At 51.3% G+C, this 100,695-nt stretch carries 99 protein-coding genes, 6 tRNA genes and 3 pseudogenes (1 of these 108 cut by a window edge); 43 read left to right on the top strand and 65 right to left on the bottom strand.

The window, feature by feature from the left end; genetic code table 11:
- Positions 1-138 precede the first annotated feature (138 nt).
- Entirely contained in the window at positions 139-1,062 is a 924-nt protein-coding gene (lpxP, locus tag K7X24_RS13710; protein WP_039507585.1) for a kdo(2)-lipid IV(A) palmitoleoyltransferase, read from the bottom strand.
- 377 nt (positions 1,063-1,439) lie between these two features.
- Here lpxP and K7X24_RS13705 point away from each other — a divergent pair, with 377 nt between their 5' ends.
- Entirely contained in the window at positions 1,440-2,498 is a 1,059-nt protein-coding gene (locus K7X24_RS13705) for a DUF1176 domain-containing protein (RefSeq protein WP_224555343.1), read from the top strand.
- 97 nt (positions 2,499-2,595) lie between these two features.
- Here K7X24_RS13705 and K7X24_RS13700 read toward each other — a convergent pair whose 3' ends face one another.
- The gene (locus K7X24_RS13700) at positions 2,596-2,988 is read right to left on the bottom strand and encodes a YybH family protein (protein ID WP_224555342.1); all 393 of its coding nucleotides are present in this window, start codon (positions 2,986-2,988) and stop codon (positions 2,596-2,598) included.
- Positions 2,989-3,737: 749 nt separating this feature from the next.
- Between K7X24_RS13700 and K7X24_RS13695 the strand changes: the two genes are divergently transcribed.
- Positions 3,738-4,217, top strand: a complete 480-nt coding sequence (locus K7X24_RS13695) for an Hcp family type VI secretion system effector (RefSeq protein WP_224555340.1) — start codon at positions 3,738-3,740, stop codon at positions 4,215-4,217.
- A gap of 1 nt (position 4,218) precedes the next feature.
- Positions 4,219-5,055 (top strand): DUF4225 domain-containing protein, encoded by an 837-nt coding sequence (locus K7X24_RS13690; protein ID WP_224555339.1) that lies wholly within the window; start codon positions 4,219-4,221, stop codon positions 5,053-5,055.
- Between the two features lie 86 nt (positions 5,056-5,141).
- Here the strand turns inward: K7X24_RS13690 and K7X24_RS13685 are convergent, their stop codons facing one another.
- The 3 genes from K7X24_RS13685 to K7X24_RS13675 form a co-directional block, all read right to left on the bottom strand.
- Positions 5,142-5,537 carry a hypothetical protein gene (locus tag K7X24_RS13685; RefSeq protein ID WP_224555338.1) on the bottom strand — a complete coding sequence of 132 codons (396 nt, stop codon included), beginning with the start codon at positions 5,535-5,537 and terminating at the stop codon, positions 5,142-5,144.
- Between the two features lie 74 nt (positions 5,538-5,611).
- A complete protein-coding gene (locus K7X24_RS13680; protein WP_224555337.1) occupies positions 5,612-5,995 on the bottom strand; it encodes a hypothetical protein in 384 nt (127 codons plus the stop codon).
- 42 nt (positions 5,996-6,037) lie between these two features.
- Positions 6,038-6,232: a toxin-antitoxin system HicB family antitoxin gene (locus K7X24_RS13675; RefSeq protein ID WP_033071222.1), complete on the bottom strand. Its 195-nt coding sequence runs from the start codon at positions 6,230-6,232 to the stop codon at positions 6,038-6,040.
- A gap of 243 nt (positions 6,233-6,475) precedes the next feature.
- Between K7X24_RS13675 and K7X24_RS13670 the strand changes: the two genes are divergently transcribed.
- Positions 6,476-6,655 (top strand): hypothetical protein, encoded by a 180-nt coding sequence (locus K7X24_RS13670; RefSeq protein WP_039534606.1) that lies wholly within the window; start codon positions 6,476-6,478, stop codon positions 6,653-6,655.
- 217 nt (positions 6,656-6,872) lie between these two features.
- Here K7X24_RS13670 and K7X24_RS13665 read toward each other — a convergent pair.
- A pseudogene (locus K7X24_RS13665) lies at positions 6,873-7,142 on the bottom strand (RES domain-containing protein); the annotation flags it as partial.
- 61 nt (positions 7,143-7,203) lie between these two features.
- Here K7X24_RS13665 and K7X24_RS13660 point away from each other — a divergent pair.
- The 4 genes from K7X24_RS13660 to K7X24_RS13645 are packed head-to-tail and all read left to right on the top strand — an operon-like array spanning position 7,204 to position 8,651.
- On the top strand, positions 7,204-7,494 hold the full coding sequence (locus K7X24_RS13660; protein WP_224555336.1) for a transposase: 291 nt from the start codon (positions 7,204-7,206) through the stop codon (positions 7,492-7,494).
- A gap of 8 nt (positions 7,495-7,502) precedes the next feature.
- Positions 7,503-7,676, top strand: coding sequence for a hypothetical protein (locus K7X24_RS13655; RefSeq protein ID WP_224553574.1), 174 nt, complete (start codon positions 7,503-7,505; stop codon positions 7,674-7,676).
- Between the two features lie 41 nt (positions 7,677-7,717).
- A complete protein-coding gene (locus K7X24_RS13650) occupies positions 7,718-8,044 on the top strand; it encodes an IS3 family transposase (protein ID WP_411961335.1) in 327 nt (108 codons plus the stop codon).
- Between the two features lie 4 nt (positions 8,045-8,048).
- Positions 8,049-8,651, top strand: a complete 603-nt coding sequence (locus K7X24_RS13645) for a hypothetical protein (protein ID WP_224555335.1) — start codon at positions 8,049-8,051, stop codon at positions 8,649-8,651.
- Positions 8,652-8,790: 139 nt separating this feature from the next.
- Here K7X24_RS13645 and K7X24_RS13640 read toward each other — a convergent pair.
- The 8 genes from K7X24_RS13640 to xerD form a co-directional block, all read right to left on the bottom strand.
- Positions 8,791-8,864: transfer RNA gene (locus tag K7X24_RS13640), tRNA-Gly, on the bottom strand.
- 82 nt (positions 8,865-8,946) lie between these two features.
- Positions 8,947-9,630 carry a LysE family translocator gene (locus K7X24_RS13635; RefSeq protein WP_224555334.1) on the bottom strand — a complete coding sequence of 228 codons (684 nt, stop codon included), beginning with the start codon at positions 9,628-9,630 and terminating at the stop codon, positions 8,947-8,949.
- Between the two features lie 62 nt (positions 9,631-9,692).
- Complete coding sequence (locus K7X24_RS13630) at positions 9,693-10,448, bottom strand: AraC family transcriptional regulator (RefSeq protein WP_224555333.1); 756 nt, start codon at positions 10,446-10,448, stop codon at positions 9,693-9,695.
- Between the two features lie 277 nt (positions 10,449-10,725).
- Entirely contained in the window at positions 10,726-12,243 is a 1,518-nt protein-coding gene (gene lysS, locus K7X24_RS13625) for a lysine--tRNA ligase (protein ID WP_224555332.1), read from the bottom strand.
- 8 nt (positions 12,244-12,251) lie between these two features.
- Positions 12,252-13,350 (bottom strand): peptide chain release factor 2 gene (prfB, locus tag K7X24_RS13620; RefSeq protein WP_119874265.1). Its coding sequence is split into 2 segments (ribosomal slippage): positions 12,252-13,274 and positions 13,276-13,350, totalling 1,098 coding nucleotides; the frame shifts between segments, so codons are not numbered across the junction.
- Positions 13,351-13,456: 106 nt separating this feature from the next.
- Positions 13,457-15,220, bottom strand: coding sequence for a single-stranded-DNA-specific exonuclease RecJ (recJ, locus tag K7X24_RS13615; RefSeq protein ID WP_224555331.1), 1,764 nt, complete (start codon positions 15,218-15,220; stop codon positions 13,457-13,459).
- Positions 15,221-15,226: 6 nt separating this feature from the next.
- Entirely contained in the window at positions 15,227-15,943 is a 717-nt protein-coding gene (gene dsbC, locus K7X24_RS13610) for a bifunctional protein-disulfide isomerase/oxidoreductase DsbC (protein WP_224555330.1), read from the bottom strand.
- A 140-nt stretch (positions 15,944-16,083) separates the two neighbouring features.
- A complete protein-coding gene (gene xerD / locus K7X24_RS13605; protein WP_119874262.1) occupies positions 16,084-16,983 on the bottom strand; it encodes a site-specific tyrosine recombinase XerD in 900 nt (299 codons plus the stop codon).
- 311 nt (positions 16,984-17,294) lie between these two features.
- On the opposite strand from xerD, the gene K7X24_RS13600 reads away from it, so the two are divergent.
- From K7X24_RS13600 to K7X24_RS13590, 3 genes are all read left to right on the top strand, one after another.
- Positions 17,295-18,620 (top strand): MFS transporter, encoded by a 1,326-nt coding sequence (locus tag K7X24_RS13600; RefSeq protein ID WP_119874261.1) that lies wholly within the window; start codon positions 17,295-17,297, stop codon positions 18,618-18,620.
- A gap of 161 nt (positions 18,621-18,781) precedes the next feature.
- Entirely contained in the window at positions 18,782-19,300 is a 519-nt protein-coding gene (fldB, locus tag K7X24_RS13595; RefSeq protein WP_103861401.1) for a flavodoxin FldB, read from the top strand.
- A 28-nt stretch (positions 19,301-19,328) separates the two neighbouring features.
- On the top strand, positions 19,329-19,652 hold the full coding sequence (locus K7X24_RS13590) for a hypothetical protein (protein ID WP_127031993.1): 324 nt from the start codon (positions 19,329-19,331) through the stop codon (positions 19,650-19,652).
- A 65-nt stretch (positions 19,653-19,717) separates the two neighbouring features.
- On the opposite strand, the gene rlmF is transcribed toward K7X24_RS13590, so the two are convergent.
- From rlmF to sdhE, 3 genes are all read right to left on the bottom strand, one after another.
- Positions 19,718-20,653, bottom strand: a complete 936-nt coding sequence (gene rlmF, locus K7X24_RS13585) for a 23S rRNA (adenine(1618)-N(6))-methyltransferase RlmF (RefSeq protein WP_224555329.1) — start codon at positions 20,651-20,653, stop codon at positions 19,718-19,720.
- Between the two features lie 68 nt (positions 20,654-20,721).
- Positions 20,722-21,135: a protein YgfX gene (locus tag K7X24_RS13580; RefSeq protein WP_116586153.1), complete on the bottom strand. Its 414-nt coding sequence runs from the start codon at positions 21,133-21,135 to the stop codon at positions 20,722-20,724.
- Complete coding sequence (sdhE, locus tag K7X24_RS13575) at positions 21,116-21,382, bottom strand: FAD assembly factor SdhE (protein WP_039487284.1); 267 nt, start codon at positions 21,380-21,382, stop codon at positions 21,116-21,118. The genes K7X24_RS13580 and sdhE overlap by 20 nt, the downstream gene beginning before the upstream one ends.
- A 235-nt stretch (positions 21,383-21,617) precedes the next feature.
- Between sdhE and ygfZ the strand changes: the two genes are divergently transcribed.
- Positions 21,618-22,619 (top strand): tRNA-modifying protein YgfZ, encoded by a 1,002-nt coding sequence (ygfZ, locus tag K7X24_RS13570; RefSeq protein ID WP_224555328.1) that lies wholly within the window; start codon positions 21,618-21,620, stop codon positions 22,617-22,619.
- 54 nt (positions 22,620-22,673) lie between these two features.
- On the opposite strand, the gene trhA is transcribed toward ygfZ, so the two are convergent.
- A complete protein-coding gene (trhA, locus tag K7X24_RS13565) occupies positions 22,674-23,321 on the bottom strand; it encodes a PAQR family membrane homeostasis protein TrhA (RefSeq protein ID WP_039539856.1) in 648 nt (215 codons plus the stop codon).
- 278 nt (positions 23,322-23,599) lie between these two features.
- Between trhA and K7X24_RS13560 the strand changes: the two genes are divergently transcribed.
- The 3 genes from K7X24_RS13560 (at position 23,600) to K7X24_RS13550 (ending at position 27,626) form a co-directional block, all read left to right on the top strand.
- Positions 23,600-24,208: an HD domain-containing protein gene (locus tag K7X24_RS13560; RefSeq protein WP_095701613.1), complete on the top strand. Its 609-nt coding sequence runs from the start codon at positions 23,600-23,602 to the stop codon at positions 24,206-24,208.
- A gap of 54 nt (positions 24,209-24,262) precedes the next feature.
- A complete protein-coding gene (locus tag K7X24_RS13555) occupies positions 24,263-25,267 on the top strand; it encodes a LacI family DNA-binding transcriptional regulator (protein WP_224555327.1) in 1,005 nt (334 codons plus the stop codon).
- Positions 25,268-25,481: 214 nt separating this feature from the next.
- Positions 25,482-27,626: an alpha-galactosidase gene (locus tag K7X24_RS13550; RefSeq protein WP_224555326.1), complete on the top strand. Its 2,145-nt coding sequence runs from the start codon at positions 25,482-25,484 to the stop codon at positions 27,624-27,626.
- 295 nt (positions 27,627-27,921) lie between these two features.
- On the opposite strand, the gene K7X24_RS13545 is transcribed toward K7X24_RS13550, so the two are convergent.
- Positions 27,922-28,671, bottom strand: a complete 750-nt coding sequence (locus K7X24_RS13545; protein WP_224555348.1) for an SDR family oxidoreductase — start codon at positions 28,669-28,671, stop codon at positions 27,922-27,924.
- A 104-nt stretch (positions 28,672-28,775) separates the two neighbouring features.
- Between K7X24_RS13545 and K7X24_RS13540 the strand changes: the two genes are divergently transcribed.
- A complete protein-coding gene (locus K7X24_RS13540; RefSeq protein WP_224555325.1) occupies positions 28,776-29,153 on the top strand; it encodes a winged helix-turn-helix transcriptional regulator in 378 nt (125 codons plus the stop codon).
- Positions 29,154-29,299: 146 nt separating this feature from the next.
- On the opposite strand, the gene gcvP is transcribed toward K7X24_RS13540, so the two are convergent.
- From gcvP to gcvT, 3 genes are all read right to left on the bottom strand, one after another.
- Entirely contained in the window at positions 29,300-32,173 is a 2,874-nt protein-coding gene (gene gcvP / locus K7X24_RS13535) for an aminomethyl-transferring glycine dehydrogenase (RefSeq protein ID WP_224555324.1), read from the bottom strand.
- Positions 32,174-32,291: 118 nt separating this feature from the next.
- Positions 32,292-32,687 carry a glycine cleavage system protein GcvH gene (gene gcvH, locus K7X24_RS13530; RefSeq protein WP_138254834.1) on the bottom strand — a complete coding sequence of 132 codons (396 nt, stop codon included), beginning with the start codon at positions 32,685-32,687 and terminating at the stop codon, positions 32,292-32,294.
- A gap of 59 nt (positions 32,688-32,746) precedes the next feature.
- Positions 32,747-33,862 carry a glycine cleavage system aminomethyltransferase GcvT gene (gene gcvT, locus K7X24_RS13525; protein WP_039470774.1) on the bottom strand — a complete coding sequence of 372 codons (1,116 nt, stop codon included), beginning with the start codon at positions 33,860-33,862 and terminating at the stop codon, positions 32,747-32,749.
- Between the two features lie 562 nt (positions 33,863-34,424).
- On the opposite strand from gcvT, the gene fucO reads away from it, so the two are divergent.
- Entirely contained in the window at positions 34,425-35,450 is a 1,026-nt protein-coding gene (fucO, locus tag K7X24_RS13520; protein WP_224555322.1) for a lactaldehyde reductase, read from the top strand.
- 44 nt (positions 35,451-35,494) lie between these two features.
- Here fucO and K7X24_RS13515 read toward each other — a convergent pair whose 3' ends face one another.
- From K7X24_RS13515 to budA, 3 genes are all read right to left on the bottom strand, one after another.
- Entirely contained in the window at positions 35,495-36,961 is a 1,467-nt protein-coding gene (locus tag K7X24_RS13515) for an alpha/beta hydrolase (protein ID WP_224555320.1), read from the bottom strand.
- A gap of 135 nt (positions 36,962-37,096) precedes the next feature.
- Positions 37,097-38,776, bottom strand: coding sequence for an acetolactate synthase AlsS (alsS, locus tag K7X24_RS13510; protein WP_039543357.1), 1,680 nt, complete (start codon positions 38,774-38,776; stop codon positions 37,097-37,099).
- 21 nt (positions 38,777-38,797) lie between these two features.
- Positions 38,798-39,580, bottom strand: coding sequence for an acetolactate decarboxylase (gene budA / locus K7X24_RS13505; RefSeq protein ID WP_180781251.1), 783 nt, complete (start codon positions 39,578-39,580; stop codon positions 38,798-38,800).
- A 129-nt stretch (positions 39,581-39,709) separates the two neighbouring features.
- Here budA and K7X24_RS13500 point away from each other — a divergent pair, with 129 nt between their 5' ends.
- Together K7X24_RS13500 and K7X24_RS13495 are read left to right on the top strand one after the other, a co-directional pair.
- Complete coding sequence (locus K7X24_RS13500) at positions 39,710-40,612, top strand: LysR family transcriptional regulator (RefSeq protein WP_180781252.1); 903 nt, start codon at positions 39,710-39,712, stop codon at positions 40,610-40,612.
- Between the two features lie 105 nt (positions 40,613-40,717).
- The gene (locus tag K7X24_RS13495; RefSeq protein WP_029369019.1) at positions 40,718-41,008 is read left to right on the top strand and encodes a DUF1435 domain-containing protein; all 291 of its coding nucleotides are present in this window, start codon (positions 40,718-40,720) and stop codon (positions 41,006-41,008) included.
- Positions 41,009-41,148: 140 nt separating this feature from the next.
- Here K7X24_RS13495 and K7X24_RS13490 read toward each other — a convergent pair.
- From K7X24_RS13490 to K7X24_RS13475, 4 genes are all read right to left on the bottom strand, one after another.
- A tRNA-Leu gene (locus K7X24_RS13490) sits at positions 41,149-41,235 on the bottom strand.
- A 43-nt stretch (positions 41,236-41,278) separates the two neighbouring features.
- A tRNA-Leu gene (locus K7X24_RS13485) sits at positions 41,279-41,365 on the bottom strand.
- Positions 41,366-41,445: 80 nt separating this feature from the next.
- Positions 41,446-41,532: transfer RNA gene (locus K7X24_RS13480), tRNA-Leu, on the bottom strand.
- 103 nt (positions 41,533-41,635) lie between these two features.
- Positions 41,636-42,541: a LysR family transcriptional regulator gene (locus K7X24_RS13475; RefSeq protein WP_224555319.1), complete on the bottom strand. Its 906-nt coding sequence runs from the start codon at positions 42,539-42,541 to the stop codon at positions 41,636-41,638.
- A gap of 113 nt (positions 42,542-42,654) precedes the next feature.
- On the opposite strand from K7X24_RS13475, the gene K7X24_RS13470 reads away from it, so the two are divergent.
- Positions 42,655-43,647: an aldo/keto reductase gene (locus K7X24_RS13470; protein WP_119881206.1), complete on the top strand. Its 993-nt coding sequence runs from the start codon at positions 42,655-42,657 to the stop codon at positions 43,645-43,647.
- Between the two features lie 36 nt (positions 43,648-43,683).
- On the opposite strand, the gene rsmC is transcribed toward K7X24_RS13470, so the two are convergent.
- Positions 43,684-44,733 (bottom strand): 16S rRNA (guanine(1207)-N(2))-methyltransferase RsmC, encoded by a 1,050-nt coding sequence (gene rsmC, locus K7X24_RS13465; protein ID WP_010309331.1) that lies wholly within the window; start codon positions 44,731-44,733, stop codon positions 43,684-43,686.
- Between the two features lie 159 nt (positions 44,734-44,892).
- Here rsmC and K7X24_RS13460 point away from each other — a divergent pair, with 159 nt between their 5' ends.
- The 3 genes from K7X24_RS13460 (at position 44,893) to K7X24_RS13450 (ending at position 46,409) form a co-directional block, all read left to right on the top strand.
- A complete protein-coding gene (locus K7X24_RS13460) occupies positions 44,893-45,324 on the top strand; it encodes a DNA polymerase III subunit psi (protein WP_010309329.1) in 432 nt (143 codons plus the stop codon).
- Positions 45,275-45,718, top strand: coding sequence for a ribosomal protein S18-alanine N-acetyltransferase (gene rimI / locus K7X24_RS13455; RefSeq protein WP_224555317.1), 444 nt, complete (start codon positions 45,275-45,277; stop codon positions 45,716-45,718). The genes K7X24_RS13460 and rimI overlap by 50 nt, the downstream gene beginning before the upstream one ends.
- Before the next feature lie 211 nt (positions 45,719-45,929).
- Positions 45,930-46,409, top strand: coding sequence for a discoidin domain-containing protein (locus tag K7X24_RS13450; RefSeq protein ID WP_039470758.1), 480 nt, complete (start codon positions 45,930-45,932; stop codon positions 46,407-46,409).
- 26 nt (positions 46,410-46,435) lie between these two features.
- On the opposite strand, the gene K7X24_RS22005 is transcribed toward K7X24_RS13450, so the two are convergent.
- Positions 46,436-46,561: a hypothetical protein gene (locus K7X24_RS22005; protein ID WP_263363212.1), complete on the bottom strand. Its 126-nt coding sequence runs from the start codon at positions 46,559-46,561 to the stop codon at positions 46,436-46,438.
- An 87-nt stretch (positions 46,562-46,648) separates the two neighbouring features.
- On the opposite strand from K7X24_RS22005, the gene K7X24_RS13445 reads away from it, so the two are divergent.
- From K7X24_RS13445 to K7X24_RS13430, 4 genes are all read left to right on the top strand, one after another.
- Positions 46,649-47,191, top strand: a complete 543-nt coding sequence (locus K7X24_RS13445; protein WP_039470756.1) for a sigma-70 family RNA polymerase sigma factor — start codon at positions 46,649-46,651, stop codon at positions 47,189-47,191.
- Positions 47,188-48,150 carry a FecR domain-containing protein gene (locus tag K7X24_RS13440; protein ID WP_224555315.1) on the top strand — a complete coding sequence of 321 codons (963 nt, stop codon included), beginning with the start codon at positions 47,188-47,190 and terminating at the stop codon, positions 48,148-48,150. Before K7X24_RS13445 ends, K7X24_RS13440 begins: the two co-directional genes overlap by 4 nt.
- A 119-nt stretch (positions 48,151-48,269) precedes the next feature.
- Entirely contained in the window at positions 48,270-50,765 is a 2,496-nt protein-coding gene (locus tag K7X24_RS13435) for a TonB-dependent siderophore receptor (RefSeq protein ID WP_224555313.1), read from the top strand.
- A gap of 48 nt (positions 50,766-50,813) precedes the next feature.
- Complete coding sequence (locus tag K7X24_RS13430; protein ID WP_224555311.1) at positions 50,814-52,562, top strand: ABC transporter ATP-binding protein/permease; 1,749 nt, start codon at positions 50,814-50,816, stop codon at positions 52,560-52,562.
- Positions 52,563-52,579: 17 nt separating this feature from the next.
- On the opposite strand, the gene K7X24_RS13425 is transcribed toward K7X24_RS13430, so the two are convergent.
- Positions 52,580-53,488, bottom strand: a complete 909-nt coding sequence (locus K7X24_RS13425) for a LysR family transcriptional regulator (RefSeq protein ID WP_211006989.1) — start codon at positions 53,486-53,488, stop codon at positions 52,580-52,582.
- 92 nt (positions 53,489-53,580) lie between these two features.
- Here K7X24_RS13425 and K7X24_RS13420 point away from each other — a divergent pair, with 92 nt between their 5' ends.
- Positions 53,581-54,285: a DsbA family protein gene (locus tag K7X24_RS13420; protein WP_224555309.1), complete on the top strand. Its 705-nt coding sequence runs from the start codon at positions 53,581-53,583 to the stop codon at positions 54,283-54,285.
- 73 nt (positions 54,286-54,358) lie between these two features.
- The gene (locus K7X24_RS13415) at positions 54,359-54,667 is read left to right on the top strand and encodes a monooxygenase (protein ID WP_103941930.1); all 309 of its coding nucleotides are present in this window, start codon (positions 54,359-54,361) and stop codon (positions 54,665-54,667) included.
- 151 nt (positions 54,668-54,818) lie between these two features.
- On the opposite strand, the gene deoD is transcribed toward K7X24_RS13415, so the two are convergent.
- The 4 genes from deoD to deoC form a co-directional block, all read right to left on the bottom strand.
- Positions 54,819-55,538, bottom strand: coding sequence for a purine-nucleoside phosphorylase (deoD, locus tag K7X24_RS13410; protein WP_010300039.1), 720 nt, complete (start codon positions 55,536-55,538; stop codon positions 54,819-54,821).
- A gap of 47 nt (positions 55,539-55,585) precedes the next feature.
- A complete protein-coding gene (gene deoB / locus K7X24_RS13405) occupies positions 55,586-56,809 on the bottom strand; it encodes a phosphopentomutase (RefSeq protein WP_039485939.1) in 1,224 nt (407 codons plus the stop codon).
- A gap of 89 nt (positions 56,810-56,898) precedes the next feature.
- Positions 56,899-58,227: a thymidine phosphorylase gene (gene deoA, locus K7X24_RS13400; protein ID WP_039507535.1), complete on the bottom strand. Its 1,329-nt coding sequence runs from the start codon at positions 58,225-58,227 to the stop codon at positions 56,899-56,901.
- Positions 58,228-58,320: 93 nt separating this feature from the next.
- Positions 58,321-59,100 (bottom strand): deoxyribose-phosphate aldolase, encoded by a 780-nt coding sequence (gene deoC, locus K7X24_RS13395; protein WP_224555307.1) that lies wholly within the window; start codon positions 59,098-59,100, stop codon positions 58,321-58,323.
- A 678-nt stretch (positions 59,101-59,778) separates the two neighbouring features.
- Here deoC and K7X24_RS13390 point away from each other — a divergent pair.
- Entirely contained in the window at positions 59,779-60,078 is a 300-nt protein-coding gene (locus K7X24_RS13390) for a GIY-YIG nuclease family protein (RefSeq protein WP_198997447.1), read from the top strand.
- Between the two features lie 24 nt (positions 60,079-60,102).
- Here the strand turns inward: K7X24_RS13390 and K7X24_RS13385 are convergent, their stop codons facing one another.
- Entirely contained in the window at positions 60,103-60,645 is a 543-nt protein-coding gene (locus K7X24_RS13385) for a GNAT family N-acetyltransferase (RefSeq protein ID WP_103861432.1), read from the bottom strand.
- Positions 60,639-61,163 (bottom strand): SCP2 domain-containing protein, encoded by a 525-nt coding sequence (locus tag K7X24_RS13380; RefSeq protein ID WP_039491217.1) that lies wholly within the window; start codon positions 61,161-61,163, stop codon positions 60,639-60,641. The genes K7X24_RS13385 and K7X24_RS13380 overlap by 7 nt, the downstream gene beginning before the upstream one ends.
- A gap of 354 nt (positions 61,164-61,517) precedes the next feature.
- Between K7X24_RS13380 and K7X24_RS13375 the strand changes: the two genes are divergently transcribed.
- From K7X24_RS13375 to K7X24_RS13365, 3 genes are all read left to right on the top strand, one after another.
- Complete coding sequence (locus tag K7X24_RS13375) at positions 61,518-62,513, top strand: peptidase U32 family protein (protein WP_224555305.1); 996 nt, start codon at positions 61,518-61,520, stop codon at positions 62,511-62,513.
- 11 nt (positions 62,514-62,524) lie between these two features.
- Entirely contained in the window at positions 62,525-63,403 is an 879-nt protein-coding gene (locus K7X24_RS13370) for a U32 family peptidase (RefSeq protein WP_211026450.1), read from the top strand.
- A gap of 353 nt (positions 63,404-63,756) precedes the next feature.
- Positions 63,757-64,764: a luciferase-like monooxygenase gene (locus tag K7X24_RS13365; RefSeq protein ID WP_224555303.1), complete on the top strand. Its 1,008-nt coding sequence runs from the start codon at positions 63,757-63,759 to the stop codon at positions 64,762-64,764.
- Positions 64,765-64,852: 88 nt separating this feature from the next.
- On the opposite strand, the gene K7X24_RS13360 is transcribed toward K7X24_RS13365, so the two are convergent.
- From K7X24_RS13360 to K7X24_RS13310, 11 genes are all read right to left on the bottom strand, one after another.
- The gene (locus K7X24_RS13360; protein WP_224555300.1) at positions 64,853-66,769 is read right to left on the bottom strand and encodes a DEAD/DEAH family ATP-dependent RNA helicase; all 1,917 of its coding nucleotides are present in this window, start codon (positions 66,767-66,769) and stop codon (positions 64,853-64,855) included.
- Complete coding sequence (yrbN, locus tag K7X24_RS22195; protein WP_223193433.1) at positions 66,762-66,833, bottom strand: protein YrbN; 72 nt, start codon at positions 66,831-66,833, stop codon at positions 66,762-66,764. Before yrbN ends, K7X24_RS13360 begins: the two co-directional genes overlap by 8 nt.
- A gap of 110 nt (positions 66,834-66,943) precedes the next feature.
- Complete coding sequence (gene nlpI, locus K7X24_RS13350; protein WP_224555298.1) at positions 66,944-67,828, bottom strand: lipoprotein NlpI; 885 nt, start codon at positions 67,826-67,828, stop codon at positions 66,944-66,946.
- 137 nt (positions 67,829-67,965) lie between these two features.
- Entirely contained in the window at positions 67,966-70,086 is a 2,121-nt protein-coding gene (pnp, locus tag K7X24_RS13345; protein ID WP_224555297.1) for a polyribonucleotide nucleotidyltransferase, read from the bottom strand.
- Between the two features lie 249 nt (positions 70,087-70,335).
- Positions 70,336-70,605 carry a 30S ribosomal protein S15 gene (gene rpsO / locus K7X24_RS13340; RefSeq protein WP_010279698.1) on the bottom strand — a complete coding sequence of 90 codons (270 nt, stop codon included), beginning with the start codon at positions 70,603-70,605 and terminating at the stop codon, positions 70,336-70,338.
- Positions 70,606-70,727: 122 nt separating this feature from the next.
- Entirely contained in the window at positions 70,728-71,672 is a 945-nt protein-coding gene (gene truB, locus K7X24_RS13335; protein ID WP_224555295.1) for a tRNA pseudouridine(55) synthase TruB, read from the bottom strand.
- Entirely contained in the window at positions 71,672-72,070 is a 399-nt protein-coding gene (gene rbfA, locus K7X24_RS13330) for a 30S ribosome-binding factor RbfA (RefSeq protein WP_103861439.1), read from the bottom strand. Before rbfA ends, truB begins: the two co-directional genes overlap by 1 nt.
- A 74-nt stretch (positions 72,071-72,144) precedes the next feature.
- Entirely contained in the window at positions 72,145-74,844 is a 2,700-nt protein-coding gene (gene infB, locus K7X24_RS13325) for a translation initiation factor IF-2 (protein ID WP_224555293.1), read from the bottom strand.
- Positions 74,845-74,869: 25 nt separating this feature from the next.
- Positions 74,870-76,399 (bottom strand): transcription termination factor NusA, encoded by a 1,530-nt coding sequence (gene nusA / locus K7X24_RS13320; RefSeq protein ID WP_224555291.1) that lies wholly within the window; start codon positions 76,397-76,399, stop codon positions 74,870-74,872.
- Between the two features lie 21 nt (positions 76,400-76,420).
- Positions 76,421-76,873 carry a ribosome maturation factor RimP gene (rimP, locus tag K7X24_RS13315; RefSeq protein ID WP_224555290.1) on the bottom strand — a complete coding sequence of 151 codons (453 nt, stop codon included), beginning with the start codon at positions 76,871-76,873 and terminating at the stop codon, positions 76,421-76,423.
- Between the two features lie 218 nt (positions 76,874-77,091).
- Positions 77,092-77,168 (bottom strand) — tRNA-Met (locus tag K7X24_RS13310).
- Positions 77,169-77,575: 407 nt separating this feature from the next.
- Here K7X24_RS13310 and K7X24_RS13305 point away from each other — a divergent pair.
- Together K7X24_RS13305 and K7X24_RS22190 are read left to right on the top strand one after the other, a co-directional pair.
- Positions 77,576-78,352, top strand: a pseudogene (locus tag K7X24_RS13305) (IS3 family transposase); the annotation flags it as partial.
- Positions 78,353-78,652 (top strand): annotated as a pseudogene (locus tag K7X24_RS22190) (IS1 family transposase); the annotation flags it as partial. It abuts the pseudogene before it with no gap.
- A 215-nt stretch (positions 78,653-78,867) separates the two neighbouring features.
- On the opposite strand, the gene K7X24_RS13300 reads toward K7X24_RS22190, so the two are convergent.
- The 6 genes from K7X24_RS13300 to rlmE form a co-directional block, all read right to left on the bottom strand.
- Positions 78,868-78,954 (bottom strand) — tRNA-Leu (locus tag K7X24_RS13300).
- 24 nt (positions 78,955-78,978) lie between these two features.
- Positions 78,979-79,311 (bottom strand): preprotein translocase subunit SecG, encoded by a 333-nt coding sequence (gene secG / locus K7X24_RS13295; protein WP_224555288.1) that lies wholly within the window; start codon positions 79,309-79,311, stop codon positions 78,979-78,981.
- A gap of 249 nt (positions 79,312-79,560) precedes the next feature.
- A complete protein-coding gene (gene glmM / locus K7X24_RS13290; RefSeq protein WP_039274136.1) occupies positions 79,561-80,898 on the bottom strand; it encodes a phosphoglucosamine mutase in 1,338 nt (445 codons plus the stop codon).
- A 7-nt stretch (positions 80,899-80,905) separates the two neighbouring features.
- On the bottom strand, positions 80,906-81,739 hold the full coding sequence (gene folP, locus K7X24_RS13285; protein WP_224555287.1) for a dihydropteroate synthase: 834 nt from the start codon (positions 81,737-81,739) through the stop codon (positions 80,906-80,908).
- A 121-nt stretch (positions 81,740-81,860) separates the two neighbouring features.
- On the bottom strand, positions 81,861-83,810 hold the full coding sequence (ftsH, locus tag K7X24_RS13280; RefSeq protein WP_029368533.1) for an ATP-dependent zinc metalloprotease FtsH: 1,950 nt from the start codon (positions 83,808-83,810) through the stop codon (positions 81,861-81,863).
- Between the two features lie 47 nt (positions 83,811-83,857).
- Complete coding sequence (rlmE, locus tag K7X24_RS13275; protein WP_095701555.1) at positions 83,858-84,487, bottom strand: 23S rRNA (uridine(2552)-2'-O)-methyltransferase RlmE; 630 nt, start codon at positions 84,485-84,487, stop codon at positions 83,858-83,860.
- A gap of 143 nt (positions 84,488-84,630) precedes the next feature.
- On the opposite strand from rlmE, the gene yhbY reads away from it, so the two are divergent.
- On the top strand, positions 84,631-84,924 hold the full coding sequence (yhbY, locus tag K7X24_RS13270; protein ID WP_010283039.1) for a ribosome assembly RNA-binding protein YhbY: 294 nt from the start codon (positions 84,631-84,633) through the stop codon (positions 84,922-84,924).
- 128 nt (positions 84,925-85,052) lie between these two features.
- Here yhbY and greA read toward each other — a convergent pair whose 3' ends face one another.
- Positions 85,053-85,532: a transcription elongation factor GreA gene (gene greA / locus K7X24_RS13265; protein WP_095701554.1), complete on the bottom strand. Its 480-nt coding sequence runs from the start codon at positions 85,530-85,532 to the stop codon at positions 85,053-85,055.
- Positions 85,533-85,800: 268 nt separating this feature from the next.
- Here greA and dacB point away from each other — a divergent pair, with 268 nt between their 5' ends.
- Positions 85,801-87,234, top strand: coding sequence for a serine-type D-Ala-D-Ala carboxypeptidase (gene dacB, locus K7X24_RS13260; protein WP_103861448.1), 1,434 nt, complete (start codon positions 85,801-85,803; stop codon positions 87,232-87,234).
- A gap of 67 nt (positions 87,235-87,301) precedes the next feature.
- On the opposite strand, the gene cgtA is transcribed toward dacB, so the two are convergent.
- From cgtA to rplU, 4 genes are all read right to left on the bottom strand, one after another.
- On the bottom strand, positions 87,302-88,474 hold the full coding sequence (gene cgtA / locus K7X24_RS13255; protein ID WP_224555286.1) for an Obg family GTPase CgtA: 1,173 nt from the start codon (positions 88,472-88,474) through the stop codon (positions 87,302-87,304).
- A 259-nt stretch (positions 88,475-88,733) separates the two neighbouring features.
- Entirely contained in the window at positions 88,734-89,699 is a 966-nt protein-coding gene (locus tag K7X24_RS13250) for a DMT family transporter (protein WP_103861450.1), read from the bottom strand.
- Positions 89,700-89,788: 89 nt separating this feature from the next.
- On the bottom strand, positions 89,789-90,046 hold the full coding sequence (gene rpmA, locus K7X24_RS13245; RefSeq protein WP_005971498.1) for a 50S ribosomal protein L27: 258 nt from the start codon (positions 90,044-90,046) through the stop codon (positions 89,789-89,791).
- Between the two features lie 19 nt (positions 90,047-90,065).
- Positions 90,066-90,377 carry a 50S ribosomal protein L21 gene (gene rplU / locus K7X24_RS13240; RefSeq protein WP_010283026.1) on the bottom strand — a complete coding sequence of 104 codons (312 nt, stop codon included), beginning with the start codon at positions 90,375-90,377 and terminating at the stop codon, positions 90,066-90,068.
- Between the two features lie 256 nt (positions 90,378-90,633).
- On the opposite strand from rplU, the gene ispB reads away from it, so the two are divergent.
- A complete protein-coding gene (ispB, locus tag K7X24_RS13235; RefSeq protein ID WP_224555285.1) occupies positions 90,634-91,605 on the top strand; it encodes an octaprenyl diphosphate synthase in 972 nt (323 codons plus the stop codon).
- A gap of 77 nt (positions 91,606-91,682) precedes the next feature.
- Here ispB and K7X24_RS13230 read toward each other — a convergent pair whose 3' ends face one another.
- Positions 91,683-92,057, bottom strand: coding sequence for a DNA-binding protein (locus K7X24_RS13230; protein WP_039485888.1), 375 nt, complete (start codon positions 92,055-92,057; stop codon positions 91,683-91,685).
- 248 nt (positions 92,058-92,305) lie between these two features.
- Entirely contained in the window at positions 92,306-92,692 is a 387-nt protein-coding gene (locus K7X24_RS13225; RefSeq protein ID WP_095993632.1) for a DNA-binding protein, read from the bottom strand.
- A 187-nt stretch (positions 92,693-92,879) separates the two neighbouring features.
- Here K7X24_RS13225 and K7X24_RS13220 point away from each other — a divergent pair, with 187 nt between their 5' ends.
- A complete protein-coding gene (locus K7X24_RS13220) occupies positions 92,880-93,143 on the top strand; it encodes a helix-turn-helix domain-containing protein (protein ID WP_039485882.1) in 264 nt (87 codons plus the stop codon).
- Between the two features lie 69 nt (positions 93,144-93,212).
- Here the strand turns inward: K7X24_RS13220 and mdh are convergent, their stop codons facing one another.
- Positions 93,213-94,151 (bottom strand): malate dehydrogenase, encoded by a 939-nt coding sequence (mdh, locus tag K7X24_RS13215; RefSeq protein WP_224555284.1) that lies wholly within the window; start codon positions 94,149-94,151, stop codon positions 93,213-93,215.
- Between the two features lie 470 nt (positions 94,152-94,621).
- On the opposite strand from mdh, the gene argR reads away from it, so the two are divergent.
- Entirely contained in the window at positions 94,622-95,092 is a 471-nt protein-coding gene (argR, locus tag K7X24_RS13210; RefSeq protein WP_010283010.1) for a transcriptional regulator ArgR, read from the top strand.
- Positions 95,093-95,177: 85 nt separating this feature from the next.
- Here argR and tsaD read toward each other — a convergent pair whose 3' ends face one another.
- Complete coding sequence (gene tsaD / locus K7X24_RS13205; RefSeq protein WP_224555283.1) at positions 95,178-96,191, bottom strand: tRNA (adenosine(37)-N6)-threonylcarbamoyltransferase complex transferase subunit TsaD; 1,014 nt, start codon at positions 96,189-96,191, stop codon at positions 95,178-95,180.
- Between the two features lie 227 nt (positions 96,192-96,418).
- On the opposite strand from tsaD, the gene rpsU reads away from it, so the two are divergent.
- From rpsU to rpoD, 3 genes are all read left to right on the top strand, one after another.
- Positions 96,419-96,634, top strand: a complete 216-nt coding sequence (rpsU, locus tag K7X24_RS13200; RefSeq protein WP_001144069.1) for a 30S ribosomal protein S21 — start codon at positions 96,419-96,421, stop codon at positions 96,632-96,634.
- Positions 96,635-96,789: 155 nt separating this feature from the next.
- Positions 96,790-98,541 carry a DNA primase gene (gene dnaG, locus K7X24_RS13195; RefSeq protein WP_224555282.1) on the top strand — a complete coding sequence of 584 codons (1,752 nt, stop codon included), beginning with the start codon at positions 96,790-96,792 and terminating at the stop codon, positions 98,539-98,541.
- Positions 98,542-98,694: 153 nt separating this feature from the next.
- Positions 98,695-100,533, top strand: a complete 1,839-nt coding sequence (gene rpoD, locus K7X24_RS13190; RefSeq protein WP_095701548.1) for an RNA polymerase sigma factor RpoD — start codon at positions 98,695-98,697, stop codon at positions 100,531-100,533.
- A gap of 100 nt (positions 100,534-100,633) precedes the next feature.
- Here the strand turns inward: rpoD and mug are convergent, their stop codons facing one another.
- Positions 100,634-100,695 carry the final stretch of a G/U mismatch-specific DNA glycosylase gene (gene mug / locus K7X24_RS13185; RefSeq protein WP_224555281.1) on the bottom strand. It continues 442 nt past the right edge of the window, so the window shows 62 of its 504 coding nt (coding positions 443-504); its start codon lies beyond the right edge, outside the window; the stop codon is at positions 100,634-100,636.

The raw sequence follows: 100,695 nt of genomic DNA, 5'->3' as shown, positions 1-100,695 counted from the left end.
TGCCATCTGGCGGCCATTTTTGTTTGTGCATCATGCGTAACGACTGTCTTGCCGATATGTTGGATGGCGCTGAGGCACCATCCAATTTCAAACGTTTACGTCATTTAACACAACGTATATTCAGCATCCACCCCGCAGTCAGGCATAGAGTGAGACTTCCCCTGCCGGACGGGTTTTAAAGCGACGATGCAGCCAGAGATACTGCTCAGGCGCACGCATGATTTCTTTCTCAATCACCTTATTCATGTAACACGCCGCAGCCTGTTCATCGTGATAAGGATAATCCTGTAATTCAGGCTGGATCACCAGTTGATAGCCCAAAGCATTGGGTTTACGAATCAGGACTGTCGTCATCATCGCCGGTTTTGCGAGACGGCTGATGGTGTACGTGCCGTTAGTGGTCGCCGCATTTTTCACCGCAAAGAACGGGGCAAAAACGCTGCCTTTAGGGCCGTAGTCCTGATCGGGCGCGAACCATACCGCTTCGCCACGTTTTAGCGCTTGCACCATCCCGCGCAGATCTTTACGGTCGATCATCGCTTTGTTGGAACGAGAGCGTCCCCAGGTTTGTACCCATTCCATCGCTTTATTATTGTGCGGACGGTACATCGCCATCATCGGTTGACACAACCCCATCGCCCTGCCACCCAGCTCCAGCGACATAAAGTGAATACCAATCACCATTACGCCCTGACCTTTTGCGGTCGCGTGCTGTAGATGCTCCAACCCTGAAACATCAAACCACTGGCGCACGCGGCGATCGGACCAGAACCAGGCCATGCCAGTTTCAACCAAGGCCATTCCAAGCGAAGCAAAGTTATTGTCGATCATCGCTTCTTTTTCGTCGTCGGAGATGGCAGGGAAACACAGCTCAAGATTACGTCTGGCGATCGACACTCGGCGTTTCAGAAAGACGCGGGATAGACGGCCGGCGCTGCTCCCGAGTTTCATCAGCAGCGGATAAGGGAGTTGAACTAATAAAAACAACACGCCAAGGCCGAACCAAGTCGTCCAATAGCGCGGGTGGAGTAATGCCCTGGTAAATGTTTGCTTAATTTTCATGATACTCATCTTTAAGTGATTAACAGCGTACCGCATAAAGAGTCGTTCTCATCGCGCTACATCTATCATGACACTTATTTATAGGGATCGTTTCAACTGTGTGGAAAACTGTTTCTGACCGTTATCACGCGTGAGGTTAAAAAGCAGGATAAACATGCTGATAACACTGAGGGGATTTTGAGCAGCCGATGAACGGCTAACGGTAGCGACATGATACCTGATTCACACTCAATAAAGGAGTAGCTGGATAAGAAATATTCGCAATATGAGACGACATGAAGATAACATAATACCATGCGCCAACCAACGCGACTGGCTTCCCAGTATCAGGTCATAGAGGGTGACAAGCCATAGCATAATCAAGGAGTTGATGAAATATGACTTTTCCCCTCCCTTACCGACTCAACGCATTAACCGTTTTCATCGCCAGCATCCCTGCGCTGACTTTTGCCACAACATTCGCCGATAGCACTTTCTTTCATAAAGACTGGGAAGTGATCTGCGATAACACGCTAACGTGTCGTGTGGCAGGCTACTCGCCAGAAGAGAAAAGCTCGGGAGAAGATAAAGTCTCACTACTCCTCACCCGTCATGCTGGGCAGAATACGCCAATCACGGCCGACGTTACGCTCGCTGAGGTAGACAACGCGATTCCTCAAGGCACCACACTCACGCTAACCATTGACGGCGCAGATAAAGGGCCGCTCACCTCAACCGGAGACAACCTCTGGCAGCTAGATGAGAAGCAAATTCCTGTCGTATTACAGGCCCTAAAAGGAAACGGAAAAGTGGCGTTTCATCACAATGGCGTCGTTTCCGAACTGTCTGGCGCGGGTGCCTACGCCGTCCTGTTAAAGATGGATGAGAAACAAGGCCGCGTTGGCAAAACGGATGCTATCACCAAAAAAGGGAGTGAAAGTAGTGCGTTACCTGCCGCAGCAGCCCCCATCATCTATGCAGCCGTAACCAAACAGGAACCCTCACGGAATCTGACGGATGCAGAACAGGCGTCCATCCAGAAAACGCTGCTTAAGACGTTAAAGGCAGATGACTGCGACAGTTTCCCACCACAGGATTATCAAGACGCAGAACCGATTGAACGCATTCCACTGAATGACAGCATGTCGCTGCTCACCACGCTCTGCTGGCGCGCCGCCTACAACGAAGGCTACGCTTATTGGGTTATTGATAACGCCATGCAGACTCAGCCGCAGCTCGTGACGCCAAGCGGGACAGGCTACGAAAACGGCGAAATTACCTCAGTACAAAAAGGGCGCGGGCTCGCAGACTGCATGAGTGATGATGCTTGGACATGGGATGGCAAAGCGTTCCAGTTGAGCCGCATGTCCATCACAGGATCATGCCGTATGATCCGCCTCGGCGGCACCTGGGATTTACCCTACTGGACGACGACGGTGATTAAAGCGGAAAAGTGAAAGGAATTGGGGTCGCTCGCTGGCCTCATATTCAATCATGAGAAAACGAACGCGTTAGAGTAACCGCTCTGAACGCGCCTGCATTCACTCAACAGAATCAGTCAAGAAGTGTTGTTCCATAGGAGTTATCAATTGTGCAAAGCCAGCTCCCATCAACATCTTTCCTGAACACGTAGGTCGCTCGTCGAGTTGTGGTGACAATATTCCCTGTGTCATCTGGGTAATGAAGAACAGTTTCCATGATCACTAAAGCATCTCCCCCGCCCTCAATAACCTGCATATTTCCTTGTTCAACAATAAGTTGGTTTTTAAAATAATCAGCAATAGCGACAAATGCTTTTCGTATATCATCTTTGCCTTTCGCAACAATGCCTGGCTTGATAACAAGTGCAGCATCCTCGGCGTAATAACTCATCAGAGCATCAAAATTTCGCTCAGATATTGCTTTATCACAGGCCTCAATAATTTCCCGTATCGGATGTGGTTTCATAAGCATTGACCTCAGTAAAGTGGCGTGAAAACCCAATAGAAATAACGCGCAACCACATGATAATAGAGATGTTATTTATAATAATCTCTTGTATTCAGATTGCGAGAAAATTCTGCTTATGAATGCTCTGCTTTTTCGGGGGATTACCCTATACGAATACGCTATACATTCTGTATGTATACATTCGATAGATGAGATTTTCCCTAAGCAACTGAGAATTCTTGTTAAACCTTGTATTTACCGAGTTTTGTGGACTTTGGGGAATTTCAGAGGAGGTATTTTTGGAGCGAAGTAAAGGGAATAGAATAAATAACGTAATTCATTGATATTAAAATGAATAACCTATTTTTAATCTCTGTAGCTATACACATTTCTATACATATTCACTCTCGCTTGAATTTTACCGCCAGCTAAAACTGGATTTTGGTAGAAAAAAGAAAATGTATGAAATAGCATTCATTAATAGGTATAAACGTTGTCCACACTGGTGTGTTTCACTCGTCGCTATCAGCAGTTTATTACCTATCACGAAATGAAGCTCCGAAGCCAGTCATCATATCACGCAGGTCAAGGGATACTGCCCCACCAAATGATTATCATAATAATGATAACCAAAATAACCATTTAAAGTCATACACATTGCAAGATAACGGCTATTGACTCATTGACTAAAAAATGCAGAAATTACCCATCCCATAAGGAAAAAGGATTTATGGGGTAGGATTATGGATAATATTAAGGAATAAATAATGGCAAATTTGATCTATCTGAAACTCACTGGCATCAAACAAGGTCTTATCTCTGCGGGTTGTTCAAGTGCAGACTCGATTGGTAATAAATATCAGGCTTCCCATGAAGATGAGATTTTTGTTTATGAGTTAATGAACCAGATAACAAGACAAGATAACGTTTCACTCTTCCCTGTGGAAATCAGAAAGCCAATAGATAAAGCCACCCCGCTTCTGGCACAGGCATTGAATGGTAATGAAAAACTAACCTGTGAGTTCTTTTTTTACAGGACTTCTCAATCAGGTGGTAATGAACTCTATTTTAAAATGGTGTTAAGAGATGCGGTTATCAATGATATTCGTTTTTTCGCTCCAAACTCATTAACGCATAACGAATTACAGCCACAAGAGAACATTTCATTTAAGTTCGCATCGATTGAATGGGAGCATGTGGTCGCTCGGACAAGCTCTTATATCTTATGGAAAGATGTGGAGTATTAAGATGAGTATTGATTCATCCCATCAATTTCACTTTTTAGAAGAAAGCAACCGCCTGAGGAGGGTTGCTCTGTTGGCTTCCTCTTTTTTCATTCAAGATAAAACATTAAGAATGCGTTATCTTCGTGAAATTGAGGATTTCATCAATGAAACAGAGATGAAACTCAGGTCATCAACAATTAGTTTTTTTGATAAAAATCATATCCTGTATGAATTGGTAACAGAGCGTGAAGAAACAGAAAGAGACTACCAAAAACTACGAACCGGTGATTATGTCAAATATATCGTTACGGATATATTTGAAGACCAGGGTGTTTTAAAATACACCAAAATCGCATCTGGTGTTGTTGCGGGTGGCTTTCAGGCATTTGCAGGATATCGATTAAATCAATTAGGGAGATATCTCAATGTCAAACATTTCAAGTCATTTGGAGTTTTATTAATCTCCCACGGAATCAATAATGCTTATGAGTCAGCAACCCCTATAATATTTGATGGTAAATATAGTGCAGGACCAGTCAGACACATATACAGAGGTCTTGCTTCTCTTGCAGGATATAACGATGATGCCGGAGATGCTTTGTATAGCGCTGGTGATTTATCACTCACAATTTACGCCTCTTTAAGAACACCAGTCTTAGTCGACAGTCCTACTCGATTATTATCAAGGGGATTTCTGGAAAGACCCAGGATAACAAAATTATTTAAGTATGCGCACTCAGACTTCAAGCCTAAATATACTGCCGCAAGTAGCATAATGAAGGTTTATATGGTAGGGGGTTCTGCCTACAAAATATATGCTGAATTTACAGATGAAAATTACCGCTTAGGTGATAAGTGATTCTTTAGCCTAAAGGCATTATCTCCCCCCTGTAGCAATGACAAATGTCATTGCTAACTTCCACAAGTATAAAAATTACATATCATTTAAAACCTGACTAAATAATTAAATGAATTTAAAACCCGCAGAGGGATTAATTTAATCATCATAATCATTGTGATTTTGTAGTTTTCACTTTTAGCTTTCATAAAACTGATAACCGAAATCCCATAAATTAATAAAAATATTTTTATACTGTTTATTACAACACCATACTCATAGTAACCATAAATAGCAAATCCCAGAGACATAAGAAAAAGCATCAGCATTTGATTCCAGCACAGATATGCGATGAAATAAATATAATCAGAAAAAGATTCAATGTCTTTTATTTTTATATTTTTTCCATAAGCCCTTTTTTTTGTATCTACATAGTTATTTTTCAGGCGAAGTAATTCCCTGACACTCAATCCTGACTTTAAGATTAACACTCTTTTATTCATTACACGCTCCCTCGCTCATAATACAAGTCATTCCTGATTAACCAATATCGCCGCTGAATAACGTTAAAATAAAATCAGTTAGCAAAAAAAATCATCAATTTAAATTTAATTAATTTTAAAACCGTAATCATATGTATATTATAATGATTAGCCTCAACTTTTAATACGCAAAAAATCGATATCGAATAAATAATAAAAAAAGTTTTGACAAAGGCAATCACATTGCCACTATCATAGTAAGCGTAAATTGAAAAAAATAGGCTCATGAAGACCGGAAGATACATTGCTTCCCAGCATAAACGAGTAACGATAAAAACATAGTCTGCAAAGGACTCGGCTTTCTTCGTTGGAGTGTTAAATTTGAAATCATCACTTTTTACATAGACATAATTATTTTTCAGGCGAAGTAGCTCCCTGACCGTCAGCCCTGATTTTAAGAGTAGTGCTCTTTTATCCATCATCCATTCCCTTGGTTGGTTATTCTGTTGATTAGCTAATTTTCATCCCTTCGGCTCAATCCCCTGCTTTCTCAATTCCTGGCGGGCAAGCTCTTTGAACCAGTTTCCAAGGCTGACGCCTTCTTTCGCTGCTACCTCATCAAGCTGCTCGCGTAGCTCAGGAGAGATCCGTATCTGGAAAGTCGGTGATTTACCTGTTGATGAAGATTTCTTCGTATCACGTTTTATCGTTGACATGTACGTACCTTTTTAACTATGCTGGATTTTATAGGTACGTACACTATCACAAAAGCACATTACACTCATCACCCGTTTCGCCCCTGAAAGGTATTGGCCTACCAGACAGGGGCTAACCACAACGTTATGGAGTTAACGATATGGCTATCAGCAAGTCTAGCAATTCCCTTCTGGAAGATCAGCACCTTAAACAAGTTAAGCGTTATTTTAATCTGTTCCAGAAAAAGGGCGTGGAGGTGCTTTATGTTCGATAACACACCTTTAGAGCAGGAAGAAATCATCGATCAGTGCAGAGCGTTGATCTACGCCGTTATCGAAACCAAACAGACACAGGTCAAAGAAATCCTGACGTTCATTCTTTGGGAAAGGCTCGACTGGCTGTATCAGGATTTTCATTCAGAAGAGGCTCTTCACGGTCAATGATATAATTCCATTCGTCTAATGGATCTGGCGTACCTTCTTGGTCAGATCCTTTCCTTTCAGTTTAATTAATTATCCTCAGGAAAAAAATCATGTCGAATTCGAAGGCTGGACTCGAACACCGCAACTATCCATATGATCTTATGGGATTTAAATTTAACATATTAGGCATGATACCATCAGCCCCGATTGGTGATAATCGAAGAGAGTGAAGACTAATTTTTTTGCTTACACTAACGTCAACCTTATCAAGGTCATAAATTCTTACACTACCTCCAATGGCATTTTCTGGCTCAAAAAGAGCAAGATTGATTCCTTCACTAACAGAACAACTATAAAGCACTCCATGAAAGCCAGTTTTCTTAATAAATTCGCATATGTATTGGCTTGGAATATAATCTAGAGCCGCACTTTTGGGTAATACGGGTCTTGTTAGTTCATAACCGAGTCGTTCAAGAAAAAGTATATCTGCAAGCATTTTTCCCATTTTGATCTGTCCTTGATTTAGTGCCCACCTTGTTTTCAAATCAGTCAACGAAAGCGAGGTCACTATGACGAGACAACAATATACCCCAGAGTTCAAGCGCAGGGCTGTAGCGTTACTGCTCGAAAGCGGGAAGTCTGTTGCCCGTATGGCTCAGGAGCTTGATATCAAAGAAAACACACTCTACAACTGGAAAAAACGCTACCAGGATAAGGCGGAGGCAGCTTTCTCCAACACGCCGCAGCTTTCAGAACAGGAACTGGAGATTCGCCGTCTTAAAGCCAAAATCGCTGAACTGGAAGAGGATAAGCTCATCTTGAAAAAAGCGGCGGCGTTCTTTGCGCGGGAAAGCCGCTAAGATACGCCATGGTCACTCCGTTATCGGCTTTCCATGAAGTGAAGCGAGTTTGCCTGTTGCTCAATGTCAGCAGGCGGGGTTACCAGTCATGGCGCAACCGCCCTCCCAGCCAACGACAGTTGGCTGACGACATCCTGAGCCGGAGGCTGATTCAGTTGCATCACGACAGCCGGGGAACTTAAGCAACAGACTGAAAACTCAGGTTGTGATTGACGTACTGGAGATGGCGATAAAACAGCGAAAGCCGACAAGGCTGGTGATAGCGCATTCGGACAGAGGGAGTCAATATGCGAGCCATCGATATCGGGATGTACTGAAAGAGAACGGTTTACGCTGTTCAATGAGCGGAAAGGGGAGCTGTTACGACAATGCGGTAATGGAAAGCTTCTATCACACGCTGAAAACGGAGTTGATGCGGGGAAAAGCGTTTTTCAGCAGAGAAGGGGCGATGAACGCCATATTCGATTATATCGAAGTGTTTTACAATCGCCGTCGCAAACATTCGACACTGGGTTATCAAACTCCGGTGGATTATGAAATGGCAGCATAATTAGGTGGGAATAATTTCAGGGACAGATCAGATGGATATAAGGAAAGTTCAGAAGGTTTGGAATGAGATCAAAAGTGGTGGTGATATAGAGGTAAAAATAACTGAAGATTTAGATCAGTTAAAAAATGGGCAAATGGTCTTAGCTGTTGGTTCGCATAAAAGAGTCAAGTATGAATTCCAAACAAAACCCGAAATGATGCAAGATTATTTCAAAATTGTAGAGGAGCAAAATAAGCAGTTGATCATATTATTGAACAAACAAAAAATACAAAGCTCTCAGTTCTTTCCCATTTTTGCTTTTAGTCAAATTTGCCCTGAGTTAGATAACATTCAATTATATAAAGAACAGCAAAAAAGAAAACTATTAGATCATTTCGAAAGAACATTTTCAAATAACTGTCGAAATACAAATGGCTCGATTGCAGAAATTCTTTCTGACAAATCTCTTTCACTGTCAAAGAAGGATGATTGCATTTTTCATAGCCATTATGAAAATAATATATCCGATGAAGAAGTTAGAATCTTTCTTTTGACTTTTGAAGATAAAAATAGCACTGCATATAGAAGATTATTATGCTTATATGACTATAAGCACAACGCAGATTAAATTAAGGAAAGTTTAATGTCAAACATGAGCCATCCGATGCAATAAGAAAAGACGAATCTTGAAGAAAATCGACAGCAAAGAATAAGAAATATAAAAGCCGTAACTGACAGACTTGAGTAGACGTTGAGAGAAGTATGATTGGAGCGAGTGAAGGGAATCGAACCCTCGTATGCAGCTTGGGAAGCTGCCGTTCTACCATTGAACTACACTCGCACGGAGAAGCGCGTGGCATTATAGCGCTATGCTGTTGCCGAGCAAGTAAAAAAAACCGACAACGCGCTGATTCTTTAGCCGGTTATGCCGCTGTAGAGAACGGCAGGAACAACGTTTCATAGCCATTGGAAATGACGTGCCAGGCAAAGTAGGCAAATAGCAGCGCAGAGATCAGGCTGCAATAGAATGAGATCCGTTCTTTAAGCAGTTGCTGACCATACTTCACCAGCGCAGCAAGGAAGAACGTCCACAGTACGCCGCCGACGAAAAAGCCCAGCAGAAACAGCGTAATCATGAAAGTAGAGCCATCGGTAGACTGCGCGATAATCGTGCCGCCGATCGCCGCAAACCACAGTAACGCCGTCGGTGACGCCAACGCCATGCCAACGCCGCTGAGAAACTCGGTATACCGCGCTGGTGGTGCAGTAAAATCTGCTGCATTCGCTGTCACAGACAGGTCGGCGAAGCGTTTAACCTGATAGTCACGCCATGCCGCACGTGCCATGCTGAACGTCATCCAGATCAGAATCAGCCCTCCGCCAATCCATAGCACCCAGCGCACAGGCGTCAGGTTAAAGACCACCGCCAGACCCAGCACCGACAGCGTGGCATAAAATAGATCGCCGAAGCAGGAACCCAGCCCGATATAAAACGCCGAACGCGCCCCATGCCGCAGCCCACGGTTAATAATCGCAGTATTGACCATTCCCAGATCGAGACAAAGTGACAGGGACAGCAGCATCCCCGTGAAGACAACTAACAGCATGGTATTCCCTTCGAGCGTTAAGCAATAAGGCGAGTGTAGAGCCCAAGGGAAACACTGTATTGTCAAAAATTGATACGGCGGAACTGCCCCGGCGTCATCGCGTTATAGCGGTTGAAGGCTTTAGTGAAATGCGCCTGATCGGCAAACCCAACATCGCCCGCAACCTGACTAATCGCAGTACCCTGCCGCAGCAGTTCCCGCGCTTTACACATACGTCGCTGCATCAACCATGCCAGCGGCGGCAGCCCAACCGCCTGATTAAACGAGCGCACCAGATGTGCGACCGACAGGTTCTCCTGCTGTGCAAGCTGGTCGAGCGTCGGGACATCGCTGAGATCGTTTAGCAACCCGTCTTTGATCCGCGTGATCCGCTCAGCCTCTTTGACCTGGCCTTGAGACGGCACATGATGCTGATTTTCCATCAACCCCGCGAGCAGCAGGATAATGCGCTCCTGACGCGTGCTGTCGTCCAAATCAGAGGTGACGAGCTGTTTTAACTCGGACGCCAATTGCGCCGACGGATTCCAGCCTCGTGAAAACCGAAAGGTTTGGTAGAAATAATGCTCGAATGCCTGTGGGTGAACGTACAAGGATGCGCACTGCCAGCGGTCAAATTCGTTGTCGCTGCCTTGTAGCTGATCGGGGTTGTAGGTCGTCACCATATCGTTGGTGGCAACAAAGGTCTCTCCATCCAGCCAGACCGTTTCCAATCCGCTGAGATTGGCGCTGATAACGAACTCGTCGTGTGTATGCCGTGGAAAACTGCGGCCGTTGGTTAACAGCGCCAGTTCGAACCAGGCATCGCGGTACGTCATCATGATGGGTGTTCCGGCAGTGAATGAATGCCTGAAAATAGCATCTTCCCCCGTTGGGCGACAATCACAGAATGATGCCAAGAATGCGGAGGTAAAACGAGATGATAATCCTATCGAGGTGGGATCGAGATACAAGGAGCTACCACGGTGCGAGGTGTCCCTACAAGAACCTCATCCCCATGTTTCCCCTACAATTTGGCATTGTCGATAGTAAAAAAACCGGTGCGATTGCACCGGTTTAATAAAGTATGACAACAACGTCAAGCTGGCTTTCTCTGCCTTACTTCTGCGGACGCATCGCTGGGAACAGAATAACGTCGCGGATGGTGTGGCTGTTCGTGAACAACATCACCATGCGGTCGATACCGATACCCAGACCTGCGGTTGGCGGCAGGCCGTGTTCCAGCGCGGTCACGTAGTCTTCGTCGTAGAACATCGCTTCGTCATCGCCTGCATCTTTAGCATTCACCTGCTGAGCAAAACGCTCTGCCTGATCTTCGGCATCATTCAGCTCGGAGAAGCCGTTACCGATTTCACGGCCGCCGATGAAGAACTCAAAGCGATCGGTGATTTCTGGGTTATCATCGTTACGACGCGCCAGCGGCGACACTTCAGCCGGATATTCGGTGATGAAGGTCGGTTGAATCAGGCTGCTTTCCGCCGTCTCTTCGAAGATCTCAGTAACAATGCGGCCCAGACCCCAGCTTTTCTCGATCTTGATGCCCAGAGACTGGGCGATCGCGGTCGCTTTCTCCAGATCGTCCAGATCGGCAACGTGGGTTTCAGGACGGTATTTGCAGATCGCTTCGCGCATCGTCAGCTTCTCGAACGGCTTACCGAAGTCGAATGTCTGGTCGCCGTATTCCACCGTCGTCGAGCCCAGCACGTCCTGCGTCAGCGTACGGAACAGGTTTTCCGTCAACACAATCAGGTCTTTATAATCGGCATACGCCATATAAAGTTCCATCATGGTGAATTCAGGGTTGTGACGTGGCGAAACGCCTTCGTTACGGAAGTTACGGTTGATCTCGAACACACGCTCAAAACCACCCACAACCAGACGCTTCAGGTACAGTTCCGGCGCGATGCGCAGGTACATGTCGATGTCCAGCGCGTTATGGTGCGTGATGAACGGACGGGCAGACGCGCCGCCGGGGATCACCTGCATCATTGGCGTTTCCACTTCCATAAAGCCGTTATCCACCATGAAGCGGCGGATGGCAGCCATCACGTTAGAACGGATGCGGAAGGTATTGCGTGATTCGTCGTTGGCAATCAGATCCAGATAGCGTTGACGATAGCGGGTTTCCTGATCGGCCAGACCGTGGAACTTATCCGGCAGCGGACGCAGCGCTTTGGTCAGCAGACGCAGTTCGGTACAGTGGATAGACAGCTCGCCAGTTTTGGTTTTGAATAGCTTGCCGCGCGCGCCCAGGATATCGCCCAGATCCCACTTCTTGAACTGCTCGTTATAGATGCCTTCCGCCAGATCGTCGCGGGAAACATACAGCTGAATACGGCCACCGACGTCCTGCAAGGTCACGAAAGAGGCTTTACCCATGATGCGACGGGTCATCATACGGCCCGCAACGGTCACTTCGATACCCAGTTCTTCCAGCTCTTCGTTCTCTTTGGCATCGAAATCAGCGTGCAGACGATCGGACGTGCTGTCACGGCGGAAATCATTCGGGAATGCGATCCCAGTTTCACGCAGCGCCACCAGCTTTTCACGACGCGCTTTTAATTCATTATTCAGATCTTGCGCCTGATCGGCACCCTGTGATTGTGATTCAGCCATGTGAATTCTTATAACCCCGCTTTTAAACTTGCTTCAATAAATTTGTCCAGATCGCCATCCAGTACCGCCTGAGTGTTACGTGTTTCCACTCCGGTACGTAAATCTTTGATGCGCGAATCATCCAGAACATAGGAACGAATTTGACTACCCCAGCCGATATCAGATTTGTTGTCTTCCATCACCTGTTTCTCAGCATTTTTCTTTTGCATCTCAAACTCGTACAGCTTGGCTTTCAGCTGTTTCATCGCCTGATCTTTGTTTTTATGCTGGGAACGGTCATTCTGACACTGCGTGACAATGTTGGTCGGAATGTGGGTAATACGCACCGCGGATTCTGTCCGGTTAACGTGCTGACCACCCGCACCGGATGCGCGGTAAACGTCAATACGCAGGTCGGCTGGATTGATTTCGATATCAATATCGTCATCCACTTCTGGGTAGACAAACGCGGAGCTGAATGAGGTGTGACGGCGGCCGCCGGAATCGAACGGGCTCTTACGCACCAGACGGTGTACTCCGGTTTCGGTACGCAGCCAGCCAAACGCATAGTCACCGATGATCTTGATGGTGGCGGATTTCGTCCCCGCCACGTCACCGTCTGATTCTTCAATAATTTCGGTTTTAAACCCTTTGGCTTCCGCCCAACGCAGGTACATACGCACCAGCATGCTGGCCCAGTCCTGCGCTTCCGTACCGCCAGAACCCGCCTGAATATCCAGGTAGCAATCCGCACTGTCGTACTGGCCGGAGAACATGCGACGGAATTCGAGCTGGCCTAATTTATTTTCCAGCGCGTCCAGTTCTACCGACGTTTCATTAAAGGTGTCTTCGTCGTCTTCTTCCACCGCGAGCTCAAGCAAACCATTCACATCTTCCAAACCCTGAGCCAGTTGATCGATGGTGTCTACGATGGCTTCCAGCGAGGAACGTTCTTTTCCCAATGCCTGAGCGCGTTCAGGCTCATTCCAGACATCAGGCTGTTCCAGCTCGGCGTTTACTTCTTCGAGGCGCTCTTTCTTGGCATCATAGTCAAAGATACCCCCTAAGAACGGCACTACGTTCAGACAGATCCTGAATGCGGTTTTTTACCGGATTAATTTCAAACATGATTTTTTATATTCTTACGTTAAGTCGTTGACAACGGAATGGTGTAACCCGCCATTCTAGCGGATAAAAGGCGCATTTTATAGATTTTCTGCCCACCGTATGTGGTTCATGCACGCGGCCACAGATGTTGGATCATCAATTGCACCGAGCGTTTACCGCGAAATTCGTTAATATCCAGCCGATACACCATTTCTACTTCTTTAATGCTCGGATCCGGCCAGATGGTGGTATCAACATTGAACGCGATACCATCTAGCAGCGGCACAGCACCCGTTGCACCTATCGGTTCAAACATCGCTTTCAAATGGCGTTCTTTGAGTAGACGGGGTTGCAGAATACGGAAGCAGCCATCGAACGTCGGTTCAGGGAATGCCTGACCCCACGGCCCGGCGTAACGCAGCATTTCTGCCGTCGATAACAAATCCAGCTCCGGCAGAGCCAGTTCACCATCAGACCAGACAACGCCTTCAAGCTGGGACGGATCCAGCCATTCGCCAACCAGCTCGCCGAAACGCTGACGAAAATCGTCGAACCGATCTTCATGCAGCGATAGCCCCGCCGCCATCGCGTGTCCGCCGAATTTATCCATCATACCGGGGTACAGCGTATCCAGCCGCTCCAGCGCATCACGCAGATGCAGACCAGAAATAGAACGCCCAGACCCTTTCAGCATGCCGTCGCCCGCGGGTGCAAAGGCAATTACTGGACGATGAAAACGCTCTTTAATACGCGAAGCCAGAATACCGACAACGCCCTGATGCCACTCCGGGTGATACATCGCCAACCCGTAAGGCAACTCAGTACGAGTGCGCTCCAGCGATTCGCACAGGCGCAGCGCTTCGACCTGCATCCCCTGTTCGATCTCCCGTCTGTCCTGATTCAACGCATCTAAATCATTAGCCAGCATGCGCGCCTGAGTAATATCGTTACTCAATAACAGCTCAACGCCGACCGTCATGTCATCCAACCGACCGGCGGCGTTCAATCGTGGCCCAAGCGCAAAACCTAGATCGCTGGAGACCAGTTGGCTGGCATCGCGGTTAGCCACTTCCAGCAGTGCACGAATGCCCGGGCGACACTCGCCCGCACGAATGCGGTTCAGCCCCTGTGCAACCAGAATTCGATTATTGGCATCCAGCGGTACGACGTCAGCCACCGTGCCCAGTGCGACCAGATCCAGTAATTCGGTGAGATTCGGCTTCGCCAGACCCTGTTGCGTAAAAAAGGGCTGCGTAAACCAGTCGCTATCGCGCAGGCGCACGAACAGCGCCATCATCAGGTAAAACGCAACACCAACACCAGCCAGTGCTTTGGAGGGAAACTGGCAGTCAGGCAGATTGGGGTTAATCATGGCGTCGGCAGCAGGCAAAATTTCGCCCGGCAGATGGTGATCGGTCACCAGCACCGCGATACCGCGCTGATGCGCATCTTCAACCCCCGCGTGAGAAGAGATCCCGTTATCCACGGTAACAATCACTTCCGCCCCCAGCGCGGCGGCCTGTGCCACCACTTCTGGGCTTAGCCCGTAACCGTTCTCAAAACGGTTCGGCACCAGATATTTCACGTTCACGCCACCCATGCTGCGCAGCGCTAATACGGTGAGCGCGGTGCTGGTGGCGCCATCGGCATCAAAGTCTCCAACGATGACGATGCATCGCTTCTCTGCCAGCGTGTGTTGCAGCAAGTCGATCGCTTTATCAATGCCGCTGAGCAAACGATAATTCAGCAAACCACTCAGGCTACGTTCCAGCTCCTGCGCACCTTTAACACCGCGCTGCGCATAAAGGCGACGCAACAAGGGCGGAACGGTGTCAGGTAAATCAATATCCTCCGCCAGCGGACGCCGACGGAGTTGGGTAATCATATCCACGTAGCATCAACCGCCGGTTTTCTTCGAGGCTTTGTGTGCTTCCAGCATCGCCAGCATCTCTTTCGGCCCTTGATATCCCGGTACAACCATACCGTCTTGCAACACGATGGCAGGGGTACCCTGCACGCCAAACTGTATACCTAGTTGGTATTGTGCGGCGATATCGATTTTGCAGGTTGCTGGCGAAATTGCTTCGCCTTTCATCGCGTTATCAAACGCTTTATTGCGGTCGGCCACGCACCAGATGGACTGCATATTTTTCGCTGCTGGCGATTTCATGCCCTGACGCGGGAAGGCCAGATAGCGCACGGTAATGCCCAGCGCGTTGTAATCTTTCATCTGTTCATGCAGTTTGTGGCAATAGCCACAGGTGATGTCGGTAAAAACGGTGATAACGTGTTTTTCCTGCGCGGCTTTATAAACAATCATTTGTTCCTGTAGCGCATCCAGCTTGCCGATCAGGATTTTATTGGTGGTGTTGACTGGCATGGTACCGCTCACGTCGTAAAGCGGGCCTTGCAGCAAATGCTTGCCGTCTTCGCTGATGTACAGCACGCCGCTATCGGTAATGACAGTTTTCATACCCGCCATCGGCGAAGGCAGGATTTCCGCCCCTTGCATATCCAGACGCGTCAACGTCTGCTTGATCGCAGCATCATCGGCGTGTGCAAAATGGGTCGCCGTGGCCACCAGCAAAGAAAGCAGTAATAACCCTTTTTTCATTTCATCAATCCTGTGTTTTCGCAACATTGTCCGCAGCAAATCGCTTGTGACAACGATGCACCGTGATAGTAAGCGGGAAATCCCGCCAGCCAGATAACATCCTGTTACTCTGTATAATGACTCGATTGGTTACGTTATCCCTATGCGCGTGGATGGTGCTGCTGATGAAGCTGTTTCAGCCGCTCCGTCGCGACATGGGTGTAAATCTGCGTCGTGGAAAGATCGCTGTGCCCCAAGAGCATCTGTACGACCCGTAAATCCGCCCCGTGGTTCAATAAATGGGTCGCAAACGCATGGCGCAAGACGTGCGGCGAGAGCTTTTCGCTGTCGATGGACGCCAGTACCGCATAATGCTTGATGCGGTGCCAGAACGTCTGACGCGTCATTTGCCGTGCGCGACTGCTGGGAAATAGCACATCCAGCGTCTGCCCATTTAGCAACCACGGGCGACCATGTTCCAGATAATACTCGATCCAGTACACCGCTTCTTCACCGAGCGGCACCAGCCGTTCTTTATTGCCTTTCCCCAGCACGCGTACCACGCCCTGCCGTAGGCTAACATCGCTCATCGTCAAACTAACCAGTTCGGAAACCCGCAGCCCCGTCGCATACAATACCTCAAGCATAGCCTTATCGCGTAATTCCAGTGGTTGTTCAATGCTTGGGGCGTTGAGCAACGCATCAACCTGCGCCTCGCTCAAATCTTTGGGTAGACGCTGTGGCAGTTTTGGGGATGACAGCACTGCACTCGGATCGTCGCTACGAAGCTTTTCCCGATAAAGGTACTGAAAGAAGCGGCGCATCGCGCTCAGCAAGCGAGCCGAGCTGGTTGCCTTGTAGCCCCCCTCGACTCTGTCAGCGAGAAACGCCTGAAGATCGAGCGCCTGCGCCTGTAGCAAACCATTATCATGGTGTTCAAGCCATTCTGCGAGCGTTTGCAGATCCAACCGATAAGACGCCAGCGTATTTTCGGCCAGATTTCTTTCCAGCCACAGCGCATCGAGAAACTGTTCGATAAGCGCCCGATCGTGTTCTTGCATCGCCGTGTCCTTCTTCACTGATTGGCAATATTACGCTGATGAAGCGGCTACTTTACACCTTCATCGGCGAGGTATTCGCTCGCAGACAGAATTGTGCGCGATCTCACATATTCCGTGAACATCAACATCATCATAACATTCTCTGGCAAAAGTAAGCCCGAGGCACATTATATTTTATGTATCAACAATATCTCGGAACAGGCTTCTTAAAGCCGCATATTTACGGGCGTTGCCCTTACTGAATCAACGTTGAAAAGCCGATTTTTCTATGCGTAGAATGGCCGTTCGTGTTGTTAAAATAAAGAAACATTATGCAAGCCACCATCACTCCCACTCTCGATGCCGAAGCGGAAGCGCCACCCGTAAATTCACGCAATAAAGTGATTGTTGCGTCATTAATTGGCACCGCCATCGAATTTTTCGATTTTTATATCTACGCCACCGCCGCGGTGCTGATTTTCCCGCACATTTTCTTCCCACAGGGCGATCCGACTGCGGCAACGCTACAGTCGCTGGCAACCTTTGCGATTGCCTTTGTGGCTCGTCCTATTGGTTCGGCAGTCTTCGGTCACTTTGGCGACCGCGTCGGACGTAAAGTCACGCTGGTGGCTTCTCTGCTGACCATGGGGATTTCAACCGTTCTGATTGGACTGTTACCCACCTACGAAACCATTGGTATTTTTGCACCGATTCTGCTGGCACTGGCGCGTTTCGGCCAGGGACTGGGTCTGGGCGGTGAATGGGGCGGCGCGGCACTGCTGGCGACCGAAAATGCCCCGTCCAATAAACGTGCGCTGTATGGGTCGTTCCCCCAGCTTGGCGCGCCAATTGGCTTCTTCTTCGCTAACGGCACCTTCCTGCTGTTGTCCTGGCTACTGACGGAAGAGCAGTTCATGACCTGGGGCTGGCGTGTGCCGTTTGTCGCGTCCGCCGCACTGGTGCTGGTTGGCCTGTATGTCCGTATCTCTCTGCATGAAGCCCCGGTCTTTACCAAAGCGGTCAAAGCCGGTAAGCAGGTGCGTATGCCGCTGGGCACGCTACTCAGCAAGCATATGAAAGTCACGATCCTCGGCACCTTCATCATGCTGGCAACCTACACGCTGTTCTACATCATGACCGTGTACTCCATGACGTACGGTACGACGCCAGAACCTAAGGGGCTTGGCTTCTCACGTAACAGTTTCCTGTTGATGCTGATGATCGCGGTGATCGGCTTTGGTCTGATGGTGCCGGTAGCGGGCTATCTGGCGGACGCTTTTGGCCGCCGTAAAACCATGATTACCATCACCTGCCTCATGATCGTCTTCGCTATGCTGTTCCCTTATATGCTCGGTTCAGGTAATCAGGCGCTGGTGATGGGCTTCCTGGTGCTGGGTCTGAGCATCATGGGGCTGACGTTCGGCCCCATGGGGGCCTTGCTGCCGGAGCTGTTCCCGACGGAAGTGCGTTACACCGGCGCGTCATTCTCCTATAACGTCTCGTCGATTCTGGGCGCATCAGTCGCACCGTATATCGCCGCGTGGCTGACTGCCAACTACGGCCTGTTCTATGTCGGCGTTTATCTGGCTGCTATGGCATCGCTGACGCTGATTGCACTGCTTCTCACCAAAGAAACGCGTCACCAGTCTCTGGGATAATGTCCCTTCAGTGGGGGCCACGGCCCTCACTGCACCTTTTCTTACTCCTGTTCTCCTTTTAGAATACCAACATCCGGCGGCACCCTTCGCCCGTCACGTTATCTCTGTGGCCTGAAGCGAGTGTGCCCTTACTGATAAAAATTGTTTATAAAGAACTGAATATGAAAATCGGTCTGTTTTACGGCTCAAGCACCTGCTACACCGAAATGGCGGCGGAAAAAATTCGCGACATTCTGGGCGAAGAACTGGTGGATCTGCACAACGTTAAGGATGTCGACCCTCAACGTATGGAAGATTACAGTACGCTAATTCTCGGCATCCCAACCTGGGATTTCGGTGAGATTCAGGAAGACTGGGAGAACATCTGGGGTCAATTAGCGACGCTAAACCTCAACGGCAAAGTCGTCGCGCTCTACGGTATGGGCGACCAGCTTGGCTATAGCGAATGGTTCCTTGATGCGCTGGGCATGCTGCATGACCAACTGCTGCCGCTGGGTGTCACATTTATTGGATATTGGCCAATAGAGGGCTACGACTTCACCAGTCCGAAACCGCTGACTGCCGACGGCAAACACTTTGTCGGGCTGGCGCTGGACGAAGTGAACCAATACGACCTCAGCGATGAACGGCTGGAACAGTGGTGCGAACAGATCCTGCAAGAGATGTCGTCACTACTGTAAATAGTATGAACCGACAGGAGTAAGCACGATGAAAATGTTACTCATAGCAGTCACAGGATTGTTGCTTGCCGGGTGCGCTCAAACAGGCACGCAGGAATACGCCAGAAATCTGGGCGGGAAATGCGATGTACCGCAATATTACGATATCGATTTCTCAAGGTTTGATGAGACTGCGCAGCAAATCGCGCACGCGACGGGCTGCGGCATCATCACCGATACCACGCTGACGGGCGCGATTAAACCGCATCCCGTTAAAGGTTATCTAACCAGACGGGAAGCGGTGTTTATGGCGATTCAGGGTACGTCGTTGAAGGTGGTCAAACAGGAACCGGATACGGTTACCGTCGAGTAAAACGTTCGCGGATACCTTTGTGACCGGCATCCGCGAATATTGATATCTTTAGAGGTTGAAGCCGCTTAGCGCTTTTGTAACCAGCGGGTACGCGCAGCGGTATCAAGGAAGCTCCACGCCACAAAGCGGCTTTGCTTCTGGCCTTGCGCCATATCTATCGTTCTGACCTTTTCCGCATCAACCGCTTCCAGCGCACGGTAAATCTCCGGCAGGTTCTCTTTACGTGACACCAGCGACGTAAACCACAGGCACTGACGGGCAAAACCGGCGCTCTCTTTGATCATTTGACCAATAAAAGCTGACTCACCACCTTCACACCACAGCTCATCCTGCTGGCCACCAAAATTCAGCGGTGAGCGCTTATCCAGCCCCAGATTATGCAGTTTGCGCTGCGATCCCTGGCGAGCATCCTCCGCAGAAGCATGGAACGGAGGATTACACATGACGGCATCAAACGTGTCGTTCTTGTGAATGATACCCGTCAGTATGGCTTTGCTGTTTTTCTGACGGCGCAGGCGAATCGACCGATTCAAACCGGGATTGGCTTCAATGGTCTCATTGGCCGCTTTCATCGCTTGTGGATTGGTCTCGCTACCGGTAAAACGCCAGCCGTACTCACGATGCCCAATCAGCGGGTAGATGCAGTTGGCACCACAGCCGACATCCAGCACGGACGCATCGCGTGGCACGACCGAACGGTTATCTTCCGCCAGCAAGTCAGCCAGATGGTGGAGGTAGTCGGCACGACCGGGAATAGGCGGGCACAGAAAGCCTTCTGGAATCGTCCAATGCTCAATCTGATAAAAATGCTGCAACAGCGCCTGATTCAGCGTTTTCACCGCCTCGGGATTGGCAAAGTCCACGGATTCATCACCGTAGGCATTCACCTTTACAAACGGGATCAGTGCAGGATAGCTCTGTTTGAGCGCGGGAAAATCATAACGGTCGCGATGGCGATTACGAGGATGCAGACCATTTTTTTGCACTGCGGGCTTAGTCATCAGTTATATCCAATCAATTTCAAAGCACGGCCAAACGATGACCGAATAAAAGTATTTCCAACGCGCTGCTATCTTGCCCAGTGTTTCTGCTGCAAAAGAAGCTGACGCAAGCGACGCCATTCGTCATCGCCCATACTGTCCGATGCCAGCCACAGTTGTTGCTTGTCTTTAGCGTTAACCGCCTGCAATGACAGCAACACGCCATTCTTCAGCAGCCACGGTCGCTTAACGATTTGCCATTCCTGCTGCCGCCAGTTCAGGGTCGTTTCGCTGAGCAGAACGATTTCCCCCTGTCGGGATTTGATATTCTTTTGGCTACGGATAAAACCGAACATCACCATCGTGACCAGGCATAGCCATAGCCATGCATAGCCGTCCGGCCACGGTGCCAGCAGAATGAGCAATACTAATAAGCCATGCACCACCAATGACAGCAGTTGCATGCGCCAGGAAACACGAAGGTCACATTGCCACTGGGCCACGGTCTTTATTTCGCGTCTGAATAAGGGAAATAATGCGTTTCAGCTCTCCGTCCTCCGGTTCACCGTGGTTCATCAGCCAGTTGAATAAATCGGGATCGTCGCTTTGTAACAAGCGTACAAACGTGCGCTTATCCGTGTCATTAAGTGTGTCATAGTCATGCTCAAAAAACGGCATGATCGCGATATCCAGTTCGCGCATACCACGGCGACATGCCCAATGAATGCGTGATTTATTATCGATTTCCATATTTCATGTCCACCTTGTTATCGCTGCTTGCCGCTAGTGTACTCCGATTCCGGTAGCGGGTATCAACTGATAGTAACATTTTGACATAGTTTACCGACGGGCGCCGCGCCAAGTGCGCTCACCTGTCTCAGGATGTGCTATGCCATAACGCTGCGTGAATAACCACTTGCAAACCCTGAGCGCTCTTTTACCATTAGGCCATTCGGGTATCGCCCTTAGCGCAGGATTGTACTATATGGTTAACCAACATACGGCTTATCAGCTTCCTTTTGCCTCACAGCCCCCATTTGCTTCCGCCCAACTGGCCGCCACGCTCATCTCGCTGGATGACTGGGCACTGGTCACACTTGTCGGGCCGGATACCGTCAAATATCTTCAGGGACAGGTCACCGCAGATGTCGGAGCACTGCCTGACGATGGGCACACCCTTTGCGCCCACTGCGATGCAAAAGGGAAAATGTGGAGCAACCTGCGTCTGTTCCATCACGGCGAAGGCTTTGCGTTTATTGAGCGTCGTAATCTACGCGACGCCCAGCTTAGCGAACTGAAAAAATACGCCGTTTTCTCAAAAACGACCATCGCGCCAAACGATAACACCATCCTACTGGGCGCAGCGGGTGCGGGCATCCGCGAGCTGCTGGCCTCTGTATTTAGCCAGCTTCCAGACGCTGAACACCCTGTCGTACAGCACGAAGGGGCTACCTTACTGCATTTTGCCCATCCTGCAGAACGTTTCTTGCTGGTACTGTCTCCTGAGCACAGTGCGTCGCTGCTTGAACAACTCGGTGATAAAGTCAGCCTGAATGACAGCCGCCAATGGCTGACGTTGGATATTGAAGCAGGTCAGCCCATCATTGACAGCGCAAACAGTGCGCAGTTCATCCCGCAAGCGACTAATTTACAGGCATTAAATGGGATTAGCTTCAGCAAAGGGTGCTATACCGGTCAGGAAATGGTCGCTCGGGCAAAATATCGCGGTGCGAACAAGCGCGCGCTTTACTGGCTGGCGGGTAAGGCAAATCGGGTACCGCAGGCGGGGGACGATCTCGAATTGCAGCTCGGTGAAAACTGGCGTCGTACCGGTACCGTGTTGGCCGCTAGCCAATTGCAGAACGGTGATGTGTGGGTTCAGGCGGTATTGAATAACGATCTGAACGCAGAGAACCTTCTGCGCGTACGTGAAGATGCCGAAAGCCAGCTCACGGTTCAGCCTCTGCCGTATGAAATCACGGATTAATCCGACGAGTGATACCGCGCATGAGCCAGCTTGGCTCATGCGTTTTATGCAGGCTTAGATATAAAGATAAATCGCCAGAAAGTGGCAGACGCTGCCGCCTAACACAAAGCCGTGCCAAATCGCATGATTATAGGGAATGCGCTTGCAGGCGTAGAAAATCACGCCCAGCGTGTACACCACGCCGCCCACCGCCAACAGCGTCACACTCCCCGCCGCCAGCTTCATTACCATCTGGTAAATCACCACCAGCGACAGCCAGCCCATCACCAGATAGGTAATCAACGACAGCACTTCAAAACGGTGAGCAAACGCCAGTTTGAAAATCACGCCCAGCAGCGCCATGCTCCAGATGACGACCATCAGGCCATGCGCCAGCGGCGAATCCAGCCCCACCAGCAAAAATGGTGTATAGGTTCCGGCAATCAACAGATAGATGGCGCAGTGGTCGAATTTCTTCAGCCACGGCTTAATACGCTGAGACGGAATCGCGTGATACAACGTCGACGCCAGAAACAACAGGATAATGCTGCCGCCATAGAGGCTGTAGCTGGTAATCGCCACGCTGCCGGCGTCATTGTTGACTGCCTGCACCAGCAATAAAACCAGACCTACAATTCCGAAAATCACACCGATTCCGTGGCTTATGCTGTTCGCAATTTCCTCTGCCAGAGAGTAATCCGACATTTGTTCATTTTTTGACATCAATCGATTCCGCAGTATTCGGCAACAGAACACGTCGTGTGCTGACGTTATTCGCCCGTCTTTCCTGCTTTCGTACAGGATGAAACAGGCGTAGGTGTTTAACCTTTGAGCAGATTAACTGAGAATAGTTTCAGTGTACACGTGTAAGCTAAAATATTTACTCTTGCCTTGCTTCCGGCTTGCTCTCTCACTTAGCCTATAATCATGCATGTCAATCTCGGGCGACATCCCCTACAATGATCGACGTCGATATCTCCCTGTTTAGAGGTAAATTTTTCATGTCATCTGCCCCATCTACTCTGAATTTCGGTTCCATGACCGATGTTTTCGGCTTTCTGATAGAAATCGATAAATTAAAAAGCGTACAGCGCCGCACCAAGATTATCGGCAGCGAACGTCACGAAGATTCTGCCGAACACAGCTGGCATTTTGCCGTCGCTGCGATGGCATTGGCGCCTTATGCCGGTGAAGGCGTGGATATCCAGCGCGTGATCCAAATGGCACTGATTCACGATATCGTCGAAATCGATGCGGGCGATGTGATCGTTTACGATCTTTCCGCTCGTCTGGCGATTCACGATCAGGAAGTGGCTGCCGCTGCCCGTATTTTCGGCCTGCTGCCCGAACCACAGCGCCAACAATTCCACGATCTGTGGGAAGAATACGAAGCGAATGAAACTCCCAGCGCCCAGTTCGCTCTGGTGCTCGATCGCGTCATGCCGATGCTGATGAACCTGTACAACGGCGGCCAAAGCTGGGTAGAAAACGGCATCCGTCTGGAACAGGTTCTTGACCGCGCAGAGTTCATCGCCACGATCAACCCGGAACTGTGGCAATACCTCCAGCAACATCTGGAAGACGCCAAAGCCAAGGGCTGGTTGCTATAATTCGGTTTTCCCGCTAGACACCCCGTCGCTGGGCATTCACGTCAGGAGAGGGTGATGTCTTTAAAAACAATCGCGAATAATCTGGGTTTGTCCGTAGCGGCGGTGAGTCGTGCGCTGAACGGTCATCACGATATCTCTGACGCCACGCGCCAGCGTATTCAGGAAGAAGCGGAGCGCATTGGCTATCGTCCCAATACGCACGCACGCCGCCTGAAAATGGGCAAGAGCAACGCCGTCGGGCTGGTCTATCCCTACGCCTCTTCACTGAGTAACGATATCTTTTTTGAGATGATTGGCGCTATCAGCCGCAAGCTGGCACAGCATGAGGTCGATTTTCTCCTGCTAGCTGACGAGCAAGACGCCTGTCAGGGCGCTGCGCGGTTGATCGCCAGCCGCCGTATCGACGCGCTGATCGTCGCGCATACGTGTGAACAGGATGCGCGACTGACGTTATTACAGCGCCACAACGTTCCTTTTCTGGCGCTGGGGCGCAGCCAGCTCCTCCACCCTTACGCCTGGTTCGATTTTGACAACCGCGCAGGCATGGCGCTGGCGACCGAACACCTGCTTGAACTCGGCCATCGCCGTATCGCCATGTTAAGCGAAGACCACCCACAGGCGTTCATCATGCAGCGTCGTCAGGGTTATCGCGATATCCTGCAACGCCACAGCCTGCCGTTTCACGACGCCTATCTGCGCTGTGTCAGCCCCACGCGCCGCGCGGGCTATCAGGCCATGCTCGACCTTCTGGCGCTGCCTGAACCGCCAACCGCTATCGTGATGGATGGCAACGTCCACGGCGATGGCGCTGTCGCCGCGTTGCAGCAGGCGGGTCGGCTTTCCGGTTCACACCCTATCGCGTTAGTAATGTATGACGGCCTGCCGCAGGACAGCCTGACCGACATCAACGTGACCGCTATCGAACAGGCGACGCGCGAGCAGGTTGGCGAACAGATTGCCAGCATGATGCAGGCGCTCATCACGGGCGAAGCCGTAGAGAACTTGCAGGTGTTGTGGCAACCAACATTACGCCTCGGTAAAACGAGCTTTCCCGCCTAATCTATTCCGCTCTCTGCCACATTTCATAAGGCCATCGGTTGGTTTGCTACGCTAGCCGTCAGCGAGATGCCCTTCACATCTTCATCGCAACCTTTTTCCATTTCCTAACGATTATTTTAACAATATCACACTTCTTAAACGTTTAAGTTGATGACTTAAACGTTTAAGCTTTCACTAAGAGACATTACTCAGATCGTAATTGGGAGCCTTCCTCATGGTGTGTGATCTTGTTCAATTAACCAGCGCGCAGTGCGATGTTATCGTACGCTGTGCCCCAGCAGCGGAAATTCTCTACTGGGGGCAACGACTGCGCGGTTTTTCGCCAGAAGATATCATTTCTCTGCAACGGCCCGTCGCTAATGGTCGTCTGGACGTGGATCTTCCTCTAACCCTAGCGATGGAATACGGGCGCGGCCAGTTTGGTTCACCGGGTATTGAGGGGCACCGTTCAGGCTATGACGCCGCGCCGATCTTCACGACGACGCAGACTGATGTTCAGAACAATACGCTCACCATCACGGCGGAAGATGCACAGGCAGGGCTTCGCCTGATCAGCGAACTGCGCCTAGATCCGCAGACCGATGTCCTACAACTGCGCCATACGCTAGAGAATCTGCGTGCGGATGCCTGGCAAGTACAGCGCCTCGCCGTCACGCTGCCCATCCCAGAACAGGCGAGCGACGTCATGGCGTTTCACGGCCGCTGGCTGCGCGAGTTTCAGACTCACCGCCTCACGTTGCAGCACGGCGGTTTTATTCAGGAAAGCCGTCGGGGAAGAAGTTCCCACGAGTATTTCCCCAGCTTTATCCTCGGCGAGTCCGCATTCAGCGAACAGCGTGGCGCTGTCTGGGGCGTGCATTTAGGCTGGAGCGGCAACCATCGCCTGCGTGCCGATATCAAAACGGATGGCCGTCGCGTCGTACAGGCGGAAGCCCTGTATCTGCCGGGCGAAATCACGCTGGCACAGTCGGAATCTCTCACCACGCCGTGGGTCTACGCCGTCTTCTCCGATGCCGGTTTAAACGGCATGAGCCAGCGCTATCACACCTTCTTGCGCCAGTCCCTGATCCAATTCTCCGGCGATAAGCCACGTCCGGTACACCTCAATACGTGGGAAGGGATCTATTTCGATCACGATCCACAGTACATCATGCAGATGGCGAGCAAAGCCGCCGACGTCGGTGTAGAGCGCTTCATTATCGATGACGGCTGGTTCCGTGGGCGTCACCACGACCAAGCCGCACTCGGCGACTGGTATCTGGACGAGGAAAAATACCCTAACGGGCTGATGCCAGTGATTGAGCATGTCAAAGCCTTGGGGATGGAGTTCGGCATTTGGGTCGAACCAGAGATGATCAATCCCAATTCCGACCTGTTCCGCGCCCATCCAGACTGGGTGCTGCAATTGCCCGGCTACGCGCAGCCAACGGGTCGCTACCAGTACGTGCTGAACTTAAACCAACCCGAGGCATTCGCTTATCTACTGGAACGGCTGAGCTGGCTGTTGGGTGAGCACCCTATCGATTATGTGAAGTGGGATATGAACCGCGAGCTGGTGCAGCCCGGCCATGAAGGGCGTCTGGTCGCCGATGCGCAAACCCGACAGTTCTATCGTCTGCTCGATACCCTGCGCCAGCGTTTTCCCCATGTCGAATTTGAATCCTGCGCCTCCGGCGGCGGCCGCATCGACTACGGCGTGCTGGAGCGTACCCAGCGCTTCTGGGTGTCGGATAACAACGATGCATTGGAACGCCAGAGTATCCAGCGCGGCATGAGCTACTTCTTCCCACCAGAGGTGATGGGGCAACACATCGGGCACGCCCGCTGTCACGCCACCTATCGGCGTCACACCATCGCCTTTCGCGGCCTGACCGCCCTGTTCGGTCACATGGGTATCGAACTGGATCCTGTGAAGACCGATGACGATGAGCTGGAAGGCTATCGCCACTACATCCAGTTGCACAAAACGCTGCGCCCGCTGCTGCACAGCGGCACCACCTGGCGGGTCGAGATGCCGGACGATACGGTGCAGGTCACTGGCGTAGTCAGCCACGATCGGCAGCACGCCGTTTTCCTGGTAGCCCAGTTGCGTATGCCGGCTTATTCGCTGGCGGGTACGCTCCGCTTCCCCAGTCTGCTGCCCGACGCACGCTATGAAGTCACACTGCTGGACGGCCCAGAAATCAAAACGGTGCGAGAAGGCGGCGGCACCATGCGTGAGCTCCCGCCTTGGTTACGTCAACCGATAGTGGTTTCTGGTGATTGGCTGATGCAGGCCGGCCTTGCCCTACCCGTCCTAACGCCGGAAACCGCCATTCTGATCGCGCTTTCCACGATACCAGACACCTCTGGCAGCTAGCATTTTAGTTGTACAGCAATAATGTAACGCCGATACGTAACCACACACATCTACCCTAGATAATTCGAGTTTCAGGACAAAACGTTAGCGTTGACCCGCTAGGGCGAGGCTTATTGATAAGCCTTGTAATGCGGCAAGAGAAGGATAAATTCGTCGGGAACGAATGTTACCAGCCAACGACTGGCCTTCTTTAGTATGTCTTCGCTGTAATAGAGGATCGGGATCGTGTAGGTCCCCTATCAGTTGCACATTCTGATGCCGCGCGGAGTAGGTGAAGGAAAGCAAAAGATTCATGCTACAGATTGGCGACACCACCGTCGACCAGCAATTCCGTTCCAACCACAAAGCGGGACTCGTCAGAGGCAAGAAAAACCGCCGCTTTCGCCAATTCCCAAGGGGTTCCCATACGGCCAATCGGCACCAGTTGTCGAATTTGTTCCTGCATGGCGGACTGCTGTTCGGGAGAGAGGCCTAGCTTATCAAGCGCAGGAGTTTCAGTCGGGCCCGGGCTCAAGCCGTTCACCCGAATACCACGCGCCACCAACTCAGCCGACAGCGTGCGCGCCAGCGAGAGTAATCCTGCTTTACTCGCGGCGTAGGCACTGCTTTGCGGTAGGCCGATATGGGCGCTGGTCGATCCACACAGAATCACCGATGCCGGGTTGCTCAGCAGCGGCAGTAGTGCCTGAACCAGAAAGAATGGCCCTTTAAGGTTAGTCGCCATAAGCCGATCCCAGGCCGCCTCATCCCAGTTTTCTAACGAACGATGAGTGACATCGCCTGCATTGGCATACAACACGTCCAGACGCGGCCATTGCTGTGTCAGCGTCTGGACCAGATCGTGCTGGGCACGGATATCTCCAGCATCGCAACGGATCGCCAGCGTGGAATGGCCTAACTCAGCCTGCGCACGTGCCAGCGCTTTCTCATCGCGTCCAGTGATGGCGACCGTCGCCCCTTCGGCCAGAAACTGACGTGCGGTTTCTATCCCAATACCGCTGGTGCCCCCGGTGATCAAAGCAAACTTATCTTGCAGCCGTTTCATCATGATGTGTCCTGTCGTGTTGCTTGAAAAACGGCAGTATTTCATCAATAGTATACTTTTGTAAGTAGGCACCAATTGGGTACTAAAGAGGGTATTGGAACCTTATGTCTGTTCACGGCCCAGTAGCAAATACGTCCCTTTCCCCACCATCTGACATTGCAGAACCGTGCCCAATGGTGAATTTCGTCAACCTCATCGCGGGCAAATGGGCGATTCCCATACTGTACCGCCTGATCGTGATCGGCGACCCCGTACGTTTCAGCGCATTACAACGCGCTATCGCCCCCATCACTCAGAAGGAACTGACACGACAGCTGCGCCTGTTCGAACAGCGAAAACTGGTGAAGCGTAAGGTGTATGCCGAAGTGCCACCGCGCGTGGAGTACCAAATCACCCCACTGGGTAAATCACTCCAGCCAACGCTGGATTCACTGGCAGACTGGATGAGAACACACGGTAAAACATTGGCTGGTGATGACTAAATTCGATGAGCCTCAGCGCAGCAGGTTATTAGAGGCAAGTAATGAAAAGGAAGAATAAAATCAGTCAATTAAGCCTCCCCTGAGTAGAGGAGGCTGGAAAAAATATTGAACAACCAAGCCGCTGATTCAACGGCCATCGCGATTAACTACGCATAGTCGCTCATCGGCACACACGAGCAGAACAGGTTACGGTCGCCATACACGTCGTCCAGACGCTTCACGCTCGGCCAGTATTTATGTTCGCTGCCTACCGGGAATACCGCCAGCTCGCGGCTGTACGGATGCGCCCAATCTGCCACCAGCTCCGCCTGCGTGTGCGGTGCGTTAACCAACGGGTTGTCGTCCAGCGGCCATTCGCCCTGCGCGACGCGGTTGATTTCGGTACGGATCGCCAGCATCGCATCAATAAAGCGATCGATCTCGACCTGGCTCTCCGATTCCGTTGGCTCCACCATCAGCGTGCCCGCGACCGGGAACGACATGGTCGGCGCATGGAAACCGTAGTCGATCAGGCGTTTGGCGATATCCATTTCGCTAATGCCGGTGCTCTCTTTAAGCGGACGAATATCCAGAATGCACTCGTGCGCCACGCGACCGTCACGGCCGGTGTAAAGCACCGGATAGGCCTGCTGCAAGCGCGTCGCGATGTAGTTGGCGTTCAGGATCGCCATCTGGCTAGCCTGTTTCAGCCCTTCTGCCCCCATCATACGAATGTACATCCAGCTAATCGGCAGAATAGAAGCACTGCCGAACGGTGCCGCAGAGACTGCGCCCTGCTCCGTCAGTACACCCTCGATTTTTACCACCTGATGACCCGGCACAAACGGTGCCAAATGCGCTTTCACGCCAATCGGCCCCATGCCCGGCCCGCCACCACCGTGCGGAATACAGAAGGTTTTATGCAGGTTCAGATGCGAGACATCTGCACCGATGTAGCCCGGCGTGGTGATGCCAACCTGCGCGTTCATGTTCGCGCCATCCAGATACACCTGACCGCCGTATTGATGCACGATCTGGCACACTTCGCGGATCGTCTCTTCATAGACGCCGTGGGTGGACGGATAGGTCACCATAATGCAGGAAAGCTGTTCGCCCGCCGCCTGCGCTTTCTCACGCAGATCGTGCAGATCGATATTGCCCTGTTTGTCACAGGCGACCACCACCACGTCCATCCCCGCCATCTGCGCTGATGCTGGGTTAGTACCGTGGGCGGAGCTAGGAATCAGACAGAGATTACGGCCAGCTTCATTGCGGCTTTCATGATAGCGACGGATCGCCAGCAGCCCCGCGTATTCACCCTGCGCGCCCGAATTGGGCTGCATGCAAATCGCGTCATAGCCCGTCAGTTGCACCAGCCAGCCTGAGAGCTGTTCGATCATCTGACGATAGCCCAGCGCCTGTTCCGGCGGGCAGAATGGATGCAGTTCGGCAAATTCCGGCCAGGTAATCGGCAGCATTTCCGCCGCCGCGTTGAGTTTCATGGTGCAGGAACCGAGCGGAATCATCGCCTGATTCAACGCAAGATCTTTACGTGCCAAACGGTGCAGGTAGCGCATCATCTCGGTTTCGCTGTGATAGCGGTTGAACACCGGATGCGACAGGATCGCGTCGTGGCGCACCAGCCCAGCCGGGATCGTTGCCGCTTTCTGGCCGATGGCCGCATCAAGCGCGTCGATATCCAACCCGTGATCGTCACCTAGCAGAACCGCGAACAGCGCCAGCACGTCTTCACGCGTGGTTGCTTCATCCAGCGTAATACCTACGGCACTCGCCAAATCGCTGCGCAGGTTGATACCAAAACTCAATGCCCGGCTCAGTACCGCGTCTTTGTCCGCGACTTCAATGGTCAACGTATCGAACCAACTGCGATGACGCAGCAGCAGCCCGCCCTGCGTTAATCCTGCCGCCAGAATATCGGTCAGACGATGGATGCGCCCAGCGATACGTTTGAGCCCTTCCGGCCCGTGGAATACCGCATACATCCCCGCAATGTTGGCCAGCAACACCTGCGAGGTACAAATATTGGAGTTCGCCTTCTCACGGCGAATGTGCTGTTCACGCGTCTGCATCGCCATGCGCAGCGCGGTGTTGCCTGCCGCATCGCGCGACACGCCGATAATACGTCCCGGCATGGCACGTTTATGTTCATCACGACAGGCGAAGAATGCCGCGTGTGGCCCACCGTAGCCCATCGGCACGCCAAAGCGCTGTGCAGAGCCGAAGACGATATCCGCGCCCTGCTTGCCCGGCGCGGTCAGCAGTACCAGCGCCATGATATCCGATGCCACACAGGTGACGACCTTACGTGCTTTCAGTGCCGCCATCAGGTCGCTGTAATCGTGCAGTTCACCCGTCGTCCCTGCCTGTTGCAGCAACACGCCAAACACCGCATCATCTTTCAGCGCTTCTTCCGCCTTACCGACAACAATTTCAAAACCGAAAGTTTCCGCACGAGTACGCACCACATCCAGCGTTTGCGGGTGCACGTCGTCAGCGACAAAGAAACGTTCGGCCTGTTTGAGTTTGCTAATGCGCTTCGCCATCGCCATTGCTTCCGCCGCAGCGGTTGCTTCATCCAGCAACGATGCAGAGGCCAAATCCAAACCGGTTAAATCCTGTGTGACCTGCTGGAAATTCAGCAGCGCCTCAAGACGCCCCTGAGAGACTTCCGGCTGATACGGCGTATAGGCGGTGTACCAACCTGGGTTTTCCAGCAGGTTGCGTAAAATCACTGGCGGCATCAGCACCGCGCTATAGCCCATGCCGATGTAGCTTTTATAGCGTTGATTGCGTCCTGCAATGGCCTTCAGCTCAGCTAACGCTTCATGTTCCGTCACCGCCTCTCCCACCGCTGGCGGGCTAGGCAATTGAATGTCCACTGGGACAATCTGGCGGATCAACGCATCCAGCGACGTAGCCCCCACCACCGACAGCATGTGCTGCTGTTGGCTGACGGAAGGGCCGATATGGCGCTCGATAAACGCGCCGTCATGTTCGAGTTGACTGAGTGTCTGGGTCATTACAGTACTTTCCTTGATCAATCGTGCCTGCATTAATCGTGCTGGCTGCCGCGCTGAAATACGACGCGGGCGAACAAAATAAAACGCCCCAGATTTGACAAAATCGGGGGCGCGATAACTATTCGTCGTCGTCTTCTATCAACGCCTGATAGCCTTCGGCATCAAGCAGTTCGTCCAAATCAGATTCATCAGAAATTCTGATGCGGAACAGCCAACCATCAGCATAAGGTGCGCTGTTGACCAGCTCAGGGGAACCTTCCAGATCGTCGTTAACTTCCACGATCTCACCGCTGATGGGCGCATAAATATCCGACGCCGCTTTTACCGACTCCGCCACCGCGCAGTCATCACCTGCGGCGACGACCGTGCCCACTTCCGGCAAATCGATAAAGACCATGTCACCCAGAAGTTCCTGCGCGTGTTCGGTAATACCCACGCTGTAGATACCGTCGCCCTCATGCAGCACCCATTCGTGCGACGTGGTGTATTTTAATTCTGTTGGTACGTTGCTCATTGCATCCCCTTTCCTAAAGTCGTTAATCCTATGCGCTTATCTTTATAAGCAAGCGGCTATTAATACTGAACGATGGTTTTTCCAGCACGGACAAAACCGGGTTTGGTCACGTGGACAGGCAGTTCGCGGTTACGAATCTGCACTATCGCTTGTTCACCAATCCCCACCGGAACACGCGCCAGCGCGATGCTCACACCAAGCGTCGGCGAGAACGATCCACTAGTGATCACCCCTTCGCGCACCACGCCATCACTATCAGTAAAGCGCACAGGTAAATCATTGCGCAATACGCCTTTTTCCGTCAGCACTAAACCAACCAGTTGATCGGTCCCTTTTTCACGCTGATGCGTTAATGCCTCACGCCCGATAAACTCGCGATCCTCCGGCTGCCAGGCGATTGTCCAGCCCATATTGGCCGCCAGTGGCGAAATGCCCTCATCCATATCCTGACCGTACAGGTTCATCCCCGCTTCCAGCCGCAGCGTATCGCGTGCACCCAGCCCACATGGCTTCACACCAACCGCCAGCAGTTGTTGCCAGAAATCGACCACCTGCTCATTCGGCAGCGCGATTTCATAACCCGCTTCACCCGTATAACCCGTCGTGGCAACGAAGAAGTCGCCCGCCTGCTTGCCAAAAAACGGCTTCATGCTGGCAACCGCTGCCACGTCGGTATCACTCAGGCCTTTTGCCTTCAGGATTTCTTGAACTTTTTCCTGCGCCTGCGGACCTTGCACCGCAACCAGCGCCAGATCGTCGCGCTCGCGGATTTCAACCCCGAACGGCGCAGCGTGCTGCCCGATCCAGGCGAGATCTTTTTCACGGGTCGCGGAGTTCACAACCAGTCGGAAATTGTCTTCCGTGAGAAAATAAACGATCAGATCGTCAATGACGCCGCCGGAGGCATTCAGCATGCCGGTATACAGGGCTTTGCCCGGCTGTGTGAGTTTGGCGACATCATTCGCCAACAGATAACGCAGGAATTCACGCGTTCTCACGCCGTGTAAATCGACGATGGTCATGTGGGAGACATCAAAAATGCCGGCTTCCCGACGCACAATATGGTGTTCGTCCAGTTGGGAGCCGTAGTGCAGTGGCATCATCCAACCATGAAAATCCACCATTTTGGCGCCATCGGCCAGATGTTGTTGATACAACGGGGTCTGCTTTGCCATTCTTCATCCCTCTTCAGCGCATGGCGTTCAGGCGATAAAACACACTACGCAAACGATATCTTATGACTGAACTTACCACCGACGCGCAGGTTAAACCACTCTCTCAGACATAAGATAAATTATATAGAAGACAAAGAAAGTCGAGCCGCCCACAAAAAACAAAGCAGCGTAATATGCTTATTAATTGACGAAATTAAGCACGTAAATTATTTAAATCAGCGTAAACCACAAATTAATGACATTAAAACTGGATAACATAGGCAATGACACCCAACTGAAAACGCCATTCGGATTAGATAATATAATGATAAAAACAAGCTTAAATTAGATTTTTTCAATCAAAAACCAACAGCGACTTCCAGCCTTACTCCCTCTCTTATGCTGCCGCCATCACGATTTTGTGAACCGCTTCTCGGGCGTCTTTACCTCAGTGCCAGCGAACAAGGTGACATGGCACCTGACGGAAGGCGCTGATAGCCCATTTTTCCCACACTACTCGCAAGGAATTGCGCAGCATGTATTTTTCGCTTTATCAAAATCAAACATGATTAGGAGATAGATGATGGCTAATAGAATGATTCTTAACGAAACGTCCTACTTTGGCACGGGCGCGATTGCGCACATTGTCGATGAAGTCATTCCCAACCCCACCATCGCCGTGGTGGAAAAGGGCGTCGAGCGCTTCAAGGCATCACAGGCCGATTACCTGATCGCGATTGGCGGCGGCTCACCGCAGGATACCTGTAAGGCTATCGGAATTATTATTAATAACCCTGAATTCGCCGATGTCCGTAGCTTGGAAGGCGTTGCGGCCACCCGACGCCCTGCCGTCCCGATTATCGCGATCCCGACCACCTCCGGCACGGCCGCAGAAGTCACCATCAACTACGTCATCACTGATGAAGAAAAGCGCCGCAAATTTGTGTGCGTCGATCCACATGACATCCCGATTGTCGCCATCGTCGATCCCGATATGATGATGAGCATGCCTGCCTCACTGAAAGCCGCCACGGGGATTGACGCCCTAACGCACGCCATTGAAGGCTTCACCACCAAGGCCGCTTGGGAACTGACCGATACGCTGCACCTGAAGGCCATTGAAATAATCAGCCGTTCACTGCGCGATTCCGTCGCTGGGAAGCCGAAAGGCGTGGAAGAGATGGCGCTGGGACAATACATCGCCGGCATGGGATTCTCGAACGTCGGACTGGGGCTGGTACACGGTATGGCGCACCCGCTTGGCGCGTTTTACAACACGCCACACGGCGTCGCTAACGCGATCCTGCTGCCGCATATCATGGCCTACAACGCCGATTACACGGGTGAAAAATTCCGGGATATCGCCGTGGCAATGGGGGTAAAAGGCGCGGCAGAAATGCCGATTGCTCAGGCGCGGGAAGCCGCGATTCACGCGGTTCGTCAGCTGTCTCACGATGTGGATATTCCACCAAGACTGCGCGATGTCGGCGTGAGAGAAGAGGACATTCCCGCGCTGGCGCAGGCCGCCTTTGACGATGTCTGCACCGGCGGTAACCCGCGCGATACGAACATTGATGAAATTAAAGCGCTGTATCGATCTATTTATTGAGAATATCTCAACGCCACCCGCGATACCCTGCGGGTGGCCGTTCGCTATCGCGGGATCTTCTCTTCAATACGTTGGATCAAGTAGGGATAAAACGGATTCGACGACAGTCGCAGCAGTGTATCCAGATCGACCACCAGCGCGGCACGTTCTCCTCTTGGGGTAATTTTCCCCAGCGGCAAGCCAAACTCGGTAGGATTCTGTGAGAAACGACCATACAGCGAATCTGAATCTGGAAACGGCAGCGCGACATGCGATAGTGAATACACGTCCGATGGATAATCCATTCCCAGCTCACGCGTCTGTTCTTGCATCGTCCCCGCTGCGACGTCAAACGCTACGGCACGCGAACTGTTCGGCGCGGCGTTGGATATCACCGTTGTATCGTAATGACGTGGGGCGACAGGTAGCAGTTGACTGACGGCACCATTCGTCGACTCACGCAGAAGCGGGCCAAAATTAACGGTACGGTTTACATCAAAGAGCACCAGCTGACTGCCGTTAGCAGGCAACAAATTATAGAACGCCGTAATAACGGCACGCGTACTGACGGTGAAATCCATCACCGACTGGAACGTCAGCACTGGCGGCAGATTGACCAACGTATTCGTCTGCGCTTTACGGCTTAGCTGACTCTGAAGTTCATGCGTCAACAGCCAGGATTGGCGCGCACCATTTACCGGAAATGAATTGTATTTGAAGGGATTAAATTCCGGCAAAATGCCCAGCCAGGCAGATTTGGCAAAGGCAGGGAAGATAGCGGGTAACCCAGCCAGCCCCGCAAAGCGCGCATAGCTGGTAATACCGATCATTGGGGAAATGAGGATGAGCTGGTCAGGACGCACCAGCGCAGGATTATCTAAGGAATCCAGTGCGTACTTCAGCGCCAGCGCACCACCGTTGGAAAATCCGACGATATGCAGCGGCAGCCTTTGGCCCTGTCGCACCGTCAGGTATGACGTCGCCTCACGAACAGCAAGCCTCATCGCCGCTAGCCAATCTTCCCATTCGACATCAGTCAGCGCACCCGGCACCGTCCCGTGGGCAGGTAAACGAATCCCGACCACGAAAAAACCACGCTGACGATAACGCTCCGCAACATGTCGCAAGCTGTAGGGTGAGTCGGTCAGGCCGTGCAACATCACGACTGCGCCTTTCAGTTCTCCTTCCGGCGACAGTTCATAGGAACGATTCCAGTCATGCTGAAATTTCCCAGGATAAACCGGGCTACCCGAAAAATAGCGGTTAACCGGACGCTGTTCATCCTCATCCAGTTCCTGCGTGACGTGCTGATTAACCTGCTGAAAGATGAGCGCTTCCTGCTTTACATACGCAGTCCAGTCGCTTTTATCGAGCTCCGCTGCCGACAGTTCATCCGGCACATAGGTATGCCAGGGTGCAAGCGGCGGCCCGCTTTGCGTATCATAAACACGAATAGCCAGCAGCGTCATCGCGATCACCCCAATCACAATGAGCCCACGTCTGACAATGCGCCGGGCTGATTTCATTAGCATGCTCGTTTCCCTTCCCATTACCGTATAGCGACGCAGATGATTCTAAAGAAAATCATGCAGACACACACCGTATTATTCAGGGAAACGCGACACACTCCCGCCCGATACCGTACGGGCGGGTAATCATCTGGCATATCAGATCAGCACGCTAATATTCAGATTCTCCATCAGCCAGTGGTTATCGGAATAATCAACGGGGATGGCAATCACCGCAGGGCCGTCGACGTCCATTGCCTGACGGAGTTTGCTGACCAGTTCATCCGCAGATTCAACGGCAAACCCTTTCGCGCCGAATGCTTCCGCATACGCTTTGAAGTCAATCGGCCCAAACGACACGCCCGCCGGACGATGGTATTTGTGCCGCTGCTGGATTTCCACCATGTTGTAGCCGTTATCCACCCAGATGATATGCAGAAGATTGCTTTTCAGGCGCACCGCCGTTTCCAGCTCCATACTGGACTGCATAAACCCGCCGTCGCCGGAAACAGACACCACTTTTTTTCCGGGCTGCACCAGCGATGCGGCGATTGCCCACGGTAGCGCCACGCCCATCGTCTGCTGGCCATTGGTCATCAGGATCTGTCGCGCCCGGAAGCTATACAGGTAACGCGCCAGCCAGATATGGAAACTCCCCATATCCACACACAGCGTGACATCCTCATTCACGATATCCTGCATCGCCCGCACCAGACGCAAAGGGTGGATCGCAAATCCTGCCATGTTGATAGCGCGCGTACTGAGATCGTGGCGCTGGCGCTGACGATCCCGCAACACGGACTGTGTATCAGCAGACAAGATAAATGGTTCGCTGATGCACGCATTCAGCGTGTCCACCGTCATTGCGATATTCCCAAGCAGTTCGATATCGGGACGATAAGCGCTGTCGATCTCCGCTCGCAGCACATCAATGTGGATCAGCGTCGCCTTGCCGCTGTTCCATAACACCGGATCGTACTCAATCGGGCTGTAGCCCACGGTAACGATCACATCCGCCTGTTGCAGCAGCTTATCGCCAGCCTGATTGTTGAATAATCCGACACGTCCGGCAAAGTGATCGAACTGCTGCTGATCGATCACGCCAGCAGCCTGATACGTGCTGGTCACGGGCAGTTTGCTATGGTGAAGGAAACGACGCAGTGCCTGCGCATTCTCCTGCTGACTGGCCATTAACCCGAGCAAAAGCACCGGGTTTTTAGCCTGCCGCAGCCGTTTGGCCGCTTCGGCAATGTCGCTATGCGGCGCGCCGTTTAGCAGCGGTAAATGCGGACAAGCCAGCACCGGGCTAATCACCGGCTCATTGACGATATCCTGCGGCAGGCTGACAAACGCCGCGCCCGGACGCCCGCTCTCTGCCGCTCGGAAAGCATTGGCCAGCACTTCCGATATGGCGGAAGAAGCCGTGATTTCCGCACTGAATTTACTAACTGGCTGAAACAGGCTGACGGTGTCCAGACTCTGGTGCGTCAGCTTAAGCTTATCTGCCCGCTTAACCGCCCCGCCTAGCGCCACTACCGCATCACCCTCTGCGGTTGCCGTTGCCAATCCGGTGACGAGGTTGGAACAGCCGGGGCCAGATGTCACCAGCGTCACTCCTGCTTTCCCCGTGAGACGCCCTATCGCCGCCGCCATAAACGCGCCGTTCGCCTCATGCCGAACAGGGATCGTTTGGATCGTCGAGTCTTCCAGCTCATCAAACACACGATCAATTTTTGCGCCGGGAATACCAAAAATATGCTTCACGCCCTGCGCTTCCAGGTGTTTTACAATCAGCTCGGCTCCGCTGCTCCAGCTTTGCTGTTCGGTGGACTTTTCCATGACATGACTCCGATGAAATGACTAGCTCTCTACTGACTGGATTACGCTGTTGAGGTTTTCTGAGGACAGGTCGGCATTGAGAAACTCCCGATCCTGAGGCAGATCGATGATCAGTTTGGCAATCACACCAAACGTCAGCGTGCCGTGCTCGACGTCATAATTCAGAATATGACCGCCGCCCTGGCGATCGTCAGTAATGAAATGTTCGTGGTAACCCGCGACATTAATTCCCTGAGTGTAAGCTGGACTACGAAAACCAATAACGCTGCCGCTACGGTGTTCAAAATGAAATGTTGGTTGCCCTTCAACCGCTTCCTGCATCGGTTTATAAGGCCGGCACTGTCGGGGGACGGTACGGGTTTCAACACAGCGAAAATTCCCGTCAATCCGCAGCGCGCAGAACAGATTGTCCGTTCCTACGATCTCATCGATCTGGCGATGCACGTCTTCACGCGAAGTCCAGCGATCAAAACGGATCGTTTCCGTTGGGCGAAAGAACGTCATGACCGCAAACGGCGTTTTCTGCTCCGGCTTCGCCGCCCGTGCGCTGCCGTCGGATAACAGCTGGAAAATCTGGCTATTCAAGGCAACCAGTTCCCCGTCCAAACTATTAAATGTTCCTAATCCAAAGTCACCATGCTCCAGTAATTCAGCCATCGTTCGGCTGCCTTCGTATACGCCATTTATTAGTCCACTCATTAATGAGGTTTGATAAATAACGCTGTCTGCATGCTGCCGCCGAAAATCATAGGCGTAGCTAGCAAAGGCTTCTTCACAGGATTGTTCACTGACATTCGTTTTCATACCGTCCTTCTCACCGCATCAATTACTTAAATAATGCTAATATTTAGATAAAGATTGACGCGTGAGAGAACAAAATTCCAATATGCAATTAAGGTCATTTCGAGATCGGAAACATATGGAGTCACGTAAATGGAGCTACGTTATCTGCGCTATTTTGTCGCCGTTGCACAAGCTAAGCATTTCACGCGTGCGGCGGAAAATCTGGGGATGTCACAGCCGCCTCTCAGCCAGCAGATCAAGAAATTCGAGCAGGAGATCGGTACGCCGCTGTTCAAGCGACTGACGCGCGGCGTAGAAATGACGGAGGCGGGACAAGCGCTGTATGAAGATGCACGTCAGATTTTGCAGCTTACCGATTCGGCCATCGCGCGGACAAGGAGCATTGCGCGAGGTGAGAAAGGTAGCTTGAACGTAGGGTTTTCGCCGTCGGCCATGTTCCACCCGACCGTGCTTGCGCTACTGCATCGTTATTGTCAGCAGCATCCACACGTTCAGCCGCTACCAAAGGAGGAAAATCCGGCAGCGCTCATTACTGCACTGCAAGAACGCAATATCGACATCGCCTTTCTGCGTTTACCCTGCGATCTCAGCGATGAGGTTAACGGGGAGATTTTGGCTGAAGAGCCGATGAAATTAGTGTTACCCGCTGGGCATGCGCTGAGCCATAAAACGCAGGTTTCGCTTAGCGAGCTGCGTCAGGAACCGCTGATTATTTTCCCACGCGAGGTGTGTCCAGGGCTGCATGACATGATAATCCGCACTTGCTATCTGTCAGGCTATGGCCCCAGACCCAGCCCATTTGCTCCGCAGTTAACGGCCACCATCGGGATGGTCGCCGCAGGCTTCGGCATCACGCTTGTGCCGGAATCTCTCGCCTGTATTAAGGCGGATAATGTGACCTATCATGATATCGGCATGCCCGAAATCCATACACAAATTGCGGCTATCTGGCGCAAACATGAACGATCGCCGGTTATCGTGAATATGATTCACCTGATACGCCAACATTTGAGCAGTCAGCATCCCGATTAACAAAATTAGGCAGAAAATTCCAACAATCCGCTCGTCAAAAACTAGTAATTGATATAAATTCTTATATGATATTAGTTATCATTATCATTTTTGACGGGTGGAAAAATGCTGACAGCAATGATCACAGCCTGCGGGCTATGGGGTGTGAGCTGGTGTATGGGGAAGCATCTGTCCAGCGCCTGGGGCGTGTTGCTGCCTTGTGCCATCATGCCGCTACTGGCGCTGCTCAACCTGAACCTGACGCACCTAAAAGTGATTATCGCCATCGCCCTGTTGGCGACGCTTGTCATGCTGTTTCATCAACGTTTACGTCACTATTTACTGCTGCCGTCCTGCATTGCGCTGGCTGGCGGTTTGGCGGCGCTGTCCGTCACGTTTAATCTCACAACGCTGTAAATGTATGTGGATGTAGATCAGTAAACGAGAAAGAGTACACAACCCAGAATGGTAAATAATCGCGAAAAAGCAGCATAGCCAGAAACGGGATAAAAGAGAATAAACAGGGAAAAAAATCAGGAAGATACAGAGGGAATCTGTGGTGCGAAGAGAGGGACTTGAACCCTCACGTCCGTAAGGACACTAACACCTGAAGCTAGCGCGTCTACCAATTCCGCCACCTTCGCACTGAGAACGTTGTTTGTCTTATACAATAAATCTATCACGACATGGTGCGAAGAGAGGGACTTGAACCCTCACGTCCGTAAGAACACTAACACCTGAAGCTAGCGCGTCTACCAATTCCGCCACCTTCGCAACTCTGTCATGCAATAACTACGTCATGCAACACTGATTTACTGCTTCGGTTCGACAAACCAGAACCGTTGTAGTGATGTTGGTGCGAAGAGAGGGACTTGAACCCTCACGTCCGTAAGAACACTAACACCTGAAGCTAGCGCGTCTACCAATTCCGCCACCTTCGCAACACTGCTTTACGCAATATCACTACGGGGCCGAATTCTAGAGGTTTTCACGTTCACGTCAATGATTATTTCCTCTGGAATGCGGGGTTTGCTGCAAAAAACATCATCTCGCTGCGGCATTGCGCGTAAAGAGCTCATCGAGCCATTCAATGAACACACGAATCCGTGGCGCGAGAAAACGACCGGGCGCATACATCACATAAAGCGGCATCGCGGGCGGCGGCATTTCCGGCAGGATCTCAACCAGTTCCCCACTTTCCAGAAACGGGCGCATGCCGCGACGCGGGGCCTGAATAATCCCCAATCCGGCACGCGCGCTGGCGATGTAGGCATCAGTGCCGTTAACCTGCAACGCACCGGGCAGCATACGCGTAATGCACTCATCGCCCGACATAAATTCCAGCGGATAACGGTATTCGGTACGCAGAGAGAAATAGCCGACCATCTGATGCCCCGACAGCTCCTCAAGCGAACGCGGCACACCGTAGCGTGCCAGATAGTCGGCCGATGCACAGGTTACCTGCGGCATTGACGGCAAATGGCGGGTCGCCAGCGTTTCATCGTCGGTCTGCCAGGCGCGCAACACACAGTCGACGCCTTCACGCAGCACATTAATCGCCGCATCATTGGCGCTCAGCATCAGCGTCACCTGCGGATAGCGCGCGTAGAACTCGCCCAGCGCCGGAACAACGATTTCCCTCGCCAGCGAGTGCGGCATATCCACCCGCACTTTACCAACGGGTTGCTGCTTTTGCTGCGTGAACAGCGTATCGATCTCTTCTATTTCCGCGAGCAATTGCAGACAGCGTTCATAGTAAACGCGCCCTTCGTCGGTGATCTGCACCTGACGAGTCGTACGTTGCAGCAAACGAACTCCCAGCCGTGCTTCAAGCTGTTTGATGGTGTTGCTTACCGTCGCGCGTGGCAGCGTCAGTCGCTCCGCCGCGCGGCTAAAGCTGCCCAGTTCGACAATACGCACAAAAACCCGCATCGCCTGAATGTGATCCATCGCCGCCACCATTGTTGGTTATTTTTGAATAGTGTTGCATAAAAAGCGGTATTTATCTTTGCTGGATAAACAACCAGACTGCTTTCACTGCCAACGACATGAGGAAGATGACAATGCAACAGCGCAAATTAGGTGCGAACGGCCCGCAGGTTTCGGCTATTGGGCTAGGCTGCATGGGAATGAGTGATTTCTACTCCACCGCGCAGGACGAAAAAGAATCCATTGCCACGTTGCATCGCGCATTGGAGCTGGGCGTTACGCTGCTGGATACCGCCGATATGTATGGCCCCCACACCAATGAGCTGCTGCTCGGCAAAGCCATAAAAGGCAAACGCGAACAGGTCTTTCTGGCAACCAAATTCGGCATTGTACGCGACCCGGCAAACCCCAACGCACGCGGCGTCTGCGGTAAACCGGACTACATCCGCCGCGCGGTGGAAGGCAGCCTGACGCGACTCGGGACGGACGTTATCGATCTTTACTATCAGCACCGCATCGACCCGACGGTTCCCATTGAAGAGACGGTCGGCACGCTGGCAGAGCTGGTTCAGGAAGGCAAGATTCGCTACATCGGCCTGAGTGAAGCCTCCGCCACCACGCTAGAACGTGCGCACCGTGTGCACCCCATTACGGCGTTACAGAGCGAATACTCACTGTGGACGCGCGATATGGAAGCCGAGATTCTGCCCACCTGTGAGCGTCTGGGTATCGGCTTTGTGCCTTACAGCCCACTCGGCCGTGGTTTCCTGACCGGTGCGATTCGCAGCCCGGACGATCTGGCTGCCGACGATTTCCGTCGCACCAATCCACGCTTCTCGGGGGAAAATTTCGGCAAAAACCTGCAACTGGTAGAGAAAATTAACCAACTGGCGCAGGAAAAACAGGTGACGCCATCACAGCTGGCGCTGGCATGGGTATTGGCACAGGGTGAACATATTGTGCCGATTCCGGGCACCAAACGCCGCCGCTATCTGGAAGAGAACGTCGCCGCGCTGGATGTCACGCTGACGAAAGAGGAACTGGCCGCCATTGATGCTATTTTCCCACCCGATGCCGCAGCAGGTGAACGCTACGGCAAGGAGAGTATGGCGGCACTGAATCAATAGAAGAAGTATCAGTAAAGGCAATATCAGTAATAAGGATTACCGACGACGACCTTTGCTTCCTGTGCGCGGCGGACGACCGACGGTGGCCTGATACACCTTGAAGCGTCCAGTCTGCGCCAGCACTTCATGGCTACCAAAGGCGGCATCTAACAGCGCCGGATAAGGCAGGAAGGCGTTAGCGACGATGCGTAACTGCCCGCCAATCGGTAGATGGGTCACCGCACCACGAATCAGCATTTCCGCGGCTTGCAGGCTGGTCTGTAAGCCGTCATGGAACGGCGGATTAGACACGATCATATCGAAGCGGCCGTCGATGTCGGAGTAAACATTACTCGCAATCACGCTGCCTTCTAACGCATTCGCCGCCAGCGTTGCCTTGCTGGATTCGACAGCGGCTGCACTGACATCACTCAGCGTCAGGCGAATTTTCGGCGACTGTTTCGCCAGTACCGATGCCAATACGCCCGCACCGCAGGCGATATCCAGCACTTTGCCTTTCATGTGCGGCTCAAACGTAGACAGCAGCAGTCGGCTACCCGGATCCAGGTCATCACGACTGAAGACACCCGGAAGCGTTTTGACGGTCACGCCGTCCGTCACATACTCGTCCCACCACTCATCCAGCGTGAAGCTGGCCTGCTTGTCAATCCGACCGTGGTAAAGCCCGCAGCGACGTGCACTGTCGATTTTTACCAACTCAACGAAGTCAGACAGCACAATTTCAGCACTACGCACGCCGCTGCGGTTTTCCCCAACAACGAAGATTTCCGTACCGACCGGCATCAGAGACAGCAGGTTACGCAGTTGGAATTCCGCTTCCTGTTTGCTCTTCGGCCAGTAATAAATCAGCGTGTCGCTATCCGCCACCAGCGCCGCATCCGCTACCAGACCATATTGAGCGTTATCCCCAAGTGGCTTTGCCATCTGTTGCCAGTGGTGATATTGGTTGCAATGGACACGCACTGACGCCGCCTCAAATTGCGCGGGCAGGGTATCCTGCAAATCACCGGCAAACAGAACTCGGCGTGAAAGAAATTCGTCACTATGGCGCAGTATGACTTCACTGGCGGGGGTTAATGCGGACATCAGGCTACGGCTCCTTAATCATTGAGCGGGGGATTATATACGCTTCGTCCCCGAAGTTGCAGAGCGGAGAGGAAATAACCGCACCGACGTTGGCGCAGTCTGACGGGGTTTGTTAGCATAGGCACGAATCATTTTCTCGCACGCCAGACAGGATAACGCATGGAATCAAGACGTGACAGGCTGCTACAGCAACTGGGGATTACGCAGTGGACGCTGCGTCGCCCGACGGTGCTGCAAGGCGAAATCGCCGTCAGTCTGCCCGAACAGGTGCGTCTGGTGATTGTCTCCGCCGAGCCGCTGGCCGATGATGAACCGCTGCTGACCGACGTTCTGCACAGTCTGGCGCTCACTCCCGCGCAAGCCTATCGCCTGACGCCGCAGCAGATCGAGATGTTGCCCGCCGACGCGCACTGCCATAGCTGGCGGTTAGGCATCGCGGAACCCATTGCGCTACAGGGTGTTCAGCTTTCCAGCCCTCTGCTTTCCGAACTTTATCAAAATGCCGACGCCAAACGGGCGCTGTGGCAACAGATCTGTGAACATGAACACGATATCTTCTCTGACGCCAGCCGATCTGGCACAAGCCTTTAAAATTGAACAAGTCAGCCACGCCTTTCCCTGGTCGGAAAAAACGTTTGTCAGCAATCAAGGTGAGCGTTATTTCAACATCAAACTGGAGCATGACGGGCAGCTTGCCGCTTACGCCATCACACAGGTCGTGCTGGATGAAGCGACGTTGTTCAATATCGCGGTACACCCCGACCACCAGCGTCAAGGGCTGGGTCGCCAGCTATTGGAACATCTGATCGAAGAAATGGAACGGCGCGGCATTCTGACGCTGTGGCTGGAAGTACGCGAGTCAAACGCGCGAGCCATCGCGCTTTATGAAAGCCTGGGATTTAACGAAGTCTCCGTGCGCCGCGATTATTACCCTACAGCACAAGGCCGGGAAGACGCTATTCTCATGGCGCTGCCGCTCGGCTAACCTCTTTACCTACGGCACTCGCGACTCGGCGGGTGCCATTGGGTGCCATAATGTGCGCCCCATCCCGCTCTGCCTTTTTTCCTGATAGAAAAATCCCCGCAACGTGATCGCTATAAATAAAACCTCGTTTCTTTTTTATCACAATGCAATTCCATTTCATGTTTCTGGTTTGCAGGCATGTATGGTTTATCCGTTATCTACGAGGAATAATATGAAAAAATACACTCTGGCTACGACGCTCCTGTGCGGCTTATTCTCTCTTTCCGCTTACGCGGTACAAGTAACGGCGGTGACAGCTTCCGCTTATGATTCAGACAAGGGCCATAAACCTGCCAACATTGCCGATGGCGACGTAAAAACCCGCTGGGCGGCAAATGGCGAGAGCTGGGTTCAGGTAGAACTGGATAAAGAACAGTCGGTTGAAAACTTTGTTCTGGTTCCTTTCAAAGCGGACGAGCGCAAACTGAAGTTCTCCGTTTCCTACTCCACCGACGGTAAAACCTGGCAAAAACTGGCTGACAATCTGGTCACCTCCAACAACGCCAAAGACGGTGAAAAATTCACCTTCCCTGCCGTGAAAGCGAAATTCTTCAAGCTGGATACGTTCGGTACCGATGTGAATAAATGGAGTGCGATCAACGAGATCAGCTTTAACAGTGCCGCACAGGTTCCGGCTCAGGCCATCAAGTAACGTGTTGGAATCGTCTGGCGCTTAGGTCAGTCGATTCCGCTGTCGTTGAACGCACCACGCCCGATACGGCTATCGAGTGTGGTGCATTCCAACCTTGCGCCCCCTGCATGCTTACCGCTTCCCTCACCTTCCCCTCCGACACCGTTATCCACATTTTCCTTAGCGTTGAAATAAAAATCATTCTCAATTAATATGCGCCTGAAATTTGACCTCCTATCGCTCCGTTTCAGGCACCAGACATGTCATCAGCCAACATTGATACCTCAGCAGATCTGCATCAGCTCTATTGTCAGCATCATGGCTGGTTACAGGGGCTATTGCGCAAACGGCTGGGGAATCTGTGTGATGCGGCCGATCTGGCGCAGGATGTATTTTTACGGCTCTTATTGAAGCCGCGCCAGTTCGACAGCCACGCTGGCGCGCGGGCTTACCTGAGCGTAATGGCGCAAGGCATGTGCGTCGATCTGTGGCGCAAACGGGAAATTGAGCGCGTCTGGCTCACCTCGCTGGCCGAGCAGCCAGAACCGGTTGCGCTGTCGGCGGAAGACAGCAACATCATTCTCGAAACCCTGTATCAGGTCGACGCCATGCTGCGAGCGCTGCCAGAGAAGGTACGCGCGGCCTTTATCATGGCGCAGGTACAGGGATTACCCTATCGGGACATTGCCGAGACGCTGGGCGTTTCCGAACGCATGGTAAAAAAATACATGGCACAGGCCATGCTGCATTGTGTGCTGTTGGAAGCGGAGATAGACGCGGACGGTCAGGCCGTTGATTCATGAATAAGCCCAGCTTTATCGCCTTGCAGCAGGCATCGCAATGGTACGCCCAACTGTGCGATCGGGAACCTGACGATGAGCACTACCACCACTGGCAGCGCTGGATGGACGAAAGCGAGGAACACCGTCAAGCCTGGGAATACGTGCAAACGGTCAGCCAGCGCTTCCAACCGCTGCGTGGCGACGGCCAGCAGCCCGCGCTGAATACGCTACTGCACCAACCTGCACCGATGACACGCCGCCGTGCGCTCAAGCTCGTCGCGCTACTCAGCACCGGTTCACTGCTTTCCTGGCTGACGTACCGCCATACGCCGCTAAAAGGCTCGCTGCTGGCGATGACGGCCGATCATCACAGCGCAGTGGGAGAAATCAAACCACTCACCTTACCGGACAACACCCGACTGTGGCTGAACACCGCCAGCGCGATTGATATCCGCTACAGCGACCAGCGTCGGGAAATTGCCCTGCTGGCGGGGGATATTCTGATTGAGACCGCTGCCGATGCCCGCCCTTTCTTTGTCACCACCGCGCAGGGGCACTTGCAGGCGCTGGGCACGCGCTTCAGCGTCGCGCAGGAACCGGACGCTACCACGCTGACCGTTTACCAACACGCGGTTGAGGTCAGCGCCAAATACGCCTCCGCCGCGCGTCGGGTCAACGCGGGCTATCATCTGCGCTTTAACGCTGATGGTCAGGGGGACATGTTGCCCAACCATCAGAACGATGCCGACTGGTCACACGGCGTGCTCCAGGCGGACAACATGCCGCTGGGAGAGGTCGTGGCACAGCTGTCCCGCTATCGCCACGGCTATCTGGCGTGCCAGCCTGCCATCGCCGATTTACGCGTGATGGGCACCTTCCCCTTAACCGATACCGATATGGCACTGAACATGCTGGCGCAGGCCTTCCCGGTCCGCATCCAGCGGCGTTTTCCGTGGTGGGTAACCGTCGAGCCGCGTTGATATCACCTTCTTTTTTAGATACAGACAAAAATTTTCTCTTTTGAGTTCCCCTTTTTCCACTGTCGTTCGATTCACAGTAAAACCACCAATTTTTACTCTGGGTCAGAAGGCGAATTTTCATGGCATTGATTCCATTTTTCTCTACACAGCGCACACCGTCCAAATTGGCCATTGCCGTTCATCTGCTGCTGTGCGGAGCACCGCTGCTCACGCATTCCACCGCAACTGCCGCAGAAACGACAACTGCGGCGGCAACCAAAACCTATTCCATCTCCGCCGGGCCGCTTAACCAGCAGCTTAACCAGTTTGCCGCCCAATCAGGCGTTTATCTGGTTGGTAATGCACAGTTGACGACCGGAAAAACCGGGCCGTCTCTGCAAGGGAATTACAGCGTCGATGGCGGATTTGCGGCGCTGCTGGCAGGAAGCGGGCTTCAGGTGATTCCGCAGCCTAATAGCGTCTGGCGCTTACAGAGAATACCGCAGGGGGATGAAATGCTGGTCGTGGCGGGCATCAACCGCAACGGCGTGACCGAAGGCACTCAGTCCTACACCACGCGCAGCATGAATACCGCGACACAGCTGAATCTGTCACCGCGAGAAACGCCGCAGTCGGTGAGCGTCGTGACACGCCAGCGCATGGACGATCAGAACATGACCTCACTGGATGAGGCCATGAAACAAACCACCGGTATTAACGTGGTCAATCAGAACAGCTATCAGGTGAAATACGAATCGCGTGCTTTCGTGATGGATAATATCAAGGAAGACGGCGTGAACTTCTCCAGCCAGAACAGCGTATCCAACATGGGTGCGGTTCAGTCCTCCAGCGAATCACCCGATCTAGCGATTTATGATCGCGTCGAAATCCTGCGCGGTGCGTCCGGCCTGTCACAAGGCAATGGCGAACCCGGCGGCACCGTTAATCTGGTGCGCAAGCAGCCTACTCACAATTTTCAGGCATCCGGCAGCGTTGGCGCAGGCAGTTGGGATAATTACCGCAGCGAGCTCGATGTTTCCGGGCCGCTAAACGACGATGCCAGCCTGCGCGGCCGTCTCGTTGGCGTTTATCAGGATAAACAAAGCTTTAAAGATTACGAGCACAGTGAAAGAAAAGTGCTGTTCGGCACGCTGGCCTACGATCTGACGCCGTCCACCACGGTCACTGGCGGCATCAACTGGCAAAAGACCCGTGCCGTACCTGATGTGTATGGCATCCCGTTCGCCACCAATAAAAGTAGCCTGAACCTGCCACGCTCTACCTATCTGGGTGCCAGCTGGAACCGTGTTGAATTTGAAAAAATTAACCCGTTTGTCGAACTGGAGCACCACTTCGATAACGACTGGACGCTGAAAACCGCGCTGAACTATATCCACTCCCGCGCAGCAAGCAGCTATATCGGTATCATGAACGGCACCAGCGGCGTCAATCCGGCAACGGGAAATTCTTCGCTGAACAATAACCTGCGCTACGACAACAAAGCCGAACAGTGGGGTTACAACCTGAGCCTGAACGGTCCGTTCGAGCTGTTGGGACGTAATCATGAACTGGTGGTGGGTGGTGATTATCAGAAAGAGAATTTCGATAACAACCACATCCGCATCAACAACACCAGCAGCGTGAATATTTTCAACTGGCAGCCGAATTCGCTGGCAGAACCAGACTGGTCAAATACGAGCCTCTACAACAACCACTATAACGACCGCTTTAACCTGTATCAGCGCGGTGCGTTCGCCACGGCCAGATTCGAACTGGCGGATGACTGGAAGCTGATTCTGGGGGGCCGCTACAGCGCCTACAGCTATGACGAATATTTCACTAACCATCTCCGCAATACGTCCTCACTCAGCAGCCTGCATGCCAGCAATGAGTTTGTGCCTTACGGCGGCCTGCTGTGGGACTTTGCTGACAACTACACCTGGTATCTGAGCTACGCCGAGATCTACAAGCCGCAGAGCGAAAAAGATCGCAACGGTAAGCTGCTGCCCGCCATTACCGGCACCAACTATGAAACCGGTGTGAAGGGCGAGTTCTTTGATGGCGATCTGAATACCTCGCTGGCGCTGTTCCGCATCATTCAGGCGAACCGCGCGATGGCCGTGGCGGATAGTTCAGTTTGCCTGATCGGGACAAGCTGCTCGCAAGCTCAAGGCGAAGTACGCAGCCAGGGTGTGGAGCTGGATGTCACAGGAAAACTGGCCGAAGGCTGGCAGATTCAGGCGGGTTATACCCTGACCAACAGTAAATATCTTGAAGGTAGCGCGAGCGAAAGAGCGGCACAGTTCAGCCCGCGCACGCCGAAACATATGTTCAAGCTCTACACCTCATACAATCTGCCGGGTGAGTTGAATCAATGGACGGTTGGCGCAGGTATGACGGCACAGACCGAGACACAAACCTACCCTAATCGGGTTTATGGTCTGCATCAGGGCGGTTACACCCTGTTTAACGCCAATGTCCGCTATCAGTACAGCAAAAACCTGAGCTTCAATCTGGTGGGCAATAATCTGACGGATAAAACCTACTACTTAAACCTGAACAACCGCCATCTTAGCGGCAACAACTATTACGGCGACCCGCGTAATTTCATGCTAACCGCGAAGTGGAATTTCTAAGCGAACACGCCTGCCAGCCTCGGCTGGCAGGCCATCGCCTAACCCATTATGCAAACGCTTAAACGCTTTTATGCGCTGGTCGCACCTTTCTGGCTGACCACGCGAGCCACGCTGCTCTGGTTGCTACTGCTGCTGATTATGAGCCTGACACTCTCCGTCGTGTGGATCAGCGTGCAGTACAACAACTGGAGCCGGGATTTTTACGACGCGCTGGCCGACTACTTTCAGCACGCGTCAATCTACGATATGGCCGTGCGCTATCTAGCCTACACGCTGCTGTTTGTGCTGGTGATCATCTGCGGCAACTGGCTCAAGAAACAGCTGATTATCCGCTGGCGCGATACCATGACGCATCAGTATGAGCAGGATTGGCTGCGTAATCACGCCCACTACCAACTCAGCTCCGGGCTGGATAACCCCGATCAGCGCATCGCGGAAGATATCCGTCTGCTGATCGAACAGAGTCTCGAACTCCTGCTTTCGCTGCTGAAAAACACCGCCCGTTTTTTCTCTTTCATCGCCATTCTCTGGCAGCTTTCCGGCGTCCATACTTTCACGCTAGCCGGCTATACCATCACGGTACACGGCTATCTGGTGTGGATCGCGCTGGTTTACGCCGCAGTAGCCAGCGTGGTGACGCACCTGCTGGGGCATCGCCTGCACAAGCTGAATATTGAACGTCAGCGGGTAGAAGCCGACTACCGCGCCACGCTGCTGCGGGTGCGAGACAACAGCGAGCAAATCGCGTTTTACCAAGGGAGCGACGCCGAGCAGCAGCGGATGCGGCAACACTTCCTGCCCATCGTGCAAAATTGGCAGCGTTTAATGACGCGAGAATTCCGGCTGGAAAGCTTTACGACCAGCTATTTCCGTTTCAGCCTGATTATTCCAGTTTTCGCTACCCTGCCACTGTTTCTCGCCCGTCAGGTTAGCCTCGGGGCGATTATGCAGGCGCGATCCGCCTTCGGTTATGTGCTGGATGCCTTTGGCTGGTTTATCGATGCCTACCGCCAGCTGGTTCAGTGGTCTTCTACGATTGAACGGCTGTGGGAATTCCAGCACCGCTTACAACAGTTACCGACGCCAGAGGAACCTCGCCATGAAGGCTATGCTCTGCACATCAACGCGCTGTCCGTCTCGCGCCCCGAGGGCTCACCGTACTTCGCCCCTCTGACGCTCACGCTTCAGGCTGGCGAATGGGCGGTGCTCAGCGCAGTCAGCGGCAGTGGAAAAACCACGCTGCTGCGGGCACTGGCGGGGCTGTGGCCTGCCTCACAAGGAGAGAGGCATTTCCCTGCGGGCCGCGCGCTGTTCTTACCGCAAAAGGCCTATTTACCGCAGGACACGCTGCGTCAGGTACTGTGTTATCCGCAGGCGCAGTTAGCGGATACCGCACGGTTGATCGCGGTACTAGAACAAACCGGGCTGGCCGCGCTGATTCCCCGTCTGGACGACAAGGCGAACTGGAGCCGGGAACTATCAGGCGGTGAACAACAGCGCCTGTCGCTCGCACGTGCGTTACTGCTGCGCCCGACGCTACTTTGTCTGGATGAAGCCACCAGCCAGCTCGACGACGCGGCGGCGCTTCAACTGCTAGAGCAAATCAGATTAATACTGCCGCAAACCATTGTTTTGGCCGTCAGCCACCAGCCTGCGGTGCTAGCATGCTTCAAACATCAGATACGGTTAACGCCACTCGAATCAGAGAAGAAAGCACACACAGAGAACCGTATTGTCGATCCTTCTGTTGCGCCGCTAACGGCGGATGTACAGCAGGTTGCTTACGGAAAGAGGTGAAGAAAACAGCAGGGACGCTAATGACGCGCATCAAAATCATATTGCTCCACGATTTTCACTAACCATGAAATGAAGCATTCAACTCTTTTGGGCAGGTGCTTTTTACTCGGGTAAAGGATTGTGACATTTTTCTCAATCAGGCTCCATGCGTTAAAAACAGGGGTAAGCATCCCTTTCTTAACATAGGCATCGGCAGCCAGATACATTCCAGGGCATACGCCGTGCCCTGACGCACAATAGGCTAATGCCAGATCTTGATCGCTAATAAATTGATGCTTCCCATTTCTGACAACAATGTGTTCCTTCGCCTTTTGCAAATGCCAAACCAGTTCTTTTTCATCATTTGCCATCCAAGATACTAATTTTTCATCCTGAAGGCTTGATGGGCACAGCGATTGTGATAATGAACTCGCTAATTCAGGCGAGGCATAAAGCTGGAAAGGTATATGGCATAACGGCCTCGCAATCAGACTTGAATCTTCCAGACTCCCGCCTCGGATAGCAAGATCGATGCTTTCCTGATGAATTTTTGCTATCGAATCATTGGACTTCAGACTGATCTGAATCTCTGGGTATTGGGAATTAAAGTCGTGTAAATGAGGCAGAATAATCCATCTGGCCACGGGAGATAACACATCTACCGTTATTCTTCCTGACAATGAATGCTGTTCAAGCTTCAGGTTCTGCTCGACCCTTTCAATATTTCTTAACAAGGCGGCACATTCTTCGAAGTATTCTTGTCCGGCATGTGTAATTTTCACTGCGCGTGTTGTTCTTTCAAAAAGCCTAATACCCAATTCGCTCTCAAGATCATTTATTCTTTGAGAGATTCTTGCTTTTGGAAGATTAAGTTTAAGGGCAGCCGCACTGAAACTTCCTGTTTCAGCAACATAGATAAAAGCTTGCATGGCTCTTAACTTATCCATTGTCAAAAAATCCTGAACAGTGAGTTAAATTTTATCGGATTGTACCTAAACGCCGAGGATAATAAAATCATCCCCTTCAGAAGGAGCCGACTATGCTATGTGATAATGAGACAGGCCAATGCCTGATCGATACAAAAAAAGAATTATCGCCTATTCAGGATGGGCAGACAGAAAAAGAAGCCGTGATCGTCCATTATGTCGGAGACCCAATGTGTTCCTGGTGTTGGGGAATATCTCAATCCGTCAGCCGTATAGCGGCGTTTTGTCACGACAATCACTATCAATTCACACTGACAAACGGCGGTCTTCGTGCTGGTGGGGGGGATGAGTGGAATACTTCCTTCAAAAATTTCTTACGTCGGGAATGGGAGCACATCAGTTCGAAAACAGGCCAGCCGTTTTCCTATGCTCTGCTGGATGCAGAATATTTTAATTACGATACAGAACCTGCCTGTCGTGCCATTGTCAGTGCGGAGCTCATTGCAAAAGACACCAAAATTGAGTTCTTCCGCGAGACACAAAGAAAATTCTATACGCAGTCGGAAGACCCAAAGAAAATAGAGTTTTATGAAAGCATCTGCCTTACCACTGGCATTGATTTCGATGATTTCAAAAACGTCTTCACTTCAAAATTTGCGATAGCAGAAACCATCAATGAGTTTTATAGAGCGCGTCATTTTGGTGTTAATGCTTTCCCAACAATCCTGATTGAAAAAGATAGCATGATTAAAAAAATCGCCTCTGGCTATGTAAGTGAAAAAGAAATAACCAATATATTAATTGAAAACTTATCATAAATTAAATTTCAGATTACACAGATAAAATACAACCCCATTTATAACGTTCTATTTATCTTATTGGGAATAATATATGTCGAATAAATTACTACAGCTCCACTTTAGTTTTAAGGGACCATTTGGTCATGAAATGTCTCGCCAATTGGTTGACCTTGCCGAGTCAATCAATCACGAACCGGGCTTTATCTGGAAAATTTGGACGGAGAGTGAAAAGAATCAGGAAGCAGGTGGGATATATCTCTTTAAAGATGAAGAAACGGCAAATGCTTATCTCAAGATGCATATTTCCCGTGTTAAATCATTAGGTGTTGAAGAAGTCACTTACAAAATTTTTGACGTCAATGAGCCTTTAACAGCCCTGAATCATGGGCATGCTGAATAAAAGGATTATCCCAGGGATAATGACTGCTGTATCCCACGATGTTGCATAGGCTCCGGCTCATTAGAGAGAATCTAAACCTGAACTGCACCTTACTCAGTTGAATCCTCAACTTTTGGGGTGCAATTCAAACCAATCCAAAGCCAGATTGGTATTACTCGTTATCGCCCAGCAGAACGGATTCCAGCGCGATTTCGATCATCTCGTTGAACGTGTTTTGACGCTCTTCTGACGTAGTCTGTGCACCAGTACGAATGTGGTCAGAAACGGTACAGATTGCCAGCGCTTTTGCACCGAATTCTGCCGCAACGCCATAGATACCGGCCGCTTCCATTTCCACACCCAGAATGCCGTATTTTTCCATCACGTCGAACATCTGCGGATCTGGCGTGTAGAACAGATCGGCGGAGAAGATGTTACCAACGCGGACAGAAACATCGCGTGCTTTGGCAGCATCAACGGCATTACGCACCATATCGAAATCAGCAATCGCCGCGTAGTCGTGATCTTTGAAACGCATACGGTTCACTTTAGAATCCGTACAGGCACCCATGCCGATCACCACGTCGCGCAGCTTAACATCTTCACGTACCGCACCGCAGGATCCCACACGGATGATCTTCTTCACGCCGAATTCGGTGATCAGTTCTTTCGCATAAATTGAGCAGGATGGGATACCCATGCCGTGGCCCATGACCGAAATTTTACGGCCTTTGTAAGTCCCCGTGAACCCTAACATGCCACGCACGTTGTTCACTTCGCGGGCATCATCCAGAAAGGTTTCTGCAATGTACTTAGCGCGCAGCGGGTCGCCCGGCATCAGTACAACGTCCGCGAAATCACCCATTTCTGCATTAATATGTGGCGTAGCCATGCGTTTATTCCTTAATTAATCAAGTTTCACGTAAAAAACGGTGTGTTTTACAGTATCGATTTGCCGTAGTCCATAGGCGACAGGCCAAAGTAGGCCGCGACCGTCTGCCCGATATCGGCGAAGGTTTCACGGTGACCGTATGACCCCGGCTTCACGTTCGGGCCATAGATCAACACCGGGACGTTCTCACGGGTGTGATCGGTGCCGTGCCAGCTCGGGTCACAGCCGTGGTCAGCCGTCAGAATCAGGATATCGTCACCCTTCACGCGGGACAGCATTTCTGGCAGGCGACGGTCAAACAGCTCCAACGCAGCAGCATAGCCTGGAATATCGCGGCGGTGGCCGTAGGCAGAATCGAAATCAACAAAGTTGGTAAACACGATGGTGTTGTCGCCTGCGCTATCCATTTCTTTCAGCGTGGCGTCAAACAGCGCATCGATGCCGGTGGCCTTCACTTTCTTCGTGATACCGACCTGCGCGTAGATATCCGCAATCTTGCCGACGGAAACCACTTCGCCGCCTTTTTCATCCACCATTTTTTTCAGGATGGTTGGCGCTGGCGGTTCAACGGCCAGATCGTGACGGTTGCCGGTACGTTCGAAATTGCCGGGTTTGTCGCCGATAAACGGACGTGCGATCACGCGCCCGATGTTGTAATCCCCTTCGGTCAGCTCTTCGCGGGCAATTTCACACAGCTCATACAGCTTATCCAGACCGAACGTTTCTTCATGGCAGGCAATCTGGAACACGGAATCCGCAGAGGTGTAGAAAATCGGTTTGCCGGTTTTCATGTGTTCTTCAGCCAGTTGATCCAGAATCACCGTACCGGAAGAGTGACAGTTGCCAAGATAGCCCGGCAGATTAGCGCGCTTCACCAGTTTATCCAGCAGTTCCTGCGGAAAACTGTTTTCTTCATCTTTAAAATAGCCCCAGTCAAACAGGACAGGCACACCGGCAATTTCCCAGTGACCAGACGGGGTATCTTTACCCGAGGAGATTTCGCTGGCGTGCGCGTAAGCACCGATGATGTCTGCGTTTTCATCCAGCCCTGGCGGGAACGTCCCCGTTGAGGCCTCAGCAGCTTTACCCAGCCCCAGACGGCTCAGGTTCGGCAAATGCAGCTTGCCGCTGCGCCCTTTATCCGCCGTCCCTGCTGCACACGCCTGAGCGATATGACCCAGCGTATCTGAACCGACATCGCCAAAACGTTCTGCATCAGCACTGCTGCCGATCCCAAACGAGTCGAGAACCATAATATATGCACGTTTCATTCTTTTTCTCCTGCGCAGCTATGCGCTAACGCCCTGCCGAGAGGCAGGGGAAAATCAATTCAAGACGACCACTAACCGGCCCTGTGCGATCACGCTTCTGCGCTCACTCGACGATAGACCATCGGGGTCTTTTCTGGCGCGGTGTCGCCCAGTTGGATCGCAGCACGGACTTCATTCGCCGCCTGCTGCCACTGCGCTTCCGTATTGGCGTGGATCACCGCCAGCGGGCGCTGCGCATCAACGCGCTCACCCAGACTGATCATGCTATCCAGACCGACGCTGTAATCGATCGTATCCGTGGCCTGACGGCGTCCACCGCCCAGCGAGACGACGGCCATGCCCAGCGCGCGGGTATCCATCCCAGTCACGATGCCTTCACGCGTCGCAAAAACCGGCTTGCTTAATGTCGCCACTGGCAGGTAGCGATCGTAGTGTTCGACAAAATCGCCCGGGCCACGCTGTGCAGCGACCATGCGACCAAAGACTTCGGCAGCTTTACCGTTATCCAACACGGCTTGCAGACGTGAATGCGCGTCGTCCGCCGAGCTTGCCAGTCCGCCCGCCAGCAGCATCTCGCCACATAGCGCCATAGTAACATCATACAGGCGCGGATTGCGGCTCTCCCCTGTCAGGAAACGCACGGCTTCCCGCACCTCCAGCGCGTTACCTGCGCTAGAGGCCAGCACCTGATTCATGTCAGTCAGCAATGCGCTGGTGCGACATCCCGCGTTATTCGCTACGCCGACAATCGCCTGCGCCAGCTGTTCGGACAGTTCATAGGTCGGCATAAACGCCCCCGAACCCACTTTGACGTCCATTACCAGCGCATCCAGCCCTTCCGCCAGCTTCTTCGCCAGAATCGACGCGGTGATTAGCGGGATTGAATCGACCGTGGCGGTAATGTCGCGCGTGGCGTAAAAGCGTTTATCCGCCGGAGCCAGCGATGAGGTCTGCCCAATGATCGCGACGCCAACCTGCTGGATGATGCGGCGAAAATCTTCATCATTCGGGAAAATATCCAGTCCCGGAATCGCTTCGAGCTTATCCAACGTGCCGCCGGTATGCCCTAAGCCGCGCCCGGAGATCATTGGGACGTAGCCCCCGCAGGCAGCGACCATCGGCCCCAGCATCAGCGACGTGACATCCCCGACGCCGCCGGTAGAGTGTTTGTCCACCAGCGGACCGTTCAGGTTCAGACTCTTCCAGTTCAGTACCGTGCCGGAGTCACGCATCGCCAGCGTCAGCGCCACGCGTTCATCCATCGACATGTCGTGAAAATAAATGGTCATCGCCAGCGCCGCAATCTGGCCTTCAGAGACGGTATTGTCACGAATACCGTTGATAAAGAAGCGAATCTCTTCTTCGCTCAGAGCCTTTCCATCACGCTTCTTACGAATAATTTCTTGAATCAGAAACAAGGTCTGTACTCCTGATGAATTCTGATATGGCTCAGCAGCCTGTCGCTGCGAGCACATTTGCTGTGAACAAAATCGTACGCTGTGTGCACGTAATTAGTAGCCGCCCTGCGGAGCCGCTGTCGCGTGGCCAAGCGTGGTCAGCAGGCTCGCCAGCAGACTGGATGCACCAAAGCGAAAATGCTGCGCCGTCGCCCATTCCGTGCCCATGATATCGTCCGCCAGTTGCAGGTAGATGGCGGCATCTTCCGCGTTACGCACGCCGCCCGCCGCTTTAAAGCCAACGCGCTCACCCACGCCTTTATCGCGTATCGCCTTCAGCATGATCGCCGCGCTTTCTGGCGTCGCGTTCACCGGCACTTTACCGGTCGAGGTTTTAATGAAATCGGCCCCCGCATCGATGGCAATCTCGCTCGCCTGACGGATCAGCGCTTCTTGCTTTAGCTCGCCCGTTTCGATGATCACTTTCAACAGCACATGGGCATCCTGACACACGGCTTTACATGCCTGCACCAGTTCAAAACCGATTTGAGCGTTGCCAGCTATCAGTGCGCGGTAAGGGAATACGACATCAACTTCATCAGCGCCGTAGGCTATCGCTGCCTTGGTTTCTGCAACAGCAATTGCCACATCATCATTGCCGTGCGGGAAGTTGGTCACCGTCGCGATGCGGATATCCGGCGTACCCTGCTCACGCAGGATCTTTTTCGCCAGAGGGATAAAACGTGGATAGATACAGATAGCAGCCGTTTTTCCTGCCGGGCTGTTTGCCTGACGGCAGAGTGCCGTCACGTTTTCATCCGTATCATCCTCATTCAGCGTGGTTAAATCCATCAGCGCCAGCGCGCGTTGCGCAGCCGTGGTCAGCTTGGTCATACAACACTCCAACTCGTCAGCCGGTCTAACCGGCCCTGAACATTAACTGGTGTAAACCAGCACGTTTGGCGAGCGGACTTGGTTCCTTGAAGATAGCGCTCAGGAGAAACAACCTGTAGCGGCACCGAGATCCTTCTCACCGCAATCAGCCTTCCTTTACCCTTCATTCTGTGATTATTTCAACACCGAAAGAACGACATCGAAAGAAACTATTTATTCATCAAACAATTATTCATCAGACAACAAACGATTCATCGGATATTTGAACACGCCATGCCGGACTATTTTGTGCATCTACTCACACTTGATGTAAGAGAAATGCAATAGATAGTGATTATATGTGATTTTTATCACACATACTTCTCCAGATAAGGTGCGTTCGATGAATTAACAGTGACAACCTTGTCAGCCAGATGATCTCTCTATATCGGGAAAAAGAGGGCGTCAACCACGGGCAACACGCGGGATAGAAACCGACTGCTGCGGATTGATGTCATGGAGTAAGCATAGCGGTTTCTTCCTAAACACAGGGAGAAACCGCAGGCAGAGCAGGAAATTATTTCCCTGCGGAAAGGTGGCAATCCGCAAAACAACAGCAACGTGCTACTTCACGCAGCAGAACAAGCGCCCTAAACTAACCACCAACACGACTGTTTCCGAGAAGCCGCAGACAACGCCATGACTGAACACGCCGAAGATTCTCACTGGTATCTGTACATACTGCGCACGGTCGCTGGGTCGCTGTACACGGGTATCACGACGGATGTCAGCCGCCGCCTGAATCAGCATCAAACGGGAAAAGGGGCAAAAGCACTGCGGGGAAAGGGAGAATTAACGCTGGTGTTTCACTGTCTGGTGGGCGATCGCTCAGACGCACTCAAACTGGAATATCGCATTAAGCAGTTGAGCAAAAACCAAAAAGAAAGGCTGGTACAAGACCAGCCCAAGACGCTTTGTATCTCAAACAATTTGTATTGATACGCTATCGGCTAACGAATCACGCTAGAGAAAGCGGTTAAACGGTTCAGCGTATTCCACCAGCCCGCTCGCGCTTTCAAACCCGCTTTCGCCCTCAGGACGACCTTCACCGACGACATGGTTATCCGCCAGCGGGTAGACCTGAAAAGCCGATTCACTGTCTGGCCAGCGGCAGTGCAACTGATGTTCTGTGGCCGGAACGAAGCCAAAACGAGAATAGTACGTTGGCTCACCCAGCACGACGACGGCGGTATAGCTAAATTCATTCAGCGCATCCAGTCCTTCGTAGACCAGCTTCTCCCCCACGCCCTGCCGACGCAGGCTTTCGTCTACCGCCAACGGCGCAAGCGCCACCCATTGGCGATCCTCACCGTCGATCAGCACCGGGCTGAATGCCGCGTAGCCTACTACGCCGCCTTCATCGTCAGTCGCCACAACGCCGAGTGTCAATAAGCCATCTTCACGCAGTTGATGAACCAGATCCGCTTCCGCGCCCGTTGGAAAAGCACGGCGCAATAAGTTGTCGATCCCTGCGGCATCAACGGGAATTTCCACCCGAACTAGCATGATACTGGCGTGTGATTCGCTGGTTGCACCACGCCCTCCTGTAAGCCGGCTTCAACAAAGTTCGCCAGTTGCAGCAGACCAATGCGCAGCGGCGCAGGCATAGATTCCAGCTCAATAGCGTCCATCAGGTTCTTCACATACAACCCTAATTCGGTGTCGCCCTCAATGCGCAGGCGGCGCTGGAAAAAGAGCGTATCAGGATCTTCTTTACGCGCGGCGATCAAAATCAGATCGTTCGCGTCTGCACTGAAACTGACATCCGCTGTCTCAGCGTGGCTCACGACCAAACGCCCATCGCGCAGCGTCATAAACCACTGCAAGCCAACGTCACGCACCTCAATTTTCAGCCAGCGGCTTTCGAGAAATGCCAGATCGCCCTCTTCCAGCGCCTGACGGAACTGCCAGCCCAACATCTGTTCCAAAACCTGACGCTGTAGCGCAAAGGGGGTGAACTTGAGTGGCTTACCGAATAAGCTCGGCCCCTGACGCACAATCTGCGCTCGTAGTTTTTCCAACACTGGCGTACTCCTCTTAAAGCAATCTGACTGTTCAGATAATCTGCAAACATTTTGCCACATCCACCGCAAGCGGCAGAGGTCTATGTCAATAATTTAGTCGGTTATCCGATTATGCCCAACAGATTTTGTCCTTGCGCGACGATTAGCACCATAAACTGCCTTAAATCAAAGTCCTTACCGATTTGGTTAATTAAGATTCCCAATCGTTAACAACATTCATCGACTGATAAAAAATCGCTTACGGCGACCCGCAAAGGGGTAGGCAGAACGCCCGTCATAAACGCGATATCAGTCTGAACATCATTGATCGTACCGAGCCGCTACGGCCCCGAAGGGATTAATGAAGGATTGTGTATGGAACTGCTTTGCCCCGCTGGCAACCTGCCGGCACTGAAAGCTGCCATCGATAATGGCGCAGATGCGGTCTATATCGGCCTGAAAGATGACACCAACGCACGTCATTTTGCCGGGCTGAATTTTACTGATAAGAAGCTACAGGAAGCGCGCGAGTACGTGCACCGCCACCAGCGTAAGCTGCACATCGCCATCAATACGTTTGCTCACCCGGACGGCTATCAGCGCTGGCAGCGCGCCGTGGACATGGCCGCACAGATCGGTGCCGACGTGCTGATCCTCGCCGATCTCGCCATGCTGGAATATGCCGCCGAACGCTATCCCAATATCGAGCGTCACGTGTCGGTGCAGGCTTCAGCGACGAACACCGAAGCGATCCATTTCTATCATCGCCATTTCGATGTCGCACGCATCGTGCTGCCACGCGTGCTGTCCATTCATCAAGTGAAGCAAATCGCCCGCACCAGCCCCGTGCCGCTCGAAGTGTTCGCCTTCGGCAGCCTGTGCATCATGGCGGAAGGCCGCTGCTATCTCTCTTCTTATCTGACCGGTGAATCACCGAATACCGTGGGTGCCTGCTCGCCAGCACGATTTGTACGCTGGCAACAGACCGAAAACGGTATGGAATCACGCCTGAACAATATCCTGATCGATCGCTATCAGGACGATGAAAACGCCGGTTACCCCACGTTGTGTAAAGGCCGTTATGTAGTCGATGGACAGCGCTACCATGCGCTGGAAGAGCCAACCAGCCTGAACACGCTGGAGCTGCTACCTGAATTGATGGCTGCCAATATTGCCTCCGTGAAAATAGAGGGCCGCCAGCGCAGCCCAGCCTACGTCAGCCAGATTACGCAGGTATGGCGACAGGCTATCGATCGCTGCCGCGCCAATCCTGAGACATTCGTTCCCACTCAGGCCTGGATGGATGCATTAGGTGCGGTGGCAGAAGGCACGCAGACCACGCTCGGCGCTTATCACCGTAAATGGCAGTAGCAGGAGAACACATGAAATACGCATTAGGGAATATTCTCTACTATTGGCCGAAAGAGGATGTTGAGGCGTTTTATCAGGCCGCGGTGAACAGCAGCGCCGATATCATTTATCTCGGCGAAACGGTGTGCAGCAAACGCCGTTTGATGAAGGTGGCGGACTGGTTCAACGTTGCCCGTGAGGTCGCCAACAGCGGTAAGCAGGTGGTGATTTCTACACTCGCTCTCTTACAGGCTCCGTCTGAACTTACCGAGCTAAAACGCTATGTTGAGAACGGCGAGTTCTTACTGGAAGCGAACGATCTGGGCGCAGTTAACATCGCCGCCGAACGTAACTTGCCGTTTGTCGCCGGACACGCACTCAACTGCTACAACGCGTACACCCTGCGAGTCCTGCATAAACAAGGCATGGTGCGCTGGTGCATGCCAGTCGAGCTCTCACGAGACTGGCTGCAAAACTTGCTGAATCAGTGTAACGAGCTTGGCTTTCGTCATCAGTTTGAAGTGGAAGTGCTCAGCTATGGCCATTTACCGTTAGCCTATTCCGCGCGCTGTTTCACCGCCCGTTCAGAAGACCGGCCGAAGGATGAATGCGAAACCTGCTGCCTCAGCTATCCGCAAGGCAGAAAAATGCTGTCGCAGGAGAACCAGCAGGTGTTTGTCCTCAACGGCATTCAGACGCAAAGCGGCTATTGCTACAACCTCGGCAACGAACTGGCATCAATGCAGGATCTGGTCGATATCGTCCGGCTGTCCCCGAACGATATCAGCACCCCGGCGATGCTGGATAAATTCCGCGCTAACGAACAAGGCAATGCGCCATTAACGCTGGAAAATCAGGCAGATTGCAACGGCTACTGGCGCCGCGTCGCTGGCCTTGAACTCGTTCAGTAACTCACTTCCTATCAGGGCGGCCAGCCGCCCTTTCCCCTATTCTAAATAATTCGAGTTTCAGGACAAAACGCTAGCGTTTTGAACAGCGCTTGCGCTGACCCAGAAGGGGTGAGGTCATAAGGCCGAATAACGCGGCAAGCGAAGGCATCCCGATGAGCTTACTCAAGTAAGTGATTCGGGTGACTAAGCGTAGCCAACGCACGTGCAACTTGAAGTATGACGAATATAAACGCACCTTTTGAATTACATAGCACCGCAACATTCCCTCATACTGCTCTGACTTTCATCATTGACTGACAGCGTTAGCATCCACCGAATGGGTGGAGTCAGTGAACAACAAAGTGAGCCATATTATGTCCACACCTTCTCAATCCACCGTGTTTTCCGTCCTCGATCTTGCGCCGATTCCGCAAGGTTCGATAGCGCGTGACGCCTTCCATCGCTCGCTGGATCTGGCGCAACATACAGAAAAATGGGGCTATCACCGCTATTGGCTGGCGGAACACCACAGCATGACGGGTATCGCCAGCGCGGCGACGTCGGTGCTGCTTGGCTATCTTGCCTCGGGCACACAACGCATCCGTCTCGGCTCCGGCGGCGTGATGCTACCGAACCACTCACCGCTCGTCATCGCCGAGCAGTTCGGTACGCTGGAATCGCTGTACCCCGGCCGTATCGATTTGGGATTAGGTCGCGCACCCGGTACCGACCAGCGCACCATGATGGCGCTGCGCCGTCACCTCAATGCCGATATCGAAGATTTCCCGCGCGATGTGCAGGAATTGCAACGCTATTTCGCCGATGCACAGCCGGGTCAGGCAGTACAGGCCGTCCCCGGACAAGGTCTACACGTTCCGATCTGGCTATTGGGATCGAGCCTGTACAGCGCACAATTAGCCGCGAGACTGGGTTTACCTTTCTCCTTTGCCGCTCATTTCGCCCCCGATATGTTGCTGGAAGCCTTCCGACTCTACCGTGAAAACTTTGTCCCTTCCGCTACCCACGCCAAGCCCTACACGATGGTTTGCGTCAATGTGGTTGCAGCCGATAGCGATCGGGATGCGCGCTTCCTCTTCACCTCGATGCAGCAACAATTCATCAACCTGCGCCGTGGCACGCCAGGCCCGCTGCCCGCGCCGGTAGAAAACATCGATACGGTCGGATCACCTGCCGAGCAGTTTGGTACTGATCAAGCACTGCGGCTGTCGATTGTTGGCGATAGCGCGAAAGTCCGTCATGGATTGCAGAGCCTTTTGCGTGAAACGCGGGCGGATGAAGTGATGATTAATGGTCAAATTTTTGACCATCAGGCACGACTGCGATCGTTTGAAATCGCGATGGATGTACTGCAGACGCTGTAATATCGAACGAGTGAGTTTATTCTGGCTAAAAAAACGACCCGTTCAGGGTCGTTTTATATTGCAGCAGATTTTTTAAATCAATCGTAGCTTATGCGTCAGCAGGACGACGACGTGGAGCACGCGGTGCAGCGGCATCACGATTGAAAGAACGTTCGCGACGCTCACCGCCGTTAGCGTTACCTTCACGGCGTTCACCACCGCCGAAAGAGCGGCGTGGCGCTGCGCCATCACGACGTTCGCCGCCCGCGCCCGCAGGACGACCACCACCACGACGTTCTGGCTGTGCGACTGCATCACCCAGCAATTGCATATTCATTGGTTTGTTCAGAATACGCGTGCGGGTAAAGTGTGATAACAGGTCGCCCGGCATACCTTTCGGCAGCTCAATCGTCGAGTGAGACCCGAACAGCTTGATGTTACCGATGTAGCGGCTGCTGATATCACCTTCGTTGGCGATAGCACCAACAATGTGGCGAACTTCAACGCCGTCATCACGACCCACTTCGATACGATACAGCTGCATCTCACCCGCATCACGACGCTCACGACGCTGTGGACGGTCACCATCACGGGGTTGGGAATCACGGGAATCGCGAGCATCGCGGGGTTCACGACGACGATCGCCACGTGAATCACTACGAGACTCATCACGATCGCGGTATTCACGACGCGGACGGAATGCCGGATCTGGCGGCAGAATCAGAGGACGTTCGCCTTGCGCCATTTTCAGCAGCGCAGCAGCCAGCGTTTCAACATCCAACTCTTCCTGCGGTTGCAATTTCGTCAACAGCGCACGGTACATATCCAGATCGCTGCTTTCCAGCTGTTGCTGTACTTTAGCGGCAAATTTAGCCAGACGGCGCTGACCCAGCAATTCTGCATTTGGCAATTCCACTTCAGGAATTGTCAGCTTCATTGTGCGTTCAACGTTGCGCAGCAGGCGGCGTTCACGGTTTTCAACAAACAGCAGTGCGCGACCTGCACGGCCTGCGCGGCCAGTACGACCAATACGGTGGACGTAAGACTCCGAATCCATTGGGATGTCGTAGTTCACTACCAGGCTGATACGCTCAACATCCAGACCACGTGCCGCAACGTCGGTTGCAATCAGGATATCCAGACGACCATCCTTCAGACGCTCCAGCGTTTGTTCACGCAGCGCCTGATTCATATCACCGTTCAGCGCGGCGCTGTTGTAACCACTGCGCTCCAACGCTTCTGCCACTTCCAACGTAGCATTTTTGGTACGAACGAAAATAATCGCCGCATCAAAATCTTCCGCTTCTAGGAAACGTACCAGCGCTTCATTTTTACGCATACCCTGCACTGTCCAGTAGCTCTGGCTGATGTCTGGACGCGTAGTCACGCTTGATTGGATGCGAACTTCCTGTGGATCTTTCATGAACCGACGCGTAATACGACGAATCGCTTCTGGCATGGTTGCAGAGAACAGCGCAGTCTGATGCGCAGCAGGGATCTGAGCCATGATGTTTTCAACATCTTCGATGAAGCCCATACGCAGCATTTCATCGGCTTCATCCAGCACCAGACCACTCAGATTGGACAGATCCAGCGTGCCACGCTTCAGGTGATCCAACAGACGGCCCGGCGTACCAACAACGATTTGTGCTCCACCACGCAAAGCGCGCAGTTGCACGTCATAACGCTGGCCGCCGTATAAGGCAACAACGTTAACGCCATGCATATGCTTGGCAAAATCATTACAGGCTTCAGCAACCTGAACAGCCAGCTCACGAGTTGGAGCCAACACCAGCATCTGCGGCGCTTTTAACTCAGGTTTTAAATTATTGAGTAATGGCAGAGCAAAAGCCGCCGTTTTACCGCTGCCAGTCTGTGCCATACCCAACACATCGCGACCGCTCAGCAGGTGAGGAATACATTCAGCCTGAATCGGCGATGGTTTTTCATAGCCCAGATCGGTCAGGGCATTAATAATAGGAGCAGACAGCCCCAAATCGGAAAAAGAAGTAAATAAATCAGTCATGTACACGTGCCTCATTAAACATGGCGGCCAGTCTACATAACTCATCGTGAAAATTTTCAGTCATTTTCATTGAAAAGTGTGAACCGGCTCAAATTGGATTAAAAAGCGAACAAAAAAGCCCTCACCCGTGAAGGCGATAACCGAAGTTTTTCAGGCTGATTAAGTGTTCGTCAGCTATTGCTGGTCCGATCCTGATAGGTCGTCTTGCTCTTGGCCTAATAGCGCCAATTCCAACAATGCATAGCGGTGCTCAACAAAGTTATGAACATTGTTGGCAACCGTCAGCTTGAACAGCGCCAAAGCGGTGTTCTTGTCCCCCAGACTTAGGTAGTGCTTACCTAAATAGAAGTCAGTTTCACTGAGATGCTCAGCGAGCGAAGTGTTATCCGTAGCTTCTTCCTGTAAACGCTGCATCAATGTTTTTTCACTGATACTGCCCAGGTAGAATTCGACAATATTCCATCCCCAAGGCCCTTTCTTGGCGTCGTCATAGCGTTTCTTCAACGCAATTTTGGCCGTCTCTGGATTGATTTCTCGCTCCACAAGATACAGCCACAACGAACGGAAAGGATCATTCGGATCGTCTCGATAAAACGCCAGCAGATCATCCTGCGCTAACAGATAGCGACCGCCGTAATACAAAGCGATGCCACGGTTTAAACGCGCGTAATTGTAAGTTGGATCAAGCTCTAGTACAGAATCAAACGCTTCATAGGCAGCATCAAAATTGCCTGCCTGCGTTAAATAGATACCCAAATAGTTAAAAACTTCTGGAATATCAGGGCGGATCGTCAACGCTTGTGAAAAATCATTCCGCGCCAATGCCCGTAACCCGAGACTATCATACAGCACTCCGCGCTCATATAATAGCTGTGCTCGCTCATCATCGGTTAATGCCCGGCTTGCAAGGATTTGTTCCATGCGTGCCAAGATTACTTCCTGCTGCAAAGTAGGCTGTAACGGAATCGCCAATACTACGTCTTTACGCCAATCCGTGTTGCTGCATCCTGCCAGCATGAGTGCTGTTGCAACATAACACCAGCGCAAGAAAGGCTTCATTTCCCACTCCCGAAGACAAACATTGGATGAACATCCTGTCCCGGACCGCTCAACGCAAGGACATCCATACCCTTACGATACACGCGGCACCTTGCCATAATCAGGCAAGGTGCCATAAGGCCGTTTTCTAACAGTCGTTATTCCTCAGAAGACGGGACTGCCGCTTCCTGAGTTTGCGCATTTGCTTCTTTGATGCTTAAGCGCACGCGGCCCTGACGATCAACTTCCAGAACCTTGACCGGCACTTCCTGACCCATTTGCAGGTAGTCAGTTACTTTCTCTACTCGCTTGTCAGCGATCTGAGAAATATGCACCAGGCCTTCTTTGCCGCCGCCAATAGCGACGAAAGCACCAAAGTCAACGATGCGGGTAACTTTACCCTGGTACACGCGGCCGACTTCGATTTCAGCAGTGATCTCTTCAATACGACGAATCGCGTGTTTCGCTTTTTCGCCGTCAGTTGAAGCGATCTTCACAGTACCATCGTCTTCAATTTCAATCGTTGTGCCCGTCTCTTCCGTCAACGCACGGATCACTGAACCACCTTTACCGATCACATCTTTGATCTTATCGGTACTGATTTTGATGGTGTGAATACGCGGTGCGAATTCAGAGATATCGCCACGCGGCGTGCTGATTGCCTGCTCCATCACACCCAGAATGTGCAAACGTGCACCTTTGGCCTGATTCAAAGCAACCTGCATGATCTCACGGGTAATCCCTTCGATCTTGATATCCATTTGCAGTGCGGTGATACCTTCACGGCTACCAGCAACTTTGAAGTCCATATCGCCCAGGTGGTCTTCGTCACCCAGAATGTCGGACAGAACAACAAAGTTATCGCCTTCTTTCACCAGACCCATCGCGATACCCGCAACGGCTGATTTAATTGGCACACCTGCATCCATCAGTGCCAGAGAAGCACCGCAGACAGACGCCATAGACGAAGAACCGTTGGATTCTGTGATTTCAGACACGACACGCACGGTGTACGGGAATTCGTTCGCCTTAGGCATAACGGCCAACACGCCACGCTTAGCCAGACGGCCGTGACCGATTTCACGACGCTTAGGCGAACCGACCATACCCGTTTCACCAACACAGTACGGAGGGAAGTTGTAGTGCAGCAGGAAGCGATCGGTACGTTCGCCAGTCAGCTCGTCGATGTTCTGCGCATCACGCTCAGTTCCCAACGTTGCGGTTACCAACGCCTGCGTTTCACCACGAGTGAACAGTGCAGAACCGTGAGTACGCGGCAGTACGCCAGTACGAACATCCAGACCACGAATCATGTCTTTTTCACGGCCATCGATACGCGGTTCACCAGCTAGCACACGGCTACGTACGACATTTTTCTCAACGTCACCCAGAATTTCCTGGATATCACCCGCACTCAGAGTCTCGTCTTCAACCTGCAGAGCAGCAACAACATCCGCTTTGATGACATTAACTTGTGCATAACGCTCTTGTTTTTCAGTGATGCGGTAAGCGTCACCCAGACGAGCTTCAGACAAAGTCTGTACACGCTGCTCTAAAGAAACGTTAACTTCTGGCGCATGCCATTCCCACTTCGGTTTGCCCGCTTCAGCAACCAGTGAGTTGATGTTTTGGATAACGATCTGCTGTTGCTCGTGACCAAACACCACAGCACCCAGCATCTGATCTTCGCTCAGCAGCTCAGCTTCAGATTCCACCATCAGAACCGCGCCTTCTGTACCGGCAACCACCAGATCCAGACGGCTTTCTTTCAACTCGTCCATCGTTGGGTTCAGGACATACTGGTCGTTCAGATAACCAACGCGAGCAACACCGATAGGGCCGTTGAACGGAATACCAGACAGGCTCAGCGCCGCAGAGGCACCAATCATGGCAACGATGTCAGGGCTAACCTGTGGGTTAACAGAAACGACGGTCGCAATCACCTGAACTTCATTCAGGAAACCTTCTGGGAACAGAGGGCGAATCGGGCGGTCAATCAGACGAGAAGTCAGCGTTTCGCCTTCACTTGGACGACCTTCACGGCGGAAGAAACCACCAGGGAAACGTCCAGCAGCGTAGGTACGCTCCTGATAGTTAACCGTCAACGGGAAGAAACTTTGACCCGGCTTAGCACTTTTAGCGCCTACAACGGTAACGAATACCGCAGTATCATCCATGCTTACCATCACAGCGGCGGTAGCTTGGCGTGCCATCATACCGGTCTCTAACGTGACGGTATGCTGACCATATTGGAACTTACGAACGATCGGATTCAGCAAAATAATATCCTTAGCTGGGGCGCGCTACACGTATTCAAGATAAACGCGCCAGTGAACTCCCGACCTTTGCACTACATTCTCACGACTAATGACAACCCTTATCTTGCTTATGCAGATAAAGCCTCTCATTAGCCGCGCGAACCTCTGTAATGAAAGATCATATTAACAACAATACACTACTCTGTTTTGCTAACGCTTCCTAGAAGAAAGGGGCCAAAAGAGGCCCCTTCCCACTGAAACACAGAAGACTTAGCGACGCAGACCCAGACGCTCGATCAGACTGGTGTAACGTGCTACATCTTTACGCTTCAGGTAGTCCAGCAGCTTACGACGCTGAGAAACCATACGCAGCAGACCACGACGGCTGTGGTGATCTTTTTTGTGCTCAGAAAAGTGGCCTTGCAGGTGGTTGATCTGCGCAGTCAGCAAAGCAACCTGAACTTCAGTAGAACCACTATCGTTAGTGCCACGACCGAAGTCTGCTACGATTTTAGCTTTAGCTTCAACACTTAGAGACATTGTAATACTCCAAACATTATAGATAAAAAAACAGGCGCCGATCTCTAATTCAGCCACCCAATAGTCAAGCCGCGCTATTCTACCCTCAGCGTTCTGTGATAGCAAGGCGGCAACGGGCGGGTTTACACTGGAAATTCAACAACCAAACGACGCGGCGCAACGCGGCCATCGCTGTCGATTTCACCCATCCCAATAAATTTGTGCTCGTCACCTTCGGTGATTCTCACCATGCCGTTCAATGGTGCATTCGCGGCCTGAACCGCTTGCCCCAGCTTCAAATAACCAGCACCAACCAGCGTCAAATTCACTTCGGGAAAATCAATAACTGGGCTTTCCATCGGCATGAGCAGCGGATCGAGACTCAGCGAAAGTGGGTGTTCTTGTGTTTGAGCCTGCTCAGCCAAAGCTGCTAGCTGCTCCAGCGTCACCATTCTTTCGGTAGGATACGTAGCAACCTGCAAACGACGCAGGTAAATCACATGCGCGCCACAGCCCAGCTTTTCGCCCAGATCGTCAATAATGGTACGGATGTACGTCCCTTTCGAGCAGTGAATCTCTAGCTCCAGTTCATCCCCTTCCCAGCGAATGAACTGCAGTTCGTAAACGGTGATTTCACGTGCTTCACGTGGAACCGTCAGCCCCTGACGGGCATACTCATACAGCTTGCGCCCTTGGTATTTCAGAGCCGAGTACATGGACGGCACTTGCTGCGTGGTGCCACGAAAGCCTTCCAGCGCCTGCTCCAAATCTATAGCAGAAAAGCCAATCGCACGTTCTTCAATCACGTTGCCATCGGCATCAGAGGTGTCAGTCCGTTGCCCAAGTCGAGCAATGACACGGTAGCGCTTATCAGAATCCAGCAGATACTGGGAAAACTTCGTCGCTTCCCCAAGACAAATCGGCAGCATACCGGTGGCTAATGGATCTAACGCCCCCGTATGGCCCGCTCTGTTAGCGTTAAAAATCCGTTTTACCTTCTGCAAAACATCATTAGACGACACGCCCTGCGGCTTATCTAATAACAATACGCCGTGTACATCACGGCCACGGCGGCGAGGACGACTCATTAATCCTCCTGATCTTCGCCCGTAACAGGACGACGTTCCGTATCGTTTCTGACCACATTGGTCACTAGATTGGACATTCTCATCCCTTCAACCAATGAATTATCGTAGGAGAAGGTCAATTCTGGAACAACACGCAGGCGCATTGCCTTGCCAATCAGCTTACGGATAAAGCCAGACGCATCTTGGAGTGCTTTTACTGCCGTTTGAATTTGCTCTGGTTCGTTATCATTCAGGAAGGTCACAAAAACCTTAGCGTACGCCAGATCGCGAGACACTTCCACACCGGAGACGGTCGCCATGCCGATGCGCGGATCTTTCACTTCACGCTGAATAATAATGGCGATTTCTTTTTGCATTTCCTGCGCGACACGCTGGGTGCGGCTGAATTCTTTTGCCATGATAAATCCTCAAGTAAAAATCGGGGGGCACTAGGCCCCCCTTACTAATAACTTACATCGTCGCTGAAAACGGATTATGCGATCGTACGTTTGATCTCAATCGTTTCAAAGACTTCGATCATATCGCCAGGACGAACGTCGTTGTAGTTCTTCACAGCGATACCACATTCCATGCCGTTACGGACTTCGCCAACGTCATCTTTGAAGCGGCGCAGTGATTCCAGCTCGCCTTCATAGATAACCACGTTGTCACGCAGTACACGGATCTTGTTGTGACGCTTAACGATACCTTCAGTCACCATACAACCCGCGACGGCACCAAATTTAGGTGACTTAAAGACGTCACGCACTTCAGCCAGACCGATGATCTCTTGCTTATATTCCGGCGCCAGCATACCGCTCATCGCCTGTTTCACTTCGTCGATCAAATCATAGATGACGGAGTAATAACGCAGATCCAGACTTTCCGCTTCAACTACGCGGCGAGCTGATCCATCTGCACGAACATTAAAGCCAAGGATAATCGCATTAGATGCTGCTGCCAGCGTAGCGTCCGTTTCTGTGATACCGCCCACACCGGAGCCGACGATCTTCACTTTCACTTCATCAGTAGACAGTTTCTGCAGTGAATCGGAAATCGCTTCACAAGAACCCTGAACGTCAGATTTCAGAACGATGTTCAATTCAGAAACTTCACCTTCCGTCATGTTGGCAAACATGTTTTCCAGTTTAGATTTCTGCTGACGAGCCAGTTTAACTTCACGGAATTTACCCTGGCGATACAAGGCCACTTCGCGCGCTTTCTTCTCGTCACGAACAACCGTTGCTTCGTCACCTGCGGCAGGTACACCGGACATACCGAGAATTTCTACAGGAATAGAAGGTCCTGCGGACGTGATTTCACGACCCAATTCATCACGCATCGCACGGACACGGCCATATTCAAAACCGCACAGAACGATGTCGCCTTTATTCAGCGTACCTTCACGCACCAGTACGGTTGCAACTGGGCCACGACCTTTATCTAGGAAGGATTCGATCACAACACCGTTCGCCATGCCGCTACGGACCGCTTTCAGTTCCAGAACTTCAGCCTGCAACAGAATCGCATCCAGCAGTTCGTCGATCCCCGTACCCGCTTTAGCGGATACGTGAACAAACTGAGATTCACCGCCCCACTCTTCCGGCATGATGCCGTACTGAGACAGTTCGGTTTTCACACGATCTGGATCGGCATCAGGCTTATCGATTTTGTTTACCGCGACAACAACTGGCACCTTAGCCGCTTTCGCGTGCTGGATAGCTTCAATTGTCTGAGGCATTACGCCATCATCCGCCGCCACAACCAGTACCACGATATCCGTAGCCTGAGCACCACGAGCACGCATTGCGGTGAACGCAGCGTGTCCTGGTGTATCCAAGAACGTAATCATACCGTTGTCGGTTTCAACGTGATAAGCACCGATGTGCTGGGTAATACCACCCGCTTCACCTGCTGCTACCTTGGTTGAACGGATATAGTCAAGCAGAGAGGTTTTACCGTGGTCAACGTGGCCCATGATGGTCACAACTGGCGCGCGGGATTCCGCCGCGATGCCCATATCACGGTCGCTCATTACGGCTTCTTCCAGCTCGTTCTCACGACGCAGGATGACTTTATGGCCCATCTCTTCCGCGACAAGTTGCGCGGTTTCCTGGTCGATGACCTGGTTGATGGTTGCCATTGCTCCCAACTTCATCATCGTTTTGATGACCTGAGAGCCTTTAACTGCCATTTTGTTAGCCAGTTCAGCAACGGTAACGGTTTCACCAATCACAACATCACGGTTAACCGCCTGAGCAGGCTTATTGAAGCTCTGCTGCAGTGAACTTGGCTTACGTTTTCCTTTACCGCCACGGGTAACTGCGCGTGCTTCTTCACGGTCAGCTTTGGACTCCGACTGGCGATTACCTTTCTTCTGCTTGGTTACTTTAGCAGCACGGGTACGGGTACGGCGTTCACCTTCAACCTGACGGTCGTTTTCATCTTCCGCTTCACGCGCATGATGCGACGTCGTCACATGATAATCGGCAGATTCTTCAGGTTTAGCGCTTTCCGCTTCCCAACGTCCGGCATTTTCTTCTGCCATACGACGGGCTTCTTCAGCAATACGGCGGGCTTCTTCTTCAACTTTAAGACGTGCAGTTTCTTCTGCTTTACGCTTAAGCTCGGCAGCTTCCGCTTCACGTTTCGCTTTCTCAGACTGAGCCGGCTTGGTCATATTTTCGTTTTGTTGGTTCGTCACTTTTTCTTTTTCCGCTACATCACGCTTAGCTTTTTCAGCGGCTTCACGTTTGGCTTGCTCGTCGGCAGCACGCTTCGCTTTCTCAGCAGCTTCGCGCAGATCGGCCTCGCGTTTAGCCTGCTCTTCAGCGGCACGTTGTGCCTGTTCTTCCGCTTCACGCCGTGCCTGCTCTTCCGCTTCAGCCTGTTGAGCATCAATCGGATCGCGTTTTACATAAGTGCGTGTCTTGCGGACTTCGATCTGCACCGACTTACTTTTACCGCCGGTGCTAGGGACATTTAACGTGCTGCGCGTTTTGCGTTGCAGCGTCAATTTACTTGGCGCATTACCGCGATCGCGGTTCAGATGCGCTAATAACGTTTCTTTTTCATGCTGGGTTACAGAGTCCGATGCAGACTTGGTCATTCCCGCATCAGCAAACTGCTGCACCAGGCGGTCAACCGGAGTTTGAATCTCTGCGGCCAGCGATTTTACGGTTACATCTGTCATGCTGTTCCTTTCCTGCTACAGTTCGTTATTCGTTGTCGTCGCCAAACCAACAGATATTACGTGCGGCCATAATCAATTCGCCCGCTTGCTCATCATTGAGCTCTTCAATATCTGTCAGGTCGTCAACGCCCTGTTCAGCAAGATCTTCCAGCGTACAAACACCGATCGCAGCAAGCTTGAACGCCAACTCACGCGACAGTCCAGGCAAGCTAAGCAAGTCTTCAGCAGGTTGACCGTCACCAAGGCTTTCTTCATGCGCCAGTGCCAGCGTTGTTAATGCAGCTTTAGCACGCTCCCGCAATGCTTCAACGGTTTCTTCATCAAGGCCTTCGATAGCAAGTAATTCCTTGATTGGCACGTAGGCCAGTTCTTCAAGTGAGGAGAACCCTTCTTCAACCAGCACGGTGGCGAACTCTTCATCGATATCAAGGTGCTTGGTAAAGACGTCGATTGCAGCATGCGCCTCTGCCTGATGCTTGGCTTGAAGATCTTCCACTGTCATCACGTTCAGTTCCCAACGATCGTCTGAACGATGCTGTTTCAACAGTTGGGAAGCCAAACGTACGTTCTGCCCGTTGCGACCAATCGCCTGAGCCAGATTGCTCGACTCAACGGCAATATCCATCGTGCAGGTATCTTCATCAACTACGATCGATACCACATCAGCAGGCGCCATTGCATTGATCACAAACTGTGCAGGATTATCATCCCACAGAATGACATCAATACGCTCACCGCACAGTTCACTGGAGACGGCCTGCACACGTGCACCGCGCATACCGACACAAGCACCGACGGGATCGATACGCTTGTCATTCGTCTTCACGGCAATTTTCGCACGTGAACCTGGATCGCGGGCTGCTGCCTTAATCTCGATAACTTCTTCACCGATTTCTGGCACTTCAATGCGGAAGAGTTCAACCAGCATTTCCGGACGGGAACGACTGACAAACAGTTGAGCACCGCGAGCTTCAGGACGAACTGAGTACAGCACGCCACGAATACGGTCGCCAGGGCGGAAATTTTCACGAGGCAGCATGTCTTCGCGGCCAATTACCGCTTCTGCACTGGTGTTAGAGCCATCGATTGGTCTGACTTCAAGCGAAATATTATCACGATTCACCTTTTTCACGACACCGGTGATAATCTCGCCTTCTTGCTCACGGAACTGATCAACGACCATAGCACGTTCAGCTTCACGCACTTTCTGTACAATAACCTGTTTTGCCGTTTGTGTAGTAATACGGTCAAAGGTTACAGATTCGATTTGATCTTCAACGTAGCCACCAACATCAAGAGAAGGATCTTCAAATTGCGCGGCATCAAGCGTAATTTCGCGAGTTGGCTGAGTGACTTCATTCACCACAACCCAACGACGGAAGGTATCAAAATCGCCCGTTTTGCGATCGATACTGACGCGAACATCAATTTCCTGCTCGTATTTTTTCTTGGTCGCTGTCGCCAGTGCGGTTTCCAACGCTTCAAAAATCTTCTCGCGCGGCAGAGCTTTCTCATTGGAAACTGCTTCAACAACAGCCAGAATCTCTTTGTTCATCCTAGTTGCCTCATCCAAACTTTAAAAGTGGGGTACAAGATTCGCTTTCTGAATGTTGCTCAGCGCGAATACTTCATCTTTGCCTTCCACTGTTATGGTGATCATTTCACCGTCAATAGCTTTGATCACACCCAACCATTTACGGCGATTCTGGACTGCCATACGCAGCACCACTGTCACCTCTTCGCCGACAAAATGCAGATAATGTGCCGCCGTGAATAAGGGACGCTCAAGTCCTGGAGACGACACTTCCAGGTTATAAGCGACAGTGATTGGATCTTCTACGTCCAATACCGCACTGACCTGGTGGCTGACATCAGCACAATCATCAACAGTGATCCCATCTTCACTATCAATATAGATACGCAGCGTCGATTGGCGACTGCGGATGAACTCAATCCCAACCAATTCGTAGCCTAATGCGGCAACAGGTGCTGAAATCATCTCTGTTAATTTTTGCTCTAATGTGGACAAGTCCACCCCCAAGACATAAAAAAAGGGCCTAATAGCCCAGTTGTTTGTTGCCAAATAACAAAAAACCCCGATAAATCGGGGCTTTATGCAACTGGACCCTAATACCGCTTACCAACACGGCATAACTTTCGGTGAAGGATTTTTTCAAAAATCACTGCAAAAAGAGATAGAAATTGAGTGAAGAACGTATTTGAAAAAACACTTTACTGGAAGTTAAGTGGTTGCGGGGGCCGGATTTGAACCGACGACCTTCGGGTTATGAGCCCGACGAGCTACCAAGCTGCTCCACCCCGCGTCCGAAAACGTGGCAAATACTACGCTGACAACCGCATAAATGCAAGTCATCCATAGATTAGTTCGAAGGCGATTTTTATACGTGGAATACGTCCCTTTGTCAACACATTATTGGTAGCCGGAAGATGCCCATCGCGGCGATGGGCATCTTCCTTTTTGTAAACAAATCTTGTTTCGTCACGCTAGCCACAAAGCAGAACAATCGCGGAGGAAAGCCTCTAATGCAAAGGTTCTGGAAGAGATGACACGATGAATATTCTTAGAACACAAGATGATGGCTACCTTTTATTTCTGGATAAATTTTTATATACAAATAAAAATCAGTAACTCTTACATATTTAAGCTGAATCGCTACGGGTTTGTTAGCCACCCTAGAGTCATTTAAAATGGCTTAAAAAAGAGGTGCCCATGAGCGGTAAGCGTTATCTCGACGAGTTTAAAATTGAAGCGATCAAATAGGTTGTTGGTCGTGGTCATTCCGTTTCAAGCGTGGCAACACGCCTTGATATTACCACTCACAGTCTTTATGCGTGGATACAGAAGTACGGCCCAGACTCTTCGGTAAACCAAGACCAATCTGATGCTCAGGTTGAGATCCAGCAGATCCAGAAGGAACTGAAACGGGTTACTGATGAACGAGACATATTAAAAAAAGCCGTTGTAGATTCAACTTGTCAATGCAACACCCTTTCCAATTATCTCTTTCGGGGTTTTAAACTTCAGCGTACTTCGCAAATCTGTCGACTGAGGTACGTCTTTATCCGTGACAATAGTCGTGACTTTTCGGTTCGTTTGCTCTGCCGTGTTCTGGATGTTCACCCGAGTGATTTTTATGCTTGGCTTCAGCAACCACATTCACGGCGATACCACACGGACCAGAAGATGATCGGGCTGATTAAGCAGTTTTGGCTTGAATCTGGATGTGTATATGGCTATCGCAAGATCCACCTAGATCTGCACGATACGGGTAAGCAGTGTAGTACGAACCGAGTCTGGCGTTTGATGCACGGCGCTGGAATAAAAGCTCAGGTCGGTTATCGCAGTCCAGTGTCGAACAAGGGCGAAGCGAGCATTGTGACGCCCAACAGGCTCCAGTGGCAATTTAATCCGATGGCACCGGATGAACGCTGGGTAACAGATATTACGTATATCAGGACGCATGAAGGTTGGTTGTATCTTGCGGTGGGCGTTCTGGCTTATACGTTTGGACCGCGCACGGATGACGCCTGCCGCGAACTTCTGGCTCTGCTGACGCCGTTTAACATTGGGATGATAACCAGTGATGACTGGGGCAGTTATGCCAGAGAAGTACCGAAGAATAAGCATCTGACAGGAAAAATATTCACTCAGCGTATTGAGCGTAACAACCTGACATTGAGGACGCGTATTAAACGTTTGGCTCGTAAAACAATCTACTTCTCACTCTCGATTGAATTGCATGAAAAAGTCATCGGGGCGTTCATTGAAAAATACATGTTCTACTAATTGGATGCATCACCCCAACTATCTTGACATTTACCGTGTGCTTACGACGAGAACTGAGTATATAAGACATTATTACACCAAGATATATACTCACAGATCTACTGGTGTAGATTGAATCAACCTGACATAGAGAGAGACTGAATAAAAGGGAACTCCATTAAATTTATGAAATTAAGACAAAAAAATAGACGTCAATAGACGTCTATTTTTTATGTTGGTACCGAGGACGGGACTTGAACCCGTAAGCCCAATCGGGCACTACCACCTCAAGGTAGCGTGTCTACCAATTCCACCACCACGGCATCACAATTACTGCTTTAAAACGCTTACTTCGGAATGTCACTTGCCGGCGTTGAAGGCGCAGCAGGCATTGTCGTCTGCTCGGCTTTTTCTGGCTGACTCAGGTTATCCCATGCACCGCCTTTTTTCTGCAGCGAACTTAAGTTGCCCAGAATGAGACTGATGATGAAGAACAGGGTCGCCAGTATCGCCGTCATGCGGGTCATGAAATTACCAGAGCCGCTCGAACCGAACAAAGTGGCAGAAGCACCTGCTCCGAACGACGCTCCCATATCAGCACCTTTACCCTGCTGAAGCATGATCAAGGCAACCAGCCCGATCGATACTAACAGGAAAATTACTAACAGAGCTTCGTACATAGTCGTACCCGTTAACCGTTTTCTCCATGATTCATGGAGATGCTATATTCTGGCGGTAAACCGCGTGTCATTCCGCTAAGCAGGATGTAGAACATCCCTTATCAAGCGGGTCTGAATACTAACCAAAGGATGTAGCGTACGCAAGGGTAATTTGGTCACCACAGGTTGATTGCAGAAAAAAACAGCGGCTTTCGACACAAGATACCTATCGAAAGCCTTATCTATCTGATTGGCGAATCAAAAAAGCCCTCAGCCAACGGCTTTCACCGCATCGGCAATACGATTCGCCAGCGCGATTACCGTCTCTTCGTGTTCACCCTCAACCATGACACGGATGAGTGGCTCAGTGCCGGATTTACGTAGCAATACCCGCCCGCGTCCGGCCAATTCTTTTTCCACATCCTGCGTAATCTGCTGCACGTTTTTGTCTTCCAACGGATCATGTTCACCCGTAAACCGCACGTTAACCAGAATCTGTGGAAACAGCTTCATTCCGCTGCATAAATCATGCAGGCTCATATGGTTTTTCACTATCGCGGTAAGGACTTGCAAACCGGCAATCACACCGTCGCCCGTCGTGGTTTTATCCAGCAGGATCACATGACCGGAGTTTTCTGCCCCGATGCGCCACCCTTTTGCCTGCATCATTTCTAATACATAGCGGTCACCTACTTTGGCACGAGCAAACGGGATACCCAGTTGCTTTAACGCAACCTCAAGCCCCATGTTACTCATCAGCGTGCCCACCGCGCCGCCACGTAGTTGCCCTTGGCGTAAACCTTCGCGAGCAATGATATACAGAATCTGATCGCCATCGACCTTGTTGCCTAAATGGTCGACCATGATGAGCCGATCGCCGTCGCCGTCAAATGCCAGCCCAACGTCCGCTTTTTCAGCCAGTACGCGCGCCTGTAGCTGTCTGACGTCCGTCGCCCCGCACTCTTCGTTGATGTTCATCCCATCAGGCTCACAGCCAATCGCGATGACTTTAGCGCCAAGTTCGCGCAATACACTGGGGGCGATATGATAGGTAGCGCCATTGGCGCAATCGACGACAATCTTTAAGCCATTAAGGCTCAGTTCGCTCGGGAATGTCCCCTTACAAAATTCGATATAGCGTCCGGCAGCGTCAACAATGCGGCTGGCTTTACCTAATTCAGCAGACTCAACACACGTCAGCGGTTTTTCCAGTTCAGCTTCAATCGCTTCTTCTACGTCATCTGGCAGCTTGGTGCCGTCAATTGAGAAGAATTTAATACCGTTGTCGTAATACGGATTGTGAGAGGCAGAAATAACGATACCCGCTTCAGCACGGAACGTACGGGTAAGATAAGCAACCGCAGGCGTAGGCATCGGGCCGGTAAAAGAAGCGGATAACCCCGCAGCAGCCAGACCTGCTTCCAGCGCAGACTCCAACATATAGCCAGAAATACGGGTATCTTTGCCGATAATAATCTTACGAGAACCATGTCGCGCGAGAACTTTCCCGGCAGCCCAGCCCAGTTTAAGCACAAAATCAGGTGTAATTGGCGTATCGCCAACCTTGCCGCGTACGCCATCGGTACCAAAATATTTGCGGTTACTCATTTCGTTTTTATTCCTTCGCAGAAAGGGTAGCTTCAACAATACGCATGGCATCAGCCGTTTCTTTAACATCGTGAGCGCGAATAATCTGTGCTCCCTGCATCGCCGCAATCACTGCGCAGGCGACGCTACCATGAACACGCTGTGCAGGCGATACATTAAGGAGCTGCCCAATCATGGATTTTCTCGACATGCCAACCAGAAGAGGCAATTCAAAACGATGTAACTCACTCAGACGAGCCAGAAGCGCATAATTATGGGCAAGATTCTTACCGAATCCGAATCCAGGATCCAGCAATAGCTTACTTTTCGGAATATTGGCGTTCACACAGCGTTCAATCTGCTGTTGCAAGAAATCGCCGATGTCCTGCATCAGATCATCATAATGGGGCTTGTGCTGCATGGTTCTCGGCATACCCTGCATGTGCATCAGACACACAGGCAAACCTGTTGCCGCCGCCGCCTCCAGAGCTCCCGGCTCTTGCAAAGCGCGAATATCATTAATCAGGTGCGCCCCCGCCTGCGCAGACGCCGTCATCACTTCCGGCTTTGAGGTATCGACCGAGATCCATACGTCAAAGCGTTTAGCAATGGCTTCCACCACAGGCACCACACGGCTCAGCTCTTCTTCCGTGCTCACGTCAGCGGCTCCGGGGCGTGTTGATTCGCCACCAATATCGATCAGGGTCGCACCAGCGGTAATCATCTCCTGAACGTGCAGTAATGCAGTATCGAGCTTGTTGTGTTTGCCGCCATCGGAAAAAGAGTCCGGCGTGACGTTAAGAATGCCCATGATGTGTGGGCAGGAAAGATCCAGCGTTGAGTCTCTGGCAACCAGTTGCATGATTTACCTCCGCATTCTGGTATATGTAGTTAGCGTGAAATGTGATTCGAAGAACATTCCCAGTAAAAAACCCCAGCCTGAGCTGGGGTTTCGTAAGTTACAGATGTCAATCGCAGGCGAATTACTTGTCGTCCACTTGCTCAGACATTGTATTACCAGGATTAGGCGTCTGGGGCTCATCTACTGGCGTAGGGGCTTTAGGTGTACCGCCACCGTTACCAGAATCGTTGTCAGAGCGGGACTCTTCCCAACCCGCAGGCGGGCGAACGTCTTTCTTACGTCCCATCAGATCGTCGATCTGCGGCGCATCAATGGTTTCATACTTCATCAATGCATCTTTCATTGAATGAAGGATATCCATGTTTGCCATCAACAGCTCGCGAGCACGCACATAGTTACGTTCAACCAGAGATTTTACTTCCTGATCGATAATACGCGCGGTTTCATCTGACATGTGCTTGGCTTTTGCCACGGAGCGACCGAGGAATACCTCGCCTTCTTCTTCCGCATAAAGCAAAGGGCCCAGTTTTTCAGAGAAGCCCCACTGCGTTACCATGTTACGAGCAATCGACGTTGCCACTTTGATGTCATTGGACGCGCCTGTTGATACATGTTCCACGCCGTAAATGATTTCTTCGGCCAGTCGACCACCGTACAGCGTAGAGATTTGGCTTTCCAGCTTCTGACGGCTGGCGCTGATCGCATCCCCTTCAGGCAGGAAGAACGTCACGCCCAGTGCACGCCCACGCGGAATGATCGTCACTTTATGGACCGGATCGTGCTCTGGCACCAGACGGCCAATGATGGCGTGTCCTGCTTCATGATACGCCGTCGATTCCTTCTGCTTCTCAGTCATTACCATGGAACGGCGCTCTGCACCCATCATGATTTTGTCTTTAGCTTTCTCGAACTCGACCATCGACACAACGCGTTTGTTACCACGAGCAGAGAACAATGCGGCTTCGTTAACCAGGTTAGCTAAATCCGCACCAGAGAAACCTGGCGTACCACGTGCAATCACTGACGCATCGATATCTGGAGACAGCGGTACGCGACGCATGTGAACTTTCAGAATCTGTTCACGACCGCGAACATCCGGCAGGCCAACCACAACCTGACGGTCAAAACGACCTGGACGCAGTAACGCGGGGTCAAGCACATCAGGGCGGTTAGTTGCCGCGATGACAATAATACCCTCGTTACCTTCAAAGCCGTCCATCTCAACCAGCATTTGGTTCAGCGTTTGTTCACGTTCATCGTGACCACCACCCAAACCTGCACCACGCTGACGGCCAACGGCGTCAATTTCATCGATAAAGATGATACAAGGCGCGGCTTTCTTCGCTTGTTCGAACATGTCACGAACACGAGAAGCACCAACACCCACAAACATTTCAACGAAGTCAGAACCGGAAATCGTAAAGAAAGGTACTTTCGCTTCACCAGCAATCGCTTTTGCCAGCAGCGTTTTACCAGTTCCCGGCGGGCCGACCATCAGAATGCCTTTCGGAATTTTACCGCCCAGTTTCTGGAAACGGCTAGGTTCGCGCAGGTACTCGACCAGTTCGCTAACCTCTTCCTTCGCTTCGTCACAACCAGCTACATCAGCAAACGTCGTCTTGATCTGATCTTCAGTCAGCATACGCGCTTTGCTCTTGCCGAAGGACATAGCGCCTTTACCGCCGCCGCCTTGCATTTGACGCATGAAGAAGATCCAGACGCCAATCAGTAACAGCATCGGGAACCAAGAAATAAAGATAGAAGCCAGCAAGCTCGGTTCTTCCGGCGGCTCACCAACGACTTTCACGTTCTTCGTTAGCAGGTTATCCAGTAGCTTGGGGTCATTGACAGGAATGTAAGTCGTGTATCTGTTGCTGTCTTTTTTGATAACACTGATCTCACGCCCGTTAATACGTGCTTCACGGACCTGATCCTGATTCACTTCAGTCAAGAAGGTTGAATAATCCACCCTACGGCCATTCGACTCGCTGGGCCCAAAGCTCTGGAAAACAGACATCAGCACAACTGCGATGACTAACCAGAGAATTAGGTTTTTCGCCATGTCACTCAAGGGATTAACCTCATATTACAACTGTGTTAAAAAACAGCGTTAGGGTACTACAGTTTGCGCCCTGTCGCTACAATATACACTTCACGAGACCGAGCACGTGAGGCGTCTGGTTTACGAATTTTCACTTTCGTAAACAGGGAGCGAATTTCCCGCAGGTATTCATCAAAACCTTCTCCCTGAAACACTTTCACCAGGAAACTTCCGCCTGGTGCTAATACATCCCGACACATACCAAGTGCTAATTCAACCAGATACATCGACTTCGGAATATCAACGGCTGGTGTACCACTCATGTTAGGGGCCATGTCAGACATCACCACCTGAACTTTGCTATCGCCAACCCTTTCGAGCAAGGCTTTGAGGACCAGTTCATCACGAAAGTCCCCTTGCAGGAAATCGACGCCGACAATCGGATCCATCGGTAAAATATCACACGCGATAATTCGACCATTTCCACCTATTTGCGTGACCACATACTGTGACCAGCCGCCAGGTGCCGCGCCTAAATCCACAACTGTCATACCGGGTTTAAACAGTTTGTCGCCTTGCTGTATTTCGTCAAGTTTAAACCAAGCACGTGAGCGCAGCCCTTTTTTCTGGGCCTGCAGCACATATTTATCGCTAAAGTGTTCCTGCAACCAGCGACTGGAACTTGCAGAACGCTTTTTATTCGCCATCGATTTTCCAACTATTCTCAGTAACACGCTCGTGGTGGGGAGAAACTTCTCACATATTACCAATCAGAGCAGTCAAATTGGTTATAATCATGAGATGGCGGTAGAATGACCCGTTTTCAATCCCAACCTAAGTAAAAAAGACAATGAACCTAAGTAATAAACAAAAACAACACCTGAAAGGCTTGGCACATCCGCTAAAACCGGTTGTCATGCTGGGCAATAACGGTCTCACCGAAGGTGTTCTGGCTGAGATCGAACAAGCATTGGCACATCACGAGCTGATCAAGATAAAAGTAGCGACAGAAGATCGCGAAACCAAGGCCTTGATCGTGGAGGCAATTGTTCGTGAAACGGGTGCCGCTAACGTTCAGGTTATCGGCCATACGTTGGTACTCTACCGGCCTGCAAAAGAACGTAAAATTGTGTTACCACGATAACACTTTTTATTTCAGGATACTCGGTTTTAACGGAAAGGTGCCATGCCTCTCGGTTAGAGAAAAGGCCGCAAGCGGCCTTTTTCTTTTCTTTACAATTTTTGCTGTTTTAATCAACAATCCGGCAAAATTTATAGATATTCTACCTTCAGGATCTCATATTCCACGTCGCCGCCCGGCGTACGGATGACCACAACGTCATCCTGCTCTTTGCCGATCAGGCCACGCGCGATAGGGGAATTCACAGAGATCAGATTCTGTTTAAAATCCGCTTCGTCATCGCCAACAATCCGATAGGTTTGCTCTTCTTCGTTATCCAGATTCATCACCGTCACGGTCGCGCCAAAAATAACACGCCCATTGTTCGCTGACATTTTCGTGACATCGATAACCTGTGCGTTAGACAGTTTTGCTTCAATGTCTTGAATACGTCCTTCACAAAAGCCCTGCTGCTCACGTGCGGCATGATATTCTGCATTTTCTTTCAGATCGCCGTGCTCACGCGCTTCGGCAATCGCGGCAATAATTTCAGGTCGACGCACAGATTTCAGGTGGTCAAGCTCTTCGCGCAATTTTTCAGCGCCACGCAACGTCATCGGAAATTGTTTCATATTGTCTATACCTCTAAAAAAGTCCGTAAGACTCAAATAATCGTCATCCTGACGCGCTAAAAATCAAAGGCGACGGAGTCTCTGCAACGTGTCTGTCCTCACTGGACATAAAACAAAAGCAACCAGCCCCGGAACAAAATTTCCAGGCTAGCAGCGGTTTTGCATTTTGATACGTATTTTACCCCAGAGTTCAATGAGGGTCATCGTTTACTTTAGACCTTGTTGCGCCGTAGTATGACCACACGTTACCCCGTTATTAGCTGAGATTATGCGTTTTTCATCGATTGTTACCGGACTTGCCTGCGCTTTTGTTCTGCATGCCAATGCAGCTTCTGTTGAGGATCATCGCCAATATTTACCAGATGGTGCCAATTTGGCGCTATTGGTACAAAAAGTTGGCGCAACAACACCCAGTATGGCCTTCAATAGCCAGCAAATGGCGCTTCCGGCCAGTACGCAAAAGGTGATAACCGCATTAGCAGCATTACTACAGTTGGGTCCAGATTATCGATTCATCACCACGATGGAAAGCCACGGGCCTGTCACCAGCGGTATTCTGAACGGTAATCTCATCGTACGGTTTAGCGGCGATCCGACGCTTAAACGCCAGCAAATACGGAATATGGTGCAGGAATTAAGAAAGCGTGGGATACAGGAAATCTCAGGTGATGTGCTGATCGACACCTCAGTGTTCGCCAGTCACGATAAAGCGCCAGGCTGGCCCTGGAACGACATGACACAGTGTTTCAGCGCCCCTCCGGGTGCCGCGATTGTCGATCGCAACTGCTTCTCCGTCTCACTCTACAGTGCGCCTAAAGCAGGTGATAATGCGTTTATCCGCGTTGCATCCTATTATCCGGTACAGATGTTCAGCGAAGTCCGCACGCTGGCTAAAGGCTCATCCGATGCCCAATATTGCGAATTGGATGTGGTACCCGGGGAATTAAATCGCTTTACGCTTACAGGTTGTCTGGTTCAGCGCACAGAGCCGCTTCCGCTGGCATTCGCGATTCAGGATGGCGCCAGCTATGCCGGCGCTATCGTTAAAGATGAGCTACAGCAGGCAGATATTCGTATTAAAGGCAGCCTTCGCCGTCAGACGCAGCCAGGCCCAGCAGGAAGCGTACTGGCTCAGACACAATCGCCTCCGCTGCACGACCTGCTCACTATCATGCTGAAAAAATCAGACAACATGATTGCCGACACGGTCTTTCGAACTATTGGGCACGAACGTTTTAGCGTACCAGGAACATGGCGCGCTGGCGCTGATGCCGTGCGACAAATTCTGCGGCAGAAAGCGGGTGTAGATTTAGGAAACAGCATTGTTGTAGATGGTTCAGGCCTGTCACGACACAACCTGATTTCACCGGAAACGATGATGCAGGTCTTGCAGTATATCGCACAGCACGATAATGAACTGAATTACATCACTATGCTTCCGCTTTCCGGCTATGACGGCACGCTACGTTATCGTGGCGGCCTGCATGAAGCTGGCGTCGATGGCAAGGTTTCGGCTAAAACCGGGGCATTGCAGGGCGTATATAATCTTGCAGGCTTCATTACTACTGCAAGCGGCCAGCGCATGGCATTCGTCCAGTTCCTATCCGGTTATGCTGTGCCGCCAGAAGACCAACGCGCACGTCGCGTTCCTCTGGTGAGATTTGAAAGCCGTCTCTACAAAGATATTTATCAGAGCAATTAAAACAACAACGCGGCCTTACTTTGAGGGTAAGGCCGCGTTGACGAGATCTGACTAGCAGAAGAACGAATTATTTTTGATAGATGATCTCAACACCTTCATCATCTTCATCGTCCCAATCATCATCCCACTCTTCTTCGGCTTCTTTTTCTATTTCAGCCAGTTGTTCGCGGTGATAATCATCCCACATGAACTCCACTTTTTCCGGTGCGCTTTCGGCAATCGCCGTCACTTTCGGATTCGCTTTCAGGAAGTTCATCACGTCCCAGCAAAGTGGGTTGACACCTTCACGGTTCGCCGCAGAAATCAGATAGTATTTATCATCCCAACCAAGCGCGGCCGCAATCTCTTTGGCACGTCTTTCCGCTTCAGCCTTATCGATCAAGTCAACCTTGTTGAAAACCAGCCAACGCGGTTTTTCTGCCAAGCCAGCGCCATACTGCTCTAACTCGTTGATAATGATCTTGGCATTTTCAATCGGATCTGACTCATCAATCGGTGCCAGATCAACCAAATGCAGCAGAACACGGCAGCGTTCAAGGTGTTTCAGGAAACGAATCCCCAGCCCCGCACCGTCAGACGCGCCTTCAATCAAACCTGGGATATCCGCTACAACAAAGCTCTGCTCGCTATCCATACGGACCACACCAAGGCTCGGCACCAAGGTGGTGAACGGATAATCGGCCACTTTCGGCTTAGCTGCTGATACTGCGCGGATAAAGGTCGATTTACCTGCGTTAGGCAGGCCAAGCATTCCCACGTCAGCCAGCAACAGCAGTTCCAGCGTCAGCTCACGCTCTTCGCCTTTTGTACCATTGGTTTTTTGACGCGGAGCACGGTTGACTGACGATTTAAAACGCGAGTTACCCAAGCCATGCCAGCCGCCTTTCGCGACCATCAAGTTCTGTTGATGGCGAGTCATATCGCCCAGTACTTCGCCCGTTCCCTGATCAAGAACACGGGTACCGACAGGAACTTTAATCGTAATATCTTTACCACGTTTACCCGTACAGTCGCGACTTTGCCCGTTTTGTCCACGCTCAGCGCGGAAAGCTTTTTCAAAACGATAGTCGATCAACGTGTTCAGGTTTTCGTCTGCCAGCAGATAAACGTCCCCGCCATCCCCGCCGTCACCGCCGTCTGGGCCACCGTTGGGAATATATTTTTCACGGCGAAAGCTGACACAACCGTTACCGCCATCGCCTGCCACAACGAGAATTGTGGCTTCATCTACAAACTTCATTGATTCTCTCCGCAAAAAACCAATAGAGAATATCTACGTGTTTTAGGCTTGTTATTGGTTCTTCTTGGCGTAACTTTTTGATTTTAAGGCATGTAGCGTATTTCTACTCACCATTAAAAAACTGACGCACCAGAACGCATTCCAGCAAAGGAGCGGATTGTACCTGCCCGCTCCAATAATTTCATCTGTATTAAAAATAAACAACACATGCAGACTGTCAAAAGATGGCTGTGACCGCTGCAATACGTTTTCTCTTAAGCTATTTTTTCGCTACCAATGGTGGCAGCACAGGCTCTTTCTTTCCAGGAAGGAAACGATGTCCAATAGCGGAAAACATGGCGCCAGCAACAACCACAAACGCACCGACGTAACCAATCCAATTCAATACTGGAGCAGCAAAGAAAGTCGGCCACCCTAATGCCAGCAGATCGGAAAACAGCAGCGTAAACAACGGCGTCAGCGTAATGACCGCACTAACCTGCGACGCCTGCCAGCGAGCCATTGCTTCCGCCAACGCACCATATCCAATCAACGTATTCGCACCGCAGAATAACAGGCAAATAAGCTGCCAGTTGCTCAGTTGAAAAATAACGTCAAGCTTGGCAAAAGGCGTGATAAAGACGACACACAGAACATATAACAAAAACAGAATCTGCTGTGATGTCAGACGTCGCAATAGAACTTTCTGCGCTACACCATAAGATACCCACACCGCCGAGGCGCAAACACCCAGCAGCACGCCCAACGTGTAGTCTGTCAGTCGGGTAAAAATCTCAATCAGGCTGGTATTAAAGAACAGGAGCAGACCACAGATCAGCATGATCGCGCCAATGATCTGCGTGCCGCGCATCTTTTCCTTTAGGATAAGTACGCTGGCGAACATCATACCTACAGGGGAAAGCTGCCCGATAACCTGAGACGCTGTCGGGCTCAGATATTGGAGAGACGAGCTAAAGAAAACAAAGTTGCCCAGTAGCCCAGCCGTCGCAATCAGTAGCAGAACCCACCAGCGCCGATGCCGGAAAACCCGCATTGGCGGCAACTTTTTACGGGATGACAGAATAATGCCGAGTCCAATGGAAGCAATGAAAAAGCGATACCAAACAATCGTATAAGGTTCCATCACCACCAGAACCTGTTTCATGGCTATCGGTAACGCCCCCCAGCAAACAGCCGTAGTCAGCGCCAGACAAAGACCGATGCCCGTCTGTTGTTTAGTATTCATACTTATCCAGATGGTTTACTCAGAATCAGAATGTAAAAAGCCCCGCAAAGAATTGCGGGGCTTAAATCCGTCAGACCTAACGCGAAAAATTATTCAGCAACGATGCTGATAAATTTACGGTTTTTTGGGCCTTTAACTTCAAACTGAACTTTACCATCAGTCAAAGCAAACAGAGTATGGTCTTTCCCGCAGCCAACGTTAGTTCCTGCGTGGAATTTGGTACCACGTTGACGAACGATGATGTTGCCAGCCAGTACACTTTCGCCGCCAAAACGTTTTACGCCCAGACGTTGTGCGTTAGAGTCACGACCGTTACGGGTTGAACCGCCAGCTTTCTTGTGTGCCATTTAATCCGCTCTCCTAATCTTAAGCGCTGATGCCGGTAATTTTCACGTCAGTGAACCACTGACGGTGGCCTGCTTGCTTACGGTAGTGTTTACGGCGACGGAACTTAACGATCTTCACCTTTTCGCCACGACCATGAGCAACAACTTCAGCTTTGATTTTACCGCCATCGACGAAAGGAACGCCGATTTTGATTTCTTCACCATTGGCAACCATCAGAACTTGGTCAAACTCAACGGCTTCACCAGTTGCGATGTCCAGCTTTTCCAAGCGAACGGTTTGCCCTTCGCTTACTCGGTGTTGTTTACCACCACTTTGGAAAACTGCGTACATATAAAACTCCGCTTTCCGCGCACCCGTTAATAGGTTTCAGAGCGCGCTATAAATATTCATAATAGGGCGCGAATTCTACGCAAAAATACTGAGGATGACAAGTGCATAATCAACGGATGTGAAGAAAAAGAATACAACGTATCAACTGCCGTTTATCTCTCTCATTTTTCAAGTACAATCAGCCCAATAAGTTCCGTCTTGCCGATATGCAACAGCAATCTTACGGCAGTGTTGAAGACATACGTTGGCATAAACCATGAATCTAGAACAAATTACAACATTAACTACGCAGGATATGGCAGCTGTTAATAACGTCATTCTTGAACAACTGAATTCTGACGTCGTTTTGATAAACCAGCTTGGACATTACATCATCAGCGGTGGTGGAAAACGTATACGCCCGATGATTGCTGTCCTTGCGGCCAGAGCCCTCAACTATAACGGTGATAAACATGTCACTGTCGCCGCGCTGATCGAATTTATCCACACAGCAACGCTGCTGCATGACGACGTGGTAGACGAATCCGACATGCGCCGGGGTAAAGCGACGGCAAATGCCGCCTTTGGCAACGCAGCAAGTGTGCTGGTTGGGGATTTCATTTATACCCGCGCCTTCCAGATGATGACCAGCCTTGAATCATTACGCGTTCTGGCGCTGATGTCAGAAGCGGTGAACGTGATTGCTGAAGGTGAAGTCTTGCAGCTAATGAACTGCAACGACCCAGATATCACTGAAGAAAGCTATATGCGCGTCATTTACAGTAAAACAGCACGTTTATTTGAAGCCGCAGCGCAATCATCATCGATCCTTGCCAGCGCGACGCCAGAGCAAGAAAAAGCGCTTCAGGACTATGGCCGCTACCTGGGCACTGCGTTCCAGTTAATTGACGATCTGCTCGACTACAGCGCGGACGGCAAAACGCTGGGTAAAAACACGGGCGATGATCTCAATGAAGGCAAGCCAACGCTGCCGCTGCTGCACGCAATGCGTCATGGTAATGCAGAACAACGTTCGATGATTCGCAAGGCGATTGAAGAAGGAAACGGGCGTCATCTGCTGGGACCCGTTCTTGCCGCCATGCAGCAATGCGGTTCACTTGATTATACGCGTCAGCGTGCCGAAGAAGAGGCAGATAAGGCGATTAGCGCACTACAGCTGCTGCCGGAAACACCACACCGCGTTGCGCTCGAAGGCCTTGCCCACTTAGCCGTACAGCGCGATTTCTAACGTGGTGTAAGGTTCTATCAGATAAGATCGTTGATTCATAAGTAGCGCTGCCTTGCAGCGCTACTCCTTCGCCAGACTTAGGCAGTCTGGTCGAGTGTGACATCATCCAGCCGAGACAGCATCGCTATTGTCCCTTCACGCAAGATGAAATTAATCAGCCGGCTTCGTTCATCAACGGAAAGTTGATGGAAAATATGCACCCACGATGACAGCAGGGTCGGCTCATTATCTATACGATAATACTCGGTTGGCGGATTTTCTTTTACTAACAGAGAGTTCCTGACCTCGTTCGGTAAACTGCGAATAGAATATTCGACACCGCGCCCTTGAACCCCTTTCCGCCTGCGCTTTTCCCAACCGTCATCTCGTGCCCGCTTGTTCAGCCCCTGTGGCGACTTAGGTAATCCACCTACACCAACCAGCTCACTTGTTGCAAACCACTCTTTGTCCATACTCGTCACTCCCTTGTTTGTTTTGAACAGGCATTACGTCAACTCGCCCAAAAGTTTCCATATAGTAGACTATAATTACCTAAACCGCTAACTTTTACACGTTACCGACACACCTAAGTAATAGAAGAAATGATTAAATCCAGCGTGATGCCCAACCACCGCAGCCAGAGAAAGTGCTACAAAGCGACAGAAAATACAGATTCCTTTTCATCACTGAGGCTAAGTTCAGAAAGATCGCCAGTAACGAATCAGTCAATCACCATTGATGAGACAGGTTCCCCATCAGACGGTGTAATACCTAACTGGCTCAGCGTGGTTGACACCCCGACTCGCAGAATATAAGCGATTAGCTCATCTCTTTCTTTTTCAGATAGTTGTTGATAAATTTGCATCCATACGGCCAGTGCCGCAGGCTGTTTCGCCGAGTAGGCGGAAGGCTCGATTTCGAGTAATAGGGATTTTTTTACCGTATCCGGCAAGCTGTGAATTGAATACTCCACTCCTCTTCCCTGGACGCCTTTACGGCGACGCTTCTCCCATCCATCCTCGCGGGCGCGCTTATTTAATCCTTGTCTTGATTTCGGAAGGCCGCCGACTCCAACCAATTCGCTGGTAGCAAACCACTCTTTTTTCATTGCCTTTCATCCTGATAGTGCCATCCCTAACAAAAACGCCCTTATTTGGAAATTAATTGAGAATTTTAAGGAAAATTAATGCTATATTATTTCCAAATAATAATGTCATGTTAGTTCGGCATATAACTAACATCCGTTATTTATACCACTAATCTACAGTCGTCTTATAGCAAATAAGGGAAGAATTATGATTTTAAGGAAACAAGACTGGCATCCCGCTGATATCATTGCTGCACTGCGCAAGAAAAATACGACGCTGGCGGCGGTATCGCGAGCGGCCGGATTAAGCTCATCTACGCTAGCTAATGCACTCTCACGCCCTTGGCCCAAAGGGGAGTGGCTTATTGCCGATGCGATGGGTATTCACCCATCAGAGATTTGGCCCAGCCGGTACTACAATCCAGAAACCAATGAGCTTATCGACAGAAAAAAACTCATCCGTCCCGATTAAAAAAGAAAAGCCGGAGATCGACATCTCCGGCTTTTTATTCAACGTAACGTATTACAAGAATCTCAATGATTAATTCTTGATGAACGTCTCGCCTAACTCAATATCCTGCTTCAGTGTATCCAGCATACTGTTAAGCGCGTTTTGCTCAAAAGCACTTAATGTGCCGATGTCTTTACGCTCGGCGACGCCGTCTTTGCCTAACAGAATCGGCTGAGCGAAGAAGCGGGCATATTTGCCATCGCTTTCAACGTATGCACATTCCACCACACCGTTTTCACCTTGCAGTGCACGAACCAGAGACAGACCAAAACGTGCTGCGGCCTGACCCATAGACAACGTTGCCGATCCGCCACCCGCTTTAGCTTCAACAACCTCAGTACCTGCATTCTGGATACGCTTGGTCAGATCGGCCACTTCCTGCTCGCTGAAGCTGATACCAGGAACCTGAGACAGCAGTGGCAGAATCGTCACACCAGAGTGTCCACCGATAACCGGCACATTAATGTCCTGCGGCTGTTTGCCTTTCAGCTCAGCAACGAACGTGTTGGAACGGATGATATCCAGCGTTGTGACGCCGAACAGTTTGTTTTTGTCATATACGCCAGCTTTTTTCAGCACTTCTGCTGCGATGGCAACGGTCGTATTCACCGGGTTGGTGATGATACCGATACAGGCTTTCGGGCAAGTAACCGCAATTTGCTCAACCAGATTACGCACAATGCCAGCATTGACGTTGAACAGATCGGAACGATCCATACCAGGTTTACGTGCCACACCCGCGGAGATCAGCACGATATCTGCACCAACAAGCGCTGGTTTAGCATTTTCACCGCTATAGCCTTTGATCTTCACTGCTGTAGGAATATGGCTCAGATCGACGGCAACACCCGGCGTTACTGGGGCGATATCGTAAAGGGATAGCTCTGAACCTGAAGGAAGCTGGGTTTTGAGGAGGAGTGCGAGTGCCTGACCGATACCACCTGCTGCTCCGAGAACTGCAACTTTCATCCTAAACTCCTTATTATCATAAAATAAAAAAGTGCCGTGAATTCATTTGGTTATAAACAGAATATAAAAATGGGGATACGAGCAACCTACTTATCTTTCCACAAATGACACGAGAGACAAAAAATACGCTATGTCTCTAATAATAAATCAAAAACAACCTATTCGTTTGAAAGGTAAGTAAAGTTAATAAGCTATTGAGCTATAACGCGGTGTTCATTCACGTGCGTTTAACCAGTGCGCTACATTACACCGATCAATGGCGTCCGAACAACATCATTCTGATAACATTTGATTTACTTTTATGTGACGCGGGACGCATTTTTCGGACTACCCAAGAGTCGATTTTTTTTGAAAACAGCGACTAACACATATCTGGTGAAATGGATTGGAATTATACGCGATTTAATTGCATAAAAATTCACACAACTGCATAATAGGAAGATTAACCATAACAATTAATCCGGTGCAGAATGCGAAATTCGACAAAACAAGAAGACCTCGTTAAAGCGTTCAAAGCGCTGTTAAAGGAAGAGAAATTCAGTTCTCAAAGTGAAATTGTTCAGGCATTGCAAGACGAAGGATTTGAAAACATCAACCAATCCAAGGTGTCACGCATGCTAACGAAATTTGGCGCCGTGCGCACACGCAATGCAAAAATGGAGATGGTGTATTGTCTCCCTGCCGAACTTGGCGTCCCGACGACGTCCAGCCCGCTGAAGAACCTGGTGCTGGACGTGGATTACAATGATGCCGTCGTCGTGATCCATACCAGCCCTGGCGCCGCGCAGCTCATTGCTCGCCTGCTGGACTCACTAGGTAAGTCAGAAGGCATTCTCGGCACCATTGCAGGGGATGACACTATTTTTACCACCCCAGCAAGAGGCTTCAGCGTCAAACAGCTTTACGAAGCGATTCTGGTGCTATTCGAACAAGAGCTGTAATCCGCTTATACGCTAATGTTTTTGCTACGCTTTCTTCACTACGTGTAGAGCAGCTATCTACACGTAGCGATTAACGATCTAACGCTCACACCGCAGGCAATTCAGCTAACGGCCAACGTGGCCGAACAGATACGCCCAGCGTCTGGCTCGCGCCATGCACCAGGCGTACACTGCCCGCATAGGCAATCATCGCGCCATTATCCGTACAGAATTCAGGCCGCGCATAAAACACTTCACCACCGCGTTTCGCCATCACTTCACCTAAGCGCTGGCGTAACGTCCGGTTTGCGCTCACGCCCCCCGCCATGACCAGTCGTTTAAAGCCCGTCTCATCCAGCGCACGACGACATTTTATCGCCAACGTATCTACAACGGCATCTTCAAACGCACGAGCGATGTCAGCACGCGTTTGATCGTCATCACCGTTGCTACGAATCGTATTAGCAGCAAACGTTTTTAGCCCAGAAAAGCTGAAATCCAGCCCCGGACGGTCGGTCATCGGGCGCGGAAACGTAAAGCGTTGGGAATCCCCCGCCTGCGCCATTTTCGACAGCATTGGGCCACCGGGATAATCTAATCCCAGTAATTTCGCCGTTTTATCAAACGCTTCACCCGCCGCATCATCAATCGACTCACCCAGCAAACGGTACTCACCAATGCCCGTCACGCTGATGAGCTGCGTATGACCACCAGAAACCAGCAGCGCCACGAAAGGAAACGCTGGCGGATTATCTTCCAGCATCGGTGCCAGCAAGTGCCCTTCCATATGGTGAACAGGAATCGCCGGTACCCCCCATGCGAATGCCAACGACCTGCCGATAGTCGCCCCCACCAGTAGCGCGCCGACCAAGCCTGGGCCTGCGGTGTAAGCCACGCCATTGATATCGTCAGCCTGTAGCCCAGCTTCACGCAGCGCCGCCTGAATCAACGGAACTGTTTTGCGCACGTGATCGCGTGAGGCGAGCTCAGGCACTACACCACCGTAATCAGCATGTAATTTGACCTGACTGTATAGCTGATTGGCGAGCAAACCAGCTTCCGTGTCATAAATAGCTACTCCGGTTTCATCACAGGATGTTTCGATACCCAATACGCGCATTGCTGTTCCTACTTTGATGACGATACGAGCATTCGTTAAATGCCGCTTGCTTCAAACTGCGGATAGTCTACCATAAGCGACCTGATTTCTGCGCTGGCAGCGGTTGGATGTTTTATGATCACCGCAATGCTTTACAAAGGCGTCACGTTTGCAGTAGAATTCCGCACCATTTTGAAAAGGCTGGCACAAGGCCAGCGGCAAACCGAATTTATTGAGGTGAGAGGCACATGCCGGTAATTAAAGTACGTGAAAACGAGCCGTTCGACGTAGCTCTGCGTCGCTTCAAACGTTCCTGTGAAAAAGCAGGCGTTCTGGCTGAAGTTCGTCGTCGTGAGTTTTATGAAAAACCAACGACTGAACGCAAGCGCGCTAAAGCTTCTGCAGTGAAACGTCACGCGAAGAAATTGGCTCGAGAAAACGCACGCCGCACTCGTCTGTATTAATTTTCAGGAGGGGTTCCCTCCAACGCGTGATTAATCCGCAGACTTAGCAGTTGCATACGTAAGGCCGTGCTTTCCTAAAGGAGGCGCGGCTTGTTGTCGTTTATAAGCTATATCCAATGTAACCACCTTACAGAAGGGTATAACACTAGGGGCTTATGGCTGGACGAATCCCACGCGTATTTATTAATGACCTGCTGGCTCGCACCGACATCGTCGATCTCATTGACGCGCGCGTCAAACTGAAAAAACAGGGCAAAAACTACCACGCGTGCTGTCCATTCCATCACGAAAAAACCCCCTCATTCACCGTAAACGGTGACAAACAGTTCTATCACTGTTTTGGCTGTGGCGCACACGGCACCGCCATAGACTTTTTAATGAATTACGATCGTCTCGAATTCGTTGAAACCATTGAAGAACTGGCTACGATGCATGGCCTGGAAGTGCCTTATGAAACTGGCACAGGCCCAACTAAGCAAGAAATTCACCAACGACATAATCAGTATGAGCTGATGGGACACATCAGCTCGTTTTATCAGCAAGCACTGCGACATTCCGTCGGAGTTCCTGCGTTGCAGTATCTGCAACAGCGTGGTTTAAGTGCAGAGGTGATCAGCCATTTTGCAATTGGCTTCGCCCCATCTGGCTGGGATAACGTTCTCAAGCGGTTTGGTGAAGGTAGCGATCGCAACGTATTGAACGATGTCGGTATGCTGGTGACTAACGATCAGGGCAGAACGTACGACCGCTTTCGCGAGCGAGTGATGTTCCCCATCCGCGACAAACGGGGAAGAGTGATTGCCTTCGGCGGACGCGTGTTAGGTAACGATACGCCGAAGTATCTGAACTCACCAGAAACGAGCATTTTCCATAAAGGTCGCCAGCTGTACGGCCTGTATGAAGCACAGCAAAGCCATAAAGATCTCAAACGACTCTTGGTTGTTGAAGGTTATATGGATGTGGTGGCGCTGGCGCAGTTTGGTATTGATTATACGGTGGCATCGCTGGGTACTTCCACTACTGCCGAACACATTCAGTTACTCTTTCGCGCCACAGACCAGGTGGTGTGTTGTTACGACGGGGATCGTGCAGGACGCGAAGCGGCATGGCGCGCGCTGGAAACTGCGCTACCCTATTTGAACGATGGTCGCCAGCTACGTTTTATGTTCCTGCCGGACGGTGAAGATCCCGACACACTGGTGCGTAAAGAAGGCAAAGCCGCCTTTGAGCAGCGTATGGTACAAGCGTTGCCGCTGTCACAGTTTCTGTTTGAGACGCTGCAACAGCAGGTGGATATGAGTTCTGCTGATGGTCGAACCAAACTTGGTATTCTCGCTATGCCATTGATTGGTCAAGTGCCGGGAGAAACACAACGGCTTTACTTACGCCAGCAACTTGGCAACAAGCTAGGTATTTTGGACGACAGCCAGTTGGATCGGCTGCTGCCCAAAGCCGCAGAGCTGGAGCAGTCTTACCAGACGCCGCAACTAAAAGTCACAACTATGCGTATACTTATAGGACTCTTAGTGCAAAACCCGAGGCTAGCGACTGAAGTTCCTGACCTCGCGTTGGAAGGTATTGAGCAAGACAAAGTCCCAGGTTTATCGTTGTTTCAGGACTTGGTGAAAATCTGTAACGCCAGCCCGGGAATGAGTATGGCTCTACTGTTAGAACAATATCGAGACAGCAAATACTATAAACAGCTTGAAACCATAGCGGTATGGAACCATATGATCGTAGAGGAAGAGCTCGACGAGAAGTTCAGAATCAGTCTGGCAGAGCTCTACGATCAACTGTTGAAACAGCGACAAGAAACATTGATTGCCCGTGACAGAACGCATGGGCTCAACGCCAAAGAAAAAAAAGAGCTTTGGTCGTTGCAACTGGCGTTGACCAGAAAACACTGATACAGAGGCTTAATTGCCGATAAATAGCAGGGTTGAGCCCTGCAAAGAGCCGCTACAGGGGCGCGGCGATAAGAAAAATACCCCTAATGCTATTGTTAGCGAACTACGCTGACCGACACCAACCCAAATACTCTGAAGTGTGGATACCGTCTTATGGAGCAAAACCCGCAGTCACAGCTGAAGCTGCTTGTCACCCGTGGTAAGGAGCAAGGCTACCTGACCTATGCTGAGGTCAATGACCATCTGCCGGAAGATATCATCGATTCGGATCAGATCGAAGATATCATCCAGATGATTAACGACATGGGCATCCAGGTGATGGAAGAAGCACCGGATGCAGACGATCTGTTGCTGGCCGAAAACACCAATGATGCCGATGAAGATGCGGCAGAGGCTGCTGCGCAGGTTCTATCCAGTGTTGAATCGGAAATTGGTCGCACCACCGATCCGGTTCGCATGTACATGCGTGAAATGGGTACCGTTGAGCTGTTGACGCGTGAGGGCGAGATCGACATCGCCAAACGTATTGAAGACGGTATCAACCAGGTTCAGTGCTCTGTTGCGGAGTATCCTGAAGCCATTACTTACCTGCTGGAACAGTATGACCGCGTCGAAGCGGGCGAAAGCCGCCTGTCCGACCTGATCACTGGCTTCGTCGATCCTAATGCGGAAGAGGACATTGCGCCTACCGCGACTCACGTTGGTTCCGAGCTTTCGAGCGAAGAAATGGACGATGATGATGAGGAAAAAGAAGACGAAGAGGAAGAAGAAGACGACAACAGCATCGATCCTGAGCTGGCGCGTGAGAAGTTCACCGAGCTGCGTGTGCAATATGAAACGACCCGTCAGGTTATCAAAGCTCACGGTCGTAGCCATGCATTAGCAGCACAGGAAATCCTGAATCTGTCCGAAGTCTTCAAACAGTTCCGTCTGGTGCCGAAACAGTTTGATTTCCTGGTTAACAGCATGCGTTCCATGATGGATCGCGTTCGTACTCAGGAACGTTTGATCATTAAGTTGTGTGTTGAACAGTGCAAAATGCCGAAGAAAAACTTCGTCACGATGTTCACTGGCAATGAAACCAACAACACTTGGTTTGCCGCAGCAGTCGCAATGGGCAAGCCATGGTCTGAAAAGCTGAATGATGTTGAAGAAGACGTCACCCGCAGTCTGCAAAAGCTACAGCAGATCGAAGAAGAAACCGGTCTGACGATCGAGCAGGTTAAAGACATCAACCGCCGTATGTCGATTGGTGAAGCGAAAGCTCGCCGCGCCAAGAAAGAAATGGTGGAAGCCAACCTGCGTCTGGTTATTTCTATCGCGAAGAAATACACCAACCGCGGTTTGCAGTTCCTCGACCTGATTCAGGAAGGCAACATCGGTCTGATGAAAGCGGTAGATAAGTTCGAATATCGCCGTGGTTACAAATTCTCGACCTATGCAACTTGGTGGATCCGTCAGGCGATCACCCGTTCTATCGCCGATCAGGCACGTACCATCCGTATTCCGGTACACATGATTGAGACGATCAACAAACTGAACCGTATCTCTCGTCAGATGCTGCAGGAAATGGGTCGCGAGCCGACGCCGGAAGAACTGGCTGAACGTATGCTGATGCCGGAAGACAAGATCCGCAAAGTGCTGAAAATCGCGAAAGAGCCGATTTCAATGGAAACCCCAATTGGTGATGATGAAGATTCACATTTGGGCGATTTCATCGAAGATACGACGCTGGAGCTACCGTTGGATTCCGCCACATCGGAAAGCCTGCGTTCTGCGACACACGACGTACTGGCTGGCCTGACAGCACGTGAAGCGAAAGTACTGCGCATGCGTTTCGGTATTGATATGAACACCGACCATACGCTGGAAGAAGTGGGCAAACAGTTTGACGTTACGCGTGAACGTATTCGTCAGATCGAAGCGAAAGCGCTGCGTAAACTTCGACACCCAAGCCGTTCCGAAGTACTGCGTAGCTTCCTGGATGATTAATTCATCCCTCAGCTAATCTACACGCCCAAATAGCCCCAAAATATAGATAACCTCGGTTCGCCGGGGTTATTTTTTGCCTGTCAGAACACCCATCTCTAATTTATACGTTGTCCAGCAATGCCCGATGCAGCTCCTGATACGACGCCACCAGCGACTCCAGCG

The organism is Pectobacterium versatile, assembly GCF_020166435.1.
Classification (GTDB): Bacteria; Pseudomonadota; Gammaproteobacteria; order Enterobacterales; family Enterobacteriaceae; genus Pectobacterium; species Pectobacterium versatile.
This window is presented reverse-complemented; position numbering and strand designations above follow the sequence as displayed.

Excerpts from the sequence above, each read along its gene's own strand:
- greA (WP_095701554.1), bottom strand. The coding sequence starts at position 85,532 with ATGAAACAATTTCCGATGACGTTGCGTGGCGCTGAAAAATTGCGCGAA.
- K7X24_RS13250 (WP_103861450.1), bottom strand. The coding sequence starts at position 89,699 with ATGAATACTAAACAACAGACGGGCATCGGTCTTTGTCTGGCGCTGACT.
- gcvP (WP_224555324.1), bottom strand. The coding sequence starts at position 32,173 with ATGACCCAGACACTCAGTCAACTCGAACATGACGGCGCGTTTATCGAG.
- K7X24_RS13225 (WP_095993632.1), bottom strand. The coding sequence starts at position 92,692 with ATGAAAAAAGAGTGGTTTGCTACCAGCGAATTGGTTGGAGTCGGCGGC.
- fucO (WP_224555322.1), top strand. The coding sequence starts at position 34,425 with ATGGCTAATAGAATGATTCTTAACGAAACGTCCTACTTTGGCACGGGC.
- K7X24_RS13450 (WP_039470758.1), top strand. The coding sequence starts at position 45,930 with ATGAAAAAATACACTCTGGCTACGACGCTCCTGTGCGGCTTATTCTCT.
- nusA (WP_224555291.1), bottom strand. The coding sequence starts at position 76,399 with ATGAACAAAGAGATTCTGGCTGTTGTTGAAGCAGTTTCCAATGAGAAA.
- rsmC (WP_010309331.1), bottom strand. The coding sequence starts at position 44,733 with ATGTCCGCATTAACCCCCGCCAGTGAAGTCATACTGCGCCATAGTGAC.
- K7X24_RS13470 (WP_119881206.1), top strand. The coding sequence starts at position 42,655 with ATGCAACAGCGCAAATTAGGTGCGAACGGCCCGCAGGTTTCGGCTATT.
- K7X24_RS13360 (WP_224555300.1), bottom strand. The coding sequence starts at position 66,769 with ATGACTGATTTATTTACTTCTTTTTCCGATTTGGGGCTGTCTGCTCCT.
- K7X24_RS13475 (WP_224555319.1), bottom strand. The coding sequence starts at position 42,541 with ATGGATCACATTCAGGCGATGCGGGTTTTTGTGCGTATTGTCGAACTG.
- rpsO (WP_010279698.1), bottom strand. The coding sequence starts at position 70,605 with ATGTCTCTAAGTGTTGAAGCTAAAGCTAAAATCGTAGCAGACTTCGGT.
- lysS (WP_224555332.1), bottom strand. The coding sequence starts at position 12,243 with ATGGCTGAATCACAATCACAGGGTGCCGATCAGGCGCAAGATCTGAAT.
- dnaG (WP_224555282.1), top strand. The coding sequence starts at position 96,790 with ATGGCTGGACGAATCCCACGCGTATTTATTAATGACCTGCTGGCTCGC.
- deoB (WP_039485939.1), bottom strand. The coding sequence starts at position 56,809 with ATGAAACGTGCATATATTATGGTTCTCGACTCGTTTGGGATCGGCAGC.
- trhA (WP_039539856.1), bottom strand. The coding sequence starts at position 23,321 with ATGTCAAAAAATGAACAAATGTCGGATTACTCTCTGGCAGAGGAAATT.
- rimI (WP_224555317.1), top strand. The coding sequence starts at position 45,275 with ATGAACACGATATCTTCTCTGACGCCAGCCGATCTGGCACAAGCCTTT.
- ygfZ (WP_224555328.1), top strand. The coding sequence starts at position 21,618 with ATGGTTAACCAACATACGGCTTATCAGCTTCCTTTTGCCTCACAGCCC.
- K7X24_RS13365 (WP_224555303.1), top strand. The coding sequence starts at position 63,757 with ATGTCCACACCTTCTCAATCCACCGTGTTTTCCGTCCTCGATCTTGCG.
- K7X24_RS13660 (WP_224555336.1), top strand. The coding sequence starts at position 7,204 with ATGACGAGACAACAATATACCCCAGAGTTCAAGCGCAGGGCTGTAGCG.
- K7X24_RS13440 (WP_224555315.1), top strand. The coding sequence starts at position 47,188 with ATGAATAAGCCCAGCTTTATCGCCTTGCAGCAGGCATCGCAATGGTAC.
- deoD (WP_010300039.1), bottom strand. The coding sequence starts at position 55,538 with ATGGCTACGCCACATATTAATGCAGAAATGGGTGATTTCGCGGACGTT.
- dsbC (WP_224555330.1), bottom strand. The coding sequence starts at position 15,943 with ATGAAAAAAGGGTTATTACTGCTTTCTTTGCTGGTGGCCACGGCGACC.
- K7X24_RS13550 (WP_224555326.1), top strand. The coding sequence starts at position 25,482 with ATGGTGTGTGATCTTGTTCAATTAACCAGCGCGCAGTGCGATGTTATC.
- rlmE (WP_095701555.1), bottom strand. The coding sequence starts at position 84,487 with ATGGCGAATAAAAAGCGTTCTGCAAGTTCCAGTCGCTGGTTGCAGGAA.
- K7X24_RS13445 (WP_039470756.1), top strand. The coding sequence starts at position 46,649 with ATGTCATCAGCCAACATTGATACCTCAGCAGATCTGCATCAGCTCTAT.
- alsS (WP_039543357.1), bottom strand. The coding sequence starts at position 38,776 with ATGGAAAAGTCCACCGAACAGCAAAGCTGGAGCAGCGGAGCCGAGCTG.
- K7X24_RS13375 (WP_224555305.1), top strand. The coding sequence starts at position 61,518 with ATGGAACTGCTTTGCCCCGCTGGCAACCTGCCGGCACTGAAAGCTGCC.
- K7X24_RS13590 (WP_127031993.1), top strand. The coding sequence starts at position 19,329 with ATGAAAATGTTACTCATAGCAGTCACAGGATTGTTGCTTGCCGGGTGC.
- K7X24_RS13655 (WP_224553574.1), top strand. The coding sequence starts at position 7,503 with ATGGTCACTCCGTTATCGGCTTTCCATGAAGTGAAGCGAGTTTGCCTG.
- K7X24_RS13385 (WP_103861432.1), bottom strand. The coding sequence starts at position 60,645 with ATGCTAGTTCGGGTGGAAATTCCCGTTGATGCCGCAGGGATCGACAAC.
- budA (WP_180781251.1), bottom strand. The coding sequence starts at position 39,580 with ATGAAAACGAATGTCAGTGAACAATCCTGTGAAGAAGCCTTTGCTAGC.
- K7X24_RS13390 (WP_198997447.1), top strand. The coding sequence starts at position 59,779 with ATGACTGAACACGCCGAAGATTCTCACTGGTATCTGTACATACTGCGC.
- K7X24_RS13675 (WP_033071222.1), bottom strand. The coding sequence starts at position 6,232 with ATGTCAACGATAAAACGTGATACGAAGAAATCTTCATCAACAGGTAAA.
- tsaD (WP_224555283.1), bottom strand. The coding sequence starts at position 96,191 with ATGCGCGTATTGGGTATCGAAACATCCTGTGATGAAACCGGAGTAGCT.
- K7X24_RS13495 (WP_029369019.1), top strand. The coding sequence starts at position 40,718 with ATGCTGACAGCAATGATCACAGCCTGCGGGCTATGGGGTGTGAGCTGG.
- fldB (WP_103861401.1), top strand. The coding sequence starts at position 18,782 with ATGAAAATCGGTCTGTTTTACGGCTCAAGCACCTGCTACACCGAAATG.
- sdhE (WP_039487284.1), bottom strand. The coding sequence starts at position 21,382 with ATGGAAATCGATAATAAATCACGCATTCATTGGGCATGTCGCCGTGGT.
- K7X24_RS13420 (WP_224555309.1), top strand. The coding sequence starts at position 53,581 with ATGCTATGTGATAATGAGACAGGCCAATGCCTGATCGATACAAAAAAA.
- gcvH (WP_138254834.1), bottom strand. The coding sequence starts at position 32,687 with ATGAGCAACGTACCAACAGAATTAAAATACACCACGTCGCACGAATGG.
- argR (WP_010283010.1), top strand. The coding sequence starts at position 94,622 with ATGCGAAATTCGACAAAACAAGAAGACCTCGTTAAAGCGTTCAAAGCG.
- K7X24_RS13545 (WP_224555348.1), bottom strand. The coding sequence starts at position 28,671 with ATGAAACGGCTGCAAGATAAGTTTGCTTTGATCACCGGGGGCACCAGC.
- folP (WP_224555287.1), bottom strand. The coding sequence starts at position 81,739 with ATGCAACTGGTTGCCAGAGACTCAACGCTGGATCTTTCCTGCCCACAC.
- K7X24_RS13705 (WP_224555343.1), top strand. The coding sequence starts at position 1,440 with ATGACTTTTCCCCTCCCTTACCGACTCAACGCATTAACCGTTTTCATC.
- K7X24_RS13650 (WP_411961335.1), top strand. The coding sequence starts at position 7,718 with ATGGCGATAAAACAGCGAAAGCCGACAAGGCTGGTGATAGCGCATTCG.
- K7X24_RS13460 (WP_010309329.1), top strand. The coding sequence starts at position 44,893 with ATGGAATCAAGACGTGACAGGCTGCTACAGCAACTGGGGATTACGCAG.
- K7X24_RS13600 (WP_119874261.1), top strand. The coding sequence starts at position 17,295 with ATGCAAGCCACCATCACTCCCACTCTCGATGCCGAAGCGGAAGCGCCA.
- deoC (WP_224555307.1), bottom strand. The coding sequence starts at position 59,100 with ATGACCAAGCTGACCACGGCTGCGCAACGCGCGCTGGCGCTGATGGAT.
- nlpI (WP_224555298.1), bottom strand. The coding sequence starts at position 67,828 with ATGAAGCCTTTCTTGCGCTGGTGTTATGTTGCAACAGCACTCATGCTG.
- K7X24_RS13500 (WP_180781252.1), top strand. The coding sequence starts at position 39,710 with ATGGAGCTACGTTATCTGCGCTATTTTGTCGCCGTTGCACAAGCTAAG.
- K7X24_RS13220 (WP_039485882.1), top strand. The coding sequence starts at position 92,880 with ATGATTTTAAGGAAACAAGACTGGCATCCCGCTGATATCATTGCTGCA.
- rpmA (WP_005971498.1), bottom strand. The coding sequence starts at position 90,046 with ATGGCACACAAGAAAGCTGGCGGTTCAACCCGTAACGGTCGTGACTCT.
- K7X24_RS13415 (WP_103941930.1), top strand. The coding sequence starts at position 54,359 with ATGTCGAATAAATTACTACAGCTCCACTTTAGTTTTAAGGGACCATTT.
- cgtA (WP_224555286.1), bottom strand. The coding sequence starts at position 88,474 with ATGAAGTTTGTAGATGAAGCCACAATTCTCGTTGTGGCAGGCGATGGC.
- truB (WP_224555295.1), bottom strand. The coding sequence starts at position 71,672 with ATGAGTCGTCCTCGCCGCCGTGGCCGTGATGTACACGGCGTATTGTTA.
- K7X24_RS13695 (WP_224555340.1), top strand. The coding sequence starts at position 3,738 with ATGGCAAATTTGATCTATCTGAAACTCACTGGCATCAAACAAGGTCTT.
- K7X24_RS13370 (WP_211026450.1), top strand. The coding sequence starts at position 62,525 with ATGAAATACGCATTAGGGAATATTCTCTACTATTGGCCGAAAGAGGAT.
- K7X24_RS13700 (WP_224555342.1), bottom strand. The coding sequence starts at position 2,988 with ATGAAACCACATCCGATACGGGAAATTATTGAGGCCTGTGATAAAGCA.
- rpsU (WP_001144069.1), top strand. The coding sequence starts at position 96,419 with ATGCCGGTAATTAAAGTACGTGAAAACGAGCCGTTCGACGTAGCTCTG.
- rbfA (WP_103861439.1), bottom strand. The coding sequence starts at position 72,070 with ATGGCAAAAGAATTCAGCCGCACCCAGCGTGTCGCGCAGGAAATGCAA.
- infB (WP_224555293.1), bottom strand. The coding sequence starts at position 74,844 with ATGACAGATGTAACCGTAAAATCGCTGGCCGCAGAGATTCAAACTCCG.
- K7X24_RS13435 (WP_224555313.1), top strand. The coding sequence starts at position 48,270 with ATGGCATTGATTCCATTTTTCTCTACACAGCGCACACCGTCCAAATTG.
- K7X24_RS13685 (WP_224555338.1), bottom strand. The coding sequence starts at position 5,537 with ATGAATAAAAGAGTGTTAATCTTAAAGTCAGGATTGAGTGTCAGGGAA.
- K7X24_RS13670 (WP_039534606.1), top strand. The coding sequence starts at position 6,476 with ATGTTCGATAACACACCTTTAGAGCAGGAAGAAATCATCGATCAGTGC.
- yhbY (WP_010283039.1), top strand. The coding sequence starts at position 84,631 with ATGAACCTAAGTAATAAACAAAAACAACACCTGAAAGGCTTGGCACAT.
- rlmF (WP_224555329.1), bottom strand. The coding sequence starts at position 20,653 with ATGACTAAGCCCGCAGTGCAAAAAAATGGTCTGCATCCTCGTAATCGC.
- K7X24_RS13635 (WP_224555334.1), bottom strand. The coding sequence starts at position 9,630 with ATGCTGTTAGTTGTCTTCACGGGGATGCTGCTGTCCCTGTCACTTTGT.
- lpxP (WP_039507585.1), bottom strand. The coding sequence starts at position 1,062 with ATGAAAATTAAGCAAACATTTACCAGGGCATTACTCCACCCGCGCTAT.
- rplU (WP_010283026.1), bottom strand. The coding sequence starts at position 90,377 with ATGTACGCAGTTTTCCAAAGTGGTGGTAAACAACACCGAGTAAGCGAA.
- K7X24_RS13230 (WP_039485888.1), bottom strand. The coding sequence starts at position 92,057 with ATGGACAAAGAGTGGTTTGCAACAAGTGAGCTGGTTGGTGTAGGTGGA.
- secG (WP_224555288.1), bottom strand. The coding sequence starts at position 79,311 with ATGTACGAAGCTCTGTTAGTAATTTTCCTGTTAGTATCGATCGGGCTG.
- ispB (WP_224555285.1), top strand. The coding sequence starts at position 90,634 with ATGAATCTAGAACAAATTACAACATTAACTACGCAGGATATGGCAGCT.
- gcvT (WP_039470774.1), bottom strand. The coding sequence starts at position 33,862 with ATGGCAAAGCAGACCCCGTTGTATCAACAACATCTGGCCGATGGCGCC.
- K7X24_RS13690 (WP_224555339.1), top strand. The coding sequence starts at position 4,219 with ATGAGTATTGATTCATCCCATCAATTTCACTTTTTAGAAGAAAGCAAC.
- glmM (WP_039274136.1), bottom strand. The coding sequence starts at position 80,898 with ATGAGTAACCGCAAATATTTTGGTACCGATGGCGTACGCGGCAAGGTT.
- xerD (WP_119874262.1), bottom strand. The coding sequence starts at position 16,983 with ATGCAAGAACACGATCGGGCGCTTATCGAACAGTTTCTCGATGCGCTG.
- K7X24_RS13630 (WP_224555333.1), bottom strand. The coding sequence starts at position 10,448 with ATGATGACGTACCGCGATGCCTGGTTCGAACTGGCGCTGTTAACCAAC.
- K7X24_RS13680 (WP_224555337.1), bottom strand. The coding sequence starts at position 5,995 with ATGGATAAAAGAGCACTACTCTTAAAATCAGGGCTGACGGTCAGGGAG.
- rpoD (WP_095701548.1), top strand. The coding sequence starts at position 98,695 with ATGGAGCAAAACCCGCAGTCACAGCTGAAGCTGCTTGTCACCCGTGGT.
- K7X24_RS13560 (WP_095701613.1), top strand. The coding sequence starts at position 23,600 with ATGTCATCTGCCCCATCTACTCTGAATTTCGGTTCCATGACCGATGTT.
- K7X24_RS13430 (WP_224555311.1), top strand. The coding sequence starts at position 50,814 with ATGCAAACGCTTAAACGCTTTTATGCGCTGGTCGCACCTTTCTGGCTG.
- K7X24_RS13555 (WP_224555327.1), top strand. The coding sequence starts at position 24,263 with ATGTCTTTAAAAACAATCGCGAATAATCTGGGTTTGTCCGTAGCGGCG.
- K7X24_RS13540 (WP_224555325.1), top strand. The coding sequence starts at position 28,776 with ATGTCTGTTCACGGCCCAGTAGCAAATACGTCCCTTTCCCCACCATCT.
- mdh (WP_224555284.1), bottom strand. The coding sequence starts at position 94,151 with ATGAAAGTTGCAGTTCTCGGAGCAGCAGGTGGTATCGGTCAGGCACTC.
- dacB (WP_103861448.1), top strand. The coding sequence starts at position 85,801 with ATGCGTTTTTCATCGATTGTTACCGGACTTGCCTGCGCTTTTGTTCTG.
- K7X24_RS13515 (WP_224555320.1), bottom strand. The coding sequence starts at position 36,961 with ATGCTAATGAAATCAGCCCGGCGCATTGTCAGACGTGGGCTCATTGTG.
- K7X24_RS13425 (WP_211006989.1), bottom strand. The coding sequence starts at position 53,488 with ATGGATAAGTTAAGAGCCATGCAAGCTTTTATCTATGTTGCTGAAACA.